Raw genomic sequence first — 115,343 nt, 5'->3', positions numbered from 1 at the left:
ATCGAGCTTTCCCGTCAGGTACGAGAAAGCTTGAGGGTCGTCGTCGCCTGGTTGCAGTTCCGTTTGTTCAAAGTCGATCGAATTGAAATTCAAACGAGCTGGCGTGCCGGTCTTGAAGCGATCTAGCCGAAAGCCGAGCCGATTCAGGGCGCTGCTAATACCACTGGACGTTCCCTCGCCCCCGCGACCGCCAGGCGTTTTGGTTTCGCCGGTGTGCATGATCGCGGAAAGAAACGTGCCGGTGGTCAGGACGACGCGTGGTGCGGAATAAATAGCCCCGCCATGCACGCTGACGCCGGTGATACGCTGTTTGCCATCAACTTCTTCGGTCAGTAGATCACTGACGATCTCTTGCCGCAGGTCGAGGTTGGCTTGATCTTCAACTGCCAGTTTGACCCAAAACTGGTATGCCTTCTTGTCCGCTTGAGCTCGCGGACTATGCATCGCGGGGCCCTTGCGGCGATTCAATAGTCGGAACTGGATGCCGGTGGCGTCGATTGCTTGACCCATGATGCCACCCATGGCATCGATTTCTCGTACGATCTGCCCCTTGGCAATACCGCCGATCGCTGGGTTACAGCTCATCTGAGCAACCGTATCGAGATTGGTCGTCAGCAGTGCCGTTTTGGCTCCCAGACGCGCAGCGGCCATGGCGGCCTCGGTACCTGCGTGCCCGGCTCCGACGACAATTACGTCATATTGATAACGACACTCCGACATCCAATCACCTTGCAATCAACCTGCTTTATGAGCGAAGCTTGTATTGTAGATGCCACCTTCGAGGTTCGCGAAGGGGCGGATTTCAAGTTTTCAGCGCGAAGTGTTCCGTTTTCAGTGATAGAAAGCCAGAACATTTGGCATCTGCGGGGCACCGCACCGCCGAATCTGAAAACTGAACACCTCAAACTGAAAACTATCCTATGCTCCTACGCTACCTCGTTTCCAACTTCCTCCAGCAACAAGGCCAAACGGTCGTGCGGGACTTTGTCTCGCAGCAGCTGGCCGAACACAATTCGGAGGAAACGGCCCCGGAAGATATCCCCAAGCCAGATGTGGTTGTAGTTTTTGCGTTGGGGGTAGAGTCCGCCGGATTCAAAGAGTCACTTGATTCCCCAACACCCGTGAAGATGGAGAAGCGAACGGTCACCGTTGGCAGGCTGGGCGATCGCGTCGTTGGAGTTGTCGAAACAGGCGTCGGGCGAAAGTCAGCCGCGGCCGCCGTGCGTGATGTGATTGATATCATCGGACCGAAGTGGATCGTATCAGCGGGCTTTGCTGGTGGGCTGGTTTCCGATTTGAAACGTGGTCACGTGGTCATGGCCAACTGTGTCGGTGATTTGGAAGGGAATGAAGTCAAGATTCCCCTCAACTTAACGGCAGAGCAAATCAAAGCGACGCAGGGGTTGGCCAGTGGCAAGCTACTGACGGTTGACCGCATCATCCGTACGGTGGAAGAAAAACGCGAGCTAGGTGACAAGCACACGGCCGTGGCGGTCGATATGGAGACCTTGGCAATCGCCCAGGCATGTCACGAAAAGGAGACAAAGCTCATCTCCGTCCGCATCATCTCGGATACGGTCGACCAGCCGTTGCCGAAAGATCTCGAGAAATTGATGAGCCAGAAAACGACCTCAGGGATGCTGGGAGCTGCTGCGGCAACGATCTTCAATCGGCCTGGGAGCATCAAGGATATGTGGAATCTGAACGCCATGGCCAACAAGGCCAGCGACAAGTTGGCTGGTTTCTTGGGCGGCGTGCTCCCTCAGCTTGATCTGGCGGTGCGTGAAGACGAACAAAGCTAGTCTGTCGTAGTCGTCGCGCTCGTGTAAGCGAGATAGCCAGCTGAAGCGAGAAAGATCGTCCATTCGACGCCTGCCAGCACATAGGTTGTCGTCCCCATGCCGGTAAACAGGAAGAAGCTCATCGCCCGGAAGATGACTGCCGTGCCGTGAATCAGCACGCAGGCAATCAGGATCGGCTTGGTTGCGTCGATCATGAATAGGGGCATCAGGAAGATCAGCCCCCAAGCAAACTCGAGCCCGCCATAGACGGTGAAGAACTCGGACTCTCCACTGCCAGGCTCCAAGTTGAATCCGACCGATTTCGATGTCTGCCCCGGTGCCGCAGCGCACCAAACTCCAAGGAAGAGATAGGCCGCGCCAACCATAGCCAAAAACAGGCGAGTCGCAATCATGATGGTCCTCTGTCGGATTCCTGGACGGATATTCAGTGCCCAGTAAAAGCTGACCGCAAATCCTGTTTCGCGCTAACGGAGCCGTTACTCTTTTCCTAGTCCCCAGAGCATTCGCGAAAGCATGCTGACGGGTAGATCGGCGTCGCCAACCGATTCGTGATAGTCGTATTTTCGGAGAATGGCTTCCGCGGCGAGGTAGCCACTGCGGACGGCACCTTCCATGGTGGATGGCCAGCCGGTTTTCGTCCAATCGCCGGCCAAAGCCAAGCCTGGCAAGATGGTTCCTTGCGACGGTCGCAGGCCTTCCATCGCAGGAGTCGCAGCAAAAACGGCCTTCTTTTCGGTCACAACCTGGTAGTCGAGAAGGTAGGGGGCTGGCTGGGACCTAAAAGCCCCGACCAACTCACCTAAGATATGCCGAGAAAGATCTTCATGTTTCACGCCGGCCAAGTCTTGCGAGGCGCTAATGACAACCTGGTAATAGTGGCCAGTTGTCTCTTTGAATTGCCGAGCCCCATGATTGAAAACCCACTGGCTGGTTCGATCCAGTAGCACCGCATGTGGCAATTTTGTCAGCGGACGATCCACCCAAAGGTGAACGCTAGAAATCGGAGACGAATCAATTTCGTCCACGTTATCTAACTTGGGTATCAAGTTTTTGAGGATGGGCGAAAAGATCTTGGGAGATTGATGCCAGGGAACAGCCGCGATGAAGTTCTCGAATGTTGCCTCGCGCCCTTGTCCGAAACGAACGTTGAATCGCGAGTTGAAGTAAGCGACCTGCCGAACGGGAGACTGTCGATGAAAGCGGACGCCGCGTTCCCCTAGTTTCTGAGCAGCCTGAACATCAAAGATGTCTTGCAGCGGGATCCGCGGTACGTAGATCTGGTAGGCCCTTCGATGCCGCAAAAAACCGTCGACAAAGACCTTGCGTGCCGCCACGAACGAAACTTCGGAAAGGGGCGCGCCCAACGCACTGACCAAGACGATTTCCCAAAAGCGGCTAATGGCGACTTCCGATTGGAGTTGTTCGACCAGCCAGTCATGCATCTTGCGTCCGGCATACTTTTCAACGGCCGAAGGTGGAGCCATTTCCCACAGGGCGGCCGCGATTCGCTTCTGATCCGGTTTGGAAAGGTAAGTCTGACGACGAAAGGCTCCGGCCAAGTGAATCGGGGCCGGCAGCCAACTGCTGGCTTCAAATGGATGTGCCTGACCTTCGCTGTCGATGAAGTGCAGCCGAGTATCTCGGCGGAAGCACTCTTCCAGGTCCAATCGTTCGCAGAGTCCCAGAAAGTTCGTACAGCAGCCCATCGCTACGTGCTGACAGCGATCGATCAGCGATGGATGTTCCGGATCGCGATAGGCCCCGGCACGTCCCCCCAGTGATCGCTTTGCCTCGAAAAGATGGATCTCGAAGGGAAACCGCGAGAGTGCCTCGGCGACTGCAATACCGGCCAAGCCTCCTCCGACGATAGCGACGCGCTGGCCGCGCATGGCACTGGTATCCACTATGGAACCTCCGCTTTCTGAGGTCCTCTCGTTCCCAATGGCATCCGCGACATGACCAGCCGAGCAAACAGTTTTACCTTGCGCCACGAACCGACTTGAATCTTCCGCCTAAGCACGTCTTCCGGAGAGCGGGCAATCTGCTTGAGCAGATCGTGGTACGTTTCCATCATCGCGTCGAAAATGCGACAGCCATCGGGGTGAAGGTCATTGCGGAGGTCTTTGGCTTTCGTGAATAGCTTCTCTGCTCGTTCGATCTCGAATCGCATCAGGGGCTCGAAGCCAGGTGAAAGTTGCCCATTGAGTAGTGACTCTTCGGGGACGTCAAAGCGATTGAGGTCATCGAGCGGAACGTAGATGCGTCCACGCAGGGCATCTTCGTGGATGTCGCGGAGGATATTGGTCAATTGAAACGCAACACCGGCCGCGATGGCCGCCTCTCGATCGAAGTTCGGGCGAACGCCCCACACCGGCAAACAACTCAAGCCAATCGCCGACGCAACCTGGTAGCAGTAATGATGTAGCTCGTCGAAGTCGGTGAAGCGAGTTCGTGACAGGTCGCTTTCGACTCCCTCGATCGATTCCAGGAAGTACTTCTCGGGAATCTCATAGCGGCGAATCGTGTCGACTAGCGCTGGCAAACGCGAATCGGCGAAGTCTCCTTGCATCGCGGAACGGAATTGATCTCGCCATGACTTCAGCTGGGCTGCCTGGTCAGCTCCATCTTCATCGGCCAGGTCGTCGGTATGACGGAAGAACGCATACAGGGCATACATGGCCTGACGTTTCTCTCGTGGAAGGAACCAAAACGAGAGCAGGAAGTTCGAGCCAGACTGCTTGGAGAAGTGACGGCACTGGTCATAGCTGGCGGATAGGTTATCGGTCATGCCGGCACCTCGTAGGCATCGGCACGGAACTGTTTGTTACGGACGCGGATCTCCCACCAGGCTTGAGCCAGGAGTTTGACTTTCGTCCCTTTACTGACTTTCGGACGGTGGGTCCAGGTGTCGAAACGCTGCTGGCGAATCTGCCGCAAAATGGTTTGTCCGCCACGAACAAACAAGGCGATGTCGACTTTCAAGTTCGACGGGAAGTAGTCGACGATTGGTTCACCTGAGGCCAGCAATTGTTCAGCGCGACGGACTTCGAACTCGATCAACTCGCGAAACGCGTCCTTTTCGGCACACGCAGGCATGTCATCGATCGAAAGGTCGAACCGCGCAAAGTCTTCCGCAGGGATGTAGATGCGTCCCTTGTCAAAGTCGCGATGGACATCTTGCCAGAAGTTGGCCAGTTGGAGGCCGGTACAGACGCGATCGGAATAAACAACGGCCTCGGGGGAGTAACAGTGCCCGAGATACATCACCAATCGTCCCACTGGGTCGGCCGAGTTCCGGCAATAGGCCAGAAGTTCGCGATAGGTGTTATATCGCTTCTTCGTTTGATCCTGGCGAAAGGCGATCAGTAGATTGCGAAGCGGAGTAATGGGGATCTTGAACTCTCGAATCGTCCGCTTCAGGGCGACGAACACCGGATGGTGGGCTTCCTGTTGATAGCACGATTCGAGTTGCTCTTCCCACCAGGCCAGCAGCTTAAGCCCCTCGGCGTCAGTGGTGGTTTCGTCCGCCAAATTGTCCGCCCAGCGACAATACGAATAAATGGCGGCAAAGTGAGGATGGAGTTCGGTGGGAAGAAACCAGCTAATGACCGAGAAGTTCTCGTAGGACGAGGCAGTCAGGTCCTGACAATAGGAATAGGCGTCGCTCGTGCTGGGGGTCTGCCAACTGGCTGTTGGTCCGTAGTTGGCCAGTTGATACTGAAAAGGAGTCACGAGTTATCCGGGTAAGCTGGTATGGAGTTGCTGCCAATGCGTAAACGCGGGTCGCAAAGTGGATTGCAAACTGCAAATTTTGCGTAATTTCGAGTCGAAGGAAAGTCCGTTTTCCCCCCCAGCCAGTGCTGGCACCGTCTCAGACGGCTGCCCTAGGCCCTACTGATGGGTTGGGGTAAGATGCATGGTATGGAGGAGGTTTCCAAGCCAATGAAAGTGATTCTAGCAAGTCCACGCGGGTTTTGTGCGGGGGTGAACATGGCGATTGAGTGCCTTGACTTGGCTCTCAAGACCTTTGGCGCACCTGTCTACGTCTATCACGAGATCGTCCACAACAAGTACGTTGTCGAGACCTTCAAGAAGAAGGGTGCTGTTTTCGTCGACGATGTGCAGGAAGTCCCTCCGAATTCGATCCTGTTGTTCAGTGCCCACGGCGTTTCGCCTGAAATTCGCAAAGCGGCCAAGGAACGCGACTTAACAGCGATCGACGCGACCTGCCCACTGGTTACCAAGGTGCACTTGGAAGCGATCAAGTTCGCCAAGTTGGGTTACACGATCTGCTTGATCGGGCATGAAGGTCATGACGAAGTGATCGGCACGATGGGGGAAGCCCCTGAGGCAATCGTCCTGGTCGAGACCGAGGCCGATGTCGACACACTGGAGATCGCCGACCCTGAAAAGCTGGCCTACCTCACCCAGACGACGCTCTCTGTTGACGATGCAACACGGATCATTAACCGCCTGAAAGAGCGTTTCCCGGCAATCAAGGGACCGCCCAAGGCAGATATCTGCTACGCGACCCAGAATCGTCAGGAAGCTGTGCGAATCCTGGGGACGGAAGCTCAGTTGGTCTTGGTGCTCGGTAGTCAGAACAGTTCCAACAGCCAGCGATTGAAGGAACTTGCTCAGGAAAGCGGAACGCCTGGCTACCTGATCGATGGTGCCGGCGATATTCGGCCTGAGTGGTTTGATGGCGTGGAAGGGGTCTTGGTCACCGCCGGGGCGAGTGCCCCAGAGGACGTGGTTCAGGAATGTCTCGATTATCTGGTCGAGAAGTTCGACGCCCAAATTGAAGCTCGCAGCATCCGGGAAGAAGAAGTCCATTTCCCATTGCCGAAAGAACTTCGCAAGCTCGTTCAGCTCAATTAAATGCAATAGTCGAGCGATCGCTTGGAATTAAGCAAGAATAAAGCCACGAATGAATGGTCCGTGGCTCTTTTTATGATCGGTAAGGTAACCGCTGGTCTTATTCGCTTCGCTTGACCGGCCATCGTTCTGGCAGTTCCTGGATCTGGAAGTTGCGAAAGAGGACGTCGGTCGTCGGATCGTGTCCTTGCAGGATGATCGATCCTGCAGCCACGCGTTGCCCACGACGTGGGTTTTCATCCGGCTTGCGTTGATCAGTCCAGTCGGTGACCTGGTAGCCGTTGACCCAAACCGAGATATGGGCGCCTTCGGCGATGAGGGTCTTGGTCAGCCACTCCATATCTTTGCTAACCACCTTGCGGGCAACGCAGCGACGGAAAATGGCCCCTGTGCCGCTGTCGACCGGCTTGGTCGGATCGTTTCCTTCGATGCCGTTATGAATCTGACTTTCGTATCCCATCATCTTGTCGCCTGGGATGCAGCGGAAGAAGAGGCCGGAGTTCAGGTTCTCGGCGTTGGTCTTGGCTTCCATTTGCAGGACGAAATTGGCATAGAGTCCCTCCGTTTCGAGTTGGCCCGGGCCGTCCTGAGCATGGATGGCACCTTCCTCGGTGACACTAAATTTGGTGACCATCTCTGGGTATTGCTTCCAGCCGGTCAAGTCTTTTCCATTGAAGATCGATTTCAGGCCTAGCGGTTTCAGGCTTACGTTGCGGAACTGGATTTTCCCTTCGTTATGCTGTAGCCCAATAAAGCCTTTGCCGAGGTAGGCTGGATCTTCCAGGGTCGAAACTACCTCGCCATCCAGTTTTACTTCCAAAACGGGACCTTGAACGCGGACTTCAAAGGTATGCCACTCGCCTGGCTTGCACTCAGGAGTCACCTTCTCGCGACCGACAAAACTGCCGGTGGGAAAGGAATTGGAAGGAGGGGCGATATTCAGCTCATAGCAGTCGTACGTAGGGCTCTTCGGCTTAGGAGACGTTCGCAGGAAGACACCGCTGTTGGTATTTTCTTCAGCCAGGAAGTCGACCCGGAAGATATAGTCGGCAAACTGCGTTGTTGTGCAGAGCAGACCAATTTCACCGTCGGTGGCTTGGATCGTTCCGTCGACAACTTTCCAATCGGTCTTGGTGACTTGTTTCCACCCAAAAAGCGACTCTCCATCGAAAAGGGAGATCCAACCGTCTTCGATTTCTTCCGGTGTAAGACCTGGAGTTTGAGCAAAGAGTTCGGCACGCGGCATGATCGAGCCGAAGGCCAACGTGAGCAGAACGATCAAGATCTTTGGAAATCTAGTGCGGTCACGGTTATCAAGCGGCATGGTGTGAAAATCCTGGGCGGGAAAAGAAGGACCTTATCTGGCTAATAGGTGGAACACTCTAACCTAAAGAAATCATTAGGGTTTGGGAAGATCTGCGGGGTTTGCTCTGGCGGTGACGTAAGGTAGGTTAAAGATCCGTAGCAATGCGAGCGGCCAGTGAAAAGCTCGCGATCTGGAGAATCCGTTGTGGACGAGAAGCTATACCTACTCTATTTAGCCGGCATTCTGGCCCTGGGGATTTCAGCCCAGTGGTTGGCTTGGCGTCTGCGGCTTCCTTCCATTCTGCTTCTTCTGGGCTTTGGCTTTATGGCCAGTTTCCTCCCGGAAGGTCCCGACGAAATCATCGGACGTGAAGTCCTTTTCCCAATCGTCTCCCTTTCTGTGGCTGTGATTCTATTCGAAGGAGGCATGAGCCTGCGCTTCGCGGAACTGCGTGAGGTGGGGCCGGCACTGGGGGGCCTGGTAACTATTGGGGCCTTGGTCGTCTGGGGATTGGCATCGGTTGCTGCGCACTTTTTGATTGGCTTTTCGCCGGCGATTTCTGCCGTGGTTGGGGCCATTGTCGTGGTGACAGGGCCGACGGTCGTGGGGCCGCTGTTAAGCCATATCAGACCATCGCGAAAGATCGGCTCGCTGGCCAAATGGGAAGGGATCGTTATTGACCCAATTGGTGCGGTGCTGGCGGTTCTCGTGTTCGAGTTCATTATGCAGACCGGCGAAGGGGCAACCTGGGCCACTCCGATGTGGTCGATAGCCAAGACGATCATGGTCGGTGTCGTTTTGGGCGTGGTGACCGCCTATATGATGATCTTCGCTTTGAAGAGCTACTGGGTCCCTGACTTTCTGCACAATGCATTCATTCTGGCGGTGTTGCTGTCGGTATTTGCTCTTTCCAATTACATCCAATCCGAGTCCGGACTGCTGACGGTGACCGTGCTGGGGCTGTTGATGGCCAATCAAAAGCACATTCCCGTTCGGCATATCTTCGAATTCAAAGAGAACCTGCGTGTTCTGTTGATTTCTTGTTTGTTCATCGTGCTGGCCGCGCGAATTTCCCTCAGTACGCTCCTGGATGTGGGCTGGACCGGGTTGCTGTTCGTGGCCGTGCTGATTGTCATCGTGCGTCCGGCCTCGGTGTTTCTTTCCACGTTGGGCAGTAGCCTGAATTGGCGCGAAAAGGTCTTTTTGTGCTTCATGGCCCCCCGTGGGATTGTGGCTGCCGCGGTCGGTTCGATTTTCTCCTTTGAACTGGTCCACCATGCCGAGAATCTTAATCTCAGTGAAATTGGTGGTACCTCCGAAGGAGCCCTGGTTGTACCGGTCGTGTTCATGGTGATTGTCGGTACGGTCACGTTTTACGGTCTGACGGCCGCTCCGGTTGCTCGTTGGCTCGGTTTAGCCAGCCCGGCACCGCAAGGGGTGCTGATTGCCGGAGCGGATCGCTGGATTCGAGAACTCGCGGTGGTGATCAAGAGTGCCGGCTTCCATGTGATGCTGGTCGATACCAACTTCCGCAATATCACGGCGGCTCGGATGCAGAACCTACCAGCCCAGTGTGCGAGTATCCTCTCAGACTTTGTAAGCGAAGAACTCAATCTTGGTGGGATTGGACGGTTGCTGGCCGCTACGCCGAATGATGAGGTCAACTCGCTTGCCTGCATGGAGTTCACCCACTTATTCGGTCGAAAAGAGGTCTATCAGCTGAGTCCTTGGGATTCTGGCTCTGGCAAGCGGCAGTCGGTCTCCGATCATCTGCGAGGCCGCGTGATCTTCGGGCACGGGCTCGACTTCTACAAGATCGCCCGGCGCGTAACCGCGGGTGCCCAGTTTAAAAAGACGACGATCACCGAAGAATTCACCTACCACGACTTTCAGCAAACCCATGGTGAATCGGCCACACTGTTGTTTGTGATCCCGGAAAGCAACCGACTGAGGATCGTGACGGCTGACGACAGCTTCGTGCCCAAAGCTGGGCAAACCATCATCGCCCTGATTGATGCTCGACCTGAACCGGTCAAGCCACCCGCGAAGTCAGACGACTCGAATTCTAGCGAGCCGGAAGAATCGCCAGCGAAATCTGTGGAGTCGGAATAGTCTTCTCGAGCGGTGCTAACTGCTTGATCTCGATGGTCAGGCAGCAACGAGCGGCCAAATGACTTTTCACATCGATGGCATGTTTCTGCATCGCAACGACTTCGCCGAGGCTGGCATCATCGATCCAGGCTTCTGCGAGAAACGGAAGATCAATAAGGTGAAGCTGTACCTGGCTACCATCGTCGATGCCTGTGGGCCTATGGAACCACCGTTTGAGGACCAAAGTGCCTTCGCTGGCCGCTTGTAAGATCTGCGGCCAGTTCGCTGGTAACTTAACACGCTTGGGCGCCTGCTGGGCGTTGATAGTCATCTCCCAGGGGCCGTTGAGTCGAATGATGTATGGTTCGGTCATCAGAAAAAAAAGCGGACACACCTTGTTCAGTGTGTCCGCAACTGGTTGATAGGAAGCGATTGGCAGGGAAACCCTAATTCGGTAGGAAGTCCGCCACGATCGTATCTTGTCGTACCTGGCGAGTTCCACCTTCGATTGCTCGGACCGTGATCGAAACAGCACGGAGGGCCTTGGAATAGGGTGGTTGCGTTTCTAATTCGCTTGGCTCCAAAGTACCGGTGATCGCGTTGTCGCCGTTGAAGTCGGTGGCCACGTGATCGTCAACGATACCATCACTGTCATCGTCGAAGCCATTGGTACCTTCATCGATTGTGCCGTCACCATCTTGGTCTACCCCGTCTACTTCATAGGAGTAAGGCCATGTGTCGTAGTAGCCGTAGTTCAAGCTCGCAGTGCTCATCATCGAGGGGTTCTGTCGGAAGAAGCTCGAATTAATATTGCCTGCGGTAGGAGTGGTCCCGCCAAAAATTGCCGAGCTGTTCCCCCCGTAAATGGTGATGTTTCCAATTCGTGATTTTGTGTTTGGGCCGAATTGGAAGGTCTGATTGTGATAGCTCGTTCCCGCGGTGGGAGCAGTACGACTCCAGTTCAGGTCAACAAAAGCACCCGCCATGGCATCCGTTGTACTCGCGGCGGTAAAACCGGGATCGCCAGGGGAAAGTGCCAGACTCGGCGACGCGGCGGAATCGTTTCGCACGGGAGCGATCGAGTCGAAGACCCGGACGTCAAACGCCAGCGTATTGGTGAGCATCACGTCTTCGCCTGTTCGGTCCCGAAGATTGGCGCCAGACGCGTCCCATTGGAACGCATGATTAAGTTGCTCGAAGGTCATCAACGCGTGAGGGCGAATGGGGGCTGCGTCGAAAACTGCCGGTACATTCACATTCATGTAAATTGCACTGCCTCCGCTATCTTCATCGACTTGAATGCCAGCAGCAGAGTAAGGTGCATGCGCGACGCGTCGAGAGCGAGTTTGTAGATCTTCGAGCGAGTTGGTCTGCCAGTTCGAAGTGGAAGCCCCTGTCCACATCGAGAGATCGTAATAGTTCATCGCTTCGACGTAGCTGAGCGGATAGGACTCCGTGGGGCCGTCCGAACTTGGGTCACCAACGAAAATATCGGGACGGATCAGCAGAACGCGACGGTAAAGAGTAACGGTTTCGTCCGCATCACGCCCTCCGTTGCCGTTAATGTCCTCAAGCGGCGTGTGTTTGGTGAAGTAGACGATCTCGGCGTAGTGCGAGGTGATGGTGGTGAACGTGCCTGATGTCGTATCGACCCAATACTTGTGAGGGTGGGTGGTCACGGAAAGCGGCTTTAGTTCACCAAAAATCAAACCAACAAACGGTTGATCTTTGCTATAGGCCGTAAAGCAAACGATATCATCCGCATCGCCAGCCATACCGCCTTGAGTTCCGGGATAGTCAGGAAAAGTGGTATCGTCAATGATGTCCGAGGCAGCAAAGTCGACATCGCGATCAGGACCCTCGATGATCTCGAAGTATCCCTGATTGGCACCCGGTTGCACCCACGGCAGAACGTCGACCGTGACGTTGTCCAGGTCGTGCTGAAGGTGGGTCGAAACGCTGCGGAGGTTGCCGGAAAGCTCGATCGTGGCTCGCGCGTCTCGCATCGCCGTGCCCATCATGCCGAAGATTTGGGCCACGGCAGCGAACATGATCAAGGTCAACGCTGTCGCCATCAACATTTCGACGAGCGTCAGTCCGCGCGTTTTGGTAGCGATGTGCGGTGTACGAATATTCCACATACGATGTGCGTCCTGTTGGTTACGCCTGAACTTTCAGTCTGCCCAAGACCGAACTCAGGTTTGCCGTCCTCGCAGGCCATAGGGGCAGCCCCGCGAGCTAGGGAGATAAGTTGCTTGTTGATTAGCTGGCGAAAGAATCGCTGGAAACCGTTAGTATTCCAACTGGTTAAGTATATGGCGCCCCTGTCCCTTATTCCACTGGGAATGTCCCTCGCGGTCAAGCGTTTTGAAGGAATGGGTAGCCCTTGTGGGGGTCAGGCTCGCTTCGACTCGATGACATCGGCGATGATGTCTTCCAGCGTATGCTGCGGTGCGTAGTCAATGCAGTTTTTGATCTTGGTCAGATCAGGCACGCGGCGCGAAATATCCTCGAATTTCGAGTTAAATGCTTCTTCATACGACTGAAATTGAACATCCAGCTCCGGATTCACCTGGCTAATGACCATTTTGGCCAGTTCCAGGATGGTTACCGGTCGGTCGCTGCCAATGTTGAAGACTTCACCCAAGGCGGCATCAGTTCGCATGAGCTTAATGACCGCTCCGATCACATCGGCAACGTGAGCGAAGCAGCGGATCTGGCTGCCGTCATGGTGCACGATAGGAGACTTACCGGCCAATGCCGCGTCGACGAACCGAGGCAGGACCATGCCGTAGGCACCGGTTTGTCGCGGGCCCACCACGTTAAAGAATCGGCCAATGACCACCGGCGTCTTCTTCTGATGCCAATATGCCAGCGTGAGGAACTCGTCGATCGCCTTGGATGCGCCGTAACTCCAGCGAGGACGAGTGGTTGCGCCGAAGACCAGGTCATCTTCTTCGGTCCAGGTATCTTTGGGGTTCTTGCCATACACCTCGGACGTGCTGGCCATGAACATGCGGACTTCGTCTCCTTCCGCATTTCGCCGTTGGACTTCGGCCAGCAGGAGTTCGGTCGGGTAAATGTTCCGTTCGATGGTCTGAATCGGCTCCTGATTGATCAGGGCCACACCGACCGCGGCAGCCAAGTGATAGACTTCGTCGGCCTCATTAACCAACTCTCGGACGAGCGTCCGATCGGAGACCGTGCCGTGGATAAATCGAAAATTAGGGCGGGCCACCAGATGTTCGATGTTTCGTTTCGCCCCGGTCGACTCGTCGTCGACTACGATGACCTCGTTACCCATAGCCAGCAGGGCTTCGGACAAGTGCGAACCAATAAATCCGGCCCCGCCGGTGATCAGAGAAGTTGCCATGCGCTGATTGCTTTGCTGAATAATCGCGAAACGCGATCCATCTCGAAAAACGTTCGTATTGGAGTAGCCTGTCCAATCCGCTTCGCAGGGGGAACTGCCACCCTAGTTCGCTGGGAACGCGTGCGTTGTCCAATTATCGACGATCACGGGACGGCAACTCGTTATCCTACAAGGTTTTTCCCTGCATAGACTGTCAATCCTCTCTATCATGATCGACAATGAGGCTAAAAAAGCTGCAAAGTCCTTTTCGTCACCGAAATTTAGCTCTAGAAATGGTTTCCCAAGGCGGAATAATGAAACTTCACGGAATTTCCGTCACAATAAGGTGAATAGATCACCAGTAAGACCCTCCCCCATCTGCCTGCACTTTGCTGACAAATAACGAGGACCGTTGTTCCATGCTGTCTCAGTTTTCGGGCCATAGCTCCCATAACGCACGATGCGTGACCAAAGGGGCCGAGCCCAGCCGACGAGCACGTTACGTATTTATCCCTGCCGTACTGCTTCTGCTGATTTGCGGTGCATCCGCATGGGGACAGGAGTCGTCGCAAGAGGCCGCTCTGTTTTTCTCGGACGTCGTGAACTACCAGAACGCCGGCGAGTTTGGACTTGCCGCGGACGAATGGAAAAAGTTTGTCGAGAAGTTCCCCAACGATCCCCTAGCGGCCAAGGCGCAAAACTATCTGGCCGTCTGTCAGCTGCAACTTAAGAAGTATGCGGATGCGATCGCCAACTTCGAGACGGTCTTAAAGAAGTATCCCCAGGCCGACTTCCGCGAAGAAGCGATGCTTAACCTGGCTTCGGCGAACTATGCCTGGGCCCAGAACGGTAATCAGGCGAAGTACAAAGATGCAGCCGCACGTTTCACGGATTTGCTGAAATCTTTTCCCAAGACAGAGTTTGCTGATCAGGCTCAGTACTTCCTGGGTGAGTCGCTCTATCTCTCGGGGCAGAAGGAACAATCGATCGCTGCCTACGATCAATTGGTGAAATCGTATCCCCAAAGTCCCCTGGCTCCTGACGCCCTGTACGCTAAAGGGGTGACCCTTGAAGAATTGCAAAAGTACGCGGACGCCCAGAAGGTCTACGACCAGTTCCTGGCGTCGTATGCCGATAACCCCCTGGCGACGGAAGTCACCATGCGAAAGGGGGAAGCTCTGCTTCAGCAAAATCAGTATGCCGACGCAGAGAAACTGTTCGAGCAAGCTGCCAAGCAGAAGGACTTCGACCTGGCCGACCATGCGATGTACCGCCTCGCGTTCTGTGCGCTTCAGGGGGACGAATTGATGCGGGCTGGCAACGCCTACGCTCGCATTCCGTTGGACTTTCCCAAGTCGACCTATGCACCCGAAGCAACGATGCTCGCCGGACGTTGTTACTATCGTGCCGGGCGGCTCGATGATGCGGCCCGCTGGCTGGCAGCGGCCGGACGACAGGGCGGTCAATTTGAAGTGGAAGCCGCACATTGGTTGGCCCGCGTCTACTTGCAGCAAGGGAAAGCCGCCGAGGCCGAAGCATTGGCCAAGGCGATTCTGCCAAAGGCGAACGGCAATGATTTTCTAGTCGCTTTGAAGATGGACATGGCCGATGCCATCTATGAGCAGCCGCAACGAAGCAAAGAGTCGATCGCCCTTTACGAGCGAATTGCCAAGGATCATGCCGATAAGCCTGAGGCTCCCCAAGCCCTCTATAACGCTGCATTTGCCGCGCTTGAAACCCGCGACTTCGCTAAGGCTTCGGCCCTTTCGGATGAGTTCGCGAAGAAGTATCCACAGGATCAGTCGCGTCTCGATGCGATGTACGTCGGTGCGGAAGCCAAGCTGCAAACCGATAAACTTGCCGAAGCCGAGAAGTCTCTGAAGACACTGATTACCGAAGGGAAGCAGCGTCCTGAGGCTGCTCGCTGGCAACTGCGTCTGGCACTCACACAGTACCTGCAGAATAAGTTTGCCGACGTCGAAAAGACGATCGCCTCGGTTCAATCTTCGCTCAAAGATGCAGACCTTCTGGCCCAGGCGAATTACCTGGTCGGGGCGAGTGCTTTTCAGCAGAGCCAATTCGACAAAGCAAAAAAGGCGTTGGAAGCTTCCGTGAAAGCTTCGACAAGCTGGGCTCAGGCGGACGAGGCCCGCTTGATGTTGGCCCGTACCCTGCACGCCAAAGGCGACACGACAGCGGCCATTCAGCAAGCTCAGGGAATTGTTTCGAGCTATCCGAATAGCCAGATCCTGGATCAGGTCAACTTCCGGCTGGGTGAATTTCTGTTCGCCGCCAATCGTTTTGACGAAGCGGCTGCCGCGTATGCCCAGGTATTGGCGAAGTCTCCCAGTTCTACGCTCGCACCGCATGCTTTGTATGGACAAGCATGGGCCTACCTCAAACAGCCCAATCCAGCAAAAGCCGATCAAGCATTTGGTGAGTTGATCGCCAAGCACGACGGACACGAACTAATCGTCGATGCCTATACCGGTCGGGCAATTGCACGTCGCTCGGAAGGGAAGTTCAAAGAAGCGATTGACGATTTGAATCAGGTCGTCGCCAAGAGCAAGGATCCTAGTCAGAAGCTAGAGGCCGAGTACCTGAAGGGCGTCAGCCTGGTGGATGCGAAGAATCCGGCGGAAGCAGAAAAGGTCTTCACGGCGATTCATCAGCAGAATCCCGAGTTCGCCAGCGACGACAAGGTCCTTTACGAGTTGGCGTGGGCTCAACGCGCCCAAGGAAAGGGTGACGCATCGAACGCCAGCTTCCAGCAACTTGCCAAAGCTCACCCGCAAAGCCCACTCGCCGCAGAGGCCATGTACCACGTGGGCGAATCGTTCTACGCCAAGGATAACTTTGCGGAAGCCGAAACTTGGTATACGTCGTCGGCCAAACAGGCCAAGGCCCCTGAAATTGGTGAAAAGGCAATTTACAAACAGGCCTGGTCCCAATATCAGCAGGGCAAGACGAACGAAGCCTTGGACGGATTCGGCAGTCAGATTACCAAATTCCCCAACGGTCCTTTGGCGTCGGATGCAATCTTTATGCAGGGCGAATGCTTTTACAAAGATAAGCAGTACGACGCAGCACTCGATTCGTACGGTCGAGTTGATCCCAAGCGACTTTCGAGCGATGAAATGCGATCGCTGCTGATGTTGCATGCCGGTCAATCGGCCAGCCAGCAAAAGCTGTGGGGCGAAGCAAAGAAGTGGTTCGATCAGCTGGTCGAGCAATTGCCGAGTTCGCCGCTTTTGGGCGAAACGTACTATGAAATCGGCTGGGCCAATTACAACGAAAAGAAGACACCTGAAGCAATCGACTACTTCAATAAGGCTGCCGAAGAGTCACGTGGCTTGGCCGGTGCCCGGGCTCGATTCATGCTAGGCGAAATCTACTTCGAGCAGAAGAAGTACGATGATGCCCTAGGGCAATTCAAACGCGTGGTCTATGGCTTTGGTGGTGAGCAATCGCTCGATAGCGTAAAGCCATGGCAGGCCAAGTGCGCCTATGAAATCGGTCGTTGCAATGAAGTGCAGATTCGCCAGGCTCCGCCCGCCGAGAAAGCAACGTTTGTTGATGAAGCGAAGAAGTTTTACACCCTAGTTGTCCAGCGATTTCCGCAAGCACCGGAAGCCAAGCTGGCCCAGGCCCGGCTTGAAGCCTTGGCCCAACTTTAACGCCGAACTCGGCGAAGTGACCTGTCCGAAATGAATGATTCAACGCGACTTGGAAGCCACTCCTGTATGACACCGATGGCTCGCTCGATACTTTTTCTCCTGGCCGTAATGGCCTTTGCGTTACCGGTTCTTGCACAAGACGGTGGTGCTGCAGTTGACCCGTCGAACGATGAAGAGTCGCCGGCAATCATTGAGCAGCGTCTCAGTGAGACCGACTCGCTGACGTTGGTCAGCCTGATTTTGCGTGGCGGCAAAATGATGATCCCACTGGGGATCATGTCGGTTGTCGTCGTCGCGTTGACGCTCGAGCGGCTCTTCGCACTGCGAAAGTCGAAGATCATTCCCTATCAACTTCAACGGGAGCTATCCCAGTTGCGTCTTTCGGAGAAGGGGCTCGACCCGCGTGAGGCGTACAAGCTGTGCAAGAAGTATCCTTCCGCGTTAGCGAATGTCATCAAGACAATGCTCCTGCGCATCGGTCGTCCGCAGTCGGAAGTGGAACACTCCGTTGCCGAAGCCACGGAACGTGAAGCGGATCGCCTGTATGGCAATGTCCGCTGGATCGCCTTGATGGGTAGCGTGGCACCGCTGTTAGGGCTGATGGGTACCGTCTGGGGTATTATCTGGACGTTTTATAAAACAACCCAGTTGGAAATCGGAGCTGACCGTGCCGACCAGCTAGCTGGCGGTATCTTTGTGGCCCTGGTCACAACACTCGGCGGTTTGACGATTGCCATTCCCGCGATGATCTTCGCCCAGTACTTTGAAAGTCGTATTGTGGCGCTGTTTCACGAAATGGACGAAATCCTGTTCGATTTGATCCCTGGCTTCGAGCATTACGAGGGGAAGCTGCGAGCGAAGCACCGCACGTACGAGGGACCATCCACACCGGCGGTGAAAACCATGGAGCCACCCAAGACCGCGGCTCCCGGTGGAACTTTAGATGGCTCGCAAACGCAAGCGTTGCCCAGGTCGCAGTAGTCGTCGGTATTGTTGATCCCTCAAGAACGTATTTGCGAAGAAGACCAAGCCCGTGGCAGTCAAACTCAATCGTGGACGAGCTCGATCGATGTTGGATATTACTCCACTGATCGATATCGTCTTTTTATTGCTGATTTTCTTCATGGTGATGACTCGCTTCGATGAAGAGGATTACAAGTTGGATGTCGTGTTGCCGACGGCCAGCGAGGCTCAGCCGTTGATTTCGCAGCCGCGCGAGCTGTTCATCAACATTGATGCGGATGGTCGCTTTTTTGTACGCGGCGATGAACGTTCCATTACGGATATCGAAGAGATCCTCGAACAAACAGCCGCCGATAATCCCGAAAGCTCGGTGATTATTCGAGCGGACAAAGAAAGCAAGATTGAATTTAGCGTTCAAGTGATGAACGCCTGTAATAAGGCCAAGCTTAGTAACTACTCGATCAGCACTGCTGCTCTCGAGGCAAACTAAGTAGCAATCGCTCCGCAAAAACCTGGAGCTTAGCGGAATACCATGGCAAAGCACTGGAGAACTGACCAGCAAAGCGAGCAGCTCTTGTCGACCGACGAGAAGGCGTGGCCCGTCTATACGGCGTTCACGTTCTTCATGCTGTACTTTGGCGCGTCGAGCTATCTTCTGTTCGACTGGAATCACGAACTGTGGTACTTCAACGCCAAGGTCTACATCGCATTCGCAGTGGTGGCCTGGTTGGTGGGTCTGGCCATCATTCCTCTGCTCGATCTGGGGAGCGTTCGTCGTGGTATTCAGCTTTCGATCGTGCTGAGCCTGGTGCTGCACCTAAGCATGTTTCTCGGGATGGTTGCGATTGACGTTGGCGAAGTGGCCGACAGCTCACTCAACCAGAACCGCGAGAATTCGCCACAGCGGCAACCGGTGGTGATTCCCGACTACAGCCCCGCTCAGATCAACGAAGATCGCGATGCCGAACGCGAGTACGAACAACCCGTCGAAACGAAAGAGGCCGAAGCCCAGGTTGATCCGCTCGAGCAGGAAAAGATTGAGCACGAGCAGCCGGAAATGAAAGAGAACGATGTCTCGCAGGAAGAGCTTCCACGCGAAGTCCAGCCTGAGGAGATGCAGCGTCGCGAGCAGCAGGTAGAACAGCCCAAACAGGAAACACTGCAAGACCTGCCATCGGAGCTTGCCAAGCAGGCCCGCGAAATGCAGCAACGCGAAGTCGAACAGGCTCAGCAGATTGAAGTCCAGCGACAAGAGGAACGTCAGCCTGAATTGTCTGCCGCAGCCGCAGCCGCACAGCGTTCCGCCCAGGCCCTCGAAATGCAGCGTCAGGCATCCAACATTCAAGATGCTGTTCAACGGATGACCGATCTTCAGCGGCAAAATACCGCGCAAGACCTGCCGAGTCTTTCCCCCAGCCAGGCCCAGGAAGTTCAGCGACAGCGAACCGAAACCAACAATATTGCACGAACCCAGGCCGAGAACGTCGAGGTTCAGCGAAATAACCCACAGCAAGTTCGCGCCCAGGCTCAAGCCGCCGATCTCGCTCGTCAGGAAGCCCAGCAGCGAGCCAATCAGCCTCGTGCGACGGTCCAATCGCCAAGTCCGACCACGTTGGCTTCCAGCATGGCGATGACACGGAGCCAGCAGAACACGGAGATGCAAATCGCTCCATCTTCTTCATCGGCTGACATCGCTCGTAATGCTTCGTCGAGCAACTTGCCCACGATCAATACGACCGTTAGCGATCAACTTCCTCGACCTACGCCGGGTCAGTCGAACAATTCGCAGCTCAGACCAGCCACCGGAAGTGTTGCTCGGCAAGAGGTTGGTGGCGACGGCGTGACGGCCAACGCCACAAACCCAGGCCAACTTTGGGCCCGTCCTTCCACAGCCGATCGCACAGCGGAGATGGTTCAACAACATGGTGCCACACGTAGTACGGCTTCGCGTGACGAAGGGATCGTGACGAGTAATCAGGCGAACCCATCGATCGGCCGAACACCTTCGGCCGGTGCTCAAGCGATGACCGGTCCGAGTGCCCAGATCAATTTCCAGGGACCCGCCAATGGTAATCAAGCGGCAGCAAATGCCGATGCGTTGGCTTCCGGACAGTTCTCGTCACCTTCGATGAACGTTGGTCGAGCTAACGGTAATGGAGCCGATCAAATCGGTACTGGTCAGGTCGGAGCCGCCGAAGTCGGAACGCCGGGGGCTAATCGTGGTACGGACTTCTCGGCACTCTCGCGTGGAACCGGCAATCGTGGCAACGATGGTCCTTCGCTGTCTGAAATGGCCTCGGGAACCCAGGGCCTGCCCGGTAGTCGGACGCCAGGAGCGAGCCCGGTCATCGGCACCCGAGCAACCGCTGACGGTGTACCTGGAGGTGGCGGCGGAGCGATGCAGCCAGGTGGTGGCGACATTGCTGGTTCGCTACCGGGCTTGGGTAGCGTGCCCGAAATTCGTCGGCGAAATGTCGGTGGTCCGGCAATGCCTTCAGGCAGGCCAGGCGTGAATGATCTCGCAGGGGCACCAATCGGTGCGGCCACGCAGCCAGGGTTCATCGGACGCCGACGCACAAGTGACGCTCCCCAGATTACGACGAACATGGCGAACATTCCTGTTCGATCTCCTGGCCGTCGTGGTCCACTGTTGAGCACCAGGGCTGCTGTGCCAACCGAAGCATTCAGCCGCCGTGCAATGCGGAAAGGAGAAGGGGCAGGGGATGGCTCACGTCGACCTAGCCGCGAAACGGAAGAAGCCATCGAGCGTGGTCTCGCGTTCCTGGCCCGCCATCAGTCCTCAGATGGACGCTGGAGTTTGAAGGGTTTCGCTGCGGTCCACCCTGAGAACTTCAACATCTACCGCAACGAACTGGCAACCCTCAACTCCGATACGGCCGCGACGGGGCTCTCGCTGCTGGCCTTCCTGGGGGCTGGCTATGACCATCTGAGCGATAAGTACGAAACGGAAGTTCGCGGTGGCGTCACGTTCCTCGTTGAGAATCAGAAACCAAACGGCGACCTCTACATAGAAATGGACGCCACTTCGAATTCCAGTTGCCGTCTATACAGCCATGCCATTGCCGCCTTGTCCTTGTGCGAAGCCTACGGCATGACGCAAGATGAATCGCTGCGTGGGCCGGCTCAAAAGGCGCTGGATTACATCGAGGCCGCTCAAGATCCCGAACTGGGTGGATGGCGGTACACGCCAGGTAACGGTAGCGATACCTCGGTGACTGGCTGGATGATGTTGGCTCTCAAGAGTGGTCAGCTGGCTGGACTGCGGGTTGATCCCAAGTCATTTGAAGGGATCCGCAAGTGGTTGGCCTCGGCCGAATCACGTCAGCGTGGCCGTGCCGTTTACGTTTACAACCCCAATGCTCCTGACACACCGCAGCAGCGACATGGCCGTGACCCAAGCCAAACGATGACCGCCGTGGGGGCTTTGATTCAACTCTACTTGGGCAATCGACGCGATAGCCGTATTCTGCAGGACAGCGCGGATTACCTGAAAGAAAACCTGCCCTCGCTGGGTACTCCGGAAGCTCCGCTAAGGGATACCTACTATTGGTATTACGCCACCCAAGTGATGTTCCACATGCGTGGCGAACACTGGGAAGCCTGGGACAACAATCTGCACGTCATGCTGGAGCAAACCCAGGTTCAGGAAGGTCCTGCAGCCGGTAGTTGGGATCCGAAGGGAGACATTCCGGACCGCTGGGGCGGTTTTGCCGGACGCATCTACGTGACGACAATGAACCTGCTATCACTGGAAGTGTATCACCGTCACTTGCCGATCTACGACGAAGTCGCCAACTAATTGACCGCGAACCAATAGTCCCGCCAGTCTTACGGCTCTGGCGGGCCGTGCTCGTCGATCAGGCCAATCAGCTTGTTGCGGCCTTTCTCGAAGAAGAACAGCTTGTTCTCGCGTGCCAGCCATCCAACGGCTTGCAGGACAATGTCCTTCTTTTCACCCACCTCTTTGGCCAGTTTGGTGATGGTGACGGGACCTTCGGCTGATAGATAGGCCCAGACGTGGCCTGAGGTTTCCCCGATTTTTTGCAGGGTGTCTTCGTGGAGATCGGTGGAAGTCGACATCGCGAGGCTCTCCTCAAGTTGAGAATCGTAGATGAATGATCCGCCAACAGAGAAGATTATAGTGGACGCAAACGTCCCCTTTCCAGTGTTCTCCTACGAGCGAATCAGGTCGTGCGTAATGGCGGAAAAGACCCGTTCCATTTCATCGAACTCGCGATCTTCCCCCTGGTAAAGGATCACGCAGGGACGCACGCCCAGCATCAACGCGCGGATCTTGGCTTGGACCAAAAAGTCGAGGCAGTAGAAGTTTAGGTCGCATCCAATCAGGTCGACGCCCTCAATCGTTTGCTCGGCAGGAACAGACTCGAAGTCGGTGTATTCCTCGCTTAAGGCGTCGCGAACGGCGTCAACCAGCGCCTCAAGCTCGGTGCCTGGTTCGTAGATCATTAACGTCCAGAACGCTTCGGTGGGACTGTGGACCGAGACACTCCGCGGCCAGGCGTTGGTCTGATCTTCCGAAATTCGCCAGTTCTCGGGGTAAGAGAACTTCACGCCTAAATTGTCGTATGTGGCAACCACGGCAGCCTTCGATGCGTAATGGTTCAAAGAGTTCGGGCAAAGTCGCCCTCGGGAAAGAATTCGATCTATTCCCCCGTATTTTAACGGGTTTAGCTTGTTTGCCTATTGGCGATCAATCAGACAAGCCGAGCCTGATCTAGGATGAAAAACGCAGGTTTGGTAGTCTCTGCCAGTTAACTACCTACGGCGAACGATTCGCTGGAAACCCCTATGGAATGGATGCAATCCTCGGAAATGGCTAGGAGCCGCGCCTTCTGCGCAAGCGGAATCGTGCTGGGTGCGCTCGTGCTAGCAGTTCTCGGCGGTTGCAGTACGTTCAGTCAGGCGAATGCCTCGCATCAAAAGATCGTTCAGGCTCGTCAATTGACGCAGCGCGGTGTTCAAGCGATGCACCGCGACGACTGGGAGAATGCGGAAAAGCTGTTGGCTGAGGCCAAGAAGAACGCTCCCTACGATCTTCAAGCGAGAATGCATTATGCCGAGACGCTCTGGAAGACCGGCAAGCAAGCCGAAGCGATTGCGGAATTGGAATCAGCCCAAACGCTGGGAAGCGACGACCCCGATCTACATTCACGCATCGGTCGGATGTATCTCGATTCTGGTGATCCGACCAAGGCCCACATTTCCGCGAACAGGGCGATTGAATGCGATCCGAAATATGCCCCTGCATGGCAGCTTCAAGGCGACCTGGCACTGGTACGTAGAGACCTGGAATCGGCGAAGCTTTGTTACATTCGAGCCGCGACCAATAGCGAAGCGACCAACCGCGATGTCCAGTTGAGATTGGCATCGACCTACCGGCAGTTGGGGCAACCGAGCCAGGCTCTGGCGTGCATCTCGATGGTCCAACAAGTTGAGTTCGGTCATCGCTTGCCGCCGGACGTGGGTGTCGAGCAGGCCTTGGCCTACCGCGATCTCGGCCGGCACCTGGACGCAGCCGATTGTCTGGCCGAACTCGCCGAGACGAACGACATGACCGCCGACCTGCTTTATACTTGGGCTGAGTGTGAAGTGGCCGCCGGCAGGTTGGCTCGAGCCGAGTATGCCGCCAACTCGGCGCTACAGGTCAATCCACAGCACGCTTCGGCTTTGCAGTTGGTCGGGCAATTGCCCGTCTTCCGTCAGCAGGCCCAGCAGTCCATCCGGCGATAGACTCGCTGCTTTGGTCAGGTACGGCTGTGCCGGTTATACCGATCGCTCAGATGCGTTCTTCTCAAGTCCCCTCGCTACGTGTGGCAATCTGTCATCATGGTTTGACTTCGCCAACATGCGATCTAGGTTTTCAAGACCGAACTACGGAGTTCTTTCCGTAAACGTATCGAAGAAGACTGACTGTCGGAGATGTCTAAGATGAATCAACCTGTGCCTGCGACGACGACTCCTTTTGTCGACCGACGTAGCCCTCGTAAGGCGGGCGAAACGCCGGTCTTCGAGCGTCGCCAATTCACCAACAGCCACGAAGGCTTGTCCCCCGGTGCTCAGGAATTGGCCTTGGCGATCGACGAATACAAGCTTCGCAATCGTCGCCGATTCATCACGTACGAAGAGATGTACGAGATCATCACCGGGTTGGGATACACCCAAGTCTAAGACGACGGCAACGACTTGCCGTCCCCATTGGCTTCTACGGACGAAAGCTTCGGAGAAGCTGGCATGTCATAGTCACTTATTTGAGAAGCGCAGGTGAATCGCTGCCACTTCTCTTCCGGGACTCGCCTGAATGCTTTGGCAAAGCGATGATCCGTCGACTTCTTGCCTCCCAGGTCGCGAATGAAGATTTTCACGACCTGATCAGGAAACTTGCGAGCCATCACGCCGTACGTTTCCGGGTCTTTCTCTCCCGAATCCCCCACCATTACGAATTTGCGGTCGGGGAAAGTCCGCAGCAATTGCTTGATCGCTTTTCGCTTGCCCCAACGCCGTGCGATGAACAATTGCAGCACCGTTGGATCGCGGAAGCGGACACTCTTCATATGAAACGAACCATCTGGCAAGCCTTGGTCGCGAAACAGTTCCGACAAAGGTTCAAACAACTGCCAGGGACTGCTGGTCACATAGTGAAATGAAGCGCCTTGCTCCTGCCACTTCTGATACAGCTCGACCATGCCGGGCACGGTTGCGAACTCGTGCAGAAAGGTGTTGGCCAGCATGTCTTTTCGCGTGGCGACCTGAGTATGTTTGACGGTGTCGTCAATGTCGGAGATGACCGAGATCCCATCGCGATCGATTAGCTTCACCAAGCCTTCCAGTGGGGTGGCCACTTCGAACTTCGAATGAATCGCGTAGCGCACGTGGCGAGTCGCCCCCACCGTCATGGCAATGGTGTCGACGTCTTCGTTGGGAATGAGCACCGTTCCACGGAACTGGCCATTCTTCTTGGTCTTGCCTTGCAGTTGGTAGATCTTGTCGCCGATCTTAACCGCGATCTCTCTGCCGCCGTGTTGGTGAACGGTGAAGCCGAGGATCCGCTGCTTGAAGACGCTAGTATCGAGTTGTTCTGGTGTCGCCCCCATCAAGCGTGCCAGCAGGCGGATCATGATCTTGCGGGGAAGGTTCGCAGGCACAGCCTCGAAAACACTTCCGTGGACCTGCAGAATCCACCCGCTTTGATCAGGCGCCGGATAGGCATAGGAAGGGTAGAGCACAACGCGCTCGTTGTCCTTCAAATTGCTGAGGGCAGTCTCATCGGGAAACATGCGCTGCCTGCGATGGGCCTCCAAATCACGAAACGATAATAGCATCATCCCCTTTGCCACTGCGTTGTCCGTCCTGCGAGGGGGATTTGCCATTTCGCATTCTACTGTAACGACGGCGTTCCTTGCAGCGATCCCTGGGAGAAAGTTGTCACAAGTGGCCGTTGATTCTCGTTTTCCTTTGCCAATAGGGCGTTCTAGGGGGTGATTCGCCGCGAAGCGGCCGATCTTACGGTCTTCCGACTTGGGAAGTCTTAACGATTTGGTTATATTTTCACAGCATAACTCGCCTGCCAACTCCCTTCCTCGCTCTATCATCTCATGAACGAAACCGACAGCGCACCCGCCCCATCGGCAGAGAATCGTCCTGGACTTTCGGAAGATGTCATTGCCATCTTGGCTGGCATGTTACTGTTGATCTTGTGCTTCGCCGCCACCTTAACCATGGGGAAGGAAACGGTCGAAGGGGACACGGTCACCGCGATCACCAACCCTTTGAAGGGCTACGTCAGCAAGCCTGGCGGTTGGGAATCGAATCCGGTCGATTCATTCACGGGTCCGGCGGATAAGCCCAAAGCGACTTGGCCAGGCACCCTCGGAGCACTCGTGATCCTGGGCGTATTCATGACGGCGCTTTCTCCCCTGATGCGCCCCAAGGCCAACCCTGTGGCATTTCTGGGTGGTTTCTTGATCCTGTTCTTCTTGGCGACCATTGCCTATATCTTGGCAGGCCAATCGGTCGTGAAGAGCTACAATCTCGAATACGCCCTTTGGGCGTTGGTGGTTGGTTTGATCATCGGCAATACGATCGGCAAGCAGGCCTTTGGCGCACTGGGCGAAGCGGCCATGCGGACCGAGCTATACATTAAGACCGGTCTGGTCATCCTGGGAGCGGAAGTTCTTTTCAGCCGTCTGATGGCCCTGGGCATGCCTGGCATCATGGTGGCCTGGGTCGTGACGCCGATCGTCCTGATCACTACGTTCTGGTTCGGCCAGAAGATCTTGAAGATGAAGTCCGCCTCGCTCAACATGACCATCTCGGCTGATATGTCGGTGTGTGGTGTCTCAGCGGCTATTGCGACGGCCGCGGCGTGCAAGGCGAAAAAAGAAGAACTCTCCGTGGCGATCGGTCTCTCGCTCTGCTTCACGGCAGTGATGATGGCGGTCATGCCCATGCTCATTACCTGGATGGGGCTCGATGAGGAACTCGGCGGTGCGTGGATCGGAGGGACGATCGACGCGACCGGGGCGGTGGCCGTTGCTGGTGGTTTGCTGGGGGATACCGCCCTGGAAGTTGCTGCCACGGTGAAGATGATTCAGAACATTCTGATTGGTGTGATTGCCTTTGGTGTCGCTGTCTACTGGACGACACGGTCCGATAGCGAAGAGGGTGAGAAGCCCAGTATTGGGGCTGGCGAAATCTGGAAGCGTTTCCCCAAGTTCGTCTTGGGTTTCATCGGTGCTTCGATCGTTGCCTCGCTCATTTATGCTTCCTCGAGCGAAGGCGAGATGCTGGTTTCCGGTACAACCGCTGTTACCAAAGGGCTTCGTGGCTGGCTGTTCTGCCTGGCCTTTATCTGCATTGGCATCGACCTGAATTTCCGTCAACTATCGTCTCAGTTCCATGGAGGCAAACCGTTGGTGCTGTACATTTGTGGTCAGACACTGAATGTCATTTTGACTTTGGCGATGGCATACCTCGCATTTAAAGTCATTCCTTGGGGTTCCTGATGAAGTCGGATCGCACATATCGCGGCTGGATGGCTCTTGCGATTACCGGATTGTTGATCGCTGGTATTTGGGGTGTCGTCTTGCCGGCGCTGGCCCAAACGGATGTCGTCCGCAAGCGAGAAGCTTTTCTCGAGGCGAATCGCATCAACCCGGCTGCGATGTTCTATACGGAACTCGAATGCCTGGACGCCGATAAGTAGCATCTACTTCGGCAGTCGAGGTTTCTCGATCTGAGGATAGACGTTGCTACGCAGTCCTTCGCGTAGAAATGTGACTAGGGCTTTCTTTTCTTCCGGCGTCAGTTTTAACGGCACGATATGCGGATCAAGATGCGGGTTCTTTCCGCCGCCTTCGTTATAGAAGTCGACGACCTCTTCCAGTGTTGTTTTGCTGCCATCGTGGAAATATGGGGCGGTTAACGCCAGGTCGCGGAGCAGGGGCGTGCGGAACTTGCCGCCGTCGGCCGCTTTCCCTGTTTGCCCGGCAAGCTCACGGTCTTGCTCCGTATCGTCGAGGCCGGTGCCGATGTTGTGAAGCTTATGGTCCGTATAGACCTTGGCGATATGGCAGTTGCCGCAGTTCGCTTTGCCGAAGAAGATTCCGCTACCGCGGCCGATTTCTCCTGCGAGAGCGTTGGCATGACCCCCGCGAAAGCGGTCGTACGCGGTTTCGCCAGCCACAAGCGTTCGTTGAAATGCTGCTAGGCACTTGGCGACATTCTGGGCGGTGACTCCATCGGCAAAGATGGCTTGAAACTGCGACCGATAGCCGTCGATCTGTCGAAGTCGATTTTCGAGTTCGCCCAGTTCGATGTCCATTTCCGCCGGATTAGTCAAAGGAACCAGGGCCTGCTCTTCCAGCGAAGCGGCGCGTCCGTCCCAGAAGAAGGTACGATGCAGACCCACATTGACAACGCTAGGGACGTTTCGCGTGGTGAGTTCACCGTGGGCTCCTGGGGAAAACTTGCGATCATCGGCCCAGCCTTTGTTCGGATCGTGACAACTGGCACAGCTAACGGTACCGTTGCCTGAGAGGCGTGCGTCAAAGAATAGCCGCTTGCCGAGTTCGACTTTGGCAGCCGACATGGGGTTGTCTTGTGGGACGATAATCCAGTCGATCCCGAGTGGCACATCGCTGAAATAAGTCTCCTGCGCGCAAAGCGATCCGTTCGCTTTAAACGTGAGCAGGAAGAGCGATAGCAGGGCCAGTCGAAGCATGGTCGCAGTAGAAGATCGAATGAGTCGGACGTGTCTTATGCATTCTACCAACCTGCCCAAGATCGAGGCGAGCTTTAGTATCCGCCGCCGCCCAGCTTTCCACTGCCGATGGATTCGTCTCGACCATAAGCATCAAGGATCTGCGCCGTAGCGCTGGTACCACAGCGAGATGCCCCAAGTTCCCGCACGCGAAGGAGGCCTTCCAGATCGCGTACGCCGCCAGACGCTTTGACTTGCACCGATTCGGAAACAGCCTCACGCATCAGCTTCAAATCATGCTCGGTTGCCCCTTGATAGTTGTAGCCTCCACCAGACTGCTTAACGAAGCCGAATCCGGTGGAGGTTTTCACCCAGTCCGCGCCAGCCGCTTCGCTGATCTGGCATAGCTTCGATTTCAATGCGTCTCCGTCCAGACCGCCCCCGCCACTGGCCAGGTAATCGTTCTCGATGATTACTTTGACCTTTGCGCCATGTTTATGGGCTTCGTTGCAGACGGCTTCGATGTCTTGCTGGACGTACTGCCAGTCACCGCTGATTGCCTTGCCTACGTTGATCACCATGTCGATCTCGGCGGCTCCGTCCTGGCAAGCCAGTTGGGTTTCCTGTCGTTTGATTTCGGTGAGGTTGCTGCCGTGAGGGAAGCCGATGACCGTTCCGACCAGCACGTCACTACCCTGAAGTAATTGGGCCGCGCGACGGACGTAGTAGGGTTTGATACACACCGACGCGACACCGTACTTTATCGCAGCCTGACAACCAGCTTCCATCTGCTCGTCCGTCATGGTCGGATGCAGCAGGGCATGGTCGATCATCTTGGCCAGTTCTTCGTAGCTTGGTCGCATGAGGGATTCTTCCTTGAGTTGCCGGGGTGACGCCATCTTTTCCATTGTAGTGCATTTGCCCTTGGGCTGATTGCATCGCAAGGTTTGCTTGTCGGATTTCGTCCATGGTATCTTAGGAAAAGAATCTCTCATCTGAATTCGCAATCGGTAGGGCATAGAAAGCGATGGCGGAAAACAAAACGCAACCGACCAAAGTCAGCGCAGCGAAGTATATCGACGCGTTGGAGGATCCTCAGCAGAAGAAAGACTGTAAGCAGTTGGTCAAGATGATGCGGGCCGCTACTGGCGAAAGAGCCGTTATGTGGGGACCTAGCATCGTCGGCTTTGGCACGCATCACTACAAGTACGAATCGGGTCGCGAAGGCGATATCATGATGGTTGGCTTTGCCCCCCGCAAAGGTCAGATCAGCTTATATCTGACATGCGATATTCAGCAAATGGCACCGCTTCTGGAGAAGCTGGGCAAGCATAAGACCGGGAAAGGGTGTCTTTACATCAAGCGACTCGCGGATGTCGATCAGGACGTACTTCAGCAGATGATCGAACGCGGGATTGAGGAAGCTGAGCAGAGTCATGCCGCGAAGTAGGCATCTTGCCTACTCGAACGTAGCGAGGCCTTCTTCGTCTACCGTGCATGTGAAAGACTCATCTCCGCAGCGAACGGAAAGTTTACCTTGTCCCCATTGGGCAGATAGGATCGAACTTTCATAGAGCGGCGTGTTTTTCAGTTCACGACGACTTCCGTTTCGCCAGACACCCAGGTCGAGCGGATCATCGTTCCAGTGGATGCCAAGCCACTTTCCATCGGTGGACTTATAGCGAACGATTCCATTTTTCAGTTCGCTCGTATCGACTTCCGCTTGTTGAACGGCCTTCTGGAATTGCTCGAAAGAGCGATGTGACTCGCGTTCTCCTACTTCGATCGCGAAGCCGCAAAAGGCTTCACCCTGACCACGGCAACTCAGGACTTGGTGATTTGCGAATCGTGACTTCTTGTCTTGTTCGATTTCTGAAGTCAGCTGCTGGTCGAGCTTCCATGACGTTGTCCCCAGTGGACGAATGGCGATCCACGTCTTAGTACACTCGAGAAAGGTGATCTCGCCATTCTGACGAACCTGAATGGACTTAGGGATCACCCAGATCCACGGAGATTTGCCATCCTGGGATAACCATATCGCCAGGTTCTCTTGCTGTGCCACGCGGTTCTGGGCACTGACGATGCCACTTTGGTACATGGGGGAGCCAACATACATTGGCTTGTCGGTTGGGCCGGCGTGCAGCGCCACGGCACCTTCGTCCTTGTCCCAAACCAGTATCTTGAATCCATTGACATCGCCCCCATCGGGCGACGTTCCCCCGGTTAGCGACCCCATTTGATAGCTGTGACCGATGTACTGCGTTTCCGAGTATTCCGGCTGTGCATCGAATTGGTGTCCGGTGGTCGCGGAGTAGGGTGGTTTGCCGGCGAAGACTTCGACCGGCTTCTCGAATTCTTTGCGGGCTAATTTTACGACGGCAAGTGGCGGACGATAGCGGCTGGTGATTTGGTGGATCTCATCCGATTCCCAGTGGTCGGCTTTACCCGAGGGATGATCACCGAACCAAACCCAAAGCGAATTGGCCGCGCTGCCACCAAACGGCTGGGCGTGGTTGTAATCTCGTTTCGTGGGGCCGTTGAATCCACCGCGCCAATACTTAAGTGCCCCTGCTGCCGCGAAGAAATCGAGACAGGCCTTGGCAGCACTTTTGACTTCCTTGTCCTTGGCAAAGTCATACAGATTCAGCAGCGGTGCAACGGAATGGCCATGGTAGTTCTCCGAGTCCCATTCCCCGATTCCAACACGATAGAGGGTTTTCGCGTAGTTTAAAATCTCTTGCTTATACTTGGCCGTTGTGTCACGGTTGCCGGTTTCCTCGGCCATCAAGTAAACACTAGTGACACGCATGAGATAAAGATTCTCGGTACTCCGGATGTCGACCCAGCTATTGCGTGCGTCCGGTCCCCATCCCTGTTTGCCTTGTTCGTAGGCGTAATGAGGCCGCCGCATTGGATCTTGAGCCGTCCACTTCTTGCCCCCTTCGTACATTTGCTTTTTGTAGGCGGGGTCCATCAAATCGCCGAAGTAGAAGTACTTCCGCATTTGATGCTTCAGGGTGAAACAGGCATAGAAGTCGATCCCCTCTGTCTCTTTGTGCCACTCTTGATGTTGATGGTCGCGTTCCTGGAGCTTCTCCATTGCCGCCTCGGATTTGCCTGCCAGGGCATGAGCCATCAGGTAGCCATAGGTCCGCTTTTCGTTCTCGAAAAACGTGTTTCCTCGCGGCATGCCATCGGACGTTTGAGCTTCCAGGATTGATCGGGCACGAGCTTGGAACTCGGCTTCTAGCTCTGCCGGCCATGGGTTGATCAGATCATCGGGAACCGGCTTGCCGTGATAAGTCGGCTGATTCCCATCGACGGTTACCATTTGCGATAGCGTCCATTCAGCGGATTGTGCCGACGCGGTGAATAAGGACGCGATGCAAACGGGCAACCAAAGCATGGAGCGATTCATAGCATGACCTGCGAGGCGAGAAGAAGCGAAGAGGAGGTGCGGAAAACGCGGAAGGATTCGACCAATTAGTCTATCGAAACACTCCGCGAATTGCGAGGAAAATGAACGCACGCATCCCACGAAGAATGACTAAGTCCCGCTGCCCGAGTGCCGGTTCAAGTGTAGCTTCTTCTGGATCTCTGCCTTCAGGTCCTGTACCACGGACTTCTTGTCGGTCTCTTCCAGGATTCGCTTCACGACGGTCTTGGGGCCTTCGTCACCCCAGCTGGCACCGTGCTCGAAGTAGTACTTGGCCGCTTTGCCGACGATGTAACTTCCGTAGCCGGCGGCGCCTCCCTGAGGGACAGCCGTGAGAACAGTGCCCCAGCCGAGTGTGAGCGTCTTCACGACCGAACTCAATGCGTGGGTACCAAGCTCCGCGGTAATGGTCCAGCCGGCTGCCTGAAGGATACTCGAGGCCAGCTTCTCGATATTTGACCAGGTCATCTCGATGCCATAAATATGGGCCAAGGCCCTTAGCATGGCGATATCGACGGCGCTACCTCCCAGCACGTCAAAAACCGGGGCCGGGTTCACCGCCACCGCGGTTGCTTTCACGACGGCGAAGCTCCAGATTGTCTGGTTTGCACGGTGCTCGCGAATCTTCACTTTCAGCGATGCGACTCGGTCAGACTTGTCGGCCGCGTACATGGCCGCATTCAGGGCTAATAATCCGAGCCCGTCTTCTTCCAGAACTTCCAGCAGTCGCAACTTCAGATCTTCGACCTTCGGCGGCGGCGTTCGCCACTCGCTGCGTTCGGTACCGTCGGCCTGTTGGATGATGTACTCGACTTCCTTCGGCGCTGCGGCGGTCTCGACGATGCTTTCCGGGGGAATGATACCAGCAAGACGCTCATTGAGAATCACCTCAAGACGTTCTCGTTCTTTGGGTGAATACTGATCGATCTTATTCAGAACGACGATGATCGGCTTGTTCACGTTGGCCAGGGACATGAGAGCCGAATACTCGGTCTCGTTCATGTCGGAGTCAATCACGAACAAGATTACGTCGGCTTGGCGAGCGGTGTCTTGGGCCATTTCTCCACGATCGGCACCGCCCACTTCGTTGATGCCAGGCGTGTCGATCAAAACGACTTCGCTATCCGCGAGGCCAGGAATCCGGTAACCGGCGCCTTCCCAGGCAACATGCCAGACCTCTTTGGTCCATCCCCCTTGGATATCAACCTGGGTGACCGCCTTGCCGACCAAGGCATTGATCAAAGCTGACTTGCCGGTGCTGATTTCACCGAAGACGACGATCTCGACGCGGCCACTGGTCAGTTTCGCCTCCATGTTCTGGAGCTGACCGAGGTCTTGCCGCAAGAGTTCCTTCTCTTTATCGCTACATCCGCGGAAGCGGTCGAGCGTATGCCGTACCGACTGCAACGCTTCGATGTATCGACGATCGTCCGCAGATACCGCTTCCTCGGAAGGAGGGGCCGTGGCGAAGCCTGCATCGGTCGTTGGCGGCTGATCGGGGGTTAGGTTGTCGTTACTTTCGTTCGACATAACGTTGTCGGGCTTCCTGAACCAGTTTACGCAGGTATGCGGAATCGGTGACCTTGTCCCACTCGCGACGGGCCAGACCAGCCAGACCGCCCTCAGGCTCTTGCATACCGTGTTTGAAGTAGACCATGAAGATGTTACCAATCCAACGGGTGACCAGGGCCATGACGATACCGTTGAGTAGCATGCCCGACACGGTTCCCACGCCGGGAACGGTTTTGATCATCGATCCAATTGCCATCGCCACAACCGGGGCCGCCATCTGCACGCCCAGGTAGCCAATGAATTGTTTGCTTAGCTGACCCAGCAGGCTGACGGCGACATCCAGGTCGACATCTTGGCGATAGATCTTGGCCAGGTCCATTACCATCTTGGTGGAAATAGCAACACCGGCTGCCAGTTCGACCATAGGCACAGGCAACGGATTGGTGAATGCCCCAGCTCCGCCAGAGGCCCACATGTATCGGTTGACCAGTTGGTTGGCCTGGCGGTCGATCGAGTCCTCGACCTCTTTACGGGCTTTCTCGACCAGTCCGCGAGACTGTACCAGAAGGTTGGCCAGCAGCAAGTCCGTGCCATCCTTCTTAATGACTTGCATCATCCGCCGGGCAAGTGGTTCGATGCTTAGTGGGACGTCCACTTCTTCTTCCACTTCGCTGCCGTCAGGCAACACGCGAATTCGTTTTCGTTTCGTGGAGCGGCTGCGAACCGAAAGGATATCGTCGGCCTGTACGATCTCTTTGGTTTGCTGAGTGATTTGTTGGAGGAGTTTGGCTTTATCAGCGTCGGTAAACCAGTCTTCCTTGTTCAGGCAGATGATTACCCGCTTGTCCATCTTGGCCAGAAGTTCCAGCAGTTGGAACTCGCTATGACGTAGCGGGCCGTCGACCACGAGTAAGACGATATCAGCATCTTGAGCCGAGTGCGTCGCGATTTCCTGGTGTACGCTTCCGTCGACTTCTCCGAGCCCCGGTGTATCGATGAGCTGCACCTTGTTGTTGCCTGGCCATTCGACTTGATTGCGACGAACGGTGGTTCCGCCGACCACATCCGTGCTGAACGCATCGCGACCTGCCAAGGCATTCAAAAGAGAGGACTTCCCGCTACTGATTGTGCCGAAGGCGATAATCTCAAGGTTTCCCCCTTCCAGCTTCTCTTCGATCCGGTCGATCATTGGGTCGACGGTATCGCGGAAGTCGCCGTCGGCCATTTCATCGCGGAGGTCAGAGATGCTCTCCAGGTTTTCTTTGAGCTCGGCGCGGCGCTGGTCTGGCGTCAGTTCGTTGGGATTGCGGTTCCGCATTTCGCGGCGACGCTCTTTACGGATCTTGGCAATCACCAGCGTCCAGAGGCCCCAACCGGCAAGTCCCAGAAGCAGGGCGGCTCCCAATCCGACGATCGAGAAGTAGATCCATTTGCCAACCGGCCCGAGGTCGTTTCCTTCGCGGATGATGTCCGCAATCCAGCCCGGCACGTAGATCATGGCCAGTCCCAAAAGGACGAGCAGCACGATCAGGCCAAGACCCTGGTTTTTCCACGGCTGGGGCATGGGGATTCGGCTTAATAAGTGGCGAAAGAAACTCATGGGATAGTTTAGGTTACGCGGCAGAGAGAATCATCGCCAACCGGGGGATCATCCGGCAAGCTCGGTTTGGGGTTGATTTTGCGGGTTGTAGGGGAATTTTACGGTCAAGAAACGAAAAAACGGACCGAAACACGTCCGGTCCGCTTCGCGAAGGAGCCTGCCGACGACGACACTTGGACGCCGTCGGCTTGCTTAGGCGGGAAGCTTATTCGGCTTCTTTCTTCTTTTTCTTATTCGCACCTGGCTTCTTCTTATTGAGGCCAAGCTTTTCTTTTTGCTCATCGGTCAGGACGCTGGCCAGCTTTTCACGGATCTTACCGTTCAACGCGGCAACCGCCTTTTGAGCTTCCTTTTGCTCGTCCGTCAGAGGAGCTTTCGCGCTGACGTACTCTTGCAGCTCTTTACCCTTGAGGCCTTTTTCTTTGGCTTCCTTCATGGCGGCCATGCGAGCTTGGCGGTCTTCCTTGGTTAAACCGACAGCTTTGGTCAGTTCGGCCAACTTGGCGCCGAGTTCCTTTTGGATGGCGGCGACCTTTTCTTTTTGCTCGGCACTCAGATCAAGCTTGTTAACTTGAGCAAAGATTCCGCGCTGCGGTGCCTTGGCTTGTTTCTTCTTCGGCTTGGCATCATCCGCGCCCAAGGCGGTACCAACCGACAAAACTGCCACGAGGGCAAACATCAACAGGGTGTGACAACGGGACATACTACAGGGACTCCGAAATGGAAAGGGGGAAAAGATACGAAGTGTGAAACGCGAAAGTGTCTCGGCTTCTCTTACGAGAAGAGTTGGCGGATAACCTGCCCGTCACGCACGATGGTGATCGGTCGGCCGGTATTCGTGTGGTATTCCTTGGTGTGGTCGATGCCGAGGTTGTAGAAGAACGAGGCCGCTGCATCGTCCGGCTTGAACCCGATGCCATCCTTCGGCAAGGTGGCCTTCTCATCGCTTTCGCCGATGACCTGACCGCCGCGAACGCCGCCGCCAGCCATCAGCATCGTCATGCAACGAGGGTAGTGATCGCGACCACCGCGGCCATTGATCTTCGGCGTACGACCGAATTCACCGGTCACAAACACGCCGGTCGAATCCAGCAGGCCTTTGGTGTGCAGTCCGTTGAAGAGTGATGCCAGGCCGTTATCCAGCTTGGGAAGCAGGTTATCCTTCAAGCGAGCAAAGTTGTCTTGATGCGTGTCCCAGCCACCATTGGTGATGGTCACGAAACGGACGCCACTTTCGATCAAGCGAATCGCCAGCAAGCAGCTCATGCTGAACTCGTCTTGTTCGAAGTTCTTGGCGAACGAAGGGTTTTCCTTCGAGACGTCGAACGCATCACGGGCTCGCTTGGAAGTAATGATCGCATGAGCCTGGTGGCTGAAGCGATCCAAGCCATCGAGCAGCTGGTCGTCCGATTCAAAACCGGCAAACGTTTGGTCCAGCTGGGCCAGCAACTTGTGGCGACGCTCAACGGTGTCGATAGTCAGCCCGCCGGCCAGGCTTATCCCGCGCACCGAATAAGCCTGACCAGGGCGAGGCGTGCTGTTGGTCGCCAACGGGGCGTACTTAACGCCCAGGTAGCCGGCCGACTGCTGGCTACGCGGGATGGCGACAAATGGTGGAAGATCTTCCGGCGTTTCCAATTCCTTGCTCACGATCGAGCCGTAAGCGGGATATTGCAGCGAAGCAATCGGACGCGTGCCGGTGTTGACGTATTCGGTACCCAATTGGTGGGCCGCCAGGGTATGCGAGACACCACGCATGACGACATACTTATCGGCCTGCTGGGCGAGCTTGGGGAGGTGTTCGCTCAGCTCGATACCTGGAACGTTCGTCTTGATCGGCTTGAACTCGCCGCGGTACTCGCTGGGAGCTTCCGGCTTGGGATCGAACGTATCAATGTGCGTCGGTCCGCCGTTCAAGTTCACGAAGATCCCGGCCTTGGCCTGGCCGCCACCAGAAACTTCTCCTGCTTCGGCCAGGGATAGGTAGGAAGCCAAATTCAGACCAATGCCGCCCATGACGCCAACTTTTAGAAAGTCGCGGCGGCGTACTCCGTCACATGTTTGATTGGTGGGCATACGGGTGATCCTAAGAATGGAGTTTGCTGTTGGAAGTGTTCGGTTATCAGTGGGACTGTTCAGATTCTTTTAGTGATTGACGATGAACTCTTTCGTGTTCAAAAGTGCCCACATCAGGTCGTGCAGACCATCGACGGGCTGTTCGGCGCTTCGCATGTGCTCCAAGGAAATGGTCATTTCCTTTTCGCTTGGCTCACGGCTAAGCGTCCGGAGATAGGCCTCGGTCACCATGTCGGCAGGTGAATCGAACGCGATCGGATCGGCCTCTTCTTCCTTTTCTTGAGCTTTTGCTCTTTCTAGTTGGGCTCGCAAGGTATCTAAACGTTTCTTGCCAGCAGCCAGTTTCTGGCGGATCTCTTTTGCCCGCTTCTGGTCTCCCTTGGCAGCCAAACGTTCGGCATATTCTCGAGCGTTGCCCATTTGCTCGTACAAGCGTTTGATCTGCGCTTGAATTCTGCCGACTTCGGTCGACTTCTTATCGATTGCAGGTTTCATCGACTTTTGAACCTGACCAATCCAGCTGTTGCCGCTGGCCATCGAGGCATGCAGGCTAAAGTCGTTTTGCAGGAAGACGGTTTGCAGGAGCGTTGCTTCCATGCTGCGATCGCAGTCACAGTTGCTGGCCCGTTCGCTACGTCCGAAGATCTGCAGCGGGTAGGAAGCATTCCCTTGAATACGCGTGCCGGGGATCGAAATGGCACGGTCTTCAATGTTGGTCAGGTAGGTTTCCATCGAGTCGTCCCCGGCGGTGGCCTGCTGAATGATGTCGTAGGCGACTTCGGCTGGCAGACGGCGCGGAACAGATCGGCTGAAATTTCGTGTGTCGAGACGATTGGTTTCGTTGGGAACCCACGAGAGCTGATATGTACGGCTCAGGGCGATTTCGCGATGAACCCACTTCAGGTCGTAGTTGTTCTCGACAAAACCTTTGGCCAGATAATCCAGCAGAGGTTCGTTGCTCGGAGGATTACCCAGGCTCAAGTCGTCGGTCGGATGGACGATACCCACGCTGAAGTAGGTCGCCCAGATACGATTGACAATGGCCCGAGCGAAGTAAGGATTGTCCTTCTGGCGAAGCCATTCCATCACAGGCTCACGTACGTCTTCGTAGTCGCGAAGGTCGATCGCCTCTTCGCCCAAAACGCGTGCTTCCGGCGAACGCGACGGCAAGCCTTTGCGATTCTTGTTGGTTTTGGAATTGCGGCTGATGTTGCTTACCGGCATGACAACGAGTTCTGGGAAAGGAACGGTCTTGCCGTTGCGTAGTTCCTTCGCGAATTCACGTCGCTGCTGGTTGCCACGAAGACTCTTGTCGATATCGAGTTTTTCCAGAATCTGTTCGTACTGAGCAAAGCCATCTCGGTCGAAACGAGGAGGCTGAGTGGCAAAGCGAGCACCGGTGAAGAAGGTCTTGAACTCGTCGAAGTCATTTTTCGACCAGACGTCGAACGGGTGCTTATGGCACTGGGCACATTGAATTCGCACGCCCATGAAGGCATACGCAAAGGCGATGGCCCGTTCTTCCGGCTGACGGAATTCTCGGCGAGCCCAGTAGTGCGTCATCGATTCGCGGTCGGCAAAGCTGCCTCCATCGCGATACATATCGCTCATTTCTTCGCAGTACTCACGGTAGCTTTCACCTTCCAGGCGACTACGTGCGAGAATGATACCGCCGGCGATTTGGTCGTACGGAACGTTCTTCTCAACGCGGTCGTAGATCCAGTCGTACCATTCCTGGGCCGGACCGACTCGCATGGGTGATACGTTGACGAGTTGCTGATCGTTGTTGCCGGTGATGTCGCACAGCAAAGTGGTCATCTTGGCGACGTAGGCAGGCGTATCCAGCAACTGATCAATCTTCTTTTCGCGCTTGTTGGGGTCCTTGTCGGCCACGAACTCGCGGATCTCGCTTGGCGAGGGGAGCGTCCCGGCGATGTCGAGGCTCACGCGGCGGAGGAACTGTTCGTCGGATGACAATTCAGAGGGAACAATACCCAGTTTTTTCAGTTTCTGAACGACCAGCTGGTCAATCGTGGTGGGGGTAGGAACGGTTGGGTATTTGTCACCGATCAACTTGCTGACCGGACGTAGAACAGGAATCGCAACAACGGCTTTGTCGTAGGCTACCACGACATGCGTGTCGCCAGCTTCTCGGCTGGTCACGATTCCGTCGCCGTTGATCTCAGCGACCTGGTCGTCGTTGGTTGTAAAGCGGCATAGCGGGGTGACGTCTTCCTTGGTGCCATCAGCCCAGTGGGCCACGACGCGAAGTGGTTCTGTTTGGTCCTTATCGCCAAAGACGATTTCTTCCGGCGTGACTTCCAACTTGTTGAGAATGGCGACGTTCGACGAGTCGAATTGCGCACCACCCTTGATCCAGTTATGCAGGACGCGGTGTTCCCAGCTATTCAGTTCGTAACGTTTACCACCCTCGTGCATGTCTTCATCCGTCGGCTTGTAGATGAGCATGCTTTCGTCCGGTGAGTCGGTATCGACCCGGGCATTGTCTCCCTCGGTAATTGCGGCATGGTCCGCTTTGAAGTCGTAGCCGAACAACGAGAGGATGAACCCACCGCGTCCTTGGAACGAACCGTGGCAGCTGCGGCCATTGCAGCCCAAGCGGCCCATCAAGGGCGAGACGTGCTTTTGGAAGTCAGGCGTTTCTTCGACGTCTTCAGGCGTAAACCGCTCGATGAGCGTCGGCATGACTTCACCGGAAGTCTTGCTGTCAGCGAGCGATTCCGCGGAAAGCGGGGCCACGGTCGCCAAAGCGATTGCCGGTACGAATAACGAGAGACATAAACGAGCGAAAGTGGCGTTCATGAAATTGCTATCCTTCGCGTAGTGATGGGATGTCATGAGCTGTGGTTTGGTTTATTTGCTTTGAGGTGCGACTGGCACCCAACGATTTACTGGGTATTAGATCGATTCTTCGGCGTCAGCTGACGCAGTTGCCGCTCGATCATTTGCGGGCCGTCTCGTTCCAAGCGTTCGAGGTTCTGCTCTAAACGTTGGACACGTTCTCGAGCCCGTACGAGTTCTTCTTCATTGACGCGCTTTTGTGTTTCAAATTTCCGTAAAAGTGCTGCTCGGAATTCCTGGCGAAGGTCTTCGTTGCCAGGGTTCAATTGCAGTCGAGCCGCCAGCAAGGTAGCACTGCTGTTTGCCTTCCATAAATCGAGTTGCACTTCGTAGAAACGAGGAGCACGCGACTCGAGGGGGCTTAGTCGTTCGCTCACGCGGTACAGTTCCCGAACAGCCTTGGCGTATTCCTTTTGATCCATACCCCGAAGCTGTCGGAGAAGTTTCTCGAGTTCTGGGTGATGTTTCTTCGCGAAGGCCAGTGCGACTTCTTCACGGCGTTTGCGTTCCTCGAGCGAGATTCGCTGATCGCTGACGGGGGCCTGAGCGACTTGTCGACGACCATTATCCGGCTTAACTGCCGAGACGGGCGTCGTTCGGTCTTGTGCGACGGCCGTCCCTGGCCAAGACAGCGAGATAGACGCTGCCAGGCAAGCGGTGAGGAGGATGCAGAGCGTTCGCCAGGCAATATTCATAACGTACGAAACGGGAAGGTAGTCTTCTGGGAAGAGTGGTTAGAGAGCCGGTGACTCGGATTCGGTTTCCTGCTGGGCAGCCAAAGCTTTGAGCATCCAACTCGGAGGATTCTCTGGGGTGCTAACCAACAACTGATCAAAGAACTCGTCTTCGTCCTCGGGCAGTTCGGCCCACTGCTCGGCCATAACATCGTTGTTGACTTCGTTACGTTCGACCCAGACAGCGGCAAGTTGGGTGTCTTCTTCGTTGGCAGTGCGTTCCGCCATTTGCGATCCTCCGCCTGACCAAACAACCAGGGCAAGGCTACTCGCAATAAGCAAAAGCAGGCCAGCAGCTAACGACAGCAAAACGCGAAGCGAAAACCCGTTTCCAGGAGCATCATCGCTGGGTGAGGCGACCTCAACGAGCTCCTTGGAAACGGTTTGAGGCACATTCGCCTGGTAGCTTGCCTGAGCGATCAGAACGGCTTCCGACAATAGTTCTCGGAGCGATTGATCGACGGCCAAGTCCGCTTCAAACCCTTCGGCCTCTTCCACGGACATTTCGTCCAGGAGATACCGCACCGCTTCCAGGAAGCGGTCGTCGTCTGCGGAGTGTTCGTTCTGTTCGATGCTACGATTCATATCTGCTGAGTGAGTTGAGGTTAGCGTTCACGCTCGATCCAAGCTAACTTGCCGCGCAGCTTGCTCATCGCGTTCCGCATTCGCCCGAGTGCCGTGCCCAACGGAATGTCGAGCTCTTGTGCGATTTCGGCGAACGTTTTGTCTTCGTAAATTCGCATTCGCAGGACCTGCTTGAGTTCCGGCGAAAGCTCTTCGATGGCCTGGCGAACCGAATCGACCGTTTCCTGGGCGACCAGGGGATCGGTCAGCAGACCATCATTATTTCGGTGTGAATCTTCTTGGAGGTTTTCCAACACCCTCTTTTGCGTTGCACTTCGCCGGCGTTGGGCGAGGGCTTCGCGATAGGCGACCTGGAAAAGCCAAGCCTTGCGACTCTCGACTTGCGTTTCGTGACCGACTTCGACCAGCTTACGAAAGGTAGTCTGGATGATGTCTTGGACCAGGCTTGCTTCCCCGACAACACCCCACAGGAACCTGCGCAGCTCTTCCGCATGGAGTGCATGCAAATCGGCTATCTCGGCTTCGCTAAGCCGCTGGGGTACAGGTGAAGTCAACGCCTTGATGTCCAATCACGCCACGGTCGCCAAGTGGCATCTAAGAGTAAGAGAGATGAGGTGTGCGGATTATTGTCTCATTTCCGAAAAATAATCCCCTAAGATTAGCCAGACGAAATCGAGGCTGGTACCTTTTCCGATTCGCCCAAATTACGAAGATTCGCTTAAATTGAACCGGCGGAACAAGCGAAGGGTTTCGTTTTACCTGCCCGTGTTATAATGATTCGTTTCCCCAATATCACGTAACCTGTTTGGGAGTCTGGACTTGTTTATCGGTCCGGTTTTTACCCGTGAAGCGGCCGTAACGCCGCGTCGCAGTAAGTTTTACGTCTACCGCGCGGTCTACGTGGCGGCGTTATTCCTATTGATGTGCACCGCATGGTTGGTTCTTGCCGGAACACAAGTGATTGCCAGCGTTGGAGATATGGCACGCTTCGGAGCAAGCATTTTCCATATTCTGGCTCCGATCCAGCTTTGCCTGGTGATCTTCTTCGCTGCGTTTAGTGCAGCAGGGGCGGTGGCCCAGGAAAAGGACCGCAAGACACTGATTCTGCTACTGATGACCCGGCTCAACAATTCGGAGTTGGTTCTCGGCAAGATGCTGGCCAGCCTGATTAACGTTTTCGCGCTGATCATGGCTGCGGCTCCCGTGTTCTGTGCACTCTTTCTTTTTGGTGGGGTCTCGGCGGGCCAGGTATTCCGCGTTTTGCTGGTGACCTTCATCACCGCGCTCGCTGCCGGAAGCATCGGAAGCACGATCGCCCTGTGGCGAGAAAAGACATTCCAGACGCTCGCACTGACCGCCATGTTAGTGACAGTACTGCTCGGGTTTAGTGTTGTTGTTTCCCAGCGGGTGTTGTTTGACCGTCTGCTGGGAATTTCGGCCGCCGATTGGGCAACTGCCATCAACCCGATCTGGGCTGTGATGGAGGCCGCCAATCCGTTTCCAGCAGCCGAAGGAAACCTGGCATCGATTGGAGGCGTCATTGGCCTGCATGTTCTGATCATGTCGTTCGGGATTGTGATCATGAACGGCATCGCGATCGCCTTGGTCCGTGTCTGGAACCCATCTCGGGAGGCCCGACGCGGCAAGGAGATGGAAGCGAAGCAACTCGAAGAGAGCATCTGGGGCGCTGAGCACGATATGGCCAAGTTGGACGAGGCCGCCGACCAGAACGCCGCCAACGAACAACGCCGTTCCGGCCATGTCGACGCCCGAACCACCGAGGTCAAGATCGATCACCGCCAGGTTTGGGAGAACCCAATTCTGTGGCGAGAAACGCAGACGTGGGCCTATGGCCGTAAGGTGTTGATCATCAAGTTTGTCTACCTGGCTCTAGCGTTGGCTGCGACGTACATGCTCTATAGCATGGTTGCCGCTGGTACCGCCGTTTACCGTGGCGACCAACTTGGCACGACGATTCCGCCGATTGCCTGGGGGATCGTTCCGCTCTACCTGATCAGCTTGGTGATCGTGAACGCGTTGGCCGTAACTTCCGTGACGAATGAGCGCGACGGTCAGGCCCTCGATTTATTGCTGGTGACCGACCTGACGCCTAAAGAATTTACCTTCGGGAAGCTGTGGGGCGTGATGTGGGTCACGCGTGAAATGATCCTGGCACCTCTGGCGGTCACGGCATATCTCTGGATTGCCGGGGCCATGCAACTGGATAGCTTTATCTTTGTAAGTGCTGGCCTGGTAGTGATGTATTTCTTTGTCACGATGCTTGGGCTGCATTGCGGAATGACGTACGCCAACAGCCGGACGGCGATTGGTGTGAGCCTGGGGACGGTCTTCTTTTTGTTTCTCGGCGTGATAACGTGTATCCTGCTGATGATTAGTTTTACCGAGTCCTTCCACTTTCAGTTGTTCCCCTTCCTGGGCTTTGTCGCTGGGGGCGGTTTGGGCTTGTACGTGGCCATCGGTCATCGAAATCCTTCCCCTGCGATCCTTACCGCGACGCTGCTGCTACCCGGCATCTCGTTTTTTGCGATCGTTAGTTTTCTGCTGGGTAAAGGATTTGAGGTGGCTTTGGCGACAGCACTTGCTTACGGTTTCACGACCATTGCGATGCTGATTCCAGCCATCAGTCAGTTCGACATCGAGGTCGGTCGTCGTTCTGGTAACGACGAGGACTAGTCTCGCTTCGATATTTAAGCGTAGATTCGCAACAACGATTTATCGGAAAGGAGCGGCGGGTTGGACGTCATTGTGGCCATTGCACCCTGGTTGGTAGCAATGCTGCTGTTGGTCGCCTGCTCTGGGATGTTTTCCGCATCGGAAGCGGCCTTCTTCTATTTGAAGTTGGAAGATCGCAAACGCTTCCGCAAGGGAACGACGGCTCAGCGTGCCGCAGCCTCTCTGTTAAGCGATCCGGACCGACTACTTTCGGCCATCCTCTTTTGGAACCTGATGGTCAATGTGGCCTACTTCGCGGTCGCTTCGATCGTGGGGCTGCGTCTGCAAAATACGGTTGGAGCGACCTATGCCACCGTGTTTTCCACGCTCTCGCTGCTGGTGATCATCTTCTTCAGCGAAATGCTCCCTAAGAGTCTGGCGGTGCTGCGTGCTCCGACGTTGGCTGCGTTCCTGGCTGTGCCGATCGCCTTTGCGGTCCGCGTTATCGATCCAATTCGCCCGGTGATGCGTGGCGTAAGCACGCTTTCGCAGCGTTTGATCTGGCCGCGTTTTGAAGCGGAACCTTATATGCAGGTTTCCGATCTGGAACGCGCGATCCAGATGTCGATGCAAAGCAGCACGGTGCTTGAGCAGGAAGAGATGGCCCTGCGAGGAATCGTCGGCTTGTCCGATTCGCTGGCTCAGGAAATGATGCGGCCGCGAATGCGTTTCAAGATGTTTCATCCGCCTGTATCGCTGAAAGACCTTGATGCCGAGCTGACGCCCAGTGGGTATCTGCTTATTTCCGACGAGCAAGGAGACGACGTCGTCAGCGCGATTAACTTGGTTGATGCAACGGAGCTGCCGCAGGACAACCTGGAGGATTACGCCCAGGAAGTGTTGGTCTTCCCCTGGTGTGCCAAGGCCTCGGAAGTATTCCAGCAAATGATGTCCACCGAGAACGAAGTGGCCGCGGTGGTCAATGAGCTAGGCGAAACGATTGGCGTGATCACACTGCGGGACATGATGGAAACCATCTTCTCGTACACGCATGGCCGCAGCGAGCGTATCCTTCAACGAAAGACATTTGAAGAGCAGGAAGATGGTGCCTACCTGGTCTCCGGCATGACCAGCGTGCGCCGCCTGGCGAAGCACTTTGAGCTGGAACTGCCAGACACACGGCACGCTACGATCAACGGTATTTTGCAGGAAGAACTGGAACGCATTCCAGAAGTTGAAGATGTCGTCGAGTGGGGGCCGTTCCATTTTGAGGTCGTGGAACAGCACTCCGAAGGGCATATCCTGGTTCGATTGACCATGCGTCAGGAGGAAGAATGACGCCATGGGTACGATCCTTCTCTTATTCATTCTCGGTGTATTTCTCAGCGCGTTCTTTAGTGGCTCGGAAACAGGCTTCTATCGCGTGACACGTGTTCGCCTAGTCTTGGATGGCTTGGGTGGAGACTGGCTGTCACGCTTCTTGCTGTTTCTGACGAATCACCCGGCACTGTTTGTGGCGACCACGCTGATTGGCAACAACGTCGCCAACTACATGGTCTCGCTGTCGATCGTACTTTTTACCCAGGCAACCTTCCCTGGAAGCTCGACCGCCGAAATGGCCCTGCCGCTGTTGATCGCGCCATTCTTGTTCGTTTACGGCGAACTGCTGCCCAAGTACTTTTTTTATCGGGCGCCCAACTTTTTACTGCGTCGAACGAGCTGGCTCTTCTTTGTCTTCACCGTGCTGTTTGCTCCCTGTTCGGCCCTTTTGTGGGTCTTAGGCAGAGCCCTGCAAACCTTGCTGGGTGAATCCCCGGAAACGGTTCGCTTGGCGTTGGCTCGGACGGAGCTCGAAGACTTCCTGGAAGAAGGAGGAGAGTTTGGCATTTTGAACAAGGCTCAGCGGCGAGTTGCTCAAGGCGTGTTTGGGGTGGCTAATCGACGGGTGACATCCATTTCTACACCCCTTTCGCGAGTATGGACCGCCAAAATCGGTTCCAAGGTGAACAGCCTCATTCGTGTGGCCAAGCGAAAGCAGATCTCGGTCATTCCGATCGTTGAAACACAAGGCAAGCGAACGGTTCCGATTGGATACGTGCGTATCTGCGACCTCTATATGGGAACTGGCGAAGAGATCGAGAATTATCACCCGCTTCCTGAAGTCAAAGCGAGCGATAGTTGTATCTCGGCCATCACCCAGTTGCATAGCACGGGCGAATTGATGGCCAAGGTAGTTAGCCGTAGCGGCGTACCGATCGGCATCGTCACGATGCAACAATTGCAGCGAGCCGTTCTCGACGCCAAGAAACAGCCTGCTTAGTTTTTCCTGGAAGACACCATGACGACTACGCCGATCAAGGAACTTACCCCCGGACGTCACCGACTGACGATTGATGTCGATGATCGCGAACGTGAGTTCTGGGTGTACATTCCCACCCAGGCCACACGGCCGGAAGAAGGCTGGCCCCTGGTATTCGTCTTCCATGGCGGCTTGTCGAATGCCCCGACGATGGTGCGTTTCTGCGAAATGAATGACTACGCCGATACGGCCGGGTTCGTAACCGTTTTTCCCAATGGAACCGGTCGTCTGCCCACGATGAAAACCTGGAACGCAGGTATGTGTTGTGGGTACGCCAAGCGTGAAGATGTCAACGACGTCCACTTTGTCGAGCAGCTTCTGAGCGACTTGCCGCAACGATTATCGGTCGACCCAACGCGGATCTACGCGACTGGGATGTCCAATGGCGGGATGATGTCGTACCTGTTGGGCGATAAATTGGCTGATCGTTTCGCCGCGATTGCTCCGGTCGGCGGAACGATGGGCAATCCGACGTGTAGCCCGAGTCGACCGGTCCCGCTCTTGCATATTCATGGGACGGATGACCAGTTCGTCCGGTGGGAAGGAGGGGTTGGCTCGCGGAGCAAGTCGAAGCTCAATTTCCATTCCGTTGACCATGCAATGCAAAACTGGATCGCCGCTAACCACGCACAGCCAAACCCGACAGTCGAGTCACTTCCAAGTGAAGTGAACGATGGGACATCGATTGAGCGGTTCACTTATGCGGCCCAGGACGCCGGTTCGGCAGAAGTGATTCTTCTGAAGATTCACGGCGGTGGTCATACTTGGCCAGGAAAAGAGAGCCGCCTGGAATTGCTCGGAGCGACGACCCACAATCTTGATGCGAACCAGGTAATCTGGGAATTCTTCCAGCAGCATCATTTGTCGACCTAAAGGAGCTTCGCCCTCCTTGGCGAAAGAGCCTCTTGGTTTCGTCGAGAGTGACGAGCTTAGCTGCCGGATAACGCTTTCTCAGCCGCGGCTTTGGCGGCTTCATTCTTTTTGCGACGAAGTTCTTCCTCGGCAATCAGTTCTTTAAGTCGCGATTGTTGGGCATCGGTGAGGACGGCTTTTACTTCGTCTTCCATCGCGGACTCGAGCTTAGCGATCTCGATTTCCAGCTTCTTGATCTGATCCTGGTAGCCGTGCTGGATCTTGTAGATTGCCTTCTTCTGATCTTCCGTAACGATATCGTTCCAGTGGGCTGGCAACCGGCCGCGGATTTCCTTCTTGGGTTCTGAGGGAGCAGCTGCCTGTTCCGCTTCCTGAGCGGAAAGCGTCGAGATAGCAGGAATGGCGACCAGGAGAGCCAGAAGACCGAACGTTGTCAGCAGAGTGGATTTGAGATTCACTTAGAAAGCCCCTTGAGGAATTGCTACAGAAAGCCTTCCTGGCAAATATGGGGGTACTCCATCACCAGATCGAGTTGATTCTAGTCTTCCGTCAGGGGGGTATCAAGTAATTTCTTAGAGGGCCAGTGCGAGCGCATGAAAAAAGGCCAAAAGTAGTCGTTCCGTCGTCTACTTTGGCCTTTTGATCTCACGGGGCCGCGTCCTGCGTCCCGTCCTCCCGGTGTTCGATCAGTATTAGATATCGTCCTGTTGTTTCCCTGTTCTGGATGGAAAATCTAGTATTTTCGTGCTAGCAGGCAGGGCTTTTTCGTGGACTTATCACGGCTAGCAAAAATATGCGGGCAGAATCCCATCCAGGATCTGCCCGCAAGACGCTTTGGCTCAGCTGCAAACCACACTCCCCAGGTAGCTTGGTCGAGCCGGTCGCGTTGGTTCGTGTCGCTTAGTTCAGCGGCAGCAAGGCTTGCAGCGAAGGCATCAGCCGTGCTTCTTTTGCTTCTGGCTGGGCTGGGGTAGGTTCGATAGCCGGAGCGATTTCCGGAACGCTGTGCTGCATCTCTTGTTCGAGGTTAATGATCTCGGTAGCACCGCCGCACGAGTCGCAACCGGTCGATCCACAGCCGCACTGGCCATAGCTACGGCACTTGTTCCAGAAACCACGCACGTGCATGCCCAGGCAGCTGGTGCAGGCACTTCCGCAGCCCTTGACTGGCATGCCGTGGTTGCAGCCACACATGGGGTAGTCGCCGCAGCAAGGCATCGTCGTTTGAACTCCGCAACCACACGATGGCTTGGCAAACCAGTGGTAACGGGTATGCAGTTTCGGGCGGCAACCATGTCCGCAGCGATCTGCACAGTAATTGCTCCACAGATCAGCACAGCAACCCATGGAAGGGTGATGGCAGACGTAACCGCCGTGGCCACAGCTGTTGCAGCCGGCAGCACCACAAGCAGCTACGTATTCGCTGCTGGCGTGAGCGTGAGTGGTTGGGTAGCTGACCGTCATGGCATCCCAGAGGCCTGCCGACGCGACTTGAGCTGCCGAAAGAACGACAAAGCACGAAAGGGTAGCAATACGAATCATTTCTCAGTTCCTTACGGTTTGGGGAGTTTAGCGAGGGAGTAATTGTTGCACTGTCGAAACATGCCACGCATTTCGCGTTGTGCAAACGCAACATCGAAAAATTTTGCCTCACTGTTGGGGTCTGCCTGGCCGTCTTACCGGACGTAGCCGGAATAACCGTCACAGGGTGAACTCTTTGCCGCTGAAGCTCAATCTGCCCGATCGATTCGTTAGAATGAGACGCTTACGTCTACGTTGGAACACCCCTGAGGACTTCACGCTTTGTTTCTCTTGGCACAGCAGAATATGGATCCTGGCTGGCTCTCGGCCCTGGCGTGCCTATTGATGGGCATCGTAGGGGTGGTGCTGCTGTGGCGAGGACGCTCTGCGCTGACGGGGACGACGCTCATACTGCCATGGGCTTGGTCACTGCTCGCCTGGATCGCACTCTGCGGTAGCGAGGTAGCCATCGGCGTAATGCATTGGTACGAAGTGTCTGCATCAGACGATCAGATTCGCTATCTGGCCGCGATGACGCTTTTCTGCCCGCAGCTTTCTCAGGTGGGTGCCAAGCGTCCTCAGTGGAAGGTTTGGCAAGGTGTTGTTGCGGTCTTTCTGCTGATGCTATGGTTTCCCGTCTTTCAGGTTTGGGCCTTTAGCAGCATTGGGCAGGTCGACCCAGGCTGGATTTGGGGAACGTTTCTCGCCGCGCTCATACTTGCTGGTTTCATAAACAACTTCCCCACACGATTTAGTCCAACGGCGTTATGCCTGGCCGTTGCACAGATCAATATGACCTACACCTACCTTCCCATGACAACATCGGAAGTCACGGTGAAGGGATCGCTTCTGGCGATCGCTCTGGGCTTGATTGGGATCGGCTCAGCAATCCAAGGTGGCTTCGGACGGCCCGAGAATCTACGTCCCGAGGATCGAGCGTGGATTGACTTTCGCGATAGCTTCGGCGCGTTCTGGGCTGCCCGAGTCATGCTCCGTGTGAATGACTCGGCAGCGCGGTATGAGTGGGGACTTTGGCTGAATTGGAATGGTTTCCACCAGGTGGAAATTGTCGGCTCGCATGCTGACTTCCGTGACGGCGTCCGCGAGGCACTGGTAACGTGCCTGAGGAAACTGCTCTATGATTTCGTCGACGATGCCTGGCTTGACGAGCGACTGCCTCAAGCAAACAAGCGGAAGAAGGGTTTGGAGGATTTGGACGTCTAGATTTGATACAACGACGTGACAGTCAGGCAGCTTGTTTTCACGAGACCAAAACCAAATAGCAATGTGGTTCGTCTCCCTGGAAAGCTCTATTCGTTTTACTTCGGCTCGGAGAATGTCCATGACTAGCGTAGTAATTGCGTTTTGCCTATTGCCCCTAATGGCTCCCGAAGTCCTTTCTCAGCAATCTGCAAGCGTCGCGACACAAGGGCCGCGCCGAGGCATCACTTCCGAAGTGAAGCCAGACACGAAGAAGCAAAAGACGAAGCCATCCAAACATGCCGATCGCATTCTGAATATCAACTTTGGGATGGCCCCGGTCGATTCCCGGCCACGTGGTGCCATCGGAGGGCCAGGCGATCAGTGGACTTTGGTCGACGTCAGGGAAACGACGAAATCAGGACTGCCCATGGCCGATGGTACGCCCACGGATGTCGTCTTGCAGCTTTCTGAGAACGATGGCGAATGGGGGATTCCTGGCACGTTTGATGTTTATCATGCCTATCTTTACCACAACTGCCGCTGTGTCGATTTGTCGGTCAAGCTGACCTATCTGCCGGCAGGGATTTACGAGGCCTATGTTTTCGCTCATGGAGATGCACCGGATCAGAATGCTTTGATTGAGATCGAATCCGCCGGGACAACGTATACCGGTCAAAAGACACTAAACGATGGCTCGCATCGATACCGCAGCCGCGATTACGAACAAGGCAATCAGTACGTGAAGTACACGATCGAAGTGAAGGATGGCTCGCCCGTGGTCATCACCAGCAAACGCGACGGAAGTTCGCTTTCGATGTTTAATGCCATTCAACTGAAGCGGCTGCGAGTTAAGTAACGGGTTGTTGGCCGGCCAGCGAAGTGATCGTGAACTCTTCGTGTTGAAAGTCACGAGAGCTCCGGTACCTCTTCACGTTCGTGCGGGCTGTCAGCCAGGTGATTAACGATACGCCATAGGTGATAGCCTTGGCGTCGGATCCAGCGGGCCGAGTCGGTCCGCTGTAAAGCTGTTTCTGAAGAGAGTTCTCCGGCGGCAGTGTGTTGTAGGATCTCGATACGATACCCACGCATCTCTGCTTTCAACTCCTGATTTATTTGTTGAGCAGCTGAACTGGCTTCCGTTGAATAAGGAAGCTCGGTGAGCATGATCTGGTCAACCATGGTGGCAAGCAAGTTCGCCATGGTTTCGAGAGACGGGTCATCTTGAATCCGCGAGATCCGTTGTGATTCTTCCATTCGATGACGAATGCGGTAGAGATGATCGAGAACATGAATTGTTCGAGCCAACTGGCCCAGCGAAAGGGACTGGTCACGCTGAAAGCGAAGCTGGTCCATAAAATCTCGCGTTTTCGACAACGCATCGTCAACCTTCGCGAGCATGCTGACGTTCGGAGACGACTTTGGCTTGTCTAGTAGCCGATATAGTTCGCCCAATAATGTTTGTAGCACGTCGTTCACAGTTGCTTGAACAGCTTGTAACGCCAAATCTGGTGTGGCAAGCAAGCTGGGGTCGAGCCGTTTCACAAGTGGGTTTCCCCGTTCCGGGATCAGCCACTCGAGCAAGACGACGAACCACTTCGTCAGTGGCAGGAACAGGATCACGCCCAGTACGTTGAAAAACGTATGAAAGCTAACCAACGCCAATTCAGGATCGGAAGTCGCAAAGTCAGGCCAAACTTGCTGCAAAACCCAGAAATAGGGCGTCAGTAAGAAAAAGGCCACTAGCCCCGCGATTACATTGAAAATGACATGGGCAAACCCCGTTCGACGTGCTTGAACGTTACCCCCGATCGTCGCCACGACGGCAGTTACCGTGGTTCCGATATTCATCCCAATCACCATGGCTGCGGCCTGATACAACGTCATGGCATCGGCGTGGACAGCCGCCAGGGCTGTGGCAACACCGGCGCTGGATGACTGCGTGATTACGGTGATGACGATTCCAATAAGAACGAGCAGTATTCGTCCCCATGTCGAATCAGCGGGAAAGCTGTCTGGGGTAACGATTCCTTGAAACCCAGTCATGCCTTCCTGCAGGGCCGAAATTCCAATAAAGATCAACCCGAACCCAGCCAGGGAAGTCCCGACGCAGCGCAGTTTCCCTTGAGTGAACAGCCGGATCAGTGCTCCCACAAACACAAGCGGCAGAATGATGTCGCCGATCTTCCACTTGAAACCGATCAGGGCCACCATCCAGCCGGTGATGGTCGTACCGATATTCGCGCCGAAGATGATCCCCAGCGACTGAGCAAACGTCAGCAATCCCACATGTACGAGCCCGACTGCCGCCACGGTCGTCGCGCTAGAGGATTGAATCAAAGCGGTCGTTAACGCCCCGGTGAAGACGCCTGAAACGGGGCTGTTCGTCGAACGAGCAAGGATCTTTCGCAGGCGATCATCGGCAAGCGACTTTAGCCCATCAGTCATGATCGACATGCCGAGCAAAAAGATTCCTAGGCCACCAACAACTTGTAAGATTTCAGATCCCATCCATCTATTTTCGTCTGAGCCGCACTCCGTTGCGAGAGGTTTTCGTCCGTTACGATGCAGTGAGATGATCTCGCACTACGAATTCCATGGTATTTGTTGTCAGGAAAATTAAGCCGCAGTCGTAGTCAGCCACAGGAGAACCATAAGTTGACTGCTTCGTAAGGGATAGGATGGGAAGCAAGAATCAGGTTCGAGACGTGACGCCAAAAATGGGTCAAAACATTTTCTCTCCCAAACTCCCTGGCACTTCGGTTGCCAAGATGCCAATTCGCATCGATACTTGAAGGTGGAAATACCGTGAATCCATCTTCGTTCTCGGTAAGTAGTTATGAAGAGCACCCAGGGGTCGCGGCCTCGGCGAAGACCTCACTGACGCCCCCACTTTGAGACATCCATGACGGAACGGAAGAACAACGGCGGAGATTCCGCCCCGGAACTCGACTTGGCAGGGCGGTCTGTGGGGGACTACCGCATCTTGCGTCGGCTCGGCCGGGGGGCCATGGCTGAGGTCTTTCTGGCCGAACAGCAGAGCCTGAAGCGGAACGTGGCCGTTAAGATTCTGATGCCTGAACTGGCCAAAGACCAAGCCTACGTCCGCCGCTTTCACCGAGAAGCCCAGGCCGCTGCGGCCCTGACCCATGCTAACATCGTGCAGATCTACGAAGTGGGCAACTCGGATGGAATTCATTTCATTGCCCAGGAATACGTCCCGGGCCAGAATCTGAAGCAGCTGCTCAACAAGCAGGGAACGCTCGAAGTGAAGCTGGTCGGGGCAATACTTCGCCAAGTCGGTGCAGCCCTATACAAAGCGGCAGAGCAGGGGATCGTCCACCGTGATATCAAGCCGGAGAACATCCTGATTACCGGGACTGGCGAAGTCAAAGTCGCCGACTTTGGCCTGGCTCGGGTGATTGCCCCCGGGGCAGATGGGATGAATCTGACTCAAGTCGGCATCACCATGGGTACGCCGCTTTACATGAGCCCAGAGCAAGCCGAAGGGAAGTCGCTCGACCAGCGAAGCGACATCTACTCGCTGGGCGTGACATGTTACCAGCTTTTGGCGGGACGACCTCCGTTTGAAGGCGACAACCCGCTAACTGTCGCCGTAAAGCACCTCAACACCGAGCCAGAACGACTGGAAAAGGTCCGGGGAGGCGTTCCGCCCGCATTGGCTCGGGTAATTCACAAGATGCTGGCCAAGAAGCCTGAGGACCGCTATCAGAGTTCCTCGGAACTCTTGCGTGAGCTGCGCGACGTGCAGAAGTCCCTGGGAAGCGATGCATTTGGAAGCGATCCCTCCGACTGGTCGATTGCCGAGTTGGCTTCCCTATCCGAGATTCGTAGTGGCGGCTTGGAGGAACTGTCGGACGTGATGAAGACGTCCGCCGTGACCGTTTATCGTCGGCCTTCGTGGGGCAAACGGACGGTGACGATCGGCGCCATGGTGCTTATCTGTTTGATCGTTGGGGGAGCCTTGGCACTGGCATCGAAGCAAGCCAACTTGCTCGATATCCCACCCGAACAGCAGGCCGAACTGCTGCCTAAGCTAGGTCGCACGGCGCAAGAGCAGTTCGATTTTGCGATGTTCAAGAATAAGAATCTCGGTCAGGATCAGCGACCGGAATTTTTCGCCAGTGTCTACTGGAACTTTCCAATGGATCAAAGCGAAGAGAACCGCGTCTGGGGGCTCAAAGCGATGAAGCAGGAAGCCGTACTGCTGATGAACCAGGGCCGCGATCAGGAGGCTCTCCGAGTCTTTGATCGGATGGCCCAGCAACAGGCAATCTATGTCGAGGCCAAGGCATTCGGCTTCGCTGGCAAGGCGATCTGCCTGAAGCAACTAAACCGTATCCCCGAGGCGGAACAGGCCGCCGCGGATGCCTCTCGCACAGAATTCTTGAATGCGCTACGCGAGGCCGATCCTGAGTTTGCCGCGATGTTTGAAGCCATTCGCGGTCAATTGACCGGGCAAACCTAATCGTCCAATGCGACCTCACAGAGCACGTCGAGCATGGCTTCGATCGATGCCAGGGCAGCGGATTCCTCAGGCGTGTGGTATCCAGTCGTGGGGACCTGAAGCGTGGCTCCTTGAATCGATCCTTCCGAAGCGAGGACAACACGTCCCAGTTCGGTGCTTCCTAGTGAGGTCGGCGCCTTTCCTTCCTCGATGCGGACTTCATTCTGTTTGGCGATGTACTCGTCCTTGAACAGGTATCGGATGCCGTACTTCTGGCATGCCGACTCGAGCTTGTCGACTACCTGAGGGTTGAAGACCGCGTTGGCGTCGCGCCTTCGCAGGACAACTTGCTGTGCGTCGGCCGTCGCGATATCAGGAAAGGGGCTCGTATCGAGCACCAACAAGTCCTGCGTTTCGATGTCACAGCGGCGGAACCATTCCAGCAGAAATCGCCAGCTTCGGCCAGCTTCTTCCTGGGCAGTGAAGAGAGCCGTACCTTGAAATCCATGGCGGAACAAATAGATCAGCATCGCCGTGGTTAACACGTTGTCGAGTTGGGCAGATACTCGGCTATAGTTCACCGTCAGGCGATCTTGATAGGCGACCGGCGTGCCCGGCAGCACATGGTCGAGCCCTTCCACTTCAAAGACCAGGTTTCCGCGACGTTCACAGAGGTAGGACCGCTTGATCGTTCCCTTGCCCAGATAGGTTCCACTCCAAGGGACGTAAGCCTGTACAAAACGCTCGTGAAACCGCTCGGCAATGGTCTGGAACGTCTGCTCCGAGACGGAATCCCCCAGCAGGTCGCCGCGGTTGCGGGCGACGAACGCTGCGTACTGGAACTCATTCGGCCCGGTACAGATCAAGCCATGCCGATCAACGTGCGCCGAAATGTGCATCTGTTCGGGCCGCGATCCACTGGCCACGAGCAACCCTTCGTACAAGGTGACCGTAGCGTGGGTTTCTTCCAGCTCACGCTGCAGATAGCGGAAGAAAGCATGCTCGGAGCCAACCACCGACGGATGACGTACGAGCTGTTTTAGGATATCGAGGAAATCGTCGAGGTCAGACTTGGTCACGGCATGAATTCATCAAGCAAAGCAAAATGATCAAAGGGAGAATCTCCGCGCTTAGTTTAGTTACTCAAGGTACGATGGTGGAAGAGCAAGACCTCAAAGTGATCACCTCCGATGGCCGCGGCTGGTGAATTTTCTTTGCCCTTTGTGCAGAACCTGAAGATAATAGAGTACCCGCTTTCTTTTTCCTGGGAGATGTCGCAGTGCGTACCCTTTCGATCATGGTTGGTCTGGCACTCTTTGTTGCCGCAAGTAGCGTTGAGGCTCAAGGGCTGGGGCAGTACCAATATAAGAGCCGTAGCAACATCTCGGTCGGCCGTGGCGGCTATGCCGATGTGACCAGCCCTGGGTGGAACTCTGGGAAATACACCGGCGGTTACCGGCACGGCGATCACCACCATCACCATGGAAGCTACGGATACGGCTATCCTTACTATGGCGGCTACTGGGGGGGAACGTCCTTGTCGATTGGATTCGGCCTACCGCCGGCGTACGGAACGTACGGTTTTTATGGGCCGTTATATTCCTACGGCTATGGTTATTCGAGTCTGTACCCGTACGGAACCTATTACCGTCCAGGTGATCAGTACCTGGAATACTATTTGCCTCCCACGGAGCCTGCCGAGCTGAACTATGGTCCTCAGGCCATGAAGCAGTTCATGGGGTTGCCCAGAGATTTTGCGATTGAGCCTCAGCGGACGAAACAATTTGAGTCGTTGGTCACACCAATTCCCAGTCCTCTAAGGATTGAAGCAGCCAAGCCTGTTGCGATCCAGCAGCCGAGCGATCAAGCGATCGAACGCGCCGAGCACTTCATTCAGGCCGGTGATAACCTCTTCCAGCAGCAGCGTTACCAGGAAGCACTAGGACGTTACAAGGATGCCGTTGCGGCTGCACCTGGTCATGCGGAAGGACACCTGCGGAAAGGGCTGGCCTATCTGGCCACCAACCGACCTGACGAAGCGGTCGCTGCGATTGAACTGGCCATTCAGCAAAACCCAGATATTGCAGGCACGAATGTGACGCTGGATGCTCTACTAGGAAATAACGGCTTGGCTAAGACATCCATCATCGAAGCCAATGCTCGCCGCGCGGTGACCGATCCGCAGAACCCGGAATATCTTTTCTGCGTAGCCGTGCTGCTCTTTTTCGATGACGATAAAGACCGTGCCTTGCAATGTTTTCAGGCGGCAAGGCAAGCTGGGGGAGATTCGGATGACATCGATGCCTTCGAGAAGTATCTTCATCCAACGGTCACAAATCCAAATGGATTAGACATTTAGATCGACGCAAACGCATCGCAATTCGTATCGCCTGTGATTGGCGCACGTAGTTTTGTGCCGAATAATCGACGGTTTCCCGCGAATAGTACGGGAGGCGGATGGTGCTGCTAACTTGGGCGGCATGCCTGTTTTGATATTCGATCGATGCCACTGAGGAGATTGGCTCTATGAAGATTGGAAAGCTCTTACTGATTCTGTGTGCCCTGGCGGTACCGTTTACTCTGAGCGGCTGCAACACGGCGAAGACCGACACAGCCGACAATGGCGAACATGTCGATGACCACGGCCATGATGGTCACGACCACGGTCATGGGGAAGGTGGTCACAGTCACGATCTAGGCCCGCACGGCGGTCATTTGATTGAACTGGGCGGCGAAAAGTATCACCTGGAATGGGATCATGATGACGAAGCCAAGGTCTTGACCTTCTACGTGCTGGATGGCGATGCCAAGAATGATGTCGCGATTGCTGGCGAGAATATCACGATTACCGTCGCCGTTGATGACGCCAAGAAGGACTTCGCTGTCCCAGCCGTCCGTGCTGAAGGTGAAGAAACCACGGCCAAGTTTGAAACCAAAGACGCCGACCTTTTCGCTCTGGTGACAGCCGACGAAGCCGAAGCCACGGTGACCCTGGAAATCGAAGGCACGCCATTTGAAGGGGAAATCGAGCATCACGCTCACTAATCACTTTGATTCGTGCTGGTCAAGAAATGAAAAACGCGATGCTTGCGGGCATCGCGTTTTTTCGTGGAATTCCTATCAGCGCGGTTATCTTCGTGAAGTTGCCCAGGCCCCAGCCAGTTGCGAAGGCGTCATATTGAACGCCGACTGGAATGCTTCGTCGAAGTTCTTTCCGCTGCGTAACGAGTTCATCATCGCGTCGAACGAATTGCCACGCCCCATGATTGCTTTCATAAACGCATAGCTGACAACGGAAGCCTGGTCTGGCGAGAGACGGTTCATGATGAAATCGTCTGGCTTGCTCATCGAACCCAGAGCCGATTCGATCTGGTTATCCCATGCGACGACTCGCGGGTCGTTCTTACTCATGCGGGAAGCAACGACTCGGCCGGCTCCTTCGGCAAACCAATCAGGCACCGTTCCGTTGCCCAGTGAAGCAATATGACTGGACGCGACGATCTGGCCCAGAAGCACCGTCAAGTCGTACTCGTTGTCGGAAGGAACCTGAATCGAGCCGTAAGCGTCGGTCACGTTGTAGCGATAATGTCCCTTCCAGTCAGCCGGCAGGTCGCGACGCTCGATCATGTTGCCGAACTCGGCGTAATCGTACCGCTTCTGGAAGAGGTACAAGGTCATCTTTCCTTTGACCAGCGGTCCCGTCGAAGGGATCTTCAAGATCGTACGTACCTTGTCGGCGGCTTTATCCGCCTCGGCGATATGCTGCTGCAGAGTGGCTTCCCCCATCGTTCCATACGCCAGGAAGTTCTCTGAATCGACCTTGGCGGACTGCACGTTGGGCATGCCCAAATCCCACATCTGTTGACTGCTTTCGGCCCGCATGGCCGCCAGTTGATCGTGAGTCGCCTTCTTCGCCAAGGCAATCTGACTGGTTCGCAACATTGTGTCGTCGTTGGCGGAATCACCGTCGAACTTGCCTCCTTCGCGGATCCAAGTTTCGATTTTGGCAATCTGCTCGCCGGTCAGTGGGGGACCATTACGCGGCATCCGGCCATTACCGGTCGCTTTGATCAAACGGACGATCATGCTGTCTTCCGGCTTACCAGGCACAAACGGTGCACCGCTGTCACCCCCGCGGATGAAGCGAGCGAAGCTGTCCATACCTAAGCCGCCGGGCGGGTTGTTGCCACTGTGACAATTCACACAACGATTGGCCAGTACACCGGCAACATCAAGACCGAAGCTGACTTGCTCGTTCCCTGAGGCGGCCATTACTTCCAATTCCAGCATCGCGGCTGGATTAGCGGATGCACCTGCCTGGTTGATCGGAGCCTTCGGGTCGAGACCGTCGTATTTGGCTCCTTCTTTGATCCAAGTCTTCAAGGCTGTGAGTTCTGGCGGGCGAACACTGCCCCCACCGCGTGGCATGTCGCCGGTCTCGATCGTCTCGATCAAGCGGCTACCGATGTCGTCGCCTGGGAAAATGACGGTCCCAGCCGCTGGGCCTTTCATGAGGGCTTCGAAGGTATTTGCACTGAACCCACCTCGGGCACCGGTAACGTGGCAGTTACCGCAGCGAGCGATCAGAATCGGAGCGACGTGCTTGGTGAAGCTGATATTTGCGGTCGGGAACGTGGTCGGTAGAGGGGCTGGTGCCGGGGCCGGCGCGCCAGGAACACCAGGATTGTTGGCCATCATCATCGGGGCCGAAGCCATCGCCGAAGCAGTCAGCGGTTTGAGCGTGTAGCCTTCTAGCTCGAGAAGACCATGCGAGACGGCTAGGCTCTCGGCGAGGCCCTGCAACTCCTGGGTTACTTCCGCGTCACCAGCAGTGCCGAGCTTTTCCATCCGCGACTGAATGTCGCGTACCAGCTCAACCGACTCGGCAATCATCCCTCGTTTGAGGAAGTTTGATGTCTTGCGGATGTCAAGCTTCAGGGCCTGAAGCTGCATTCTCTGCTCCTCATTCGGAGCAGCGTGAATGCTTGAGACAAACAGTCCCATGAGAAGAGCAACGATGGCCGTGGTCGTGAAGGAGGGAATTCTAGTCAATGTTCGGCCCTGTGAGACAACGGTGATCAGGTTGAATAAGGAAGCATCGATACCAAACGCCATGGTAGCGATAACCGCGAACCGATGCATTAGGAATGAACGTCAGGCGCTCGGAAATGTACCCACGAACGTCCAGCTGGTGATAGAGCTAGAGACCTAAGCTTCGGCTATGCATTTACTTACGTCTAGTCATCGTAAAAGCATAGCATGTTTTCGCTTAGGTATGGTGATGGCGGCGCACAACCTTCTTCGCGGCGCGATTCGCCATTTGCTGGCGTCGGGTGGGACGGTATCCGTACTCGATCGCAAACCATTCGGCGTATCGCTCGCGAGCGAGGTAGTTGTTATTTCTCGTATCGAGCAAATGTCCCAGTTCGTGAATTAGGACGTTGTTTAAGTAGAAATCGCGGATTGTGTCCTCATTCCACTCCAATCGCCAGTAACCATCTTCGTCTTGCTCCCAAACAGCACCAAACATCTTGGCTTCTACTACTTGCTCTGGGCGTGGTGGATGGGGGAAGTACTCGATAAGCGACTCGTCCATCGGGTAAAGGTAGATTGCCGCCCCCCACTGCATTCCATAACAGGGGAAACTCAGCTTCTTTTTCGTAAGCCGACTGAGTTGGACGACTTCCAGACCTTCGATCATCCACTCCGGAAGTTCCTGGAGTCTCGATCGGATCTCGTCTTCGGTCAAAATGTGAACGAAGCCTTCACCGGGTTCCTGATGAATGAACTTGTAGTTCGCACCGGTGTTGCCCTTGGGCTCGTGCCAGTCCTCAGGCGGAACGAAATAGCCACCACATTCAGCCGTTCGTCCTGTCTCTCCTCCACGACGACGAGACGCTTGCGTCGGCAAACGAAAATCACGCGACGCGACTTTCGTCTTCGCCACTTTCGTATGCGTGATGCCTCTGTGCGACATGCGTGTCATGGAATTCTCTGCGTTTGGCCTATCGAGCGAACGTTCATTAGTCGCTCATGGTGTCGATCTTGGTCGGTCTTCCTGCGACAAGCGGAACCGCGAATTCCATTTCAGGTGTGGGGAACGAGAGGGCGTTGTTTGGGCCCTTTGTTCTTCTACCTTATCCTACGTCGCGGTCAGAGCAGTTTTCAAGCGATTTTGTTAAGTCGCTTTGCAGTAACGACTTATGGTTGGGCTAGCAGTAGCCGGACAGCACCGGCGGACTCTCGAAACAGGCCAGAACAGCTCTGTCAATACACCCCTGTAGAGTGGGTTTCTAGGCGAGAATGCGGGGGCGTTTCTTCGTGTCTTCCCAAAGACTACTCTCGAGATTGCCCTTTTTCGGGTCAAGCGGTTCCGAATTTTCTTCTGCGGTCTGATAGCTGATAGCGATGAGGACGCCAATCAACATGAAGAGCACGGCAACCACAACCCAGATGACAACGGGAATCCCTTGGACCGACGAATTTAGGTCTATCGAATCACCCAATCCTGATTGCGAAGCGGCTCGTCTCTTCTTGGCCTCAGCCGCTTGGCGGTCTTCGGCCTTTTGCTTGAGTTCTGCGGACGATACCAATAGAGAGCCACCGACATCGCTCACCGGCACATCCATGCTGAATGGATCTTCCTCGAACTCCTGAGAATCGAACAGAGACGATCCAGAGGAAGAAAGTGGGTCGCTCGAGGCCATGTAGTCGTCTTGATCATCATCAAGAGCCTTGGCAACCGGCAAGGACTTTCCTCCGCGAGAAGGTCGTCGCGGAGGGTTAGGACGCTGCGACGTGTCGTTGGACCGATCCGCCACCGTGTCGCCGATTGCAGGGTCAAACTTGCTGGACGAAGGCGATTCCCGCATATCGGGAGGAAGCAGGTCGTCTACCTCGTACGAAGAGCCTGTTCCGCCATGTTGTTGTTGACGGCCCGATTGATGGGCGGCTCGCGACCGATTCGCTGCTTCTTGGGCGGCGGTGGAAAGGATCGCCGACCCAAGCTTCTCGTCTGCATGGGTAGGCTCTTTGCCACGTGACTCCATCCAGGCACGAAGCTCAAAGGCTACTTCCGACGCGTCGTTGAAGCGATCCTCTGGCTGCTTGGCGATCATCTTTTCACAGATACGCTGCAGCGACGGCGGGCAATTGGGGCGAGATTTCTTGATCGGGTCCGGCATCACGCTCTGATGCTTGGCGATCCGCTGGGCCAGGCTTCCTTCGGGAAATGGAGGATGTCCCGTCAGGAGGTAATATAAGGAACACCCAAGGCTATATATATCGGCGCGATGGTCAACCTTGTGGCTGTTGACGGCTTGTTCAGGAGCCAAGTAATCCGCCGTTCCCAGGACGTTTTCTTCATGGGCGATCGTCAGCGAGGCGTCCTCGTCCTGCTTGATGCGGGCCAAACCCATATCCAGGATCTTAACGACACCTCGATCGTCCAGCAGCAAATTGGCCGGTTTCACGTCTCGGTGAACGACGCCCTTATCGTGGGCGTGTTGCAGGCCATCGGCGGCTTGAGCGATGTAATCTGCTGCCGCTTCAAACGGAACCGGTCCTCGTTCTCGCACAATTTGCTGAAGATCGGCACCGGGAACGTACTCCATCACGATGTAATGGGTATTGTCTTCGTTATCGACGTCGAACGCCCGGACGATATTTGGATGGTCCAGGTGGGCGGCAGCCTGGGCTTCGAGATGAAAGCGAGCGAGGTACGAAGCATCGTTAACGCGTCGGCGGGGAAGCACCTTGATCGCGACTTTGCGATTCATCAAGGTATGCTCCGCCAGGTAAACGCTACTCATCCCGCCGGTACCTAAGTGCTTCAGCAGGCGGTACTTCGAGAGGTAAAATCCTTTGTACTTTCCGTTGCGGAGCTTTTCACAGTGCCAATTCGTGAGCAGCTGCCGGTCGACGAAGAACTTCTGCATCGCGTCCAGGTCGTCGGGAAGCCCTCCCTCGTTGGAAGCATGCAGATCCTCCACCGCCTGCTCGAGAGCAGACGGATCAACGAGCTTGCTCTTGCGGATCAGCTCGATAAATCGATTGGAGTCAACAACTGCTGGCATGCGAACTCGATGTGTGGCGAAACGGTACGTCGCTCGTGTGCCTTAGAAGTGCTTTACTTCCGCGGCGTTTGGGAGGAAAATCCTCTATGCAGGGGAAAGTCATGAGATTGATTCAAAGTATAGACTAACAGAGACATATTGCTCCAAACAACATTCTCTGGCAATTTTCACTGGTTTGCTGCCGTTAGGAATCTTCCCCTATGTCAAAGGGTAAAATCGAATCCCTACGTATGTTTGTAGTGGTCTTTGTTCAGCGGGCCGGCAGGTAGCTTCAACGAATCTTAATAAGGTGATCGATCGGTGAGCTCCGATTCCCCTCAACTGTATGTTGCTCGGATTGTTCTCTACACGCGGCAAGGGTGCCATTGCTGCGAAAACGCCGAGTCGGTGGTCCGAAAGTTCGTGTCGGACATTACGTTGGTTGATATCGACACCGATCCGGAACTGTCGCAGAAATTTAACACCACTGTGCCCGTGGTCGAAATAAATGGCAAAGTTCGCTTCCGCGGCAAAGTTTCACCGATGTTGCTCAAGCGGACGCTCGAGGCGGAAGCCAAGCGAGTTACCGAGCCAGCGTCATAAGTCATCTGTCGTCGTCGTTACTGCCAAAGCGAGCCTATCTTTGCCTCGCTTCCTTCCTGGGTTTAGGTGATCTGAATTGCCCTCGCTTGCTAGTTCTCGCCCTGATTTCTTCGTGGTCGGAGGGGGGGTGATCGGTCTTTCAATAGCCTACGAACTTGCCGGAAAGGGTCGCCAGGTCTTGCTCGTCGAGAAAGGCCAGTTGGGGCGCGAGGCCTCATGGGCAGGAGCCGGCTTGCTGCCTCCCGCGAACGAGAACGAGGCCTGGGATCCTCAGGAACAGCTCCGCGGTCTGAGCCATCGGCTGTTCCCCGAGTGGTCGGCTCAGCTGAAAGCAGAAACGGAGATTGATAACGAGTTCGAGATCACCGGTGGCCTTTATCTTGCCCGCGATCCTGGCGAAGCGGCGTCACTCCGCATGGCCTGCGTGCACTACGAAGAGGAGGGGGTAGAAGTCCAACGGCTTGATCCCCAGCAAGTTGCCGAACGCTTTCCACATTTGCAGTCGAGCCATTCGATGCGGGACGCCGTATATCTGCCGGGCGAAGCGGTGGTGCGTAATCCGCGTCATCTTCAGGCACTTGTGCAAGGTTGCCGAAATCGCGGCGTTCGCTTTCTCGAAAACACGGAAGTCGCAAGTTGGCGATTTCAAGGGGAAGAACTTGCATCGGTCGAAGTGAATGGCCAAGAGATCTTTCCCGGAGCTTGCTGTCTGGCGACCGGGGCATGGTCACAACTGTTGACCGATCAGGTCCTTGATCAGGGGAATTTTTCAGGACGGATGCAACGTCCCGAGATCGAGCCGATTCGTGGACAGCTTGTCCTGCTTGATGCTGGCGAACGATTCTTCTCGTCGCCGATCAATGAAGGGGTTCGTTATATCGTGCCCCGCAGAGACGGCCTGGTGCTGGTTGGGGCGACGGTCGAAGAAGTTGGCTTCGACAAGTCGAATACAGCGGAAGCAATCGAAGACCTTACTCAGTTTGCTCGCGAGTGGGTGCCCAAGCTTGCCAGTGCCAAGCGAGTGAAAGCGTGGTCGGGGCTCCGACCTGCCAGCGTCGATCGGATTCCTTACCTGGGGCAATTGCCAGGCCTGTCCAACGTCTATTTGGCAGCAGGACACTATCGCAGCGGATTACATCTTTCTCCGGCAACCGCTGCGGTAATGAGCCAATTGATGTGCGGCGAGAAGCCACAGATTGATCTGCAGCCATTCCGCGTGAATCGTGCCTAACGATTAAGACACTTTCGCGGCGCCCCACAAGCGACGAACCTGGGCGGTGACTGTCGCTGCGGCTTCGTCGAGCGAGAACTGGCGATCGACGTTGCCGGCGAGAAAGGCGACTTTATTCATGCCGTAAACGTCAGAGGTCGCTTCGTCTTGTCCCAGCACATAACCGCCAGCGGCTTTGATTTCTCCGCAGCCATCCGAGCCATCGCGTCCCATGCCTGTCATGATGACCCCTAAGAGTCGATCCTGATAAACCTTCACGGCCGACGACATCATCACGTCGACCGACGGTCGGTGGCCACTGACAAAGTCACCATCCCGGACCAGCAGCTTGCCTCCCTTGGCACCGTTGCGGATGACCTCCAGGTGCTTGCCGCCAGGGGCCAGGTAAGCATGTCCAGGCTGAAGGACGTCGCCGGTTTCGGCTTCTTTGACGTTAACCCTCGAGAGCGAATTCAAGCGGCCGGCGAATGCTTGTGTGAAGTTGGCCGGCATGTGCTGCACGATCACCATTGGTGGAAGACTGTCGGGCAAGACCTCGAACATCGATGCCAGGGCAGGGGGGCCCCCAGTCGAGATCCCCAGGGCGATGCATTTGTCCGATACCGGAAGCTGCTCCGCAGAGATTCGTTTGGGTATCGCTTTCGACTCCGTTGACAGTCCGAGTTTTTCGCGGCGTTCTTTTCGCTTCTCCGCACGCTCACGACGCATCGTGAGGACTTTGTCCACGTCGGTATTGGCGACCATGCGAATTCGTCGGACAAGCTCGGTCCGAAGTGTTGTTTCCGCTTCTTTCAGCCCTTCCGGCTTCGCGATGTAATCGATTGCACCACGGTCGAGTGCTTCGAGCGTAATCTGACCACCAAGTTGCGTAGTGGCACTAACCATAATGACTGGGATCAGTTGCTCGGAAAGGATGGCTTCGAGCGTTTCCAGCCCATCCATTTTGGGCATCTGTACGTCGAGCGTGATGACATCCGGCTTCAAACTGCGCGCCAATTTGACGGCCTCACGTCCGTCAGACGCGGTCGCGATCACTTCAATATCAGCCGCTTCTTCCAACAGATCCGAGATCAATGTTTGAATCAATTTCGAGTCATCAACTACGAGTACACGTAGTGTGCTTTGGACCATTATCTCGCCCCAAGTGTATGGTTCCACTTCAATTTCATTAACGCAGGGAAGAGCGATGCATGATATATCGTGCTCAAAAATCCCTGCGTAACTTTAGGTCATGCCTGTCAGGGGGGAGACGTGGCTCACCAGAAACCACCTCGATTTTCTTCCTTTGGCCGATGTGGGCAGAGCGAGCGGCCAATTCTTCCCTATAATCGTTACCAGTGGATGACGCCTTGCTCAGATTGAACTAGGCCGAATCAACATGGCAACCTTCCCCTAAATACAGAGGCCATCGGATGGCAGTGGAATCGCCTGCCCAGATCGTGATTGTTGGTGCCGGACCGATTGGCATTGAAGCCGCTTTGTATGCTCGATTTCTGGGGTACAAAGTGACCGTTCTCGAGTCCGGTGAGGTGGGTGCTCATTTGCGGAAATGTGAGCACGTTCGCATGTTCACTCCGTTCAGCGCCAATTGCACCAAGCTGGGTAAGTCGGCACTGGCCGCTCAACATCCAGATCTTTCGCTCCCTCTAAGCGATCAATTTGTGACTTATGGTCAGTACCTCGAGCAATACCTACAGCCGCTGGCCGATAGCGATTTGGTGGTCGATTGCTTGAAGCTAAGGCACACCGTGCTTTCGGTCGCACGAAGTTCCCAAACCAAGACTGAAAACTTTGGCCAACCACAGCGGAGCGAGACTACTCTGGTGACTCTGGCCAAGGATGAAAGCGGGCGCGAGCACGTCTTTGAGAGCGATATCGTGCTGGATTGCAGTGGTGTGGTTGGTCAGCCGAACTTCATTGGTGGCGGGGGGAGTCCAGCCATCGGAGAGCTGGCGGCTCGCCCCAATTTTGAAACCGGCCTGATCGATTCCCATGGGAAAGACGCGAAGCGTTACGCCAATCAGCAAATCCTGGTGATCGGAGCTGGGCACTCTGCGGCGACTAATATTTGTCAGCTGAGCGTATTGGCCCGTGAGACGCTTGAAACGCACGTGACCTGGGTAACTCGCGAATGCAAAGCCGACGGACAAAACGGCCCAGTAACTGTGATCGAGGATGATCCGCTACCACAGCGCAAACGCGTTGCCAGCGAAGCGAATCAGCTACTGGTCGAGGAGAATGGGCATCTCGTCCATTGGCCGGAAACGACCGTTAAGTCGATGCACTACGAGCCTCAGAACGATCAGTTTCATGTGACGCTGGAGGGGAAGCATACCGGCATCCATACGTTCAATCGCATCGTGGCCAATGTTGGCTATCGACCCAATCTTGAGATTCTGCAAGAACTGCAGCTCGATCTATGCCCCAATACAGAAGGGACGAAGAGCCTGATTCAGCCGGAACCGAACTTCTATATCCTCGGCTCGAAGAGCTACGGTCGAGATTCGAGCTACCTGATTTCGGATGGCCTGGGTCAAATTCGTCGCGTCTTTGCCATTATTGGCGACCGGGAGAATCTAGACCTCTACGCTGATCCTCCCAGCGGCTCGAATCAGGCGTAAGGGTCGCGGGATATCCAAGATGTAACGTCTATCTGGCGTGTAGACTATGGCTTTGCTATCACGCTATTTGTGATCAAAGTTTGGTCATTCTTAGGACGAGCTTCTTGGAAAACTCATCAAAAGAGGCGGTTTTCGCCGAGAAAATCAGGAAAAACGCCCCGAGTCCATGCCAACCATTTCTTGGATGGCTTCGTACAGCTTGGCGTGCGTTGGGCGGATAGATCTCGTATATTACGGGGATTGTCACGCCTGATACTTCACAAGATACTGCCCCGCTTTGAGTCTACGAAGGCCTGAAGATGAGTTTGCCTGCCGCGCTGAAGTCCATTTTGGGAATGCTGTTGCTGTCCATGGCCCTGGTAGGCAGCTTGCCTGCTGAACCAGTCGAGAACGACCAGCAGCAGACGATTCGTCAATGGATTCGGCAGCTCGATGGGGATCGTTACGCCGAGCGACAACAGGCCGCCGAAGAATTGGCCAAGCTCGGTAAAGAAGCCATTCCTGCGATTGAGCGAGCTGCACTAACCGGTACCGGTGAAGTGGCGAGTCGCTCGGTTGATCTGCTTAAAGGGTTTGCCGGCTCGCCCGATGACGATACCTCGTCGCTAGCCTACTCGGCACTCAAGCGTTTGGCAGCCAGCGGCAACCAGACAGCTGGCTACATCGCGGAGGAAGCGATTGAGCAACTCAAACGCAAGCTTGGTCCCAATCGTATCGTCGAAGACGAGCCAGCACAGCCACCTGTTCTGCCGCCAGGCAACTTCAATCGATCTGTGCGGATCTCCAATGATTTGAACGGCGACAAGATGATCGACGTAACCGAGAATGGCGAGCGAGTCGTTGCTCGGACCATGGCCGGTGGACGTGTGAGCGTGACCTGGCATCTTCCCGGTGGCAAACAGCGGATGGTCGAAGCCGAAAGCATCGATAAGTTGCAAGAGCAGGACCAGAAAGCGTTCGCGAAGTTCCAAGAGCTGAATAAGATCGCCGACGCAGGACCGCGTCGTCTGCCCAACATGCGAGATCAAGATCTTCCGCGTGTTCATGTTCGAGTGCCCCGCGGGGGCGAAGGGTTCGATCCTTTTGCGGAAATGGACGAACGAATGGAGGCCATGCGGGCACGTCACGAACAATTCGTCAACGAAATGCAAGAGAACTTCCGCGGCCTTCGCGAGGGAGCACAAGTCGAAGATCCACAGAAAGTGGCGAACGAAAAGCGACTGGAAGAGGTACGTCAGCGACTGTCTGACATGCTTAAGCGTTTGGAGAAGACCGATGCAGAAGCAATTGATCGGCTCGACCTGAAACGCCTTGACGAAGCCCTGAAGCGGATCGAAACGACGACCGATGCTTCGTAGTTAATTCTCAGCTTGAAGATCCATGTCTTGAGGAAGCAGCACGCGCCACTGAACGCGTGCTGTTTGCGTTTGTGGTGCGGTTATTTCGTACTTTCGGTCCGGCACCGAGCTTAAGAAATTCTGCACGACCTGATCGGCCGTCTCTTTTGTGCCTCGCACGATCAGCACAACCGGTCGGTTGGGAACCGATCGGTGGCGATATCTGGGCGTTGCTTCTCCAGGGTTAGTATATGTCAGCCCGTAGTGTTGCCCCGCGTGTTCTGGCAGCGAGTAGATCGATTCGATCGGCAATCTCGCGTAGGTCTCCCACCGCTCGGTGAAAGGGGGAAGGTGCTTCGTGGGAAACCGAAGGATATCGGTCTCAATCAGTCCTGCGGCAATCAGCACGTCGGTTGGTTCGGGGGTGCTTTCCAGTTTCTGCGATACGGCCTGGGTCACCGCTTGCCAATCTTCACCTCGCATGGGGCCCAGGTAAGAGGGCGTTCGCAAACCACAGGAAATAACCAGCGAAACGACGAGCCCACCACGACGCCACGCAGCAGCTGGGACGAGCGACGCCAGGCTCGCAAGCAGCAGCGGGATGAGCGTTTCTGACGAAATCAAGTAACGGCCAAAGAACAGCGCGGCCAGTCCCGTGGCAGTTGTTGCCCAGGCGACTGCGATCGGGAGGAAAACGACGCCGCCGGTCAGTACGGCTCGCTTGGCTTCCGCCGACCAATTGCGTGCAAAGATGGTTGCCAGACCAGCCAGCGGCAATAGAGCAGCCAATGCGGTTCCCCAGCGTGTCCATTCGTTACGAGAGGTCGCCGTGATGAACTGAGCCCAGTTCTCGCGACGCTCGAAGATGCTGGCCAAGTGCGGCAGGCTAATCGCTACGCCCATCGCAATACATGCGGCCGCCATCAACAGATGCTTTCGCAAGGGGCGACTATCAACCAGCAGCAGCATGCACGCGCCAAGGCAAACGGAAAACAGAAGCGTGCTGTAATGTAAGTAGAAGCTCCCGATGGTCACAACCACGAGCCAGGCCCAGTCGTGCCAGCGATCGTGCTGGAGAATCTGCCAGGCAAGTAGTATCTGGAGCACGGCGACAACCTGCACGAACCCATAAACGCGAGCTTCGGTCGCAAAGAAGATCCAGTCGATATCAATGGCCGCGATTAGGCCACATCCGATGGCAACCCAGGCGTCTCGCGTCCAGCGGTGGGCAATTCCGGTGATCAGCCCCACGCAAAGCACCCCACCCGCCAGCGAAGGCATGCGGAGCGACCACTCGTGCAGGCCGGCCAGTTGGGTCCATACCCAAACGATCAGAAAGTAGAGCGATGCCTGGTTGCCCATAGCGGCCCGGTAGGGAACGTCTTGAATCCCATCCGACACAGCCCAAGCTGTGTGCAGTTCATCGACCCAGAGGCTTTCACCAATCGATGGTAGACGGAGAGCAAGGGACAGAAAGGCGATAGCCAGTCCCAGCAGGACACTGTTCTTCCAGGAAAGTGGGGCAGGAGACGGATTGGGATCGTTGGTATTCACGCCGACTGATTCTAATCGGCTCAGCCCGTCCTGCTAGATATGGCAGCCGTTTATTCGGGAACGACCGTGACAAGTTCGTCGTGAATCGATTCGACCTGGTCGGCATCGATCATGCGAATTTCCTCCGCGTAGCCAATCAACAAGGCCAGGTCGCACAGCCGATTGATCTCGCGTGGATTACCGCGGGTAATCTCGAACAGTCGCTGCAGACCTTCGGGAACGAAGATCTCGTCTTCGCAGCCGGCAACCCGCAAGCGGTGCGTCACGTAGGCGGCCGTTTCATCTGGTGTAAAGCAACGCATCAGCGACTTCACACCAATTCGGCTTTCCAGAGATGGGAACCGTTCGACCGCGGGAATGATGGGCGTTTGACCAACGAGAACCAGCGTCAGGTCGAGCTTGCCATCAGTCTCGAAGTTGGTCAACAGGCGGAGTGTTTCCAGCGAAGCATGGTCACTCAGCAGGTGGGCATCGTCCACGACGATCACGGCGTGGTTACCTGCTCGAGTATTTTCCGACAAAAACTGCTGCAGCTGCCAGACGTTGTCGCTGGGACTACTGGCGATAGGGCTATCCTTTTGACCTCGACCGAGATTCAAAAGCAGATAGGGAATCAAGGCGTCGCTAGGCAACTTCGGGAAAACAAGGTGAGCCTTGGGTGAAAACGACTCCGGCAACTGAATCATTAGCGTTCGGGCCAAAAGGCTTTTGCCCAGCCCGCAAGCTCCGGCCAAGATAGCGGCACCACGACGGTTTTCGACGGCGTAGCGAAGCTTGAGAAGCGCGGCCTGAGCCGACTCGGAAGGGTAGTAAGACGCTTCCGAGTAGGTGTTCTCGAACGGACGAGATTTCAGTTTCCAGTACGCTTCGTACATCAAGTGTTCCGATTTCGCCTACGCGCGGCTAGTGAAAACTTATCGCCAGAAGTTCTCTGCGATTCCGATCACGTTGATCTTTCGCTGCTGGAGCTTGGGCAGGATTTGGCTGAGTTCGTGATCGTGTGTTCCACGGGCATCGCGAACGACCAACACGCTGTGCACCAAAGCCAGACGCTGCCAGACTTCCGGGCGATTGCCTCCATCCCATAGCACCACGTCAAAGTCATTCGTGAACTGCTGCAACTGCGATGCGGACAGGTCGGCCAGGTTTCGATAACCGGCCGGCAGGATGGCAATCGACTGGTCGGCTGCTTGAATCATTCCTTCGTACAGCGTTTCGACTGGCTCGCTGCTTGGGCAAGCTTCGGTAAGGCCTAGGCGAACCGTCAGGCTTTCGCTACCGCTTCCTTCGTCAATGATCAGAACACGGCGCCCTACGGCGGCCATTAACTTGGCCAGACACAGGGTCAAAGTCGAGCAGCCTGTACCATCGCCGAGCGAGACCAGGGCCAGCGATTTGATCGAACCAGAGATGCTGGTTGCCAAATTGACCCATTGATCGTGGCAGAGATCCAACACCATGTCGGTCTCTTCAGGCCAGTGGAGCGTTTCGGCTTCCCACTTGGGGTGAGCCAAACGACGTTGACGATAGGCAGGAGCCGCCGCCGCAACTTCTTCCGTGGACGTTTCGGCTTCGCCTGGCAACTCGATGTGTGGGGTGCCGGCGACGAAGGTGAAGCTTGGTTCGTCGGTTTCTTCCGGGGCTTCCACTGGCTCACCTTCCCATGAGTCGATCTCGATGGTCGGAGCCGGTAGTTCCGCTTTCGCGGGCTTGGGCGATTGTGCAGAAACGGGATTAACCGGAGTATGCTTGCGACCAGCACGAATCATCAATCGATCCAGGGCTTCGGCCACGGCAGCTGTATTTTGGGCCGCCAGCATGAACTCGTCTTGCGTATTGGATGTTTCGGTGTTCGATTCGTCATACGAACCGACCAATGGCGAACCAGGCATATCGATGCGGATTCCTTGGTTCTTCCAGTGCTGAAGTTCGCTGAGAGTCGGCTTGCGCGACATCGTGCGAACCGAGGCGGAAGAGTTTTGCTGCGATGATTGCGATGAATTCATGACGGATTCCGACGTTTGGGCCGCGGCATCTGCCGTGGGGCCGGTTTGCTCCGAGGTATAAGCACGGATAAAAGCGCGGTCGAGTTGGCTCATTAGCGAGATTCCAAGTCGAGGGGCTGAATTCCACCCAGGCGAGCACGAGGCTGGGCAGCTTCCTGCGGCATCGATGCGCCTGAGTAAGGGCCGAAGCCCCATTGGCCGTTGTCTTGCTGGGTATTCGGTGCCGGGGTGGTCTCCGACATCTGATTGTTTACGACCGGAAAACCGGTTTGAGGTTGATAACCTTGGTGGATTTCAGGCAATTGGCTGCCAGTTGACGCTGCGTTTCCACTCGAGGTATTTCGCACGAGCTTGCCATCCTGGTAATCCCAGTCACTTGCTTCTTCCTGCATCCAGTGGCGACCGCCATCGGCGCTGTTGGATGGCTGGTACTGCGATGTCCGTGGATCGCTCATGTCCATCGATCCGCCAGGTAGCGGACGCGTCTGCGAAGGTTGCGACTGCGAGCTATCGAAGTTAGGGATGTTGCCAGTGGGAACCGAACCGTCCGCGCCCGAGTAGGGATTGATCGGAGGTTCTTCGTAGTCGGGGTTCACATTCGACGGACCGAACTGCCAAACTTGATCTGCCGGCGAAACGTCGGCTGGCAAACCCATATCGCCTTGGGCTGGGTTGCTGTAAGCGGCGGGCAAGGTGTTAGCGTCCATCGAGTTGGGCGTCGAGATGTTGGTCATCTGCGTGTCACGCGATGGGTTGGACATCGTCGGGTTGGGAGACGGACTACGCGTTGGCAACGAGGCCATCTGCGGAATCTCGCTGTCCATCGGCTCGATGGTGATTGTTTCACTTGGATCGGAGGTCGCTGGGTTTGCGTTCCAGGCCGGAGCGTCACCCAGTTCGCCCGTCGAGACAAACAGGTCTTGCGGCACGTTTTCAACGGGAGATTCGTTGCTCCCGCCACTGCCGCTCAATGCGTAGAAGCTAACCGCCAACAAGGAGACAGCAATTCCACCCAGGGCCAGGCGATTCTTCATCTGGCTGCTGAGGATCGAGGCTCGGCGCTGTTGGCGCGACTCGCTCGAATTATGAATGTAGCTTGGTTTGGCCGGGGCAGCTGGCTCGGCTGGCGGCTCTGGGGCGGCTTCGACCGCCGGCTGTGGCAGCGGAGCGACTTCCGGTTGTGGCTCAGGCTGTGGGGCAGCAGTTGGAGCGACCAGTAGACTTTCCTGGTAGGCACCTTCTTGTGGATCTTCGCCCAGCAGGTTCGATACCCAATCTTGCTGGGGCGCCGGTTCCGGCTGAGCCGGTGGCTGCCACGTCAGGTCCTTCACACGAATGACGATCGGATGACCGTAGAAGGTACCTTGAGTGTCTTGGGTGTCACAATTCTGGGGAGTTCCCAATGGTTTCGTCATCGTTTCGGCTTCCTTGCCTGACGTAAGATCGACGCACAGCGGCCACGTGCTGGTTGTGGCCCGTTGTCCTATCCATCGGTTCGGTTTGTAGCGGTCTTTAGCTCTAGATAAGAAAAATCGTGGTTTCGGGCTAGGTAAACTTTAGCGATTAGCTGCGCTAGCATGCCGGTTGTGAGGGAAACGGAAATCTGGGATATTTAGTAGATTTGACACAGTGAATTCCTCCCCGCCATACGGCGACACGCTAGCTGGAAGCACCGCTGCTGCCAGCATCTAAGTCGGTTCGTGGTGGGCATTTCAGTTCTCCGGAAGCAGTCCATGCCAGGTCCTCGATTCGCCGGCCGCCAGCACCCAATCTTCAACGATATTCAAAAGCGTATTCTGATTCTCGATGGTGCCATGGGGACCATGATTCAGAAGTACAAGCTGACCGAAGCCGATGTCCGTGGCAAGCAATTCGCCAACGAAGAAAAGGATCTTCGTAACTTCAGCGATCTGCTCTGCCTGACCAAGCCGGAGATCATCGAAGGGATCCACCGCGAGTTTCTCGAAGCGGGCGCCAACATTATCGAGACCAATACGTTTGGTGCTACGCCCATCGCGATGGAAGAGTTCGCCCTGAGCGAGTCTCTGGCAACCGATATTAATGTGGCCGCAGTGAAGCTGGCCAAAAAGGTCGCTGACGAGTTCAACGACCGCAATCCAGACAATCTCCGCTATGTGGCCGGTTCGATCGGTCCCACCAGCAAGACGGCGTCGATCTCGCGACGGATCGAAGATCCCGGTTTCCGTGATGTGACCTTCGACCAGTTGGTCGACTCTTACCTGGTGCAGATCCACGCGATGGTGGAAGCCGGGGTCGATATTCTCTTTCCGGAAACGACCTTCGATACGCTGAACCTGAAGGCCTGTCTGTTTGCCATCGAGAAGTACTATCGCGAAAAGGGAATCGAAATTCCGGTGATGACCTCGGTCACCATTACCGACGCTTCCGGGAGAACGCTTTCCGGTCAGACAGTCGAAGCATTCTGGAATTCGGTTTCGCACTTCCCCATGCTCAGCGTGGGGATCAATTGTGCTTTGGGTGCTGAGTTGATGCGTCCTTACGTGCAGGAACTTTCCTCGATCGCGTCCTGCTATATCAGTTGCCATCCCAACGCAGGCCTCCCCAATGAAATGGGCGAGTACGATCAAACGCCGGATCAGATGGCCGCTACGATCCGTCAATTTGCCGAGAACGGCTGGTTGAACATCGTCGGTGGTTGTTGCGGAAGCACGCCAGCTCACATCAAGGCGATCGCCGACACCATGCGTGACTTCGAGCCGCGCAAGCTGCATGAGCAGCCACATCTGACGCGGTTGAGTGGTCAAGAACCGTTTACGATCACGCCGAAAACCAACTTCGTGATGATCGGTGAACGCACTAACGTTACCGGCTCACGTCGTTTTGCCCGGCTTATTCGGGAAGAACAATACGAAGAAGCGATCGCCGTGGCGCTGCAGCAGGTCGAAAGTGGTGCAAACGTCATCGACGTGAACATGGACGACGCATTGCTCGACGGCGAAGCGGCCATGACGCGCTATTTGAACCTGATCGCGGCCGAGCCTGATATCTGTAAAGTACCGATCATGATCGACAGCTCGAAGTGGTCGGTCATTGAAGCCGGCCTTCGCTGCGTGCAAGGAAAGTCGATCGTCAACTCGATCAGCCTGAAAGAAGGGGAAGAAGAGTTCCTCAACAAGGCCCGGCTGTGCCGCGATTACGGGGCCGCCGTTGTCGTGATGGCCTTTGACGAAGTAGGGCAAGCCGTCGAGCTTGATCGTAAGGTCGAGATCTGCAAGCGAGCGTATGATCTGCTGGTCGACAAGCTCGACTTCGATCCAACAGATATTATCTTCGATCCAAACATCCTGACGGTGGCCACCGGGATCGAAGAGCACAACGACTACGCGATTAACTTCATCGAAGCGACTCGCCAGATCAAACAGGTTTGCCCCGGAGCCAAGGTTTCAGGTGGTGTGAGCAACGTGTCGTTCTCGTTCCGCGGTAATGATGTCATTCGCGAAGCGATCCATGCCGTGTTCCTGTACCACGCCATCAAGGCCGGCCTGGACATGGGGATCGTCAATGCCGGGCAGTTGGCCGTGTACGACGAAGTACCGAAGGAATTAAGGGACCTGATCGAGGACGTACTTTTCAATAAGCGACCCGACGCGACCGAACGCCTCGTCGATTTTGCCGAAACGGTCAAGCACCAGAAGGGAGCTGGGCCGAAGCAGGAAGATCTCTCGTGGCGAGAAGAACCAGTCGAAAAACGATTGGCTCATTCGCTGGTGAAGGGGATCGATCGCTTCATCGTGGAAGATACCGAAGAGTGCCGCCAAAAATCCGAGCGTTGTCTGCACATCATCGAAGGTCCACTCATGGACGGGATGAACATCGTCGGCGACCTGTTCGGGGCCGGCAAGATGTTCCTTCCGCAGGTGGTTAAAAGTGCTCGCGTGATGAAGAAGGCCGTGGCCTACTTGCTTCCCTTTATGGAGAAGGAAAAGGAAGAGCTGGGGACGACGGACGAAGATGCCCGCGGCAAGATCCTGATGGCGACCGTGAAGGGGGACGTGCACGACATCGGCAAGAACATCGTCGGCGTGGTCCTGGGCTGCAATAACTACGAGATTATTGACCTGGGCGTGATGGTCCACTGCGACAAGATCCTAGCCGCGGCCAAAGAGCATGGCGTCGATGTGATCGGCCTGTCGGGGCTTATTACGCCAAGTCTCGACGAGATGGTCCACGTTGCCCAAGAGATGCAAGCCGCCGGGATGGACATTCCGCTCTTGATCGGCGGTGCAACGACCAGTGCCAAGCATACGGCCGTGAAGATCGCTCCGGTTTATGATCATGCCGTGGTCCATGTTTTGGATGCGTCACGCAGTGTGGGCGTGGTTGATCAGCTGCTGAGCAAAGAGAACTCGCCTGCGTTTCTGGAGAAGAATCGGAAGCTACAACAGGAACTTGCCGAATCGTATCGTAAGCGTCAGGCCATCACGCTCGTTTCGTTGAAACAGGCCCGCGAAAAGCATTTTGAGACCGACTGGTCGAGCGTCGACATTCCGACGCCGTCGTTCACCGGTACGAAGACCCTGAAAGAGTTTCCTTTGGAAACACTTCGCGAGTTCATCGACTGGTCTCCGTTCTTCAACTCGTGGGAACTCAAGGGTAAGTATCCCAAGATCTTCGAAGACGAGTACGTGGGCGAAGAGGCGAAGAAGCTCTTTAAGGATGCGAACGAGCTGCTCGACCGGATCATCTCTGAGAAGCTTTTCACCGCCAATGGTGTGTTCGGTTTCTATCCAGCCGCGGCCGATGGGGATGACATTATCGTCTACGACCCCAACGACCCAGAAAAGGAAATCGAACGTTTCTTTACGCTACGTCAGCAATGGGAACGTAAGGGGCAAAGCGACTTCCGAGCCCTGGCCGACTATATCGCTCCGGTTGGAAGCGGGCGACGTGACTACCTTGGTGCATTCGCTGTGACGACTGGTATCGGTTGTCAGGAACTAGCGGCCAAGTTCGATGCCGACCATGACGACTACAATTCGATCATGGCCAAGGCCCTGGCTGATCGTTTGGCGGAAGCGTTCGCTGAGTGTCTCCACCTGGAAGCACGTAAGGCGTGGAAGTACGGCGAAGCGGAAGGGCTCTCCAACGAAGAGCTTATCAAAGAAGATTACCGTGGCATCCGTCCGGCACCTGGTTACCCGGCACAGCCCGACCACACCGAGAAGTGGACTCTCTTCCGACTACTCAATGCTGAGCAAGAGACCGGTATCCAACTGACCGAAAGCCTGGCGATGATGCCAGCGGCCAGTGTGTGTGGATTGTACTTCGCCCACCCAGCGGCACGCTACTTTGCGATCCACCAGTTGGGCCGAGATCAGGTCGAAGACTACGCCAAGCGGAAAGGGATGCCACTAAAGGACATGGAGAAGTGGCTGGCCCCCAACCTTTCGTACGACCCGTAACCGTTAGGTTGTGCCAACTGCGTTGACGTTGCCTGAGCCTGAGTTCTTCGGCGAAAGCACGAGGAACTTGCTCTGGTTGTGGTCGGTCACGTCGAAGGCGGCGACCTTGCCAATCAAGCTGAAGTGACGAACGAAGCCTTTGGCGGGAATGATCAGGTTGTCGTCTTGAACTTTCGTGGCGATCGCTTCATCGGCGGTCGCACGGACGAACTTGATCAAGATTCGCCCGGTCGGTGGATCGTAGCCGAGCACGGCGTAATCCATCCGGGCTCGCTTGTTCTCGATGTTCTTCAGCGGAATGACGAGGTCGCCATTCATCTTTCGAACGTAAGCGGGACTGCGGGTCTTGGCATCATTCCGCGGCGAATACATCTGGAAGGCTGTTTCCATGCCTTCGACGTTATCTTCGGCCAAGTACTGAATGATGTCGGAAATCGAAAGCACGCCGACCAGCGTATTGTGTTCATCAACCACCGGCAGACAGCCAATTTTGTTGGTGGCGAGCACGTAAGCGGCGCGGGCTAGTGGAATGTCGGGGCCGACCGTGATTGGCTTCTCGATGCTGATCAGTTGTTCCACACGCTTGTGGGTGACTTCCTGACCCTCCGGCTTCATGGCGCTCATCAGCGCACGAACGATATCGCGTTGGGAAACGACGCCCAAGACTTGCTTGGTATTATCGACGACCACCACGCGTCGTAACGAATAACGAGCCATCAGGTCAGCGACAATATTGACGTGCGTGCCTACGGTCGCAGTATGGACCTTGATCGACATCACGTCTTTGACGTTCCCCTGTAATTGCTTCGAGATCGTTTCGATAGCGGTCATACTTCCCTGGCGTCTTCTCAAGTTTCCGGTCGAGAGGGAGACCGAGCGGTCTTCTCCAAGCGACTCGATAGTCGTGATTACTAGCGATTAGAACCGACGGGCTGCCCTGCGCAACTTCCACTTGCGCTTCACCTCTTGCCGGTCGGTGAAACTATAGCATCGAAATGTGCTTGTGGAGGGAATGACTAGTGACGTCAAAGCAGCCCAAAAGCGGCGTGCGGAAGAGAAAGAGACCGCTGGTAACGGTTCTATCGGTCACAGGGAATAGCGAAGGTTGAATTCCCTCAAAAGGTGTGGCCCGCCATGGCTTTGATTGGTCTAGTTTTCCGGCATGTAAACGTGCTGGATTTCAGTTTCTGGCAGTTTTGTAGCCAGCTGGGCAGCTCCTTCACCGGTAACGCCTGTACGGGTGACGATCAGCGTTTTGAGTTGCGTCATGGGCGCAAGCTTCTGCAGACCATCGTTCGTCAACGCGGTGGAGCCGAGATGCAACCAGGTGACGTTGGGAAGCTTGGTCAGCTCTTCGATCTGCGCATCTCCGATCGAGTTTCGGTCGAGGTTAAGCCACTCGAGCGAGGTCAGCTGGGCCACGTTGGGCAACGACTGGTCGGTGATCTTGGTTGCCCAGAGATTGAGTTTCTTCAGGCCGTTGTGCTCAAGCAGATGCGCGACGGCCGCATCGCTGAAATTGGTTTCACTGACGTCGAGATCTTCCAGTGCGGTGAGCTCGGCGAGTGCCTCGAAGCTACTCCCGTCAATCTTCGTACCTCGCAAGCGAATGCGTTTCAGTTTTGTAAATGGGGCCAGCTTGGCCAGGTTCGCTTCCTTGAACGGGGCTCCGAACAAGTACAGTTCTTCCAGCTGTTTCAGTCCGGCCAGGCTCTCAAGGGTTGCTCCTTCAACGGCCGTTTCATCCAACCCCAAGACTTTCAGTTCCGTGAGTCGCCCGACGTGCTTGAGATCGGCATCAGTGATCGGGTTGCCACGAAACTGCAGATTCTTCAGCTGGGTGCATTGGCAGATCTGTTCCAGGGCGGTGCCGGTGACCTGTGTTTCTCGCAGGTCGAGCACTTGTAGGTCCTTCGGTGAGCCAACCTCTTTCAGCATCGCGTTATCGACAGGGCAGCCTCGCAGAAGCAGCTTTTGCAGTTTGGGTAGTGTGCCGATACGCTTCATGAGGTTCTCGTCGATCGGTTTCCCCGAGAAGTCGACGAGAACAACCGCGCCGCTGGCGTCCTTATCGATGCGTGCCCCGGCATTAACGAGCATCGCCTCGGCGGCACGTTCGTCTTGCGTGGGGCCTTGGGCCGTGGGCTGGGAAGGCGATGACGTACTGCCTGAGGTGCAGCCAATCACCAAGGTACAAAGTAGGAGAAGGGGGGATAGACGCATGATCGAGGGTCCTCTGCAGAAGCAAATCGCGCGGGGCAGCCCCTATTCTATCGCGTTTCCCGTTTTCGCGGCACTGGGATTTCAGACAGAAACACCAGCGACGTAGCCGCTCGACCAGGCCCATTGAAAATTGAACCCGCCAATGCGTCCGTCGACATCGCAGATCTCACCGCACATGTGCAGTCCAGGCACGATGCGGGATTGCATTGTCTTGAGTTCGATCTGCGACAACGGCACGCCCCCGGCGGTGACTTCAGCGACCTTGAAGCCCAGCGTTCCCGTGACCTCAAGCGGGTAGTTACAGACGGCTGTTACGAGGCTCTTGCGCTGCGTCTTTGCCAGATCAACGCCTGTTTGCTCGGGCGGAATCTCGGCAAAGCTTAGTAGATGATCGACGAGCCGGTCAGGCAGAAGCTCGCGTAGATAGCCACGGATGGAACGCCGTCCGAGCGACTGGAGATCGGCCTGTAAGGCTTCCTCGTTGATCTCGGGCAGCCAACGGACGCTCAGACATACCTGTCGCTCGTCGCAAGCGGCGATCCAGTGACGGCTCATGTCCAGCACGGCCGGTCCCGATAAGCCTTTGTGGGTGAGCAGCAGATCGCCTTGAATTGTTTCGATTCGTTTTCCGCTGGTCTCGGTTAGCTGAAGCATGGCCGGCAGCGAGATACCGGAAAGCTGCTTCAGCGGATCGCCATCGGCCAGTTGCAAAGGAACCAGGGCAGGGAAAATCTTGGGCGTCAACTCATGCCCCACGCGGCGTACGATTTCCAGACCGTGTCCATCGCTGCCGGTTTGCGGAACGCTTTTGCCACCGGTTGCCAGGATTACCTTCGGGGCGACTAAGTGTCCCCAGGGACCGGTAATCTCGAATTCGGATCGCTTGTCGACTTCGGAGGGGGGACGAATGTTTTCGACGCGGTGATTCAAGAAAATCTTAACCCCCAGGCGTTCGATCTCGGCCAGCATCGCATCGAGGACCGTTCGAGCTTTGTCCGTCGTGGGAAACAGCTTGCCGGTTGGTTCCCGTTTCAACTTGACGCCTAATTCGGCAAAGAACTCGATCGTTTGGGGCTGGGTGAATCGACCGAGGATCTTTTTGATCGCGTTCGGCGAGCTCCCGGAAAAGTCGCTTGGGGTGACCTTCTCGTTGGTCACATTGCAGCGGCCTCCCCCAGCAATGAGTATCTTGGCTCCAATCCTTTTCGCCCCGTCTAGAATGACGATTCGGCGATTAGGATTGGTTCTAGCAGCCCAAATAGCAGCAAACAGTCCGGCCGCACCACCACCAACAATGGCCACATCGGCTCGGAATGACGTCTTCGTTTCACTCAATTCAGCGATCCCCTTTGAGCCATGTAATGTGGTTGTCGGGAAGAGGAATGGCAAGGGGCTGGCTGGTAAACTGGCCGATTCATCGCTTGGCTTTCTATAATCAGAGACACCGTTGCCCAGCTACAAGGTCTGCGGTTCCCGGTAATATGTTGTGCAAACAACGGGTATGGTCCTGCTAGTTTGATCCCTGCTGAGATTTCATGATGGAGCGATTTTTCGCTGTTCTGATCGCGATTTTTTTGCCGTGCATCGTGCACGCTGAGGACCGCGTGCCCGATCCGCAGGCCGGATATGATCATCTGATCAATACGACCTATTTGCCTCCCTACTTCGATCAGGAGACCTTTGACAACGTCTGGAAGGTCTGGCCGAAAGCCCTTCGCGAAAAGGCAGAAAGTGCCGACGCGGACGTGCGGCGGCAGATGGCGTTTGAGCGGTATGGGCTGACGGGGCGGCCGGAGGACCCAACCAAGCCACTCCAGTATGTGGTCGATAAAAAAGGAAATTGGACGCTCAACTGCTTTTCGTGCCATGGAGGACAAGTCGACAGCAAGACGATTCCGGGCCTGCCTAACAACCGTTTCGACTTCGCCGGAATCACCGACGAGATCCGCCTGACCAAGGCGCTGCTTGGCAAAAAGTTAGTGCCGACCGACTACAGTTCGCTCGTGTTTCCGATGGGGAATAACAAGGGAACGACAAATGCGGTGAACTTCGGGGTGGCCTTGCTGTCGCTGCGAGATGCTGATCTGAATATCGTGCCTGGGGCCAGCTTTCCTAAGATGTTGCATCACGATATGGAGCCTCCGCCATGGTGGCACTTTGCCAAGAAGGAAAACATCTATCTTGATGGCTTTGCACCCAAAGGACATCGAGGGCTGCTTCAATTCACGCTCGTCAAGGAAAACAAGGCCCAGGCCTTTCGAGATCGTGAAGACGACTTCCGCGATGTATACGCTTTTCTAAGTTCGCTTGAAGCCCCGAAGTACTCTGGGTCTATCGATCAAGCCAAGGCGGACCAAGGGCGATTGGTGTTTCATAATCATTGCAGTGAATGTCATGGCACCTACGGCGAAAAGGCTGAGTACCCAGAACGCATGGTGCCGATTGATGTGGTGAAGACCGACCGAGCCCGTCTCGACTCACTCACGCCAGAGCATCGCGAAGGGTACGGTAAGAGCTGGTTCAATACCTATGGGGAGCAAGAGGGCTTAATCGCCGATCCCGAGGGCTATGTCGCTCCGCCGCTGGATGGCTTGTGGGCCACGGCTCCTTATCTGCATAACGGATCGGTTCCCACGCTGTGGCATTTACTACACCCAGACAAGCGACCCCAAGTTTGGCGGTGGAAGAACCTCGAATACGATCACCAGCACATGGGCATTTCGGTCGAAGTACTCGATGAAGTCCCTCGCGGACTTTCTTCGATTGATCGACGCGAAGTCTTTGATACGTCCCGGTTCGGTAAAAGTGCGGCAGGGCACGACTTCCCCAATGTGCTGAGTGAGCGGGAAAAAGAGGACCTCCTTGAGTATCTGAAAACCCTATGATTTTCGGGCGAAAACAGGGTACTTGCCCCCAGGTTGGCCCCTCTGCCAGATTGACACGCTAGGGGGACTCGATACCATGAATCTCTCAGCGAAAGCCTTCAAAAATCAGCGGTTACGACTTAAAACCGCGTCACGCGAAACAGGCCGGCGGCCTGAACGAGGATTCTGAATTTCATGTCGACGCAACTGCTTGCAGCGAAAGAGGGGACGATCACCCCGGAAATGGAGTATGTGGCCAAGCGGGAGAATCTCTCTCCTGAGTTGGTGCGGGACGAAGTCGCTTCCGGTCGCATGGTGATCCCAGCGAACCAAGTTCACCTTCAAGGTGGTCTCGAGCCGATGGGCATCGGCTTGGCCGCCAAGTGCAAGATCAACGCTAACATCGGCAACAGTGCCGTGACAAGCGATCTGGCCGGGGAACTCGATAAGTTGCACGTCGCTGTTCATCACGGGGCTGATACGGTGATGGATCTTTCCACGGGAAAGAACATCGACGAGATCCGCGCCCAGATCATCGAAAAGAGCCCGGTCCCGATCGGTACGGTTCCGATGTACCAGATGCTGGAGAACCTGGGCGGCAACATCGAAGACATGACCCCGCAGCACTTCCTGGATATGGTCGAGCATCAGGCCAAGCAGGGGGTCGACTACATGACCATCCACTGCGGTATTCTGCTGGAACATCTGCACCTGACGACCAACCGCGTGACCGGCATTGTCAGCCGTGGCGGTTCGCTGATCGCCAAGTGGATGATGGCCCATCGCAAGCAGAATCCGCTGTACACCAGCTTTGATGATCTCTGCGACATCATGCGTCAGTACGACGTGACCTGGAGTCTGGGCGATAGCCTGCGTCCTGGTTCGCTTGCCGATGCTTCGGACGACGCCCAGTTCTCGGAACTCGACGTCTTGGGCGAACTGACCAAGCGAGGCCGTGCCAACGGTACGCAGGTCATGGTCGAAGGTCCCGGTCACGTGCCAATGGACCAGATCGAAATGAACATGAAGCGTCAGCAGGAAGTCTGCGATGGTGCTCCGTTCTATGTGCTTGGTCCGCTGGTCACCGACATCGCTCCAGGCTACGACCACATCACCAGTGCGATCGGCGCGGCATTGGCCGGCTGGCATGGTGCGGCCATGTTGTGCTACGTGACTCCCAAGGAACACCTGGGACTTCCCGAAGCCGACGACGTCAAGCAAGGCGTGATCGCTTACAAGATCGCTGCCCACGCAGCCGACGTCGCACGTCATCGCCCCGGTGCTCGCGATCGAGACGATGCATTGAGCAAGGCCCGCTTCGAGTTCGATTGGAATGAACAGTTCCGCCTTTCGCTCGATCCTGAAACGGCCCAGGCCTACCACGATCAAACTTTGCCGCAAGATACGTTCAAGAGTGCCCACTTCTGCAGCATGTGCGGTCCCAAGTATTGCAGCATGAAGATCACCGAGGAAATCCGTGCGATGGCCTCGCAGGACGAGCTGATCGCCTTGCAAACCAACAAAGACTAACGATTTCCTTTCTGTCTCGGCAGAGCCTTGGCAGTAAAGAATCTGGCGGATATTTAACGCGGTCCATGTTTATGGGCCGCGTTTTTTATTACGGCTCGCAGGCTGGGTAAGTCATAACGTTTTCTCGCAAGAAGCGATCACGGAGTGGGTGTCTCAATGGGAAAATCTGGGGAACTGACCTACTTGCGAGATTTGGACGAAAAGGGAAAAACTCGTCTCGCGAACAAGCCTTTTTCAGTCGATTACAAAGGGCGGCATCTGTGCGATATCGGCATGATGCGAAATCTGTTGCCTGATCCGCCGGCGCGGCTACTGGATTTGGGCTGCGGTACCGGATGGACGTCGTGCTTTTTTGCCATGATGGGGTACGACGTGGTTGGGCAAGATATTGCTCCGAACATGATTCAGGCTGCCATAGCGAACAAAGAACGCTTTCGCGCCGACTCGGTCAGCTTTTTCGTTAGTGACTACGAGTCACTCGACTTCGATGAAGAATTCGATGCCGCATGCTTCTACGATTCACTCCACCATGCAGAGCATGAGCGTCTTGCCCTGAAGGCTGTCTTTCGTGCTCTTAAGCCAGGAGGCGTTCTGGTGACGCATGAGCCGGGCAAGGGGCACGCGGCGGCAGAACTATCGATGCAAGCGGTCGAGAGGTATGGCGTTACGGAAAAGGATATGCCTGCGTACCACCTCATGGAACTAGCAACGGAAATTGGTTTTTCGTCGGCTCAATACTTCCCATTTGCCAACGAAGTCGTCGAAAGCCTGAGACTGCATAGAGCACGTCGTTTGACGGGTATGCGAGGTTGGCTGGAAAGAATTCAGAGCGGCCTGGGCGATACTTTGCATCGCATGCGAGCCAAGCGACATATCCGACGATTGATCGATAATTCGATCGAGGCGGGCGGAATTACCTTGCTTACCAAGTAATCTGATAGCTCGATCTCACGGAAAAACTTCGAGAAATTTAACCCAGGTGCTCCCATTTCACCGCGTTTTCTATACGCACTCGCCTAGGACGATTTTCCGATAGTGTTGATAATGCTCCCATGGACGCGCCTTCAAATCCCTATGAATCGCCTGCCGGTGGTGCAGTTGCCGATACGATCCCGGATCGTCTCGCTGGGGATCCGTCCTTCTGGGCGACGACCTCCACCCAGTTTTTTGGTGCGTTCAATGACAATATCTTCAAGCAACTACTACTTTTGGTTGCCGTGAACCAAGCCCTGAACGGCAGTAGTGGGACCGATTACCAAGGGCTCGCCATGGTAGTCTTCGCCGCGCCATTTGTTCTGTTCGCAGGTCCGACCGGTTTCTTATCCGATAAGTACAGCAAGACATCGATCATCCGCATCTCGAAGGTGCTCGAGATCGTCGCGATGGCCCTGGGCGTTGCGGCTTTCTATTGGTACGACCAGTTGGGCATGGCTGGGCTGCTGCTAGTGCTGGCATTCATGGGCTTTCAAAGCACGCTATTCGCCCCCGCCAAGTATGGGATTCTACCGGAGTTATTCCACGGGCGTGATCTGCCGAAAGTGAACGGCGTGTTCCTGATGACGACCTTCCTGGCGATCATCTTTGGAACCGTGCTGGCCGGCATTCTTCGTGACTCATTACCAGGCAATCTCTGGATTGCTTCGCTGGTGTGCGTATTGGTGGCTATCGTAGGGACCCTGACGACGATTCCCATTCGCCGTACAAGCCGAGCTACGCCGGATGCCAAGTTCACGATGCAGGCCGTGGGCATCCCGAAGAAGACGCGAGAACTGTTCATGCAGGATCACGCGATCTTGAAGGCGTTGTTGGCCTCGTGCATGTTCTGGTTGTGTGCGGGAATCGTACAGCAGGCCGTCAACTCGCTGGGTAAGGTGCAACTCCAATTGAGCGATACCGAAACCAGTTGGCTCGGAGGGGCTATTGGGCTCGGCATTGGACTGGGATGTATGCTTGCCGGTGTTCTCTCAAGCGGAAAGATCGAGTTTCGCCTGGTGCAGATCGGTGCTTGGGGCATTCTGTTGTGCTTGGCCCTGATGGCAACGCCAGGCGGACACCACGGTCACATGCTCGGTTTATGGGGAAGCCTGCCGGTGCTGGTTCTGTTGGGTATTTTTACAGGGATGTTTTCCGTCCCAATTCAGGTTTACTTGCAAGCCAAAGCCCCGGAAGATCAGAAGGGCCAAGTCATTGCCGAGATGTCTCGAGCCAATTGGCTGGCGATCTTCCTTTCAGGGTTCTTGTATTCAGTCTTCGATCAGGTTCTGATCTGGGGAGGACTGGCACGCTGTTATTTGTTTGGATTCACCCTCATCATCATGCTTCCGGTGGCGTTGTTTTATCACCCCCACTCGGAATCGCTCGAATCGGATAAGGATACTCAGTAATGCTCGGAGCATCTCTCGACATCGCGGCCTATATCGATCGCTTCAAGGCCGAACTCGACAAGCTGGATCAGGCGCAGATCAAGAAGTGGGCCGACCTGGTCTACGAGGCCTACGAAAACGGCAAGTTCGTTTACATTTTCGGAAACGGCGGCAGCGGCTGTAACGCCAGTCACATGGCCGAAGACTTCGGCAAGAGCTCTCTTCGTGAGAAAGACCTGGGAGACGAATCGCTACGTCGCCTGAAGGTTCTCAGTTTGACCGACAACGCCGGCTGGATCATGGCCGTGGGTAACGACATCGGTTACGACCAGATCTTCCTGCAGCAGGTGATGAACTATGGACAGGAAGGGGATGTCGTGCTGGCGATCAGCGGCAGCGGTAACAGCGACAATGTCTTGAAGGCAGTCGACTGGGCCAATCGACATGGGCTCAAGACCTTGGGCCTGACGGGCTACGGCGGCGGTCAACTCCGTGATCTGGCGCACCATAGCTTCCACGTTCCGTTGGATGACATGGGCATGGTCGAAAGCATTCACCTGGCCATTTTTCACTGGGTGCTGAATGACGTCTTTGCCCGCATCAACGATGAAGGCCGCTACGCAAAATGAACGTCGTTGGCGTCGAAATTGGCGGAACCAAATTACAAGTGACCTTGGCCGCTGCGGATTCGCTGGAAGCGGTATGTTCGCTTCGTGAAACGATCGTACCGGCCAAGGGCGCCGAAGGGATTCGTCACCAGTTAGAAGCGATGATCCGTTCGCTTCAATCTCAGCATGACGTCGACGCGATGGGTATCGGGTTTGGCGGCCCCTTGGACGCGAAGACCGGGATCATCACCAGAAGCCACCAGGTCGAAGGTTGGGATCAATTCCCGCTGGCTCACTGGTGCCGTGATCAGTTTGGTGTTCCGACCGTAATCCGCAATGATTGTGATACGGCAGCACTCGCCGAGGCGACCCTCGGTGCAGGCAAGGGGAAGCAAAGCTCGTTCTACGTGACCGTGGGGAGTGGAATCGGTGGCGGGTATGTCATCGATGGAAAGCTCATGGGGACCAGCAGGCCGGCGTTTGCTGAGATTGGTCACCTGCGTCCCGGCGTGCTGCACTCGGAAGCGGCGAACACAGTCGAAGCGGAATCGTCCGGCTTTGGCATCATGACGGAAGTTCGTCACATTCTGAAAAGCATCACTTCAGAGGATCAAGGGGACGACTACTGGGAACTAATGAACTGCTGCGATGGCAATATCGAGATGCTTACCACGCAAAACATTGCCGAGGCCGCGGCTCGGGGAAACAGCATTGCCCGTGCGGTCTTGAACGATGCGGTCGAAACGCTGGGTTGGGCCATCGGTCAGATGATTACCCTGATGGCACCAGAGGTTGTCATCATCGGCGGCGGCGTATCCCTGATGCCAGAAGAACTTTTCCTGAAGCCGCTGAAAGAAAACGTCGCGACGTATGTCTTTCCGCCCCTGGCCAATAGCTACGAAATCGTCCGGGCCGAATTGGGGGAGGCCGTCGTTGTGCAAGGGGCGCTTCTGCTGGCCAGGCAGTCATTAGAAAAGTAGCTACTTCGCGAACTTCCCGCGAAACTCGGGCAGTGGGTAGTCGACGATCGGCAGGTCCAAGCGGGCCAATTCACGGAGGCGATCGTAGCCGCGGCTGACCAGTTCTTCACGTTGACGGACGAAATCAGGATCGAGATTTCGCTTATCAAAGTCGCCGGGACACTCAACCGGTGTAAATTTTTCGTGCACGATAAACTGCGCCAGTGCCGGATTGCACTTAGTATGCCGCTCAGGTGTGGTGTGCAGGACCTCAGGATCGAGCATCCCGATCACAAATCGCAGGTACAGGTCACTTTCAAAGAGACGTTCGACCGGTTGTCCACAGACGTCGCAAAGATAACCTTCGTCGCATTTGGCCATCGCTTCCCTTACCACTGAAAAAATTCGAGGCCAGGAATATCGCTCGGGCAGGCACCGCGAATCGCTTGGACGAGCAAATCACTCGCTTCGTCGGGGGTCACCGGTTTTTGCATCGAGCCGCCGCGGTCGGCATCAGGAATGTCGAGTTGAAGGTAATTCTCTTCCCACATGAACTGGATGATCTGGCCATCCTCGCAGTAGACGCCCAGGAAAGAGCCGTGCTGCGGCGAGAGAGTTTGCCACTTGTTCAGGATGTCGGCTTCCTGGCCATCGATCGTCGCATTCGATTCGATGCCTTCTTGCGTGACACTGTCGAAGTAGAAGTATTTCAAGGGCGATCTCGAGGGGCAAGAAATGGCTTAACGGTTAAGAGGAACTCTTAACCGTTAAGATACCAAGCCTTGCCTGTTTTTACGAGGTTGCGAACTCAGGCGTACGCCTTAAAGCTTTTTGAGTTCGTCGGCCAGTTCGACCAGGTGATCGGAAGTCTGCTTCATGCCCTGCACGATGGCGCTCTGCTCTTCGACGGCGGCAGCGACCGCATTGCTGTTCTGATTAACTTCGGCCACGCTGGTGGTGATGTTCTTATTGGTATCAACCACGCGCTGAATATTATCGCGAATGATACGGATTCGCTCGCCGATGTTCTTCGTCGCTTCCGATGTGCTGTTGGCCAGCGATTTTACTTCGTTGGCAACCACGGCGAATCCACGTCCGGCTTCTCCGGCTCTGGCCGATTCGATGGTGGCGTTAAGGGCCAGCAGATTGGTCTGCTCGGCAAGGTCCTGGATCGTGTTCACGATACCGCCAATCTCTTGGCTGCTTTCCGATAACTGATGAATCCATGAGCCAGCGTCGGAGACCTGGTGATTGGTATCTTCCGCCAATTCGGCATTACGTACGATGCGGCTGCTGATCTCATCCATGGCGGCCGCCATCTCGTTCACGCTACCGGCAACCGAGTTACCCACGTTTGCCAGGTTGTTGACTTGGCCTCGAATCTCGTGCCGCTCGGTTTCAATGCTCCAGCATGCCATCGGGCCGGTGTAGTTGCCAGCGTTGTCGTAGATGGCACTGACGTTCAGCTGGATGACTTCCGACCCGAGGTGAAACTGGGCCTTCATCGGCAGGTTGGCCGGGTCGTTCAGGATTTGTTCCTGGTGCTGTGGGTTTGCGTGGAAGATGCCCAGCGGCGAGCCAATAACTTCCTCGATAGGAACCGGGAGCAGGTGTGCAATCTTCTTGAACGTCTCGCGCGAAGCAGGGTTCACATAGCGAATGATCAGGTCTCGATCCGCGAACATGATGTTCAGCGGAAGGTTCTCGATCATGTTCTTCAGGCGAGTTTGCTCTTGCTGCTCCTCTAGGCGGCTCGTGATGTCGATGGCGATTTTGACGACCTTCGATGGCTTGCCGTTTTTGTCAAAGATGGGGTTGTACCTAGCTTCCAGCAAAACGGGTTGGCCGCTCTTGTTGAACCGGAGGAACCGGCCAGCTACGTATTCCCCTGCGTTTAGCTTGGTCCAGAAAGCACGGTAGGCGTCGCTTGCTGCTTCGTGGGGATCGACCAGCTCCCGGTGATGCTTGCCTGCTAGTTCTTCACGCGTGAAACCGAACGTGCTTAAGAATCGGTCATTGGCCGTGCGAACGGTTTCATCCAAGTTGAATTCGATGACCAGCATCGAACGGTCAATCGCTGTCTCAAGTGCTGAGACTTCGTTGGTGGTCGTTTCCGCATCAACGGCGCGCAAAGATGATTTCGTACCACGGAACCAGTTCGCAAACTGGGTGGAAATAAGTCCAAACATTAGTTTCTGCCCACATTCAAATCGTTGTTGGATGTCTATCCCTTCGGAATGTCTTCCGGTGACGGGGAAAGATAGATTTGAATTGAGGATCTTTTCGCTGGCTTTGAAGGCGATTGCGGCATGGCGCAGACGAGCCACGTTCTATGCCCGCACAATCGTTACAAGCGGGCATATCTTGATTTCTGAGCGTTTACCGCGTAGAGACTATTTGCCTTTGTTGGCATTGAGTTGCTGAGACAACCCTTCGACCGCACCGGTAAGCTTGGGACGACCAACAATATTGGTGTCCTCTTGAGGATCTGCTTCATGGTCGTACAGCATCTTGGCGTGCACGTCTTGTTGCTTCGATGAGTATTCCGTGTAGCGAAACTTGTCGGTGCGAATCGTATCACCAGCTCCGAAACGGCCGATGGCAAATGGTTTGCCGGCAGCGGTCGGATCTTCCAACAGCGGCACGAAGCTTTCGCCTTGGCAATGCTGCGGAGTTTCGAGTCCGCACAACTGGCACAACGAAGGATAGATGTCCACGAATTCAGTCAATGCAGCGGTCTTCTGTCCGGCGTACTTGCCTGGGACCTTTACGATCAACGGAGCGTGCATCGACGTTTCAAAACAGGAATGCTTACACCAGAGAGTGTGCTCGCCCAGGTTCCAGCCGTGATCGCCCCAAAGGACCACGATCGTGTTGTCTGCTAGTTCCAGACGATCGAGTTCATCTAGTAGCTTGCCGATGTTAGCATCGGTGTAGCTGACGCATGCGTAGTATCCGCGAATCATGTTCAGCGCCGTTTCGTCACTGACGGGACCCTTTTTCGGAATGCCAGCGTATGCGCGGAGTTCGCCAGAGTTGTGAATAGCGGCATCTGGAGCATTCTTCGGACGGTGATAAGTTTCTGGTAGTGAGATCGTATCCGGGTCGTAAAGATCCCAGTACTTCTTCGGAGCCACAAATGGGAGGTGAGGTTTGAAGAAGCCGACTGCCAGAAAGAACGGTTCGTTCTTTTCCTTCAGTCTTTGCAGGTCGTTGACTGCCTTGTTGGCCAGCTTTCCATCGGCATAGAAATCATCTTTCACGTTGGCCGATTCGTAGGCAGGGCCGCGACCCTTGGGAGTTGTCTTCGATGCAGCAATGCTCTCGGGCAATTTATATGCCGGTGCCTTTGGTCGCCACGGTTCTTCCGTCCATCCTTTTGCATTGTCGCTGGGGTGATGAAAGATCTTTCCGTTGGAGATCGTCGTGTAGCCTGCATTCTTGAAGTGAGTATTCAGCGTGGTGATGTTCGGTACTTCTTTCTCGGCCGAGGCGAGATGCGTCACGAATCGTTTAGGGGCAGGCCGAATGCTCGTCATCAGCGCAGCACGCGAGGCTCCGCAAGTTGGAACCATGCAGTAAGCACGTTCGAAGACCGTTCCCTGCGACGCTAAGCGATCAATATTAGGCGAATGGATGTGCGGCTTGCCGTAACAGCCCAACTCGGGACGAAGGTCGTCTACCGCGATGAACAGCACGTTGGGACGGTCAGCTGCCTGGAGTGCCGTGATAAACAAGAGTGACAACAGGAGGGGGACAAGCGAACGATACATGAGGGGGAAATTCCGTTAAGGGGGCGAGCGATACGGTGAGTGGTGATTTACCTCTCATTCTTCCCATGAGAGGCAAAACTTTGCAACTTTTCTGGAAAGAATCGTGGCAAATTGCTTAGCGACCATCGGAGCTTTTGCAACAAAACACCCTGTAATTGTACATGTAAATTAGTGAGGCATGTATGAATAATGTTTCATTGGGAGATCTCGTTACCGGTGCTATTCTAAAGAAATCGCTTGGCGCGGTAAGCGAAGATAAAGGACAGGTCAGCCTCCTTGTCTATGTTTTATCTCGACTTTCTCGCCGCTGATCGATTTGCCGTCTTTTCGGCGCGTTTTCCTTTTTTACATTTCTCGCTCAGGGCTTATTACGAGTCCTAATAAAACACGTGCTAAGCGCCTCATAACTTAGCCGCCAATCTGCCTCCTCTTTTTTCAAAGGTTGTTAGTCATGTGCAAAGCCTCTTGCAATTCGTTGGGACGTCTTCCTCGGCGTGGTTTTACTCTGGTCGAACTTCTGGTGGTGATCGCCATCATAGGCGTTTTGATTGCTTTGTTGTTGCCTGCCGTTCAACAGGCTCGCGAAGCCGCTCGCCGCATGCAGTGCACCAACCAACAAAAGCAGCTCGCTTTGGCGATGCACAATCATCACGATACCTACGGTAAGCTTCCAGCGGGTAGCTACAACAATGCCGCTTGGGGACGCGATTCCTACTCGTGGTACTGTTACATCCTGCCGTTCATCGAAGAAAACGCGATGTACGAAGAGCTGAACCTAAACGAAAAAATCAATGGTGGTGCTTCGGTTCGCAGCTACGCTCGGATGCAACTTCTCGATGCGATGCTTTGTCCTTCCGACGACTCCAAGATTCAGGAACAAGGTGTCGACGACTGGCAGAGCGCGTTGCATAACTACGTCGTTTGTTATGGCGACTCGAATTTCAACTCGGGTACGCCTTGGAACGTGGTCGACGGCTACGCTGGTAAGGCCGGTATGTTCATTCCTGAGAAGGCAGCCGGACTGCGTGATTGTACCGACGGTCTTTCCAACACGCTGTTGTTCTCGGAAATCATCACCCCTTCAGAAGAAGACTACTGGAGCAGCATGGGTCGTACGCAAGTGGCCATGGGGGCCGGCTTCACGACCTTCCTGACCCCAAATGCTGATGCGAATGATCGTACCAATCGCTGCCACTTGAACCTGGGTGGTGCGTTGGGACAGAAGTGTACCCAGCATGCCGACTGGGACTGGGGTGCCAACGTCGTTGCTCCACGTAGCTGGCATCCAGGTGGCGTGAACGTGGCCCTGACCGATGGTTCGGTTCGCTTCGTCGCTGAAACGGTCAACCTGACGGTGTGGCGTGGATTGGGTACTCGCAGTGGCGGTGAAGTCCTGGCCGAATACTAATCGGCCCTGGCACTTCGTTCCCAACAACGTCCTTATCGAACTGGAGATATGACATCATGGCGATCACCTCATCTCGCAGCCTGATGTGCTCAGCTTTATTGGTCCTCGTTGCACTCGTTGGGTGCAACGGAGATGGCAAAATGACGGTCGATGGTACAGCCACCTGGAACGGGCAACCAATCCAGAAAGGCTATATCGAACTGCAGCCGGTTGGCGAAGGTCATTTTGCCAGTGCCGAAATCGTCGACGGTAAGTTCAAACTGCAGACGACGCCTGGCAAACGTTTGGTGAAAATTACCGCCGAGAAGAAGATTGGCGAAACTCCACCTTCCGATCGAATTCCGGAAGCACAGCCAATCATGTTCCAGTTTGTTCCACCCAAGTTCAATTCGGAGTCGACGCTCGAGATGGATATCGCTGCTTCTAATCCGACTTTGGATGTGACTCTGGAAGGGGATGAACTGCAGCCCCGAAACGGCCTCACGGCTGACGAGAAACGGCGAATGACTCTGCAAACAGGCGGACGTCGCTAGACTTCTGTCGCTACGGCGACCGATGGAACCTAAGCAAGCGGGTTCGAGAGTTTAACCACGAGCAGGCAGCATCGTGGGAGACTTCTCGACCCGCTTTTTTGTTGACGCACTGCGTTCGGGATTTCACAATGGGAGGCCTCTTTGCCCCTGGAACTATTCCCAAGAGATTCCATCATGAAACCTGCCTGCCTAGTTTTCTCTTTTCTATTGCTCTTTGCCGCGGACGCTGTCGCCCAAGGCACCTTGGATAAGTTGCCCAACGTCCTCATGATCGTAACCGACGACATGGGATACGGTGACATGAGCAGCCAGGGAGCGAAAGGGTTTAGTACGCCGAACCTCGATAAGCTGGCGGGGCAGGGGACTCGATTTACAAGCTTCTATGTGGCCCAGCCTGTTTGTACAGCTAGTCGTGCGGCTTTCATGAGTGGCTGCTACCCGAATCGTGTGAGTCTGCAGGGGGCTCTCAACCACACCAGTAAGAATGGGATTCACCCTGACGAATACCTGCTTCCCGAGATGTTCAAAGACTTGGGCTATGCGACGGCCGGTATGGGGAAGTGGCACCTGGGGACGGTGATGGAGTTCTGGCCGACGCGAAACGGGTTCGACGAGTGGTTTGGCACTCCGTATTCCAACGACAACACCAAGTACCATCCCGTATTGGCCGCCGAGATGCCTCCGTATCCCTTGTACGAGGGTGAAACGGTCGTCGAACTTGATCCCGATCAAAGCCAGTTCACCAAGCGAATCACCGAAAAGGCGGTATCCTTCATCGAACGCAACAAGGATCGACCTTTCTTTTTGTACCTTCCGCAAATCATGCCGCACGTGCCGATCTTTGCCTCCGAGCAGTTTAAAGGGAAGACCGAACATGGCTTGTATGGCGACGTGATCGAAGAACTCGATTGGTCGGTCGGCGAACTAATGCGAACTCTCGATCGCTTGAAACTAGCGGACAATACAATTGTCATCTTCTTCAGCGACAACGGACCATGGCCCAGCTACGGCGAACACGCCGGCGACGCAGGCCCATTCCGCGAAGGCAAGCTAACCACCTTTGAAGGAGGCGTTCGTGTGCCATGCATCATGCGATGGCCAGGGCATATTCCTGCCGATCGCGTATGTGACGAGCCTGTCATGTCGATCGATTTGCTGCCCACTTTGACCAAAGTTGCCGGCGGCAAGATGCCCACAAAAAAGATCGACGGACTTAACATCGCGGATGTACTGTTCACCCAAGATGGCAAGACGCCGCACGATGCCTACTTCTTCTTCGGCGGCACCGGTCTTCAGGCCGTTCGCAGTGGGAAGTGGAAGCTGCATTTCCCCCATCCTTATATCACCGTGGCCGGTGAGCCTGGCAAAGGTGGGAAACCATCGAACTGGGGTAAGAACCCTGCCCAGTCGATCACTCAAAGTGGTATTGAGGGGATTGCCAGCCGACATGGTGGCCGTGTCGAACATATCGAACTGAGCCTGTTCGACCTGGATAGCGACCCCGGCGAAACCAAGAATCTGGCCAGCCAACATCCCGATGTGGTCGAACGCCTTTCGAAGCTGGCCGAGCCGGTGCGTAAGGATCTGGGTGACTCGCTGACTGGTGTCGAAGGGACCGGCGTGCGTGAGGCTGGCTGGGTGAAATAACGCCGCCTGTGCCCAAGGTTATCTTCGAAACAACATTGCCCCGGCAGATGCGGGGCAATGAATGGTCAAATCTTAGAATTGGATCAAGCGAAGCGAGGCTTACTTCTTCGCTTCAGCGAGGATCTTTTTCCCTTCTTCGGGACCAATCTCGCGGATGAAGATGTTTCGCCAACGAATCTCGCCACCATGCGTTTGCAGCATGATTGGGCCAGTGGCCGGCAGTGGCTTGCTGCGATCCCAGTAGTTTTCCATCACGGCGCCGTCAACGACCAACTTATCGTTCAACCAAACCCAGGTAACGTCTTCGATTTGACGAATGCGTACTTCGTTCCACTCGCCAAACGGGCGATCGGCCAGCACCAATGGATCGCGTCCCGGGGCATCGACGGCGTTGTTCCACAAGCTACCCGAGCCTAGATGGCGTTTAATGTGGGGCTGCTTGGGATTGTAAGGCGTCGTGACGTCCCAGATTTGCACCTGAGGCGTGCCTCGCAGGTAGATGCCGCTATCCGCCTTCGGCACGGTCTTGTAGTCGATCAGAAGTTCGATGTCGCCGTAGTCTTTGTCGGTGGTGGCGTAGGGGCCGTGACCATCGTTGACCAGTTCCCCATTTTCGACCGACCAGTGATCCGCGAATTCAGCACGCTGCTTCTTGTGGTTCTCTTCTTTCTGTTCGCCGGTCAGCTTAGCCGACTGGTGAGGGTTCAAGCCATGCCAACCCTTAAGATCTTTGCCATTGAACAAGGCTTTGAAGCCTTCTGGCGGCTTGGGTTTGGCAGCGTGAGCTGAGACAACAAACAGGGCTCCGGCCAAGGCCAGGCTCAAAAATGCAGCGCGGTGAAAGAGACGTTTCATGGTGTGCTCCCAGATAACGGTAGGGGGATTGGGTGAGGGTTTGTGGATGAGGTAGGAGCACAAGTATAGACGAAAGGAAGGGGAAATGGTCCCCTTTCCTTTGGGGGCGAATTATTAAAACGAGGGGCAAGCTGGGCTTTTTTTCTGACAAGCCCAGCGTGCCATTTGTGCTAGACAGCCTGGGCTAAGACTTCGCCATGCTGTTTTGTCAGGTCGATGCGAAGGATCCCTGTGACCAGTCGCGGAAAGTCGCTACGAGGCACGAGTCGTGCAAGTCGCTGGGGATCGCTGGGTAGTTCGAGCTTCTTGGCCGCACTGGTCACTTTCGCATCGGCGAATGGGTAGAGTTCACCCCAGAGGCCTTGGACTTCGCGTAGGAAGATCTCAGCCCCGGTCGATCCGACCCCTTTGAATTGCTCGAGCAGTCGTCTCTCTTGGGCCACATCATGATGAGCTTCAGCGCGTAGTTGGCGGAGGTCGCCATAATAACGTTTAAGCACGAGATCGGCCGTCTGTCCCAGTTGCTTTGAGCCTCGGCTATCGAAACGCCGGTGGCCATGTTTGGCGATCACGTCGACTCGCTTCTGCCACGATGCTTCGACCATTTTACGAGGCGTGGTGAGATCGGCCTGCTTAAGTGCCGTTGTCGCCTGGACAGCCTGATCGGCTTCAATCCGAGAACTCAGCAGTAGCGATTCACAGAGTAGCTGAAACAATGGTGCCGGAGCATCACGCAAGCGAATGCCTGCCTGATGGGCATATGTTTCGCCGTGCGTATTGAGAATTGTCTTCGCGATCGCTTTTGATGTGGGCTTGGTCATGATTGTTCTCCTCTTGTTTCTTTGTTCAAGAGAAGAACACTGCAACGTCTATGCCAATTGATTTGCCCCGGCGATTACAGGCCCAAGACGTCATTCATGTTGTACAGCCCTGGCTTCTTTCCGGCAGCAAATTTGGCAGCTTGCAGGGCACCAGTGGCGTAGCAGTCGCGGTTGCTGGCTCGGACGGTCATTTCGATGGTTTCACCAAGCAGGCCGAAGATGATCGTATGTTCGCCTGGGTTGTCGCCGGTGCGGATCGCGTGGTAGGCGATTTCATCATGCGGACGGGCACCAGGACGACCTTCGCGACCATGAACGTGGTTGGTGATGCCCATCTTGTTGGCGATCAGTTCCCCGAAACGCAGAGCCGTACCGCTGGGGCTGTCTTCCTTGAAGCGATGATGACGCTCGAGGACTTCGACATCGGCTCCGCCTGGGATATCTTTCAAGGCTTCCGCGGCGATTTCGCACAGCTTCATGGTCAGGTTGACCGTCGTGCTCATGCTGGGTGCCCAGACGACCGGGATTACATTAGCCGCTTCTCGAATCTTGGCTTGGTGCTCTTCTTCCAATCCGGTGGTTGCCATCACGAGCGCAGCCTTCGCGTTGACAGCTCGCTCGACGGCGGCATGAGCACCTGCCGGAACCGAGAAGTCGATGATCGCTTCGTACTCAGCCGATGTTTCCTCTGCCAGGACAACATCGAGCTCGCCAATACCGGCGACAACACCGGCATCTTGGCCGAACTTCGCATGGCCGCTGTACTCGAAGCAGGCCACGATATCGAGGTCCTTGTCTGCATGCCCCAAGGCGACCAGGCGTTGCCCCATGCGACCTGCGGCTCCGTTGATGGCGATTCGTGTGGCCATGATGATAACTTTCGCTTGGTTGTCGATTAGCGGTAGAAATGCGTCATGCTCTCGTTAGTGTGAGCATGATCGAGGAACTCTATCGAACACATGCCCACTCAGACGTGGGCATGGCACCTTTGTCGTTCTGTTGGCTTAGCCGTAAAGCTGAATGGCCTGAACGATGTCGTCCATGTCGTTCTTCACGGCGACAGCTCGGTTGGCGAACGTGGCTCGTTTGACGCCACGGCTGCCGAGAACTTTGTTGAAATTCTCCTGGTCGGTCGTGTGATAAGCGACCGTGGCGGTGGGGTCTTTCAGCAAGTGACCGGTCAGGATGCAGACGACGCGGTCGCTGGGGGCGATGATCCCTTGTTCACGGAGGATCTTCGCGCCGGCAACACTCGCGGCACTGGCTGGTTCGCAGCCCATGCCACCTGCACCGACCTGGCTCTTAGCGTCCATGATCTCTTGATCAGAAACTTGACGCACGACACCGTCGCAATCGTTGAGTGCCCGCAGGCATTTGTGCAAGTTGACCGGGCGATTGATCTCGATAGCACTAGCCAGCGTCGAAGCTTTACGCTGTTCTTCGTCCATCTTCTTGTAATAGTCGCCGATAATCTCGCGTGGGTAGTGGCCCTCGTTCCAGCGAACGTCGTGATTGTTATACAGTTGATCGAGCGTATCGGCTCCGCTGGCGTTAATGACGGCCAAGCGTGGGATGCGGCTGATCAGTCCCAGCTCTTTTAGTTCAGCAAAGGCTTTGCCAAACGCGCTGCTGTTGCCGAGGTTACCACCGGGGACGACGATCCAATCTGGCGGTTCCCATTGCAGAGCTTCCAGCACGCGGAACATGACCGACTTCTGACCTTCCAGACGGAAGGGGTTCACGCTGTTGACCAGGTAGATGCCCATGTCTTTGCTGACTTCCTTTACGCGGGCCATTGCGTCGTCGAAGTCGCCAGCAATTTGCAGCGTCAGCGCACCATAGTCGAGTGCCTGGGAAAGCTTGCCGTACGAGATCTTTCCACTACCGATGAAGATGACGGCCTTCATCAAGCGGGTCACGCTACAGTACATGGCCAGCGATGCGCTGGTGTTACCGGTCGAAGCACAGGCAGCACGCTTGGCACCGACCATCCGAGCATGCGTGAACGCGGCGGTCATGCCGTTGTCTTTGAAGCTACCGCTGGGGTTCATCCCTTCGTACTGCAGATGCAGCTTGCCAGGATCGAGCCCGACGAATTTGCCGACGTGGTCGGTCTGTTGCAGCAGCGTTTGACCTTCGCCGAGGGTGACGATCTGCTCGTCGGCGGCGTAAGGGAAGAGTGAACGAAAACGCCAGACGCCGCTGAAGTTAAGCGGATTGATTCGCTTGGCCCAGTTCGCTTCGATATCTTTCCACGTTTGTGGGGGAGCGCAACGATCCCAATCGTAGGCGATATCGAGTAAATCGCCGCACTCAGGACAGGCAACGAGAACTTGGGATAAATCGTACGTCTGGCCGCACTCGGGCGAGATGCAGCGCTGAAAGGCAGCAGGAGTCGTGGTCACGCTTTGAATTGCTTGTTGTCAAAGGGTTTTAGGTGGTCACGGGAGACGCGTCGCCGCGCCGCAGTTTGCCCGAATTGTTTGTGCTCCCTTGAGTTTAGAACACGGTAGCGATTCTACCGGAGGGGAGTGTCATTAGAAAAGAACGGTTCGCGTGGAAAACTTCGCAAAGCAATCAATCAGGCATTCGCTACTGCCAAAATGTCTGTCAAATCACGACTGCCAGCGTTAGCATGCCACTCAAAGTGAGCGTGAAACCCATAAATTCAGGGGATTAAGTTTGACCATTTTGGAATGGAACCCGTAAACTAGAGATTCTGCCCATTGCCTAGGCAATTTTGGCGACGATGGGCCCATTAAAGCGAGGCGAATCATGGGAAGTACACGCAGTAGCAAAGGAGCCTACTCCAGGAGTGAGGCTGAACCTTATCACGAGAAGCTAAAGCTATTGCGCGCCCGCATGGTCGGCGACACGAATTATCTTGCCGATTCCGCTCTGAAACGCACCCGAAGTGATGCTGCCGGCGATCTCTCGAAAATGCCGATTCACATGGCAGATATTGGGTCGGACAATTACGAGCAGGAGTTCTCGTTAAATCTTTTGGCGGCGGAGCAGGTGACCTTGGCGGAGATCGATTCTGCCCTGGCCAGAATTGAATCAGGCGAGTATGGTGCTTGCGTCGAGTGTGGACAACGCATTAAAAAGTCGCGACTCAATGCCATCCCCTTCACCCACTACTGTATCGACTGTGCCAGCGAGCGAGACAAAGAAAGCCGCGGATAGCCAGGGTGCTGTTCCCGTTAGCCGTTACGTACTTTTCTTTACGTTGGCCGTTTTGGGATGCGGCATCGACTTGTGGAGCAAGTCGGCTGTCTTTGCTTGGTTGGGCATGCCAGGGCAGAACCGCTACTACTGGTTCATCGAACCCTATGTCGGGTTTCAAACATCACTCAATGAAGGGGCACTGTTTGGGCTGGGACAAGGGTATACCTCGGTATTTGCCGTTTTCTCGGTCGTTGCTGCTCTGGGGATTCTCTATTGGCTTTTCATTGCCAAAGCTGCCCATGACGCGATCCTGACGACAGCCCTGGGATTAATCACCGGCGGTATCTTCGGAAATCTCTACGACCGCCTGGGCATCTGGGGCCAGCCGGCGGTGCGTGACTTCATTCTGTTTCGTTACAACGAACAATACGTTTGGCCAAACTTCAATATCGCGGATGCCCTGTTGGTCTGTGGCGCAATCTTAATGCTATGGCACTCCGTTTTCGCTAGTACTGCATCCAAAGACGATGAAGCGACTAGTGATCCTGCTTAATTACCACGTAAGACGCACGCTTTCTTCTGTTTACTTAGCGAAAACTGCCGATTCCTATGCGTCCTGCTGAGACTCCGCTCAGCGAGCGATGTCGAAAAAGTGCAGCAATGTTGATGTGACGTCCCTTAACGCGATCCCAGGGGGGCATGAATAGCAGTTGCTTGGGGGAGTCGCCAGGAATTCTATTGAAATTACTCCTTTAATCTGCCTTTTCTATTGAAACCCCTATGATTTGGGTGTATCTTCGATTTTTACCGCATGTGGGGTGTAAGCAATAACATTGACGAACTGATGAATTTTTGTGTTTGGGGCTTATTCGCCTCTGCCAGTTGCACAAGCTTCATCGTTTTCATCCATTTATCTGAGCTGCTAGTGGGGAAGGAGATCTCAGAGCACGTCGCGTCGCGTTAGTTCGTTGGTTATCGGGGAAATTAATGACGCACAAGGTGAACTTCGGCCAGCTTCGATCGAAGCGATAATTCACGATGCGTCCGAACTAAAGTCGTTCCATCTTTCAAGAGGGCAGTGGAATGAAACTTTCGCGAACTGTCGCCTATGCTTTACAGGCGACCATGCAGTTAGCCGTGTCCGATTCAGACACACCAGTTCCATGCAGTCAAATTGCATCCAAAGGGGACATGCCAGAACGCTTTTTGCTTCAGGTCCTCCGCAGTTTGGTGAATCACGGAGTGCTGCGTAGCACACGTGGTGTCGATGGGGGATACATGTTGATTCGATCCCCTGACGAGATCTCACTCCTCGATGTCATCGAGGCGATTGAAGGCCCGTTGGACTCGAAGTTGCCGCTTCCGGCTGACCCAGAGGACTTCACGCAGCAAAACCTGCAAAAGGCTCTTCAAGAGGTCACCGCGACTGCACGCAAGCAGTTGGAATCGATCAAGATCTCGCAGCTGATTCAGGCACCAGCTTCCGAAGCAGCGGATGAAGATTCATCCGATGCTGAAGCGTCGCTCACGCCGAGTCATACGCGAGCATTGAGCGGAGCCGTGCCTGAAGCGGCGACACGTGTCCATTCGGCTTGATATTGCGTGTGAGCGGTCCAGGGATGTTATCGTTTGGTGAAGCTGTTTCGGGGGCTTGTTCCCTGTGCTTTACCATTCTATTCTCATGTCCATGAACAACTCACACAACGATCTCGAAAAGCGTTTGGAAACAGCACGTCGTTTGGCTCGACTGGCCGGGAAAAGCACGTTGGAGCACTTCCAGCGTGCGGATCTTTCTTTTGAAAAGAAGGAAGATGCTTCCCCGGTCACGGTAGCCGACCAGAATGCGGAAAAGATTATCCGCAAAGGGCTTAAGGAAGAATTCCCGGACGATGGAATCATTGGTGAGGAATTCGGCAGCGAGGAAGGCTCGACCGGATACAACTGGATCGTCGATCCCATCGACGGTACCAAAGCTTTCATCGCTGGGGTCCCGCTTTTTGGGACCATGATCGGTGTCGAAAAGGACGGAAAGTCCCGCCTGGGCGTTGTTTATATTCCCGGGCTGGACGAAATGATCTCGGCCGCCGAGGGTCAGGGGTCGTGGTACGAACGTCCTCATCACGACCCGATTCGTGCCCAGGTCAACAAAACCCCTAAGCTTGCCGACGGGGTCATGGTGACCAGTCAGGTGAGTACGTTCAACAAGCGTAACGCTACGCAAGGCTTCCTTGAACTCGAGGAAAGGTCTTTCGTGACCAGGACTTGGGGCGATTGTTATGGCTACATGCTGGTCGCCACGGGGCGTGCTGTCTGCATGATCGACCCCATGATGAGTATCTGGGACGCGGCCGCTCTGCAGCCGATCATGGAAGAAGCTGGCGGTACGTTCACCAGTTGGACTGGCGAATCGACCATCTACAGCGGTGACGGCATTGGTACCAACGGCCTGGTACTCGAGGAAATCCTGGAAGTTTGCCGTAAATATCCGATGCCAGAATAGCTCGGTTCATTTTTCTCAGCACCTTGCGGGCCAGATCACATCTCGGTAAACTGGTCCGTTTCGTATCAAGCATTGGACGACCGTCTAGGAGTCGCTGGCAATGGCCAACGTGTGTGAAATTTGTGGCAAGGGCCACAGCATGGGCAATAAGGTTACCCTCCGCGGTAAGGCGAAGTACCTGGGCGGTGTCGGTACCAAGATCACGGGCATCACGCGTCGTAAGTTCAAGCCGAACTTGCAGACCGCCAAAGCTGTTATGCCCAACGGCGAACACAAGAAGCTGAAGGTTTGCACCCAGTGCATCCGTAGCGGGTACGTCAAGAAGGTTGTGCGTCACCGCCCCTTCAAGCTGCCTTCGGAAGAACGCGGCCGCTAAGGCCTGCTGTGTCCTCGCTTTTAGCTGCCCTTCGCTCCCGAGCGGAAAGTGCTGAAGCGAGGGGTTCTCTTAAGAGCTAACTCTGGAGAAGTTCGATGTCCTCGCTGACCCGTGAAGAAGTCGAAAAGGTTTCGCTGCTGGCTCGTTTGCGTCTGTCGGAGGAAGAACTCTCGACAATGACCGAGCAGATGAGCCAGATCGTCAGCTACGTCGAGCTTCTTGAAGAGGTCAATACCGACGACGTCGAGCCGATGGCTCACGCGGTCGAGCAGCACAATATCTTTGCCGAAGACGCCGTGCACCAGTCGCTGCCACGCGAAGCTGCCTTGGCCAACGCCCCCAAGCGGGACGACGAATGCTTCCGTGTTCCTGCTGTTTTGGGCGACTAGGCAACTGTAACGAAATTGACTGTGCCTAAATTATGGCCCTCGATATCGGTGTGCACCTCGGTGCTGCGTCTGATCGAATGGTCACCTTCTTGTTGGATATTCGGTCCAACTTCTCTGCTTGATTGCCCCTTACGACGACTAGTCAACTGCCGCGAATTCCGGCATCATAGGCTGTTTGCAGACTTAACTGCTTATGCGGCACTGGTCTAGCCAGTGGCCCGCTTGGATAACGCGGCTCGTCCGCACCACTGACGGAAAGAAAAGGCAAAACGCACGATGGCTTTGTACGAAGCGTCCGCCACCCAGTTGTTGTCTCAGCTTGAATCAGGCGAACTGACCTCGGTCGAGGTAACCCAGGCCTGTCTCGATCGAATTCGTGAGCATGATGGCTCCGTGGGTGCGTTTCTGAAGGTGATGGACGAAAAGGCGTTGGCCAAAGCTGCCGAAGTCGACCGCAAGCGTAAGGCCGGTGAAGAACTGGGCGTGCTCGCTGGTGTTCCGGTCGCGGTAAAGGACCTGCTGTGCACCGAGGGAGAAGTCACCACGTGCGCTTCCAAGATGCTCGAGAACTTCGTTCCGCCGTACAGCAGCACGGTCATCAAGAAGCTGGAAGCGGCCGACGCCGTGATCATCGGTAAGACCAACATGGATGAGTTCGCCATGGGTGGTTCCACCGAAAACTCGGCCCTCGGTAAGACACGCAATCCGTGGAATACTGATCTGGTGCCTGGTGGTTCGTCCGGTGGCGCGGCTGCCTGCCTGGCAGCTCAGATGGTCCCCCTTTCAATCGGTACCGATACGGGTGGCTCGATTCGCCAGCCAGCGTCGTTCTGCGGTGTTGTCGGGCTGAAGCCAACCTACGGCCGCGTTAGCCGTTTTGGCCTGATCGCTTTTACCAGTAGCTTGGACCAGATCGGTCCGATGGCACGCACGGCGGAAGATACCGCATTGTTCCTCGAAGCGATCAGTGGTCATGATCCGCAGGATTCGACTTCAGCGGCTGTTGCCTGTCCGTTGTTCAGCAAGTCGGTCGATCAGCCTCTGGAAGGTCTTCGCATTGGCTTGGTGAAAGAACACTTCGGCGAAGGTCTCGATGGTGAAGTCGAGAAAGCTGTACGCGAAGCCGTCGCTGTTTATGAAAAGCTTGGCGCCAAGGTCGTCGATATTTCGCTGCCGCATAACAAGTACGGTATCGCGACTTACTACATCATTGCCCCGAGTGAAGCCTCGAGTAACCTGGCCCGCTTCGACGGTGCCCATTACGGCCATCGTTGCGATGAAGCGACGATGCTGGAAGAGTTGCAAAAGGAAGCAGAAGCCTTAGAGGCCGCTAATGATAAAGAGGGCCTCCGGAAGATGGATACGCCGTTGATTCGGATGTATCGCCAGAGTCGGGCTGAAGGGTTCGGGCCGGAAGTAAAGCGGCGAATCATGCTGGGTACCTACACGCTCAGTGCCGGGTATTACGACGCTTTCTACCTCAAGGCATTGAAGGTTCGTCGTTTGATTCGTGAAGACTACGACAAGGCATTCAAGGCCGTCGACTTGATCGTGGGCCCAACGGCGCCGAATCCGGCGTTTGCTGCCGGCTCCAAGACCAACGACCCGCTGGCCATGTACCTGGAAGACTTGTACACGGTGACCGCCAACCTCGCGGGCATTCCGGCGATGTCGATTCCGTGTGGAATGACCAGCGGCGGACTCCCAGTTGGTCTGCACATGCAGGCTCCGGCCTTGGAAGAAGATCGCCTACTGCGAGCCGCCTACATGTTCCAGAAGGAAACCGACTGGCACGCGAAGACGCCAAGCTTGTAGGACGCAACAACAAAGGGCTTATGCCCTGAATGAAGACTCTCGACGGGGATATAGGAAGGACTGGGTTTGCTTGGCGAACCCATGGATAGACCGACCAGGAAAAGTCATGAGCGACGATTACGAAATCATTATCGGGCTGGAAGTTCACGTGCAGCTGGCAACCGAGACCAAGCTGTTCTGTCGCTGTAGCACAAAGTTTGGGGCTTCGCCCAACACGCAGACTTGCCCCGTTTGTCTCGGCATGCCAGGGTCGCTGCCAGTGATGAACCGTGATGCGTTTCAGCTGGGTCTGAAGACGGCCTGTGCGTTGAATCTGAACGTACCTCGCTTCACGAAGTGGGACCGCAAGAACTATTACTACCCCGACCTTCCCAAGGGGTACCAGATCAGCCAGTTCGATCTGCCGATGTCGGAGGATGGTTACCTCTGGATTAGTGATCCGAAAGAGCAGTTTGAAGCCAAGAAGGTCGGTATCATTCGGGCTCACTTGGAAGAAGACGCCGGCAAGTCGATGCACGACGAAGCCGCCGGTAAGGCCGACACGCGGATCGACTTGAATCGTACGGGCACTCCGCTGTTGGAAATCGTGAGCGAGCCTGACATGCGTTCGCCCTTGGAAGCGAAGGCCTACCTGAACGAGCTAAAGCTGATTCTGACCTACCTCGGCGTTTCGGACTGTAACATGCAGGAAGGCAGCCTCCGCGTCGATGCCAACGTCAACTTGCATATCAAGTCTGACGACCCGCACAAGATCGCAACGCCGATCGTCGAAATCAAGAACATGAACAGCTTCCGCGCTGTCGAGCGTGCCCTCGCGTACGAGGTGACTCGACAGTACGAAGTGTGGAAGGAAACCGGCAAGACCATCAAGGACGCCGCAAAGACTACCCGTGGCTGGGACGATCAGGCCCAGGTGACACGGCCCCAACGAGAGAAGGAAGATTCGAGCGATTACCGCTACTTCCCCGATCCCGACCTTGCCCCGGTAATTACCACAGAGGAAGAGGTTGAAGCCGTTCAGCAGTCGCTGTGCGAGCTTCCAATGGCGATCCGCGAGCGTCTGCATGATGGCTTTGGTATTCCCTCCTACGATGCCGACGTGATCGTCAATCAGGGCATCGTGGCTGTGAAGTACTTCGAGGAGTTGGCCCTCAAAACGGGCGACGCCAAGATGTCCAGCAACTGGGTTCAGCAGGATGTGCTGCGGGTACTGAAAGAACGTGATCTAGAATTCGAACAGTTCCCGATCTCGGTCGAACGGCTCGCCGGCTTGCTCAAAGCGATCATGAACAAAGAGATCGATACGACCCGGGCGAAGGATGTCTTTACCCAGATGCTCGACAGCGACAAAGACGCCTCGGCGATCATGAAGGAGATGGGCATCGAAAAGGTCGATGACTCCGAGATCGATGACCTGGCCAAAGAGATCCTGGAAGCTAATCCCAAGGCCGTCGAAGACCTGAAGAACGGCGTGCAAAAGGCGGTTGGCGCGCTTATCGGTCAGGCCAAGAAGAAGAACCCCAACATCGACCCCGGCACGTTCCGCGCGAAGTGCTTGGAGTTGGTGAAGCATATGTAGCGTCTACTTGAGACGCTTAGATTCGTTTCAGGCTGCACCATGTTCACTCCTGGCGGAATCATCGCTCTCACGACCGACTTTCAGGCCGACTCGTTCTATGTCGCTGAAATGAAAGTCGCGGCGCACCAGATTGCTCGCGATGCGATGATCGTTGACGTTACGCATGCCATCCCTCCGCAAGATGTGAAGCAGGCCAGTTGGACCTTGCTTCGCGCCTTGGAAGCGTTCCCAGAAGGGACGGTGCATGTTTGCGTGGTCGATCCCGGAGTCGGCACCCAGCGCAAGATTCTTGCCGCGATCATTCATGGTCAGGCTGTGATTGGGCCTGACAATGGGTTGTTCGATGTCATCGCGTCCCGGTATCATGTCGCGGCTGCCATTGAACTGAACAACGAAGTCTATTTCGGGCCGCGTCGTTCCCACACTTTCCACGGCCGCGACATCATGGTCCCGGTGGCCGCACACTTGGTTCGCGGTATTCCTCTGGAAAGTCTCGGCGATGCCGTTGACCCACCATCGGTCCCTGAGGAAGCGAAAGCCAGGATCTTTGCCCAAAGAAAAGGGAACGAGATCCACGGGCAGTTCATCTACGCCGATTCATTCGGCAACTACGTGACAAACATCTTTGCTGACGACATCCCGGAAGACTGGGATCGGTGGCAGTTGCGAATCGAGTCAGATTCGTTTTCGGCGGACGGTATCGTCTCGACGTATGGTGAGCGTGAGCCAGGAACCCCGGTGGCACTGATGGGCTCTTCTGGCCAACTCGAGTGCGCGGTCGTCCAGGGCAATGCCGCCCAAAAGTATGGGATTGAGGCGGGAAATGCGGTTAAGATCGTGCGTGTAAACACTTGATTGGATGGTTATCTACCCTTAGGAATCACAAGATGCTTGGCGAAAAGGGCTAAGATAGCTAGAATCGCTCGCAAGATTCCTTCTCATCCCCGCACCAGGAACAGGTCAACGTGCCGAGTCGCATCTCCGGAAAAGTCGTATCCATCTCGGAAACGGGAGACGCCATTACCGACTTGGCTCATGATCAATTGGCCGATGTCCCTCAAGATGATCGGACTTCCATCGAGTGTGGTGGTCACACGACACTGGGTATCTATCCGGCCGATCACGACCAGCCTGAGATGACATACGTCGCGATTCTTGGCGGGAGTGGTTGCCTGGAGTTATCGCTCATTGGTGACAGTGCCGCGAAGTTCCTCGGGCTGAAAGTTAACGACGAAGTCACCATCAAGTGGTAGTCAGGCCAAGGTGCGTCCTTTCTCAAGTGTCAAAGAGTTCTACGTATGACGCACAACCCTGTCGAACCGCCTGAGTCGCAAGGGGCGTCCGATTCGTCCTCGTCCAATGAGCTTGCTGGTCCCGACCATCAGCCTCGGAAATTTGGTTTCTGGGCGGCGTACTTTCTAGTGGTCGCTAGTATGGTTGGAGCCGGGATTCTTACTTCCTCCGGGTTCACCCTTCATGATACGGCCAACCCCGGCGGGCTGATGGTGATCTGGACGCTCGGCGGGATTCTCGCCTTGTGTGGAACAGTAACCATCGCAGAACTGGCCACCATGCTTCCCAGGGCAGGTAGTGATTACCTTTTCGTTCGAGAAGCCTTCGGCCGTGAGGCAGGTATTGTCGTTGGCTGGGCAACGTTCGTCTTAGGCTTTGCTGCTCCGACAGCGGTCGTGGCACGTCTATCGGCAAACTACCTGTCGATTCCGATGACGGAGTATTTCGAGTTTGGATCAACACAGCCCTATCTGGAACCGATGCTGGCTACGCTTTTCGTCGGCGTATTGATGACGATTCATTGCCTAGGTCATCGCGAGAGCAGTGGCCTACAGGTTCTCTCAACGCTGGTGAAGATCTGCCTGTTGGTGGGCTTGGTCGTGATTGGTTTGAGTTTCGGCGATGGAGACTGGGGGCACTTTGCGGACAGCCATGTGCCGGATTCTCAAGAGTTTTTTACCCTGGGGATTGGTTTGATCTATGTCAGTTACGCGTACACAGGCTGGAATGCGGCTGCCTATGTTGCTGGCGAAGTCCGTGATCCGGAGCGACTCTTGCCGCGCAGCTTGATCGCGGGGTGTGCATCGGTGATGGGGCTTTATCTGCTGGTGAACCTGACGTATGTGTTTGCCCTGGATCCTCAGGAGATGACACAGTTGAGTATTCCCGAGGTCATCCCGGTGGCTCAGTTGGCGGCGAAAAAGCTTTTCGGTACCCAGGTCGCCGACGTCGTTTCCATTTTGCTCGGTCTCGGAATGTTGGCATCGGTCAGTGCCTACATGCTCTCTGGGCCACGCATCGCGTTTGCGATGGCCAACGATGGGGCATTTCCGCGTTTCGCTGCCAAGCTGCACGACCGTCGCCAGACACCTATCGCCGCAATTGTCGTTCAAGGTTTGATCGCGATCGGAATGGTTTGGTCCGGTCCCTTCTTAGACATTCTGAACTATACGGCGATCGGGCTGGCGGTGATTTCAGGACTCGTGGTCGCGAGTATCTTCCCGCTGAGAAATCGAGAGAACCTCCCGCATCCGTATCGTTTGCCGCTGTATCCGTTACCGCCGATTTTGTACCTGGTCCTGATGGGATGGATCGTTGCGTCCGGGCTGATGCAAGACGTGCAAGGACTTCAGCTCGACGAACCTAGGCTGCCAACAACGATACTCAGCCTGTTGACGATCCTGCTCGGTTTGCCGGTCGCCTACTTCCTGGCTCGGCGAAATCGTGCGAGCTAGACGGATGCCGCTTCGGCATGGAAGCGGATCAGCTCGATGAGCTTGGCACGATCGACCGGCTTCGTCGTATAGTCGGTGCAGCCAGCTTCGATACAGCGGTTGCGATCTTCGGCCATCGCATGAGCAGTCAAAGCAATGATCGGGCCGTTATAACCGTCGGATCGCAATTTCGTCGAGGCCGTATAGCCATCCATAATCGGCATCTGCATGTCCATCAGGATGACATCGAACGGGCTTCCCGCTCCGCTGGCAGCAGTGGCCTTTTGATAGCCAAGTTCGCCGTTCTCAGCCATGTCGACTTCTGCCCCTGCCTTTTTCAGCAGGAACGAGATCAATCGTTGATTATCAGGACCATCTTCGACGAGCAAAATCTTCAGGTCACGCAGTACGTTCTTGGTATCGCTTGGTTTGCTCTTTTCCAGATCAGGGACCGAAGCCGTCGTTTCTGGCTCTTGAAAGTTGACGTTGTGCAGCGGGCCTGGGTCGATAACGAGTCGAAAGGTCGTCCCTTTATGGGATGTTTCGAGAATCGTCAGGTCACCACCCAGCAGCCCTGCGAATCGCTTGCTGATGGTAAGCCCCAGGCCTGTTCCACCGAAACGACGCGACATTGATCCATCGCCTTGGGTGAACGGTTGGAACAGCTTGTCGCACATTTCATCCGAGATACCGATGCCGGTGTCGCTCACATCGATCTGGATTTTACGATTGGCGGCCTTGCCGACCAGAGCGACTTTCATGTTCACGCTACCTTCGTGCGTAAACTTGATCGCGTTGCTCAGTAGGTTCATCAGGATCTGCCGCAGACGTGTCGGGTCGGTCAAAATCATTTCGGGGATAGGACCGTCGTACTCGACTTGAATATTCAGCTTCTTCTCTTCAGCACGAACTTGCATCAACTGGCGAATGTCCGCGATCAGACGGTGCAGCGAGCAAGGCAGATTTTCGACCTGGAACTTACCGGCTTCAATTTTCGAGAAGTCCAGCAAGTCATTGATGAGCGAGATCAGGTGCGATCCGTTTCGGCGAATCGTTTCGATGGCTTCGACTCGTTCGACGGGGGCCTTGTAAATATCGCCCGTTTCCAACAGCACATCGGCGAACCCAAGGATTGCCGTGAGTGGTGTGCGGATTTCGTGGCTCATATTGGCTAGGAAAGCGCTCTTGGCGTGGTTCGCGCCTTCGCTGGCTTCGATGGCCTTACGGAGCTCTTCTGTCTGACGTTCAAGTCGCTCGTGTGACTCTTGCAGGACCAAGCGTTGCAGTTCAATCTCGCGTGTTCGTTCCGTCACTTCTCGTTCGACTTCGGCCTGCATTTTCTCCATTTCAGCGCGACGATTGGCGATGACGGTCATTTCGCGGCGACTGATCCAGGTCGAGTAAATCAGGAAGATGTCTTCGAAGATCACCCAGCCAGCGTGCTCTACTGAGCGTTGCCAGCCAAAGATCGAGATGCCGTAGATCGATTCAGGCCACAGTAAACCACGTGCCACGTGATCCACAGCGATAACAAGCGACGCGGTCACCAAGACTTTCCAATCACGATAGAAAGCCAGGAAAGCCAACGAACCAAAAATATGGAAGTGGGCTTCGATCCGCCCACCCATCAGGTGAATCAGTAGCGCGGATGCAAGCGCTTGGCCGACGGCGATGGTCTGCCGGGTAATGGCCCTGCCAGGGTAGTACTTTGCCAACAGAATCGGCAAGCTACAAATCAATCCACCAACGATAAGGGCTGACCAGATGTGCGGATGAACATACTGCGTACGACCAGCCCAGGCGTATGGCGAGACCCACATCGCGATCCCGATTCCTGCGATCCACTGGAAAAACATGAGCCACGCAAACATATGATCAGTGCGTCGATAGATCGAATCGCGATGTTCGTCTAGCAGCTCTCGGGCGCGGTCATTAATGGGGCGATCTTCACTTAGCGTCATATTCTGACCCTCCGCTGTTGACCGCTACCTCGGATGGCGAATCGAATATTGGGCACCCAAAAACGTTCGTCTTATCGCAGGTGGATTCTCCATTAAGGATGTATCGAATGATCGAACTACGGCCGAGGTTTTCTCCTTCGTGCCCTCGCGCAGGTGTAATGCCGCCGCTGAAGATCCTTCTTCCGTCGGGTGAATATAGTAGTGCATGTCCGGACGTGAGCGCGCCGAAACGCTGTGCAAGTTGTCCATTGGCGTCATTGGTGATATGCACGTTGGGGATAGCCAACGCCTGGCGAACTTTACTCGTGTCTTCCCACTGCATTCCCAGCGGCGAATAAAACACAATCTGAGTATTCAGGCGAGCACCGCAGATCGATTGAATGCGGGTAAGTTCGTTGAGGGTCGCGACCGAGCACGGGCATTGCGGATGAATAAATACCAGGAGATTGGCACGCTGGGTATCGAGCTTGATGGAATCGTTGACCGGCCAGATTAGCGAGTGGTCGCTCCTTTCGCCCGGCATGTTATGGTACGCCAGCAGAGAGATAAATGCAGATGCGATTAACGCTACCCAAATACTGACAACCACGGGAAGAATGGATCGACCTGGACGCGATACTTCGCCCGGTTCGGTGCCTTCCTTCACTGCCTGTTGTGAGTTGTCGTTCATGGTATGAAATTCCGATCAAAACCTGCCCCAACCGGATTCAACGCGGACTCCGGTCTGAGCAAAAGCTTAGGTCAGGAGAACACGCAACACGCGATTCCGGATTCGGGTTGAGGCTAACCGTAGGTAGGCTACAGCGATAGTAACGGTTGTGCCCGTTATTCCGGTATCCGATGACGCCAAGAATGCGTCTATGCAGAGATCCCTGCGACTTGGTTAATTTCCCTGGCCGATGGCCTAACCAAGAAAATGATCCCGGAACAGTCGCAGAAGTGTTTCGCATTGAGGGGCCGCTTGGCATTGGCCACGAAACACATGGTAAGGAACTTTAGCGATGCGTTCGCAGTACTCCGGGTAGGCCTCCACACGGCTAACCAGCGTTGGAAGGGTGAGTTCTGGATGGAACTGCGTGCAGTAGATCGGGCGACCGTCAAATCGAAATGCCTGCTGAGCAACCCTTTCGGTCGAGGCCAATAGCGTCGTTCCGGGCGGCAACTCAATCACGCGATCTTCGTGCCCCATGTAGGCCTCGAAGCTCTCTGGCAGATGCGAGAATATCGGATCAAGCATGCCGGCCTCGGTCAATGTGACCAGGCTGGTTCCCAGTTCGGCGTGCTCGAGATCGTGAATGACCTTGCCCCCGGCAGCCCTGGCCAAGGATTGAAAACCCCAGCACGAGGCGAACGTAGGTTTTCCGCTATCTAGAAGTCGCTGCAAACTGACGAGTGCCCGTTGCATCCACGGGGCGTCACTGGTGACGCTGTAACGTCCCGAGCCACCAATCATTACCATGTCGACTTCCGCGAGGTGCGAAGCGTCGAGACTGGTAGACAGCAGATCGAAGATGGTAATCGACTCTTGGGGGCAACGTAATGCGTCGGCAAAACAGCCAATCTCTTGCCGGCGAATGGGATCTTCAAAATCGCGAATCTGAATCAGAAGGTAGCGATAGTTATTCATGACTGACACGCTCTATTCAAAGTGACGTGGTCGATTCCCTGGGCAATCACTTCGCACATGGTATCAATTTGGTCCATGGAAACAGCCAGGGGAGGCATGATGACAATCACGTCACCTAGCGGGCGGATCCACAGACCATGATCCAGTGCAAATTGACAAACCTGGTGCCCATGTCTCTCCGTCCAGGGAAAATGCTCACCTGTCTCTCGGTTCTTGACCAACTCGATGGCGGCGATCATACCAATTTGTCGGACGTTGCCCACATGAGGATGTTCGATCAGGCGACTCAGGTGCTCAGCAATTCGTTGAATCTTATCAGGGAGTTGAGCCAGCGTATCTTCCTGCTCGAAGACATCCAGTGTGGCCATTGCCGCGGCGGCGCTTAACGGGTTGCCACCAAACGTATGGCCATGGCATAGCTGTTTCGCTTCGTCATAGTCACCCAGGTAGGCATTCCAAATCTCGGTGGTTGCGATCGCCGCACTCATGGGAAGGTAGCCGCCAGAGAGACCTTTGCCAAGACACAGAATGTCCGGAACGACATCCTCTTGCTGACAGGCAAACATCGTACCAGTACGCCCCATGCCCACGGCCACCTCATCGGCAATCATCAGGACATCGTACTTTCGCGTCAGCTGACGTACGCCTCGGAGGTAACCTTCCGGCTGCATGATCATACCGGCTGCTCCGAGGACCAATGGTTCGATCACGACCGCAGCAATCGATTCGTGATGTTTTGCCAGCGTCTCCTCGAGTGTCTGCAAATGATGCTGACAACTGGTCGCGAATGTTGGCGTACGACGATCAGGAATCGGAAGCCGGTGAACGGGAAACATCAATGGCTTGAACACCGCGTTGAAGCGATCAACGCCCCCCACGCTAATCGTACCGATGGTGTCGCCATGATAGGCGTCCTCAAACCCAATGTACGATGTCTTCTGGGGTTTGGGGTTCTCACACTGATGCCAATATTGAAAGGCCAGCTTGATGGCCACCTCTAGAGCGGAAGCTCCATCACTGCAGAAAAAGGTGTGATCCAAATCTCCCGGCGACAGGTCGGCCAGTCGCTTGGCCAACTGGATGGTCGTGCTGTTCGAGCATCCCAGATTGGTGACATGTGCCACCTTGCCTAGTTGCTGTTGAATCGCGGCATCAATCGTCGGGTGCCGATGGCCGTGGACATTGCACCACATGCTGCTGACCCCATCGATCAGGCGGCGCCCCTCAGTATCGATTAATTCGCACCCTTCCGCCGATTCGATGATCAGTGGCTCGTAGCAGGCCATTTGGGTGAAGGCATGCCAGACGTAGTGCTTGTCCCAGTCGTTTAGTTGCTGCGTGGTCGGAGTCATATGCGAAAAGGAAATGAGGTCTCAATGCAAAGACTTCATTGTAGAGCATGACACAAGCGAGGTCAGGCTCGGATCGGTCTCTGGCTATTGCGAAGACGAGCGAGAACCTTGCGGGCTCCCACCGATTGGGTAGTCTTCCGGCAGTGGGCGTGCTGCCGTCGTGAACCCGATCTCGTACAGATCATCACGAACTTTGCGGAAGTCGCCATAACTATCAGGGTAGGTCCAGATCGTGATCGTCGTCCGCGATGGATCGAGCGAGGCGATAATATCGCGGAAACGCGACCCCGGTTGCAAAGCTTCGTCAATGGGAAAGCCGATCTGTTCGGTCTCCGGTTCCAGGGTAAAACTCTGAAGTTCGATACCGCCACGCGTGGCCGTGCCGAGAGAAGTTTCCATTTCGTACGAACGACTGACGAGCGTGTACTGCATGACATAGCCGTTCATTGGACCGATGCGAGCGACCGCTTTTCCATCGCGTCGAGCACGGTCCAAGTGGCTGCGGGCATCGTTCTTCATGGCCTCGACCAATCGCTCCATCGGAACGTAAGAGATTCGTCCATGGCGGAGGCGGAAGTGTTCTTCCTGACCAAAGACGGTCTTGGCCAGCGGAGTGGGGTAGTGGGCCAGTTCTTTCACCTCGGGCCGGTAGTCACGCAGGCTCTCGATTTGATCGTATAACTCTTCCAGCTGTGAAGTCGTGTGTAGTAGCTCCCGCTGCTGGGCGACTTCTTCTTGTTTACTGCTGGAAAGCTCTTGCTGCTTTTGGTTGAGCGTGGTTTCCGCGGATGTCAAAAACAATTGCAGTTGATTGCGTTCTTCGAATGCAAGTTTTGCCTGCTCTTGCACGTCGAGGATCTCATGCTGGATCGAGGCCACATCTTGGGCCATGCTGTTCACTTCGGCCAGCGTTGGTCCCTGCGGCTTGGGCGGTGCCTTGGGTAGTTCCGGCTCCGGTGCAGGAATCGATAGCGTCGGAGGTTTGACAGGCTCGTCCGTTTTGCCGATCGCCGCATCCACGATCGCATCTCGAGCCGTGATACCGACCACCATGATCAGGATGATCAGGATCCCGACAAGGTTAGTCACCACGTCAAGAAATGAATCAAGCGACGGTGCGTTCTTGTCTGCACTGGTTGTTTTGGCCGGACGTCTCACTTGCGATTCACCTCGATCCCGGAACCGTACAAGAGCGTTTCCAACTGGCT

General features: G+C 55.3%; 98 protein-coding genes (2 of these 98 only partly in view). 47 read left to right on the top strand and 51 right to left on the bottom strand.

Going from position 1 to position 115,343, the window contains the following annotated elements; translation table 11 throughout:
* On the bottom strand, positions 1-720 hold the 5' portion of the coding sequence (mnmG, locus tag PSR63_RS06060; protein WP_274331609.1) for a tRNA uridine-5-carboxymethylaminomethyl(34) synthesis enzyme MnmG. 1,119 nt of this gene lie to the left of the window's left edge; only the first 720 of its 1,839 coding nucleotides appear in the window; its start codon is at positions 718-720; the stop codon falls past the left edge of the window.
* Positions 721-920: 200 nt separating this feature from the next.
* On the opposite strand from mnmG, the gene PSR63_RS06055 reads away from it, so the two are divergent.
* Positions 921-1,802, top strand: coding sequence for a phosphorylase family protein (locus PSR63_RS06055; RefSeq protein WP_274331608.1), 882 nt, complete (start codon positions 921-923; stop codon positions 1,800-1,802).
* Here PSR63_RS06055 and PSR63_RS06050 read toward each other — a convergent pair.
* The 4 genes from PSR63_RS06050 to hpnC form a co-directional block, all read right to left on the bottom strand.
* Positions 1,799-2,194 carry a hypothetical protein gene (locus tag PSR63_RS06050; RefSeq protein WP_274331606.1) on the bottom strand — a complete coding sequence of 132 codons (396 nt, stop codon included), beginning with the start codon at positions 2,192-2,194 and terminating at the stop codon, positions 1,799-1,801. The two genes, PSR63_RS06055 and PSR63_RS06050, sit on opposite strands and share 4 nt — an antisense overlap.
* Before the next feature lie 84 nt (positions 2,195-2,278).
* Complete coding sequence (gene hpnE / locus PSR63_RS06045) at positions 2,279-3,706, bottom strand: hydroxysqualene dehydroxylase HpnE (RefSeq protein ID WP_274331604.1); 1,428 nt, start codon at positions 3,704-3,706, stop codon at positions 2,279-2,281.
* Positions 3,706-4,590, bottom strand: coding sequence for a phytoene/squalene synthase family protein (locus tag PSR63_RS06040; RefSeq protein WP_274331602.1), 885 nt, complete (start codon positions 4,588-4,590; stop codon positions 3,706-3,708). The genes hpnE and PSR63_RS06040 overlap by 1 nt, the downstream gene beginning before the upstream one ends.
* Positions 4,587-5,534 (bottom strand): squalene synthase HpnC, encoded by a 948-nt coding sequence (gene hpnC, locus PSR63_RS06035; RefSeq protein ID WP_274331600.1) that lies wholly within the window; start codon positions 5,532-5,534, stop codon positions 4,587-4,589. Before hpnC ends, PSR63_RS06040 begins: the two co-directional genes overlap by 4 nt.
* Before the next feature lie 210 nt (positions 5,535-5,744).
* On the opposite strand from hpnC, the gene ispH reads away from it, so the two are divergent.
* On the top strand, positions 5,745-6,683 hold the full coding sequence (gene ispH, locus PSR63_RS06030) for a 4-hydroxy-3-methylbut-2-enyl diphosphate reductase (protein WP_274331599.1): 939 nt from the start codon (positions 5,745-5,747) through the stop codon (positions 6,681-6,683).
* Positions 6,684-6,780: 97 nt separating this feature from the next.
* On the opposite strand, the gene PSR63_RS06025 is transcribed toward ispH, so the two are convergent.
* Positions 6,781-8,004: a 3-keto-disaccharide hydrolase gene (locus tag PSR63_RS06025; RefSeq protein WP_274331598.1), complete on the bottom strand. Its 1,224-nt coding sequence runs from the start codon at positions 8,002-8,004 to the stop codon at positions 6,781-6,783.
* A 186-nt stretch (positions 8,005-8,190) separates the two neighbouring features.
* Here PSR63_RS06025 and PSR63_RS06020 point away from each other — a divergent pair, with 186 nt between their 5' ends.
* Together PSR63_RS06020 and PSR63_RS06015 are read left to right on the top strand one after the other, a co-directional pair.
* The gene (locus PSR63_RS06020; protein WP_274331597.1) at positions 8,191-10,098 is read left to right on the top strand and encodes a cation:proton antiporter; all 1,908 of its coding nucleotides are present in this window, start codon (positions 8,191-8,193) and stop codon (positions 10,096-10,098) included.
* A 58-nt stretch (positions 10,099-10,156) separates the two neighbouring features.
* On the top strand, positions 10,157-10,345 hold the full coding sequence (locus PSR63_RS06015) for a hypothetical protein (protein ID WP_274331596.1): 189 nt from the start codon (positions 10,157-10,159) through the stop codon (positions 10,343-10,345).
* A gap of 178 nt (positions 10,346-10,523) precedes the next feature.
* Here the strand turns inward: PSR63_RS06015 and PSR63_RS06010 are convergent, their stop codons facing one another.
* Positions 10,524-12,218, bottom strand: a complete 1,695-nt coding sequence (locus tag PSR63_RS06010) for a PulJ/GspJ family protein (protein WP_274331594.1) — start codon at positions 12,216-12,218, stop codon at positions 10,524-10,526.
* Positions 12,219-12,472: 254 nt separating this feature from the next.
* Positions 12,473-13,450, bottom strand: a complete 978-nt coding sequence (locus PSR63_RS06005; protein ID WP_274331592.1) for an NAD-dependent epimerase/dehydratase family protein — start codon at positions 13,448-13,450, stop codon at positions 12,473-12,475.
* Positions 13,451-13,848: 398 nt separating this feature from the next.
* Here PSR63_RS06005 and PSR63_RS06000 point away from each other — a divergent pair, with 398 nt between their 5' ends.
* The 4 genes from PSR63_RS06000 to PSR63_RS05985 all read left to right on the top strand — a co-directional run bounded on the left by PSR63_RS06000 (position 13,849) and on the right by PSR63_RS05985 (position 21,889).
* Positions 13,849-17,106, top strand: coding sequence for a tetratricopeptide repeat protein (locus tag PSR63_RS06000; protein WP_274331590.1), 3,258 nt, complete (start codon positions 13,849-13,851; stop codon positions 17,104-17,106).
* A 66-nt stretch (positions 17,107-17,172) separates the two neighbouring features.
* A complete protein-coding gene (locus PSR63_RS05995) occupies positions 17,173-18,087 on the top strand; it encodes a MotA/TolQ/ExbB proton channel family protein (RefSeq protein WP_274331588.1) in 915 nt (304 codons plus the stop codon).
* Positions 18,088-18,175: 88 nt separating this feature from the next.
* Entirely contained in the window at positions 18,176-18,559 is a 384-nt protein-coding gene (locus PSR63_RS05990) for an ExbD/TolR family protein (RefSeq protein ID WP_274331586.1), read from the top strand.
* Positions 18,560-18,601: 42 nt separating this feature from the next.
* Positions 18,602-21,889: a hypothetical protein gene (locus tag PSR63_RS05985; RefSeq protein WP_274331585.1), complete on the top strand. Its 3,288-nt coding sequence runs from the start codon at positions 18,602-18,604 to the stop codon at positions 21,887-21,889.
* Between the two features lie 29 nt (positions 21,890-21,918).
* On the opposite strand, the gene PSR63_RS05980 is transcribed toward PSR63_RS05985, so the two are convergent.
* Both PSR63_RS05980 and PSR63_RS05975 read right to left on the bottom strand, forming a co-directional pair.
* Positions 21,919-22,170, bottom strand: coding sequence for a winged helix-turn-helix domain-containing protein (locus tag PSR63_RS05980; protein ID WP_274331584.1), 252 nt, complete (start codon positions 22,168-22,170; stop codon positions 21,919-21,921).
* Between the two features lie 93 nt (positions 22,171-22,263).
* Entirely contained in the window at positions 22,264-22,689 is a 426-nt protein-coding gene (locus tag PSR63_RS05975; RefSeq protein ID WP_274331583.1) for a hypothetical protein, read from the bottom strand.
* A 234-nt stretch (positions 22,690-22,923) separates the two neighbouring features.
* Between PSR63_RS05975 and PSR63_RS05970 the strand changes: the two genes are divergently transcribed.
* Positions 22,924-23,841, top strand: a complete 918-nt coding sequence (locus tag PSR63_RS05970; protein WP_274331582.1) for a tetratricopeptide repeat protein — start codon at positions 22,924-22,926, stop codon at positions 23,839-23,841.
* A 198-nt stretch (positions 23,842-24,039) separates the two neighbouring features.
* Positions 24,040-24,279 (top strand): hypothetical protein, encoded by a 240-nt coding sequence (locus PSR63_RS05965; RefSeq protein WP_274331580.1) that lies wholly within the window; start codon positions 24,040-24,042, stop codon positions 24,277-24,279.
* On the opposite strand, the gene PSR63_RS05960 is transcribed toward PSR63_RS05965, so the two are convergent.
* The gene (locus PSR63_RS05960; RefSeq protein ID WP_274331579.1) at positions 24,276-25,433 is read right to left on the bottom strand and encodes a phosphatidate phosphatase App1 family protein; all 1,158 of its coding nucleotides are present in this window, start codon (positions 25,431-25,433) and stop codon (positions 24,276-24,278) included. The two genes, PSR63_RS05965 and PSR63_RS05960, sit on opposite strands and share 4 nt — an antisense overlap.
* 270 nt (positions 25,434-25,703) lie before the next feature.
* On the opposite strand from PSR63_RS05960, the gene PSR63_RS05955 reads away from it, so the two are divergent.
* Positions 25,704-27,113, top strand: coding sequence for a YeiH family protein (locus tag PSR63_RS05955; protein WP_274331577.1), 1,410 nt, complete (start codon positions 25,704-25,706; stop codon positions 27,111-27,113).
* On the top strand, positions 27,113-27,313 hold the full coding sequence (locus PSR63_RS05950; protein WP_274331575.1) for a hypothetical protein: 201 nt from the start codon (positions 27,113-27,115) through the stop codon (positions 27,311-27,313). The genes PSR63_RS05955 and PSR63_RS05950 overlap by 1 nt, the downstream gene beginning before the upstream one ends.
* Before the next feature lie 3 nt (positions 27,314-27,316).
* On the opposite strand, the gene PSR63_RS05945 is transcribed toward PSR63_RS05950, so the two are convergent.
* A complete protein-coding gene (locus tag PSR63_RS05945; RefSeq protein ID WP_274331573.1) occupies positions 27,317-28,330 on the bottom strand; it encodes a cytochrome-c peroxidase in 1,014 nt (337 codons plus the stop codon).
* 74 nt (positions 28,331-28,404) lie between these two features.
* On the bottom strand, positions 28,405-29,172 hold the full coding sequence (deoC, locus tag PSR63_RS05940) for a deoxyribose-phosphate aldolase (protein WP_274331571.1): 768 nt from the start codon (positions 29,170-29,172) through the stop codon (positions 28,405-28,407).
* A 164-nt stretch (positions 29,173-29,336) separates the two neighbouring features.
* On the opposite strand from deoC, the gene PSR63_RS05935 reads away from it, so the two are divergent.
* Positions 29,337-29,759 (top strand): DUF1801 domain-containing protein, encoded by a 423-nt coding sequence (locus PSR63_RS05935; protein ID WP_274331570.1) that lies wholly within the window; start codon positions 29,337-29,339, stop codon positions 29,757-29,759.
* Between the two features lie 9 nt (positions 29,760-29,768).
* Here PSR63_RS05935 and PSR63_RS05930 read toward each other — a convergent pair whose 3' ends face one another.
* From PSR63_RS05930 to PSR63_RS05890, 9 genes are all read right to left on the bottom strand, one after another.
* A complete protein-coding gene (locus PSR63_RS05930; RefSeq protein WP_274331569.1) occupies positions 29,769-31,715 on the bottom strand; it encodes a hypothetical protein in 1,947 nt (648 codons plus the stop codon).
* Between the two features lie 141 nt (positions 31,716-31,856).
* Entirely contained in the window at positions 31,857-33,275 is a 1,419-nt protein-coding gene (locus PSR63_RS05925; protein WP_274331567.1) for a YcjF family protein, read from the bottom strand.
* A complete protein-coding gene (locus tag PSR63_RS05920; RefSeq protein WP_274331565.1) occupies positions 33,259-34,821 on the bottom strand; it encodes a YcjF family protein in 1,563 nt (520 codons plus the stop codon). Before PSR63_RS05920 ends, PSR63_RS05925 begins: the two co-directional genes overlap by 17 nt.
* A gap of 241 nt (positions 34,822-35,062) precedes the next feature.
* Complete coding sequence (locus tag PSR63_RS05915) at positions 35,063-35,560, bottom strand: hypothetical protein (RefSeq protein ID WP_274331563.1); 498 nt, start codon at positions 35,558-35,560, stop codon at positions 35,063-35,065.
* Between the two features lie 71 nt (positions 35,561-35,631).
* The gene (locus tag PSR63_RS05910) at positions 35,632-36,933 is read right to left on the bottom strand and encodes a DUF1501 domain-containing protein (RefSeq protein WP_274331560.1); all 1,302 of its coding nucleotides are present in this window, start codon (positions 36,931-36,933) and stop codon (positions 35,632-35,634) included.
* A gap of 69 nt (positions 36,934-37,002) precedes the next feature.
* Positions 37,003-39,756 carry a DUF1549 and DUF1553 domain-containing protein gene (locus tag PSR63_RS05905; RefSeq protein WP_274331558.1) on the bottom strand — a complete coding sequence of 918 codons (2,754 nt, stop codon included), beginning with the start codon at positions 39,754-39,756 and terminating at the stop codon, positions 37,003-37,005.
* Positions 39,757-39,842: 86 nt separating this feature from the next.
* Entirely contained in the window at positions 39,843-40,490 is a 648-nt protein-coding gene (locus PSR63_RS05900; RefSeq protein ID WP_274331556.1) for a hypothetical protein, read from the bottom strand.
* Between the two features lie 39 nt (positions 40,491-40,529).
* A complete protein-coding gene (locus tag PSR63_RS05895; protein ID WP_274331555.1) occupies positions 40,530-41,114 on the bottom strand; it encodes a hypothetical protein in 585 nt (194 codons plus the stop codon).
* Positions 41,115-41,134: 20 nt separating this feature from the next.
* Positions 41,135-41,668 carry an RNA polymerase sigma factor gene (locus PSR63_RS05890; RefSeq protein ID WP_274331554.1) on the bottom strand — a complete coding sequence of 178 codons (534 nt, stop codon included), beginning with the start codon at positions 41,666-41,668 and terminating at the stop codon, positions 41,135-41,137.
* A 265-nt stretch (positions 41,669-41,933) separates the two neighbouring features.
* Here PSR63_RS05890 and PSR63_RS05885 point away from each other — a divergent pair, with 265 nt between their 5' ends.
* Genes PSR63_RS05885 through PSR63_RS05870 form a run of 4 tightly spaced genes read left to right on the top strand, consistent with a single transcriptional unit; the run spans position 41,934 to position 47,019 of the window.
* Positions 41,934-43,808 carry an ABC transporter permease subunit gene (locus PSR63_RS05885; RefSeq protein ID WP_274331552.1) on the top strand — a complete coding sequence of 625 codons (1,875 nt, stop codon included), beginning with the start codon at positions 41,934-41,936 and terminating at the stop codon, positions 43,806-43,808.
* A 60-nt stretch (positions 43,809-43,868) separates the two neighbouring features.
* The gene (locus PSR63_RS05880) at positions 43,869-45,125 is read left to right on the top strand and encodes a CNNM domain-containing protein (protein ID WP_274331550.1); all 1,257 of its coding nucleotides are present in this window, start codon (positions 43,869-43,871) and stop codon (positions 45,123-45,125) included.
* A gap of 4 nt (positions 45,126-45,129) precedes the next feature.
* Positions 45,130-46,107 (top strand): CNNM domain-containing protein, encoded by a 978-nt coding sequence (locus tag PSR63_RS05875; RefSeq protein WP_274331548.1) that lies wholly within the window; start codon positions 45,130-45,132, stop codon positions 46,105-46,107.
* A gap of 18 nt (positions 46,108-46,125) precedes the next feature.
* Positions 46,126-47,019, top strand: a complete 894-nt coding sequence (locus PSR63_RS05870; RefSeq protein ID WP_274331547.1) for an extracellular catalytic domain type 1 short-chain-length polyhydroxyalkanoate depolymerase — start codon at positions 46,126-46,128, stop codon at positions 47,017-47,019.
* Positions 47,020-47,075: 56 nt separating this feature from the next.
* Here the strand turns inward: PSR63_RS05870 and PSR63_RS05865 are convergent, their stop codons facing one another.
* Both PSR63_RS05865 and PSR63_RS05860 read right to left on the bottom strand, forming a co-directional pair.
* A complete protein-coding gene (locus PSR63_RS05865) occupies positions 47,076-47,477 on the bottom strand; it encodes a hypothetical protein (protein WP_274331546.1) in 402 nt (133 codons plus the stop codon).
* 442 nt (positions 47,478-47,919) lie between these two features.
* A complete protein-coding gene (locus PSR63_RS05860; RefSeq protein WP_274331545.1) occupies positions 47,920-48,561 on the bottom strand; it encodes a hypothetical protein in 642 nt (213 codons plus the stop codon).
* 261 nt (positions 48,562-48,822) lie between these two features.
* Between PSR63_RS05860 and PSR63_RS05855 the strand changes: the two genes are divergently transcribed.
* Entirely contained in the window at positions 48,823-49,764 is a 942-nt protein-coding gene (locus tag PSR63_RS05855) for a hypothetical protein (RefSeq protein WP_274331544.1), read from the top strand.
* Positions 49,765-49,882: 118 nt separating this feature from the next.
* Entirely contained in the window at positions 49,883-50,599 is a 717-nt protein-coding gene (locus PSR63_RS05850; RefSeq protein WP_274331543.1) for a hypothetical protein, read from the top strand.
* A 50-nt stretch (positions 50,600-50,649) separates the two neighbouring features.
* On the opposite strand, the gene PSR63_RS05845 is transcribed toward PSR63_RS05850, so the two are convergent.
* Entirely contained in the window at positions 50,650-52,251 is a 1,602-nt protein-coding gene (locus PSR63_RS05845) for a Na/Pi cotransporter family protein (protein ID WP_274331541.1), read from the bottom strand.
* A 394-nt stretch (positions 52,252-52,645) separates the two neighbouring features.
* Between PSR63_RS05845 and PSR63_RS05840 the strand changes: the two genes are divergently transcribed.
* A complete protein-coding gene (locus PSR63_RS05840; protein WP_274331539.1) occupies positions 52,646-54,229 on the top strand; it encodes a serine/threonine protein kinase in 1,584 nt (527 codons plus the stop codon).
* Here PSR63_RS05840 and PSR63_RS05835 read toward each other — a convergent pair.
* Positions 54,226-55,287 carry a peptidase M42 gene (locus PSR63_RS05835; protein WP_274331537.1) on the bottom strand — a complete coding sequence of 354 codons (1,062 nt, stop codon included), beginning with the start codon at positions 55,285-55,287 and terminating at the stop codon, positions 54,226-54,228. The two genes, PSR63_RS05840 and PSR63_RS05835, sit on opposite strands and share 4 nt — an antisense overlap.
* Positions 55,288-55,487: 200 nt before the next feature.
* Between PSR63_RS05835 and PSR63_RS05830 the strand changes: the two genes are divergently transcribed.
* Together PSR63_RS05830 and PSR63_RS05825 are read left to right on the top strand one after the other, a co-directional pair.
* Positions 55,488-56,567: a tetratricopeptide repeat protein gene (locus tag PSR63_RS05830; RefSeq protein WP_274331535.1), complete on the top strand. Its 1,080-nt coding sequence runs from the start codon at positions 55,488-55,490 to the stop codon at positions 56,565-56,567.
* A gap of 167 nt (positions 56,568-56,734) precedes the next feature.
* Positions 56,735-57,253: a hypothetical protein gene (locus PSR63_RS05825; protein ID WP_274331534.1), complete on the top strand. Its 519-nt coding sequence runs from the start codon at positions 56,735-56,737 to the stop codon at positions 57,251-57,253.
* An 84-nt stretch (positions 57,254-57,337) separates the two neighbouring features.
* Here PSR63_RS05825 and PSR63_RS05820 read toward each other — a convergent pair whose 3' ends face one another.
* The 3 genes from PSR63_RS05820 to PSR63_RS05810 form a co-directional block, all read right to left on the bottom strand.
* Positions 57,338-59,350 carry a c-type cytochrome domain-containing protein gene (locus tag PSR63_RS05820; RefSeq protein ID WP_274331532.1) on the bottom strand — a complete coding sequence of 671 codons (2,013 nt, stop codon included), beginning with the start codon at positions 59,348-59,350 and terminating at the stop codon, positions 57,338-57,340.
* Positions 59,351-59,477: 127 nt separating this feature from the next.
* Positions 59,478-60,194, bottom strand: coding sequence for a hypothetical protein (locus tag PSR63_RS05815; RefSeq protein WP_274331530.1), 717 nt, complete (start codon positions 60,192-60,194; stop codon positions 59,478-59,480).
* 307 nt (positions 60,195-60,501) lie between these two features.
* On the bottom strand, positions 60,502-62,283 hold the full coding sequence (locus PSR63_RS05810; protein WP_274331529.1) for a serine/threonine-protein kinase: 1,782 nt from the start codon (positions 62,281-62,283) through the stop codon (positions 60,502-60,504).
* A 300-nt stretch (positions 62,284-62,583) separates the two neighbouring features.
* Between PSR63_RS05810 and PSR63_RS05805 the strand changes: the two genes are divergently transcribed.
* Together PSR63_RS05805 and thiO are read left to right on the top strand one after the other, a co-directional pair.
* Positions 62,584-62,865 carry a glutaredoxin family protein gene (locus tag PSR63_RS05805; RefSeq protein WP_274331528.1) on the top strand — a complete coding sequence of 94 codons (282 nt, stop codon included), beginning with the start codon at positions 62,584-62,586 and terminating at the stop codon, positions 62,863-62,865.
* A gap of 112 nt (positions 62,866-62,977) precedes the next feature.
* Positions 62,978-64,096, top strand: coding sequence for a glycine oxidase ThiO (gene thiO, locus PSR63_RS05800; RefSeq protein WP_274334294.1), 1,119 nt, complete (start codon positions 62,978-62,980; stop codon positions 64,094-64,096).
* 3 nt (positions 64,097-64,099) lie between these two features.
* Here thiO and PSR63_RS05795 read toward each other — a convergent pair whose 3' ends face one another.
* Positions 64,100-65,254: a protein-glutamate methylesterase/protein-glutamine glutaminase gene (locus tag PSR63_RS05795; protein WP_274331526.1), complete on the bottom strand. Its 1,155-nt coding sequence runs from the start codon at positions 65,252-65,254 to the stop codon at positions 64,100-64,102.
* A 254-nt stretch (positions 65,255-65,508) separates the two neighbouring features.
* Here PSR63_RS05795 and PSR63_RS05790 point away from each other — a divergent pair, with 254 nt between their 5' ends.
* Positions 65,509-66,717, top strand: a complete 1,209-nt coding sequence (locus PSR63_RS05790) for an NAD(P)-binding domain-containing protein (RefSeq protein ID WP_274331525.1) — start codon at positions 65,509-65,511, stop codon at positions 66,715-66,717.
* Between the two features lie 299 nt (positions 66,718-67,016).
* Positions 67,017-68,075 carry a hypothetical protein gene (locus PSR63_RS05785; RefSeq protein WP_274331524.1) on the top strand — a complete coding sequence of 353 codons (1,059 nt, stop codon included), beginning with the start codon at positions 67,017-67,019 and terminating at the stop codon, positions 68,073-68,075.
* Here the strand turns inward: PSR63_RS05785 and PSR63_RS05780 are convergent, their stop codons facing one another.
* Genes PSR63_RS05780 through PSR63_RS05765 form a run of 4 tightly spaced genes read right to left on the bottom strand, consistent with a single transcriptional unit; the run spans position 68,076 to position 73,029 of the window.
* Positions 68,076-69,608, bottom strand: a complete 1,533-nt coding sequence (locus PSR63_RS05780; RefSeq protein WP_274331523.1) for a glycosyltransferase family 39 protein — start codon at positions 69,606-69,608, stop codon at positions 68,076-68,078. It abuts the gene before it with no gap.
* A gap of 50 nt (positions 69,609-69,658) precedes the next feature.
* The gene (locus tag PSR63_RS05775; RefSeq protein ID WP_274331521.1) at positions 69,659-70,483 is read right to left on the bottom strand and encodes an ExeA family protein; all 825 of its coding nucleotides are present in this window, start codon (positions 70,481-70,483) and stop codon (positions 69,659-69,661) included.
* A 39-nt stretch (positions 70,484-70,522) separates the two neighbouring features.
* Complete coding sequence (locus PSR63_RS05770) at positions 70,523-71,707, bottom strand: hypothetical protein (protein WP_274331520.1); 1,185 nt, start codon at positions 71,705-71,707, stop codon at positions 70,523-70,525.
* Positions 71,707-73,029 carry a hypothetical protein gene (locus PSR63_RS05765; protein WP_274331518.1) on the bottom strand — a complete coding sequence of 441 codons (1,323 nt, stop codon included), beginning with the start codon at positions 73,027-73,029 and terminating at the stop codon, positions 71,707-71,709. Before PSR63_RS05765 ends, PSR63_RS05770 begins: the two co-directional genes overlap by 1 nt.
* Positions 73,030-73,347: 318 nt before the next feature.
* Between PSR63_RS05765 and metH the strand changes: the two genes are divergently transcribed.
* Positions 73,348-77,058: a methionine synthase gene (gene metH, locus PSR63_RS05760; RefSeq protein ID WP_274331516.1), complete on the top strand. Its 3,711-nt coding sequence runs from the start codon at positions 73,348-73,350 to the stop codon at positions 77,056-77,058.
* A 3-nt stretch (positions 77,059-77,061) separates the two neighbouring features.
* Here metH and PSR63_RS05755 read toward each other — a convergent pair whose 3' ends face one another.
* The 3 genes from PSR63_RS05755 to PSR63_RS05745 form a co-directional block, all read right to left on the bottom strand.
* Positions 77,062-77,889 carry a CBS domain-containing protein gene (locus PSR63_RS05755; RefSeq protein WP_274331515.1) on the bottom strand — a complete coding sequence of 276 codons (828 nt, stop codon included), beginning with the start codon at positions 77,887-77,889 and terminating at the stop codon, positions 77,062-77,064.
* A 318-nt stretch (positions 77,890-78,207) separates the two neighbouring features.
* Complete coding sequence (locus PSR63_RS05750) at positions 78,208-79,281, bottom strand: leucine-rich repeat domain-containing protein (protein WP_274331513.1); 1,074 nt, start codon at positions 79,279-79,281, stop codon at positions 78,208-78,210.
* 81 nt (positions 79,282-79,362) lie between these two features.
* Positions 79,363-80,616, bottom strand: a complete 1,254-nt coding sequence (locus tag PSR63_RS05745; RefSeq protein WP_274331512.1) for an NAD(P)/FAD-dependent oxidoreductase — start codon at positions 80,614-80,616, stop codon at positions 79,363-79,365.
* Positions 80,617-80,816: 200 nt separating this feature from the next.
* Between PSR63_RS05745 and PSR63_RS05740 the strand changes: the two genes are divergently transcribed.
* The 6 genes from PSR63_RS05740 (at position 80,817) to PSR63_RS05715 (ending at position 87,626) form a co-directional block, all read left to right on the top strand.
* A complete protein-coding gene (locus PSR63_RS05740; protein ID WP_274331510.1) occupies positions 80,817-82,166 on the top strand; it encodes a cytochrome c in 1,350 nt (449 codons plus the stop codon).
* A gap of 174 nt (positions 82,167-82,340) precedes the next feature.
* Positions 82,341-83,675 carry a phosphomethylpyrimidine synthase ThiC gene (thiC, locus tag PSR63_RS05735; protein ID WP_338000665.1) on the top strand — a complete coding sequence of 445 codons (1,335 nt, stop codon included), beginning with the start codon at positions 82,341-82,343 and terminating at the stop codon, positions 83,673-83,675.
* Positions 83,676-83,831: 156 nt separating this feature from the next.
* Complete coding sequence (locus PSR63_RS05730) at positions 83,832-84,608, top strand: class I SAM-dependent methyltransferase (protein WP_274331508.1); 777 nt, start codon at positions 83,832-83,834, stop codon at positions 84,606-84,608.
* A gap of 119 nt (positions 84,609-84,727) precedes the next feature.
* Entirely contained in the window at positions 84,728-86,059 is a 1,332-nt protein-coding gene (locus tag PSR63_RS05725) for an MFS transporter (protein WP_274331506.1), read from the top strand.
* Positions 86,059-86,667, top strand: coding sequence for an SIS domain-containing protein (locus PSR63_RS05720; protein ID WP_274331504.1), 609 nt, complete (start codon positions 86,059-86,061; stop codon positions 86,665-86,667). The genes PSR63_RS05725 and PSR63_RS05720 overlap by 1 nt, the downstream gene beginning before the upstream one ends.
* Positions 86,664-87,626, top strand: a complete 963-nt coding sequence (locus PSR63_RS05715) for an ROK family protein (RefSeq protein ID WP_274331502.1) — start codon at positions 86,664-86,666, stop codon at positions 87,624-87,626. The genes PSR63_RS05720 and PSR63_RS05715 overlap by 4 nt, the downstream gene beginning before the upstream one ends.
* Here PSR63_RS05715 and PSR63_RS05710 read toward each other — a convergent pair whose 3' ends face one another.
* The 4 genes from PSR63_RS05710 to PSR63_RS05695 form a co-directional block, all read right to left on the bottom strand.
* Positions 87,627-87,986 carry a hypothetical protein gene (locus PSR63_RS05710; RefSeq protein ID WP_274331500.1) on the bottom strand — a complete coding sequence of 120 codons (360 nt, stop codon included), beginning with the start codon at positions 87,984-87,986 and terminating at the stop codon, positions 87,627-87,629.
* 8 nt (positions 87,987-87,994) lie between these two features.
* Positions 87,995-88,318 carry a hypothetical protein gene (locus PSR63_RS05705; RefSeq protein ID WP_274331498.1) on the bottom strand — a complete coding sequence of 108 codons (324 nt, stop codon included), beginning with the start codon at positions 88,316-88,318 and terminating at the stop codon, positions 87,995-87,997.
* A 108-nt stretch (positions 88,319-88,426) separates the two neighbouring features.
* Complete coding sequence (locus tag PSR63_RS05700; protein WP_274331496.1) at positions 88,427-89,737, bottom strand: methyl-accepting chemotaxis protein; 1,311 nt, start codon at positions 89,735-89,737, stop codon at positions 88,427-88,429.
* Positions 89,738-89,998: 261 nt separating this feature from the next.
* Positions 89,999-91,378, bottom strand: coding sequence for a sulfatase (locus tag PSR63_RS05695; protein WP_274331495.1), 1,380 nt, complete (start codon positions 91,376-91,378; stop codon positions 89,999-90,001).
* Positions 91,379-91,829: 451 nt separating this feature from the next.
* Between PSR63_RS05695 and PSR63_RS05690 the strand changes: the two genes are divergently transcribed.
* The 3 genes from PSR63_RS05690 to PSR63_RS05680 all read left to right on the top strand — a co-directional run bounded on the left by PSR63_RS05690 (position 91,830) and on the right by PSR63_RS05680 (position 94,966).
* The gene (locus PSR63_RS05690; protein WP_274331493.1) at positions 91,830-92,786 is read left to right on the top strand and encodes a DUF1559 domain-containing protein; all 957 of its coding nucleotides are present in this window, start codon (positions 91,830-91,832) and stop codon (positions 92,784-92,786) included.
* A gap of 140 nt (positions 92,787-92,926) precedes the next feature.
* On the top strand, positions 92,927-93,319 hold the full coding sequence (locus tag PSR63_RS05685) for a hypothetical protein (protein ID WP_274331492.1): 393 nt from the start codon (positions 92,927-92,929) through the stop codon (positions 93,317-93,319).
* Positions 93,320-93,493: 174 nt separating this feature from the next.
* Positions 93,494-94,966 (top strand): sulfatase family protein, encoded by a 1,473-nt coding sequence (locus PSR63_RS05680; RefSeq protein WP_274331491.1) that lies wholly within the window; start codon positions 93,494-93,496, stop codon positions 94,964-94,966.
* 99 nt (positions 94,967-95,065) lie between these two features.
* On the opposite strand, the gene PSR63_RS05675 is transcribed toward PSR63_RS05680, so the two are convergent.
* The 4 genes from PSR63_RS05675 to thrC all read right to left on the bottom strand — a co-directional run bounded on the left by PSR63_RS05675 (position 95,066) and on the right by thrC (position 99,047).
* The gene (locus tag PSR63_RS05675; RefSeq protein ID WP_274331490.1) at positions 95,066-95,821 is read right to left on the bottom strand and encodes a 3-keto-disaccharide hydrolase; all 756 of its coding nucleotides are present in this window, start codon (positions 95,819-95,821) and stop codon (positions 95,066-95,068) included.
* Between the two features lie 170 nt (positions 95,822-95,991).
* Positions 95,992-96,642 (bottom strand): hypothetical protein, encoded by a 651-nt coding sequence (locus PSR63_RS05670; protein ID WP_274331488.1) that lies wholly within the window; start codon positions 96,640-96,642, stop codon positions 95,992-95,994.
* 74 nt (positions 96,643-96,716) lie between these two features.
* A complete protein-coding gene (gene dapB / locus PSR63_RS05665) occupies positions 96,717-97,511 on the bottom strand; it encodes a 4-hydroxy-tetrahydrodipicolinate reductase (RefSeq protein WP_274331486.1) in 795 nt (264 codons plus the stop codon).
* 135 nt (positions 97,512-97,646) lie between these two features.
* A complete protein-coding gene (thrC, locus tag PSR63_RS05660) occupies positions 97,647-99,047 on the bottom strand; it encodes a threonine synthase (RefSeq protein WP_274331484.1) in 1,401 nt (466 codons plus the stop codon).
* Positions 99,048-99,417: 370 nt separating this feature from the next.
* On the opposite strand from thrC, the gene PSR63_RS05655 reads away from it, so the two are divergent.
* The 11 genes from PSR63_RS05655 (at position 99,418) to PSR63_RS05605 (ending at position 109,216) form a co-directional block, all read left to right on the top strand.
* Positions 99,418-99,828 (top strand): TraR/DksA family transcriptional regulator, encoded by a 411-nt coding sequence (locus PSR63_RS05655; RefSeq protein WP_274331482.1) that lies wholly within the window; start codon positions 99,418-99,420, stop codon positions 99,826-99,828.
* Positions 99,794-100,363, top strand: a complete 570-nt coding sequence (lspA, locus tag PSR63_RS05650) for a signal peptidase II (protein ID WP_274331480.1) — start codon at positions 99,794-99,796, stop codon at positions 100,361-100,363. The genes PSR63_RS05655 and lspA overlap by 35 nt, the downstream gene beginning before the upstream one ends.
* Before the next feature lie 530 nt (positions 100,364-100,893).
* Positions 100,894-101,406, top strand: a complete 513-nt coding sequence (locus PSR63_RS05645) for an RrF2 family transcriptional regulator (RefSeq protein WP_274331478.1) — start codon at positions 100,894-100,896, stop codon at positions 101,404-101,406.
* Between the two features lie 85 nt (positions 101,407-101,491).
* Positions 101,492-102,310 (top strand): histidinol-phosphatase, encoded by an 819-nt coding sequence (hisN, locus tag PSR63_RS05640; protein ID WP_274331476.1) that lies wholly within the window; start codon positions 101,492-101,494, stop codon positions 102,308-102,310.
* A gap of 100 nt (positions 102,311-102,410) precedes the next feature.
* On the top strand, positions 102,411-102,686 hold the full coding sequence (gene rpmB / locus PSR63_RS05635) for a 50S ribosomal protein L28 (protein ID WP_105333706.1): 276 nt from the start codon (positions 102,411-102,413) through the stop codon (positions 102,684-102,686).
* A gap of 95 nt (positions 102,687-102,781) precedes the next feature.
* On the top strand, positions 102,782-103,075 hold the full coding sequence (gatC, locus tag PSR63_RS05630) for an Asp-tRNA(Asn)/Glu-tRNA(Gln) amidotransferase subunit GatC (protein WP_274331474.1): 294 nt from the start codon (positions 102,782-102,784) through the stop codon (positions 103,073-103,075).
* A gap of 276 nt (positions 103,076-103,351) precedes the next feature.
* The gene (locus PSR63_RS05625) at positions 103,352-104,890 is read left to right on the top strand and encodes an Asp-tRNA(Asn)/Glu-tRNA(Gln) amidotransferase subunit GatA (protein WP_274331472.1); all 1,539 of its coding nucleotides are present in this window, start codon (positions 103,352-103,354) and stop codon (positions 104,888-104,890) included.
* A 106-nt stretch (positions 104,891-104,996) separates the two neighbouring features.
* A complete protein-coding gene (gene gatB, locus PSR63_RS05620) occupies positions 104,997-106,469 on the top strand; it encodes an Asp-tRNA(Asn)/Glu-tRNA(Gln) amidotransferase subunit GatB (protein ID WP_274331470.1) in 1,473 nt (490 codons plus the stop codon).
* Between the two features lie 39 nt (positions 106,470-106,508).
* Positions 106,509-107,324 (top strand): SAM hydrolase/SAM-dependent halogenase family protein, encoded by an 816-nt coding sequence (locus PSR63_RS05615; protein ID WP_274331468.1) that lies wholly within the window; start codon positions 106,509-106,511, stop codon positions 107,322-107,324.
* Between the two features lie 110 nt (positions 107,325-107,434).
* Positions 107,435-107,722 carry an SAM hydroxide adenosyltransferase gene (locus tag PSR63_RS05610; protein ID WP_274331466.1) on the top strand — a complete coding sequence of 96 codons (288 nt, stop codon included), beginning with the start codon at positions 107,435-107,437 and terminating at the stop codon, positions 107,720-107,722.
* A 45-nt stretch (positions 107,723-107,767) separates the two neighbouring features.
* Positions 107,768-109,216, top strand: coding sequence for an APC family permease (locus tag PSR63_RS05605; protein ID WP_274331464.1), 1,449 nt, complete (start codon positions 107,768-107,770; stop codon positions 109,214-109,216).
* Here PSR63_RS05605 and PSR63_RS05600 read toward each other — a convergent pair.
* From PSR63_RS05600 to PSR63_RS05575, 6 genes are all read right to left on the bottom strand, one after another.
* A complete protein-coding gene (locus PSR63_RS05600; protein WP_274331463.1) occupies positions 109,213-111,156 on the bottom strand; it encodes an ATP-binding protein in 1,944 nt (647 codons plus the stop codon). The genes PSR63_RS05605 and PSR63_RS05600 overlap by 4 nt on opposite strands.
* The gene (locus PSR63_RS05595) at positions 111,143-111,826 is read right to left on the bottom strand and encodes a hypothetical protein (RefSeq protein WP_274331462.1); all 684 of its coding nucleotides are present in this window, start codon (positions 111,824-111,826) and stop codon (positions 111,143-111,145) included. Before PSR63_RS05595 ends, PSR63_RS05600 begins: the two co-directional genes overlap by 14 nt.
* 234 nt (positions 111,827-112,060) lie before the next feature.
* Positions 112,061-112,783 (bottom strand): type 1 glutamine amidotransferase, encoded by a 723-nt coding sequence (locus tag PSR63_RS05590; protein ID WP_274331461.1) that lies wholly within the window; start codon positions 112,781-112,783, stop codon positions 112,061-112,063.
* Positions 112,780-114,135, bottom strand: a complete 1,356-nt coding sequence (gene bioA, locus PSR63_RS05585; RefSeq protein ID WP_274331459.1) for an adenosylmethionine--8-amino-7-oxononanoate transaminase — start codon at positions 114,133-114,135, stop codon at positions 112,780-112,782. The genes PSR63_RS05590 and bioA overlap by 4 nt, the downstream gene beginning before the upstream one ends.
* A gap of 84 nt (positions 114,136-114,219) precedes the next feature.
* Positions 114,220-115,293, bottom strand: a complete 1,074-nt coding sequence (locus tag PSR63_RS05580; protein WP_274331458.1) for a hypothetical protein — start codon at positions 115,291-115,293, stop codon at positions 114,220-114,222.
* On the bottom strand, positions 115,290-115,343 hold the 3' portion of the coding sequence (locus tag PSR63_RS05575) for a hypothetical protein (RefSeq protein ID WP_274331456.1). Its footprint extends 1,608 nt past the window's final position; only the last 54 of its 1,662 coding nucleotides appear in the window; its start codon lies beyond the right edge, outside the window — the gene reads right to left on this strand; it ends in the stop codon at positions 115,290-115,292. The genes PSR63_RS05580 and PSR63_RS05575 overlap by 4 nt, the downstream gene beginning before the upstream one ends.

Origin of the sequence: Bremerella sp. P1, from assembly GCF_028748185.1 — a bacterium.
Taxonomy (GTDB): Bacteria; Planctomycetota; Planctomycetia; order Pirellulales; family Pirellulaceae; genus Bremerella.
Note: the sequence above shows the minus strand (reverse complement) of the source record. Positions and strands in the feature narration are given on the sequence as shown.

Excerpts from the sequence above, each read along its gene's own strand:
- PSR63_RS06055 (WP_274331608.1), top strand. The coding sequence starts at position 921 with ATGCTCCTACGCTACCTCGTTTCCAACTTCCTCCAGCAACAAGGCCAA.
- PSR63_RS06050 (WP_274331606.1), bottom strand. The coding sequence starts at position 2,194 with ATGATTGCGACTCGCCTGTTTTTGGCTATGGTTGGCGCGGCCTATCTC.
- PSR63_RS06040 (WP_274331602.1), bottom strand. The coding sequence starts at position 4,590 with ATGACCGATAACCTATCCGCCAGCTATGACCAGTGCCGTCACTTCTCC.
- ispH (WP_274331599.1), top strand. The coding sequence starts at position 5,745 with ATGAAAGTGATTCTAGCAAGTCCACGCGGGTTTTGTGCGGGGGTGAAC.
- PSR63_RS06025 (WP_274331598.1), bottom strand. The coding sequence starts at position 8,004 with ATGCCGCTTGATAACCGTGACCGCACTAGATTTCCAAAGATCTTGATC.
- PSR63_RS06015 (WP_274331596.1), top strand. The coding sequence starts at position 10,157 with ATGACTTTTCACATCGATGGCATGTTTCTGCATCGCAACGACTTCGCC.
- PSR63_RS06010 (WP_274331594.1), bottom strand. The coding sequence starts at position 12,218 with ATGTGGAATATTCGTACACCGCACATCGCTACCAAAACGCGCGGACTG.
- PSR63_RS06005 (WP_274331592.1), bottom strand. The coding sequence starts at position 13,450 with ATGGCAACTTCTCTGATCACCGGCGGGGCCGGATTTATTGGTTCGCAC.
- PSR63_RS06000 (WP_274331590.1), top strand. The coding sequence starts at position 13,849 with ATGCTGTCTCAGTTTTCGGGCCATAGCTCCCATAACGCACGATGCGTG.
- PSR63_RS05995 (WP_274331588.1), top strand. The coding sequence starts at position 17,173 with ATGACACCGATGGCTCGCTCGATACTTTTTCTCCTGGCCGTAATGGCC.
- PSR63_RS05990 (WP_274331586.1), top strand. The coding sequence starts at position 18,176 with ATGTTGGATATTACTCCACTGATCGATATCGTCTTTTTATTGCTGATT.
- PSR63_RS05985 (WP_274331585.1), top strand. The coding sequence starts at position 18,602 with ATGGCAAAGCACTGGAGAACTGACCAGCAAAGCGAGCAGCTCTTGTCG.
- PSR63_RS05980 (WP_274331584.1), bottom strand. The coding sequence starts at position 22,170 with ATGTCGACTTCCACCGATCTCCACGAAGACACCCTGCAAAAAATCGGG.
- PSR63_RS05970 (WP_274331582.1), top strand. The coding sequence starts at position 22,924 with ATGGCTAGGAGCCGCGCCTTCTGCGCAAGCGGAATCGTGCTGGGTGCG.
- PSR63_RS05965 (WP_274331580.1), top strand. The coding sequence starts at position 24,040 with ATGAATCAACCTGTGCCTGCGACGACGACTCCTTTTGTCGACCGACGT.
- PSR63_RS05960 (WP_274331579.1), bottom strand. The coding sequence starts at position 25,433 with ATGATGCTATTATCGTTTCGTGATTTGGAGGCCCATCGCAGGCAGCGC.
- PSR63_RS05955 (WP_274331577.1), top strand. The coding sequence starts at position 25,704 with ATGAACGAAACCGACAGCGCACCCGCCCCATCGGCAGAGAATCGTCCT.
- PSR63_RS05950 (WP_274331575.1), top strand. The coding sequence starts at position 27,113 with ATGAAGTCGGATCGCACATATCGCGGCTGGATGGCTCTTGCGATTACC.
- PSR63_RS05945 (WP_274331573.1), bottom strand. The coding sequence starts at position 28,330 with ATGCTTCGACTGGCCCTGCTATCGCTCTTCCTGCTCACGTTTAAAGCG.
- deoC (WP_274331571.1), bottom strand. The coding sequence starts at position 29,172 with ATGCGACCAAGCTACGAAGAACTGGCCAAGATGATCGACCATGCCCTG.
- PSR63_RS05935 (WP_274331570.1), top strand. The coding sequence starts at position 29,337 with ATGGCGGAAAACAAAACGCAACCGACCAAAGTCAGCGCAGCGAAGTAT.
- PSR63_RS05930 (WP_274331569.1), bottom strand. The coding sequence starts at position 31,715 with ATGCTTTGGTTGCCCGTTTGCATCGCGTCCTTATTCACCGCGTCGGCA.
- PSR63_RS05925 (WP_274331567.1), bottom strand. The coding sequence starts at position 33,275 with ATGTCGAACGAAAGTAACGACAACCTAACCCCCGATCAGCCGCCAACG.
- PSR63_RS05920 (WP_274331565.1), bottom strand. The coding sequence starts at position 34,821 with ATGCCCCAGCCGTGGAAAAACCAGGGTCTTGGCCTGATCGTGCTGCTC.
- PSR63_RS05915 (WP_274331563.1), bottom strand. The coding sequence starts at position 35,560 with ATGTCCCGTTGTCACACCCTGTTGATGTTTGCCCTCGTGGCAGTTTTG.
- PSR63_RS05910 (WP_274331560.1), bottom strand. The coding sequence starts at position 36,933 with ATGCCCACCAATCAAACATGTGACGGAGTACGCCGCCGCGACTTTCTA.
- PSR63_RS05905 (WP_274331558.1), bottom strand. The coding sequence starts at position 39,756 with ATGAACGCCACTTTCGCTCGTTTATGTCTCTCGTTATTCGTACCGGCA.
- PSR63_RS05900 (WP_274331556.1), bottom strand. The coding sequence starts at position 40,490 with ATGAATATTGCCTGGCGAACGCTCTGCATCCTCCTCACCGCTTGCCTG.
- PSR63_RS05895 (WP_274331555.1), bottom strand. The coding sequence starts at position 41,114 with ATGAATCGTAGCATCGAACAGAACGAACACTCCGCAGACGACGACCGC.
- PSR63_RS05875 (WP_274331548.1), top strand. The coding sequence starts at position 45,130 with ATGGGTACGATCCTTCTCTTATTCATTCTCGGTGTATTTCTCAGCGCG.
- PSR63_RS05870 (WP_274331547.1), top strand. The coding sequence starts at position 46,126 with ATGACGACTACGCCGATCAAGGAACTTACCCCCGGACGTCACCGACTG.
- PSR63_RS05860 (WP_274331545.1), bottom strand. The coding sequence starts at position 48,561 with ATGATTCGTATTGCTACCCTTTCGTGCTTTGTCGTTCTTTCGGCAGCT.
- PSR63_RS05850 (WP_274331543.1), top strand. The coding sequence starts at position 49,883 with ATGACTAGCGTAGTAATTGCGTTTTGCCTATTGCCCCTAATGGCTCCC.
- PSR63_RS05845 (WP_274331541.1), bottom strand. The coding sequence starts at position 52,251 with ATGGGATCTGAAATCTTACAAGTTGTTGGTGGCCTAGGAATCTTTTTG.
- PSR63_RS05840 (WP_274331539.1), top strand. The coding sequence starts at position 52,646 with ATGACGGAACGGAAGAACAACGGCGGAGATTCCGCCCCGGAACTCGAC.
- PSR63_RS05825 (WP_274331534.1), top strand. The coding sequence starts at position 56,735 with ATGAAGATTGGAAAGCTCTTACTGATTCTGTGTGCCCTGGCGGTACCG.
- PSR63_RS05820 (WP_274331532.1), bottom strand. The coding sequence starts at position 59,350 with ATGCATCGGTTCGCGGTTATCGCTACCATGGCGTTTGGTATCGATGCT.
- PSR63_RS05815 (WP_274331530.1), bottom strand. The coding sequence starts at position 60,194 with ATGACACGCATGTCGCACAGAGGCATCACGCATACGAAAGTGGCGAAG.
- PSR63_RS05810 (WP_274331529.1), bottom strand. The coding sequence starts at position 62,283 with ATGCCAGCAGTTGTTGACTCCAATCGATTTATCGAGCTGATCCGCAAG.
- PSR63_RS05790 (WP_274331525.1), top strand. The coding sequence starts at position 65,509 with ATGGCAGTGGAATCGCCTGCCCAGATCGTGATTGTTGGTGCCGGACCG.
- PSR63_RS05785 (WP_274331524.1), top strand. The coding sequence starts at position 67,017 with ATGAGTTTGCCTGCCGCGCTGAAGTCCATTTTGGGAATGCTGTTGCTG.
- PSR63_RS05775 (WP_274331521.1), bottom strand. The coding sequence starts at position 70,483 with ATGTACGAAGCGTACTGGAAACTGAAATCTCGTCCGTTCGAGAACACC.
- PSR63_RS05770 (WP_274331520.1), bottom strand. The coding sequence starts at position 71,707 with ATGAGCCAACTCGACCGCGCTTTTATCCGTGCTTATACCTCGGAGCAA.
- PSR63_RS05765 (WP_274331518.1), bottom strand. The coding sequence starts at position 73,029 with ATGACGAAACCATTGGGAACTCCCCAGAATTGTGACACCCAAGACACT.
- metH (WP_274331516.1), top strand. The coding sequence starts at position 73,348 with ATGCCAGGTCCTCGATTCGCCGGCCGCCAGCACCCAATCTTCAACGAT.
- PSR63_RS05755 (WP_274331515.1), bottom strand. The coding sequence starts at position 77,889 with ATGACCGCTATCGAAACGATCTCGAAGCAATTACAGGGGAACGTCAAA.
- PSR63_RS05750 (WP_274331513.1), bottom strand. The coding sequence starts at position 79,281 with ATGCGTCTATCCCCCCTTCTCCTACTTTGTACCTTGGTGATTGGCTGC.
- PSR63_RS05740 (WP_274331510.1), top strand. The coding sequence starts at position 80,817 with ATGATGGAGCGATTTTTCGCTGTTCTGATCGCGATTTTTTTGCCGTGC.
- thiC (WP_338000665.1), top strand. The coding sequence starts at position 82,341 with ATGTCGACGCAACTGCTTGCAGCGAAAGAGGGGACGATCACCCCGGAA.
- PSR63_RS05730 (WP_274331508.1), top strand. The coding sequence starts at position 83,832 with ATGGGAAAATCTGGGGAACTGACCTACTTGCGAGATTTGGACGAAAAG.
- PSR63_RS05725 (WP_274331506.1), top strand. The coding sequence starts at position 84,728 with ATGGACGCGCCTTCAAATCCCTATGAATCGCCTGCCGGTGGTGCAGTT.
- PSR63_RS05720 (WP_274331504.1), top strand. The coding sequence starts at position 86,059 with ATGCTCGGAGCATCTCTCGACATCGCGGCCTATATCGATCGCTTCAAG.
- PSR63_RS05715 (WP_274331502.1), top strand. The coding sequence starts at position 86,664 with ATGAACGTCGTTGGCGTCGAAATTGGCGGAACCAAATTACAAGTGACC.
- PSR63_RS05710 (WP_274331500.1), bottom strand. The coding sequence starts at position 87,986 with ATGGCCAAATGCGACGAAGGTTATCTTTGCGACGTCTGTGGACAACCG.
- PSR63_RS05695 (WP_274331495.1), bottom strand. The coding sequence starts at position 91,378 with ATGTATCGTTCGCTTGTCCCCCTCCTGTTGTCACTCTTGTTTATCACG.
- PSR63_RS05690 (WP_274331493.1), top strand. The coding sequence starts at position 91,830 with ATGTGCAAAGCCTCTTGCAATTCGTTGGGACGTCTTCCTCGGCGTGGT.
- PSR63_RS05685 (WP_274331492.1), top strand. The coding sequence starts at position 92,927 with ATGACGGTCGATGGTACAGCCACCTGGAACGGGCAACCAATCCAGAAA.
- PSR63_RS05680 (WP_274331491.1), top strand. The coding sequence starts at position 93,494 with ATGAAACCTGCCTGCCTAGTTTTCTCTTTTCTATTGCTCTTTGCCGCG.
- PSR63_RS05675 (WP_274331490.1), bottom strand. The coding sequence starts at position 95,821 with ATGAAACGTCTCTTTCACCGCGCTGCATTTTTGAGCCTGGCCTTGGCC.
- PSR63_RS05670 (WP_274331488.1), bottom strand. The coding sequence starts at position 96,642 with ATGACCAAGCCCACATCAAAAGCGATCGCGAAGACAATTCTCAATACG.
- dapB (WP_274331486.1), bottom strand. The coding sequence starts at position 97,511 with ATGGCCACACGAATCGCCATCAACGGAGCCGCAGGTCGCATGGGGCAA.
- PSR63_RS05655 (WP_274331482.1), top strand. The coding sequence starts at position 99,418 with ATGGGAAGTACACGCAGTAGCAAAGGAGCCTACTCCAGGAGTGAGGCT.
- PSR63_RS05645 (WP_274331478.1), top strand. The coding sequence starts at position 100,894 with ATGAAACTTTCGCGAACTGTCGCCTATGCTTTACAGGCGACCATGCAG.
- hisN (WP_274331476.1), top strand. The coding sequence starts at position 101,492 with ATGTCCATGAACAACTCACACAACGATCTCGAAAAGCGTTTGGAAACA.
- rpmB (WP_105333706.1), top strand. The coding sequence starts at position 102,411 with ATGGCCAACGTGTGTGAAATTTGTGGCAAGGGCCACAGCATGGGCAAT.
- gatC (WP_274331474.1), top strand. The coding sequence starts at position 102,782 with ATGTCCTCGCTGACCCGTGAAGAAGTCGAAAAGGTTTCGCTGCTGGCT.
- PSR63_RS05625 (WP_274331472.1), top strand. The coding sequence starts at position 103,352 with ATGGCTTTGTACGAAGCGTCCGCCACCCAGTTGTTGTCTCAGCTTGAA.
- gatB (WP_274331470.1), top strand. The coding sequence starts at position 104,997 with ATGAGCGACGATTACGAAATCATTATCGGGCTGGAAGTTCACGTGCAG.
- PSR63_RS05615 (WP_274331468.1), top strand. The coding sequence starts at position 106,509 with ATGTTCACTCCTGGCGGAATCATCGCTCTCACGACCGACTTTCAGGCC.
- PSR63_RS05605 (WP_274331464.1), top strand. The coding sequence starts at position 107,768 with ATGACGCACAACCCTGTCGAACCGCCTGAGTCGCAAGGGGCGTCCGAT.
- PSR63_RS05600 (WP_274331463.1), bottom strand. The coding sequence starts at position 111,156 with ATGACGCTAAGTGAAGATCGCCCCATTAATGACCGCGCCCGAGAGCTG.
- PSR63_RS05595 (WP_274331462.1), bottom strand. The coding sequence starts at position 111,826 with ATGAACGACAACTCACAACAGGCAGTGAAGGAAGGCACCGAACCGGGC.
- PSR63_RS05590 (WP_274331461.1), bottom strand. The coding sequence starts at position 112,783 with ATGAATAACTATCGCTACCTTCTGATTCAGATTCGCGATTTTGAAGAT.
- bioA (WP_274331459.1), bottom strand. The coding sequence starts at position 114,135 with ATGACTCCGACCACGCAGCAACTAAACGACTGGGACAAGCACTACGTC.